Origin of the sequence: Nonomuraea sp. NPDC000554 (assembly GCF_040300065.1) — a bacterium.
In the GTDB taxonomy this organism is placed as follows: Bacteria; Actinomycetota; Actinomycetes; order Streptosporangiales; family Streptosporangiaceae; genus Nonomuraea.
Genome location: NZ_JBEPDC010000006.1, coordinates 146,968 through 259,844, shown reverse-complemented (window position 1 = coordinate 259,844; position 112,877 = coordinate 146,968). Strand labels below are relative to the sequence as shown.

108 protein-coding genes and 1 riboswitch (1 of these 109 running past the window's edge) are annotated in these 112,877 nt (G+C 71.7%); of the genes, 40 read left to right on the top strand and 68 right to left on the bottom strand.

The annotated features are described in order from the left end of the window. Positions 1-3: 3 nt before the first annotated feature. Positions 4-975 (top strand): tyrosine-type recombinase/integrase, encoded by a 972-nt coding sequence (locus ABT294_RS14550; protein WP_350806001.1) that lies wholly within the window; start codon positions 4-6, stop codon positions 973-975. Between the two features lie 73 nt (positions 976-1,048). Here ABT294_RS14550 and ABT294_RS14545 read toward each other — a convergent pair whose 3' ends face one another. Continuing rightward, complete coding sequence (locus ABT294_RS14545; protein WP_350806000.1) at positions 1,049-1,642, bottom strand: TIGR03086 family metal-binding protein; 594 nt, start codon at positions 1,640-1,642, stop codon at positions 1,049-1,051. Between the two features lie 134 nt (positions 1,643-1,776). Next, a complete protein-coding gene (locus tag ABT294_RS14540; RefSeq protein WP_350805999.1) occupies positions 1,777-2,373 on the bottom strand; it encodes a TetR/AcrR family transcriptional regulator in 597 nt (198 codons plus the stop codon). 127 nt (positions 2,374-2,500) lie between these two features. Between ABT294_RS14540 and ABT294_RS14535 the strand changes: the two genes are divergently transcribed. The 5 genes from ABT294_RS14535 to ABT294_RS14515 all read left to right on the top strand — a co-directional run bounded on the left by ABT294_RS14535 (position 2,501) and on the right by ABT294_RS14515 (position 8,156). Continuing rightward, on the top strand, positions 2,501-4,507 hold the full coding sequence (locus ABT294_RS14535; RefSeq protein ID WP_350805998.1) for a HelD family protein: 2,007 nt from the start codon (positions 2,501-2,503) through the stop codon (positions 4,505-4,507). A gap of 57 nt (positions 4,508-4,564) precedes the next feature. Further along, entirely contained in the window at positions 4,565-4,897 is a 333-nt protein-coding gene (locus ABT294_RS14530; protein WP_350805997.1) for a hypothetical protein, read from the top strand. A 104-nt stretch (positions 4,898-5,001) separates the two neighbouring features. Next, positions 5,002-5,598 (top strand): NUDIX hydrolase, encoded by a 597-nt coding sequence (locus tag ABT294_RS14525; protein ID WP_350805996.1) that lies wholly within the window; start codon positions 5,002-5,004, stop codon positions 5,596-5,598. A gap of 249 nt (positions 5,599-5,847) precedes the next feature. Next, positions 5,848-6,507, top strand: a complete 660-nt coding sequence (locus tag ABT294_RS14520) for a lysophospholipid acyltransferase family protein (RefSeq protein ID WP_350805995.1) — start codon at positions 5,848-5,850, stop codon at positions 6,505-6,507. Positions 6,508-6,575: 68 nt separating this feature from the next. Then, the gene (locus ABT294_RS14515; RefSeq protein ID WP_350805994.1) at positions 6,576-8,156 is read left to right on the top strand and encodes a penicillin-binding transpeptidase domain-containing protein; all 1,581 of its coding nucleotides are present in this window, start codon (positions 6,576-6,578) and stop codon (positions 8,154-8,156) included. A 64-nt stretch (positions 8,157-8,220) separates the two neighbouring features. Here ABT294_RS14515 and ABT294_RS14510 read toward each other — a convergent pair whose 3' ends face one another. Both ABT294_RS14510 and ABT294_RS14505 read right to left on the bottom strand, forming a co-directional pair. Beyond that, positions 8,221-9,132 (bottom strand): alpha/beta fold hydrolase, encoded by a 912-nt coding sequence (locus ABT294_RS14510; protein WP_350805993.1) that lies wholly within the window; start codon positions 9,130-9,132, stop codon positions 8,221-8,223. Positions 9,133-9,281: 149 nt separating this feature from the next. Then, complete coding sequence (locus ABT294_RS14505) at positions 9,282-9,920, bottom strand: PadR family transcriptional regulator (RefSeq protein ID WP_350805992.1); 639 nt, start codon at positions 9,918-9,920, stop codon at positions 9,282-9,284. Positions 9,921-10,625: 705 nt separating this feature from the next. On the opposite strand from ABT294_RS14505, the gene ABT294_RS14500 reads away from it, so the two are divergent. After that, positions 10,626-10,964, top strand: coding sequence for a hypothetical protein (locus ABT294_RS14500; RefSeq protein ID WP_350805991.1), 339 nt, complete (start codon positions 10,626-10,628; stop codon positions 10,962-10,964). Between the two features lie 176 nt (positions 10,965-11,140). Here the strand turns inward: ABT294_RS14500 and ABT294_RS14495 are convergent, their stop codons facing one another. Beyond that, the gene (locus ABT294_RS14495; protein ID WP_350805990.1) at positions 11,141-11,416 is read right to left on the bottom strand and encodes a DUF3040 domain-containing protein; all 276 of its coding nucleotides are present in this window, start codon (positions 11,414-11,416) and stop codon (positions 11,141-11,143) included. A 133-nt stretch (positions 11,417-11,549) separates the two neighbouring features. Between ABT294_RS14495 and ABT294_RS14490 the strand changes: the two genes are divergently transcribed. The 3 genes from ABT294_RS14490 to ABT294_RS14480 all read left to right on the top strand — a co-directional run bounded on the left by ABT294_RS14490 (position 11,550) and on the right by ABT294_RS14480 (position 16,621). Continuing rightward, positions 11,550-12,584: an Rv2578c family radical SAM protein gene (locus ABT294_RS14490; RefSeq protein WP_350805989.1), complete on the top strand. Its 1,035-nt coding sequence runs from the start codon at positions 11,550-11,552 to the stop codon at positions 12,582-12,584. Between the two features lie 143 nt (positions 12,585-12,727). After that, positions 12,728-14,761 carry a GTP-binding protein gene (locus tag ABT294_RS14485; RefSeq protein ID WP_350805988.1) on the top strand — a complete coding sequence of 678 codons (2,034 nt, stop codon included), beginning with the start codon at positions 12,728-12,730 and terminating at the stop codon, positions 14,759-14,761. Between the two features lie 567 nt (positions 14,762-15,328). Then, complete coding sequence (locus ABT294_RS14480; protein WP_350805987.1) at positions 15,329-16,621, top strand: glycosyltransferase family 4 protein; 1,293 nt, start codon at positions 15,329-15,331, stop codon at positions 16,619-16,621. On the opposite strand, the gene ABT294_RS14475 is transcribed toward ABT294_RS14480, so the two are convergent. From ABT294_RS14475 to ABT294_RS14465, 3 genes are all read right to left on the bottom strand, one after another. Next, a complete protein-coding gene (locus tag ABT294_RS14475; RefSeq protein WP_350805986.1) occupies positions 16,581-17,501 on the bottom strand; it encodes a S1C family serine protease in 921 nt (306 codons plus the stop codon). The two genes, ABT294_RS14480 and ABT294_RS14475, sit on opposite strands and share 41 nt — an antisense overlap. Before the next feature lie 63 nt (positions 17,502-17,564). Beyond that, a complete protein-coding gene (crcB, locus tag ABT294_RS14470; RefSeq protein ID WP_350805985.1) occupies positions 17,565-17,969 on the bottom strand; it encodes a fluoride efflux transporter CrcB in 405 nt (134 codons plus the stop codon). Further along, on the bottom strand, positions 17,966-18,430 hold the full coding sequence (locus tag ABT294_RS14465) for a fluoride efflux transporter FluC (RefSeq protein WP_350805984.1): 465 nt from the start codon (positions 18,428-18,430) through the stop codon (positions 17,966-17,968). Before ABT294_RS14465 ends, crcB begins: the two co-directional genes overlap by 4 nt. 222 nt (positions 18,431-18,652) lie before the next feature. Here ABT294_RS14465 and ABT294_RS14460 point away from each other — a divergent pair, with 222 nt between their 5' ends. Then, entirely contained in the window at positions 18,653-19,366 is a 714-nt protein-coding gene (locus ABT294_RS14460; protein ID WP_350805983.1) for an HNH endonuclease family protein, read from the top strand. 10 nt (positions 19,367-19,376) lie between these two features. Here ABT294_RS14460 and ABT294_RS14455 read toward each other — a convergent pair whose 3' ends face one another. Continuing rightward, entirely contained in the window at positions 19,377-20,210 is an 834-nt protein-coding gene (locus tag ABT294_RS14455; RefSeq protein WP_350805982.1) for a GDSL-type esterase/lipase family protein, read from the bottom strand. A 216-nt stretch (positions 20,211-20,426) separates the two neighbouring features. Here ABT294_RS14455 and ABT294_RS14450 point away from each other — a divergent pair, with 216 nt between their 5' ends. Further along, on the top strand, positions 20,427-21,656 hold the full coding sequence (locus ABT294_RS14450; protein WP_350805980.1) for an isochorismate synthase: 1,230 nt from the start codon (positions 20,427-20,429) through the stop codon (positions 21,654-21,656). Here ABT294_RS14450 and ABT294_RS14445 read toward each other — a convergent pair whose 3' ends face one another. Then, complete coding sequence (locus tag ABT294_RS14445; protein ID WP_350805978.1) at positions 21,657-22,280, bottom strand: IMPACT family protein; 624 nt, start codon at positions 22,278-22,280, stop codon at positions 21,657-21,659. It abuts the gene before it with no gap. 126 nt (positions 22,281-22,406) lie between these two features. On the opposite strand from ABT294_RS14445, the gene ABT294_RS14440 reads away from it, so the two are divergent. Beyond that, positions 22,407-24,437, top strand: a complete 2,031-nt coding sequence (locus ABT294_RS14440) for a hydantoinase/oxoprolinase family protein (RefSeq protein ID WP_350805977.1) — start codon at positions 22,407-22,409, stop codon at positions 24,435-24,437. Further along, a complete protein-coding gene (locus tag ABT294_RS14435; protein WP_350805976.1) occupies positions 24,434-26,062 on the top strand; it encodes a hydantoinase B/oxoprolinase family protein in 1,629 nt (542 codons plus the stop codon). Before ABT294_RS14440 ends, ABT294_RS14435 begins: the two co-directional genes overlap by 4 nt. Here ABT294_RS14435 and ABT294_RS14430 read toward each other — a convergent pair. The 3 genes from ABT294_RS14430 to ABT294_RS14420 all read right to left on the bottom strand — a co-directional run bounded on the left by ABT294_RS14430 (position 26,052) and on the right by ABT294_RS14420 (position 28,155). Next, on the bottom strand, positions 26,052-26,234 hold the full coding sequence (locus ABT294_RS14430) for an MFS transporter (protein WP_350805975.1): 183 nt from the start codon (positions 26,232-26,234) through the stop codon (positions 26,052-26,054). The two genes, ABT294_RS14435 and ABT294_RS14430, sit on opposite strands and share 11 nt — an antisense overlap. A 158-nt stretch (positions 26,235-26,392) precedes the next feature. Next, on the bottom strand, positions 26,393-27,595 hold the full coding sequence (locus tag ABT294_RS14425) for an RNA-guided endonuclease InsQ/TnpB family protein (RefSeq protein ID WP_350805974.1): 1,203 nt from the start codon (positions 27,593-27,595) through the stop codon (positions 26,393-26,395). A 125-nt stretch (positions 27,596-27,720) separates the two neighbouring features. Next, on the bottom strand, positions 27,721-28,155 hold the full coding sequence (locus ABT294_RS14420; protein WP_350805973.1) for an MFS transporter: 435 nt from the start codon (positions 28,153-28,155) through the stop codon (positions 27,721-27,723). Positions 28,156-28,424: 269 nt separating this feature from the next. Between ABT294_RS14420 and ABT294_RS14415 the strand changes: the two genes are divergently transcribed. Further along, a complete protein-coding gene (locus ABT294_RS14415; RefSeq protein ID WP_350805972.1) occupies positions 28,425-29,003 on the top strand; it encodes a TetR-like C-terminal domain-containing protein in 579 nt (192 codons plus the stop codon). A gap of 7 nt (positions 29,004-29,010) precedes the next feature. Here the strand turns inward: ABT294_RS14415 and ABT294_RS14410 are convergent, their stop codons facing one another. From ABT294_RS14410 to ABT294_RS14400, 3 genes are read right to left on the bottom strand one after another with little or no spacing between them, the layout of a single operon-like run. Next, positions 29,011-29,766, bottom strand: a complete 756-nt coding sequence (locus tag ABT294_RS14410; RefSeq protein WP_350805971.1) for an ATP-binding cassette domain-containing protein — start codon at positions 29,764-29,766, stop codon at positions 29,011-29,013. Next, on the bottom strand, positions 29,763-30,797 hold the full coding sequence (locus ABT294_RS14405) for an ABC transporter permease (RefSeq protein WP_350805970.1): 1,035 nt from the start codon (positions 30,795-30,797) through the stop codon (positions 29,763-29,765). The genes ABT294_RS14410 and ABT294_RS14405 overlap by 4 nt, the downstream gene beginning before the upstream one ends. Before the next feature lie 28 nt (positions 30,798-30,825). Beyond that, positions 30,826-31,809: a sugar ABC transporter substrate-binding protein gene (locus tag ABT294_RS14400; RefSeq protein ID WP_350805969.1), complete on the bottom strand. Its 984-nt coding sequence runs from the start codon at positions 31,807-31,809 to the stop codon at positions 30,826-30,828. A 133-nt stretch (positions 31,810-31,942) separates the two neighbouring features. On the opposite strand from ABT294_RS14400, the gene ABT294_RS14395 reads away from it, so the two are divergent. Further along, on the top strand, positions 31,943-32,575 hold the full coding sequence (locus ABT294_RS14395) for a TetR/AcrR family transcriptional regulator (RefSeq protein WP_350805968.1): 633 nt from the start codon (positions 31,943-31,945) through the stop codon (positions 32,573-32,575). Between the two features lie 18 nt (positions 32,576-32,593). Here ABT294_RS14395 and ABT294_RS14390 read toward each other — a convergent pair whose 3' ends face one another. Further along, positions 32,594-33,430 carry an HpcH/HpaI aldolase/citrate lyase family protein gene (locus tag ABT294_RS14390; RefSeq protein WP_350805967.1) on the bottom strand — a complete coding sequence of 279 codons (837 nt, stop codon included), beginning with the start codon at positions 33,428-33,430 and terminating at the stop codon, positions 32,594-32,596. Continuing rightward, positions 33,427-34,614, bottom strand: coding sequence for a CaiB/BaiF CoA transferase family protein (locus ABT294_RS14385; RefSeq protein ID WP_350805964.1), 1,188 nt, complete (start codon positions 34,612-34,614; stop codon positions 33,427-33,429). The genes ABT294_RS14390 and ABT294_RS14385 overlap by 4 nt, the downstream gene beginning before the upstream one ends. A 68-nt stretch (positions 34,615-34,682) precedes the next feature. On the opposite strand from ABT294_RS14385, the gene ABT294_RS14380 reads away from it, so the two are divergent. Then, complete coding sequence (locus ABT294_RS14380) at positions 34,683-35,336, top strand: GntR family transcriptional regulator (protein WP_350805963.1); 654 nt, start codon at positions 34,683-34,685, stop codon at positions 35,334-35,336. A gap of 260 nt (positions 35,337-35,596) precedes the next feature. Further along, the gene (locus ABT294_RS14375; protein ID WP_350805962.1) at positions 35,597-36,286 is read left to right on the top strand and encodes an HAD family hydrolase; all 690 of its coding nucleotides are present in this window, start codon (positions 35,597-35,599) and stop codon (positions 36,284-36,286) included. 168 nt (positions 36,287-36,454) lie between these two features. On the opposite strand, the gene ABT294_RS14370 is transcribed toward ABT294_RS14375, so the two are convergent. Continuing rightward, a complete protein-coding gene (locus ABT294_RS14370) occupies positions 36,455-37,237 on the bottom strand; it encodes an inositol monophosphatase family protein (RefSeq protein ID WP_350805961.1) in 783 nt (260 codons plus the stop codon). 271 nt (positions 37,238-37,508) lie between these two features. On the opposite strand from ABT294_RS14370, the gene ABT294_RS14365 reads away from it, so the two are divergent. Further along, positions 37,509-38,249, top strand: a complete 741-nt coding sequence (locus ABT294_RS14365; protein ID WP_350805960.1) for a GntR family transcriptional regulator — start codon at positions 37,509-37,511, stop codon at positions 38,247-38,249. On the opposite strand, the gene ABT294_RS14360 is transcribed toward ABT294_RS14365, so the two are convergent. The 3 genes from ABT294_RS14360 to ABT294_RS14350 form a co-directional block, all read right to left on the bottom strand. After that, positions 38,220-38,840, bottom strand: a complete 621-nt coding sequence (locus ABT294_RS14360; protein WP_350805957.1) for a DedA family protein — start codon at positions 38,838-38,840, stop codon at positions 38,220-38,222. The genes ABT294_RS14365 and ABT294_RS14360 overlap by 30 nt on opposite strands. 521 nt (positions 38,841-39,361) lie before the next feature. Continuing rightward, entirely contained in the window at positions 39,362-40,156 is a 795-nt protein-coding gene (locus tag ABT294_RS14355) for an SDR family NAD(P)-dependent oxidoreductase (RefSeq protein ID WP_350805956.1), read from the bottom strand. Between the two features lie 256 nt (positions 40,157-40,412). Further along, on the bottom strand, positions 40,413-40,778 hold the full coding sequence (locus tag ABT294_RS14350; RefSeq protein WP_350805955.1) for a MerR family transcriptional regulator: 366 nt from the start codon (positions 40,776-40,778) through the stop codon (positions 40,413-40,415). Positions 40,779-40,852: 74 nt separating this feature from the next. Between ABT294_RS14350 and ABT294_RS14345 the strand changes: the two genes are divergently transcribed. Continuing rightward, complete coding sequence (locus ABT294_RS14345) at positions 40,853-42,043, top strand: MFS transporter (protein WP_350805954.1); 1,191 nt, start codon at positions 40,853-40,855, stop codon at positions 42,041-42,043. 28 nt (positions 42,044-42,071) lie between these two features. Here the strand turns inward: ABT294_RS14345 and menD are convergent, their stop codons facing one another. Then, on the bottom strand, positions 42,072-43,736 hold the full coding sequence (gene menD / locus ABT294_RS14340) for a 2-succinyl-5-enolpyruvyl-6-hydroxy-3-cyclohexene-1-carboxylic-acid synthase (protein WP_350805952.1): 1,665 nt from the start codon (positions 43,734-43,736) through the stop codon (positions 42,072-42,074). Then, positions 43,733-44,626 carry an o-succinylbenzoate synthase gene (locus ABT294_RS14335; RefSeq protein ID WP_502912044.1) on the bottom strand — a complete coding sequence of 298 codons (894 nt, stop codon included), beginning with the start codon at positions 44,624-44,626 and terminating at the stop codon, positions 43,733-43,735. The genes menD and ABT294_RS14335 overlap by 4 nt, the downstream gene beginning before the upstream one ends. Positions 44,627-44,707: 81 nt before the next feature. Here ABT294_RS14335 and ABT294_RS14330 point away from each other — a divergent pair, with 81 nt between their 5' ends. The 9 genes from ABT294_RS14330 to ABT294_RS14290 all read left to right on the top strand — a co-directional run bounded on the left by ABT294_RS14330 (position 44,708) and on the right by ABT294_RS14290 (position 52,862). After that, positions 44,708-45,856 (top strand): AMP-binding protein, encoded by a 1,149-nt coding sequence (locus ABT294_RS14330; protein WP_350805950.1) that lies wholly within the window; start codon positions 44,708-44,710, stop codon positions 45,854-45,856. A gap of 45 nt (positions 45,857-45,901) precedes the next feature. Then, on the top strand, positions 45,902-46,213 hold the full coding sequence (locus ABT294_RS14325; RefSeq protein ID WP_350805949.1) for a hypothetical protein: 312 nt from the start codon (positions 45,902-45,904) through the stop codon (positions 46,211-46,213). A 164-nt stretch (positions 46,214-46,377) separates the two neighbouring features. Next, a complete protein-coding gene (locus tag ABT294_RS14320) occupies positions 46,378-47,703 on the top strand; it encodes an RNA polymerase sigma factor (protein ID WP_350805948.1) in 1,326 nt (441 codons plus the stop codon). Between the two features lie 342 nt (positions 47,704-48,045). Next, positions 48,046-49,269 (top strand): cytochrome P450, encoded by a 1,224-nt coding sequence (locus tag ABT294_RS14315; RefSeq protein WP_502912043.1) that lies wholly within the window; start codon positions 48,046-48,048, stop codon positions 49,267-49,269. 2 nt (positions 49,270-49,271) lie between these two features. Further along, positions 49,272-49,922: a TetR/AcrR family transcriptional regulator gene (locus ABT294_RS14310; protein WP_350805945.1), complete on the top strand. Its 651-nt coding sequence runs from the start codon at positions 49,272-49,274 to the stop codon at positions 49,920-49,922. A 38-nt stretch (positions 49,923-49,960) separates the two neighbouring features. Next, positions 49,961-50,161: a ferredoxin gene (locus tag ABT294_RS14305; RefSeq protein ID WP_350805944.1), complete on the top strand. Its 201-nt coding sequence runs from the start codon at positions 49,961-49,963 to the stop codon at positions 50,159-50,161. Next, positions 50,158-51,369: an NAD(P)/FAD-dependent oxidoreductase gene (locus tag ABT294_RS14300; protein WP_350805943.1), complete on the top strand. Its 1,212-nt coding sequence runs from the start codon at positions 50,158-50,160 to the stop codon at positions 51,367-51,369. The genes ABT294_RS14305 and ABT294_RS14300 overlap by 4 nt, the downstream gene beginning before the upstream one ends. Positions 51,370-51,421: 52 nt before the next feature. Then, on the top strand, positions 51,422-52,630 hold the full coding sequence (locus ABT294_RS14295) for a cytochrome P450 (RefSeq protein WP_350805942.1): 1,209 nt from the start codon (positions 51,422-51,424) through the stop codon (positions 52,628-52,630). Between the two features lie 37 nt (positions 52,631-52,667). Further along, the gene (locus tag ABT294_RS14290) at positions 52,668-52,862 is read left to right on the top strand and encodes a ferredoxin (protein ID WP_350805940.1); all 195 of its coding nucleotides are present in this window, start codon (positions 52,668-52,670) and stop codon (positions 52,860-52,862) included. A gap of 103 nt (positions 52,863-52,965) precedes the next feature. Here ABT294_RS14290 and trxA read toward each other — a convergent pair whose 3' ends face one another. From trxA to ABT294_RS14250, 8 genes are all read right to left on the bottom strand, one after another. Then, positions 52,966-53,400, bottom strand: coding sequence for a thioredoxin (trxA, locus tag ABT294_RS14285; RefSeq protein ID WP_350805939.1), 435 nt, complete (start codon positions 53,398-53,400; stop codon positions 52,966-52,968). A 1-nt stretch (position 53,401) separates the two neighbouring features. Further along, positions 53,402-56,005, bottom strand: a complete 2,604-nt coding sequence (gene clpB, locus ABT294_RS14280; protein ID WP_350805938.1) for an ATP-dependent chaperone ClpB — start codon at positions 56,003-56,005, stop codon at positions 53,402-53,404. Positions 56,006-56,030: 25 nt separating this feature from the next. After that, complete coding sequence (locus ABT294_RS14275) at positions 56,031-56,327, bottom strand: chaperone modulator CbpM (protein ID WP_350805937.1); 297 nt, start codon at positions 56,325-56,327, stop codon at positions 56,031-56,033. Then, the gene (locus ABT294_RS14270) at positions 56,324-57,265 is read right to left on the bottom strand and encodes a DnaJ C-terminal domain-containing protein (protein ID WP_350805935.1); all 942 of its coding nucleotides are present in this window, start codon (positions 57,263-57,265) and stop codon (positions 56,324-56,326) included. The genes ABT294_RS14275 and ABT294_RS14270 overlap by 4 nt, the downstream gene beginning before the upstream one ends. Then, complete coding sequence (locus ABT294_RS14265) at positions 57,265-57,801, bottom strand: nucleotide exchange factor GrpE (RefSeq protein ID WP_350805933.1); 537 nt, start codon at positions 57,799-57,801, stop codon at positions 57,265-57,267. Before ABT294_RS14265 ends, ABT294_RS14270 begins: the two co-directional genes overlap by 1 nt. Before the next feature lie 29 nt (positions 57,802-57,830). Beyond that, positions 57,831-59,741 (bottom strand): molecular chaperone DnaK, encoded by a 1,911-nt coding sequence (gene dnaK, locus ABT294_RS14260; protein ID WP_350805932.1) that lies wholly within the window; start codon positions 59,739-59,741, stop codon positions 57,831-57,833. Positions 59,742-59,955: 214 nt separating this feature from the next. Continuing rightward, complete coding sequence (locus tag ABT294_RS14255; protein ID WP_350805931.1) at positions 59,956-62,562, bottom strand: helix-turn-helix transcriptional regulator; 2,607 nt, start codon at positions 62,560-62,562, stop codon at positions 59,956-59,958. Positions 62,563-62,699: 137 nt separating this feature from the next. Then, positions 62,700-63,098 carry a hypothetical protein gene (locus tag ABT294_RS14250; protein WP_350805930.1) on the bottom strand — a complete coding sequence of 133 codons (399 nt, stop codon included), beginning with the start codon at positions 63,096-63,098 and terminating at the stop codon, positions 62,700-62,702. A 112-nt stretch (positions 63,099-63,210) separates the two neighbouring features. Between ABT294_RS14250 and ABT294_RS14245 the strand changes: the two genes are divergently transcribed. Further along, positions 63,211-63,771, top strand: a complete 561-nt coding sequence (locus tag ABT294_RS14245; protein WP_350805929.1) for a TetR/AcrR family transcriptional regulator C-terminal domain-containing protein — start codon at positions 63,211-63,213, stop codon at positions 63,769-63,771. 202 nt (positions 63,772-63,973) lie between these two features. Beyond that, the gene (locus ABT294_RS14240; protein ID WP_350805928.1) at positions 63,974-64,165 is read left to right on the top strand and encodes a DUF5999 family protein; all 192 of its coding nucleotides are present in this window, start codon (positions 63,974-63,976) and stop codon (positions 64,163-64,165) included. Positions 64,166-64,571: 406 nt separating this feature from the next. On the opposite strand, the gene ABT294_RS14235 is transcribed toward ABT294_RS14240, so the two are convergent. Beyond that, positions 64,572-65,162: an alpha/beta hydrolase family protein gene (locus ABT294_RS14235; protein ID WP_350805927.1), complete on the bottom strand. Its 591-nt coding sequence runs from the start codon at positions 65,160-65,162 to the stop codon at positions 64,572-64,574. A gap of 82 nt (positions 65,163-65,244) precedes the next feature. Between ABT294_RS14235 and ABT294_RS14230 the strand changes: the two genes are divergently transcribed. Beyond that, a complete protein-coding gene (locus ABT294_RS14230) occupies positions 65,245-65,592 on the top strand; it encodes a hypothetical protein (RefSeq protein ID WP_350805926.1) in 348 nt (115 codons plus the stop codon). Positions 65,593-66,071: 479 nt separating this feature from the next. On the opposite strand, the gene ABT294_RS14225 is transcribed toward ABT294_RS14230, so the two are convergent. From ABT294_RS14225 to ABT294_RS14160, 14 genes are all read right to left on the bottom strand, one after another. Beyond that, positions 66,072-66,860, bottom strand: coding sequence for a tetratricopeptide repeat protein (locus ABT294_RS14225; protein ID WP_350805924.1), 789 nt, complete (start codon positions 66,858-66,860; stop codon positions 66,072-66,074). 58 nt (positions 66,861-66,918) lie between these two features. Then, on the bottom strand, positions 66,919-67,521 hold the full coding sequence (locus ABT294_RS14220) for a hypothetical protein (protein WP_350805923.1): 603 nt from the start codon (positions 67,519-67,521) through the stop codon (positions 66,919-66,921). Positions 67,522-67,802: 281 nt separating this feature from the next. Further along, positions 67,803-70,631 (bottom strand): aminomethyl-transferring glycine dehydrogenase, encoded by a 2,829-nt coding sequence (gene gcvP / locus ABT294_RS14215; protein ID WP_350805922.1) that lies wholly within the window; start codon positions 70,629-70,631, stop codon positions 67,803-67,805. A 152-nt stretch (positions 70,632-70,783) separates the two neighbouring features. Next, positions 70,784-70,878, bottom strand: a riboswitch (glycine riboswitch). A 23-nt stretch (positions 70,879-70,901) separates the two neighbouring features. After that, positions 70,902-71,522 carry a MerR family transcriptional regulator gene (locus tag ABT294_RS14210; RefSeq protein WP_350805921.1) on the bottom strand — a complete coding sequence of 207 codons (621 nt, stop codon included), beginning with the start codon at positions 71,520-71,522 and terminating at the stop codon, positions 70,902-70,904. Between the two features lie 148 nt (positions 71,523-71,670). Continuing rightward, a complete protein-coding gene (locus tag ABT294_RS14205) occupies positions 71,671-72,141 on the bottom strand; it encodes a bifunctional nuclease family protein (protein WP_090771501.1) in 471 nt (156 codons plus the stop codon). Between the two features lie 107 nt (positions 72,142-72,248). Next, positions 72,249-72,875 (bottom strand): transcriptional regulator FtsR, encoded by a 627-nt coding sequence (gene ftsR, locus ABT294_RS14200; protein ID WP_350805920.1) that lies wholly within the window; start codon positions 72,873-72,875, stop codon positions 72,249-72,251. A 23-nt stretch (positions 72,876-72,898) separates the two neighbouring features. Then, a complete protein-coding gene (locus tag ABT294_RS14195) occupies positions 72,899-73,411 on the bottom strand; it encodes a double zinc ribbon and FHA domain-containing protein (protein ID WP_350805919.1) in 513 nt (170 codons plus the stop codon). A 366-nt stretch (positions 73,412-73,777) separates the two neighbouring features. Continuing rightward, on the bottom strand, positions 73,778-76,282 hold the full coding sequence (locus tag ABT294_RS14190; RefSeq protein ID WP_350805918.1) for a sugar phosphate nucleotidyltransferase: 2,505 nt from the start codon (positions 76,280-76,282) through the stop codon (positions 73,778-73,780). A gap of 4 nt (positions 76,283-76,286) precedes the next feature. Beyond that, positions 76,287-76,868 carry a cardiolipin synthase ClsA gene (gene clsA / locus ABT294_RS14185; protein ID WP_350805917.1) on the bottom strand — a complete coding sequence of 194 codons (582 nt, stop codon included), beginning with the start codon at positions 76,866-76,868 and terminating at the stop codon, positions 76,287-76,289. A 63-nt stretch (positions 76,869-76,931) separates the two neighbouring features. Continuing rightward, positions 76,932-77,741, bottom strand: a complete 810-nt coding sequence (locus ABT294_RS14180; protein ID WP_350805916.1) for a GNAT family N-acetyltransferase — start codon at positions 77,739-77,741, stop codon at positions 76,932-76,934. Continuing rightward, a complete protein-coding gene (locus tag ABT294_RS14175; protein ID WP_350805915.1) occupies positions 77,734-78,324 on the bottom strand; it encodes a phosphoribosylanthranilate isomerase in 591 nt (196 codons plus the stop codon). Before ABT294_RS14175 ends, ABT294_RS14180 begins: the two co-directional genes overlap by 8 nt. Before the next feature lie 10 nt (positions 78,325-78,334). Continuing rightward, a complete protein-coding gene (locus tag ABT294_RS14170) occupies positions 78,335-78,745 on the bottom strand; it encodes a hypothetical protein (protein ID WP_350805913.1) in 411 nt (136 codons plus the stop codon). 71 nt (positions 78,746-78,816) lie between these two features. Next, positions 78,817-79,515: a response regulator gene (locus ABT294_RS14165; protein ID WP_350805911.1), complete on the bottom strand. Its 699-nt coding sequence runs from the start codon at positions 79,513-79,515 to the stop codon at positions 78,817-78,819. Then, on the bottom strand, positions 79,512-81,119 hold the full coding sequence (locus ABT294_RS14160) for a sensor histidine kinase (protein ID WP_350805909.1): 1,608 nt from the start codon (positions 81,117-81,119) through the stop codon (positions 79,512-79,514). Before ABT294_RS14160 ends, ABT294_RS14165 begins: the two co-directional genes overlap by 4 nt. 129 nt (positions 81,120-81,248) lie before the next feature. On the opposite strand from ABT294_RS14160, the gene ABT294_RS14155 reads away from it, so the two are divergent. Both ABT294_RS14155 and ABT294_RS14150 read left to right on the top strand, forming a co-directional pair. Further along, complete coding sequence (locus tag ABT294_RS14155) at positions 81,249-81,839, top strand: class I SAM-dependent methyltransferase (protein ID WP_350805908.1); 591 nt, start codon at positions 81,249-81,251, stop codon at positions 81,837-81,839. A gap of 26 nt (positions 81,840-81,865) precedes the next feature. Then, positions 81,866-83,047, top strand: a complete 1,182-nt coding sequence (locus tag ABT294_RS14150) for an acyl-CoA dehydrogenase family protein (protein WP_350805907.1) — start codon at positions 81,866-81,868, stop codon at positions 83,045-83,047. A gap of 36 nt (positions 83,048-83,083) precedes the next feature. On the opposite strand, the gene ABT294_RS14145 is transcribed toward ABT294_RS14150, so the two are convergent. The 10 genes from ABT294_RS14145 to ABT294_RS14100 all read right to left on the bottom strand — a co-directional run bounded on the left by ABT294_RS14145 (position 83,084) and on the right by ABT294_RS14100 (position 91,380). Beyond that, the gene (locus ABT294_RS14145) at positions 83,084-83,638 is read right to left on the bottom strand and encodes a hemerythrin domain-containing protein (protein ID WP_350805906.1); all 555 of its coding nucleotides are present in this window, start codon (positions 83,636-83,638) and stop codon (positions 83,084-83,086) included. Between the two features lie 38 nt (positions 83,639-83,676). Continuing rightward, positions 83,677-84,456, bottom strand: a complete 780-nt coding sequence (locus ABT294_RS14140) for an enoyl-CoA hydratase/isomerase family protein (protein WP_350805904.1) — start codon at positions 84,454-84,456, stop codon at positions 83,677-83,679. Further along, on the bottom strand, positions 84,453-85,382 hold the full coding sequence (locus ABT294_RS14135) for an alpha/beta hydrolase (RefSeq protein ID WP_350805903.1): 930 nt from the start codon (positions 85,380-85,382) through the stop codon (positions 84,453-84,455). The genes ABT294_RS14140 and ABT294_RS14135 overlap by 4 nt, the downstream gene beginning before the upstream one ends. A gap of 9 nt (positions 85,383-85,391) precedes the next feature. After that, positions 85,392-86,078, bottom strand: coding sequence for a gamma-glutamyl-gamma-aminobutyrate hydrolase family protein (locus tag ABT294_RS14130; RefSeq protein ID WP_350805902.1), 687 nt, complete (start codon positions 86,076-86,078; stop codon positions 85,392-85,394). Positions 86,079-86,199: 121 nt separating this feature from the next. Further along, entirely contained in the window at positions 86,200-87,420 is a 1,221-nt protein-coding gene (locus tag ABT294_RS14125; RefSeq protein ID WP_350805901.1) for a cytochrome P450 family protein, read from the bottom strand. Then, the gene (locus tag ABT294_RS14120) at positions 87,417-88,610 is read right to left on the bottom strand and encodes a cytochrome P450 (protein ID WP_350805900.1); all 1,194 of its coding nucleotides are present in this window, start codon (positions 88,608-88,610) and stop codon (positions 87,417-87,419) included. Before ABT294_RS14120 ends, ABT294_RS14125 begins: the two co-directional genes overlap by 4 nt. Beyond that, a complete protein-coding gene (locus tag ABT294_RS14115) occupies positions 88,607-89,203 on the bottom strand; it encodes a GTP-binding protein (protein ID WP_350805899.1) in 597 nt (198 codons plus the stop codon). Before ABT294_RS14115 ends, ABT294_RS14120 begins: the two co-directional genes overlap by 4 nt. Then, entirely contained in the window at positions 89,181-89,543 is a 363-nt protein-coding gene (locus ABT294_RS14110) for a DUF742 domain-containing protein (protein ID WP_350805898.1), read from the bottom strand. The genes ABT294_RS14115 and ABT294_RS14110 overlap by 23 nt, the downstream gene beginning before the upstream one ends. Continuing rightward, positions 89,540-89,938 carry a roadblock/LC7 domain-containing protein gene (locus tag ABT294_RS14105; protein ID WP_350805897.1) on the bottom strand — a complete coding sequence of 133 codons (399 nt, stop codon included), beginning with the start codon at positions 89,936-89,938 and terminating at the stop codon, positions 89,540-89,542. Before ABT294_RS14105 ends, ABT294_RS14110 begins: the two co-directional genes overlap by 4 nt. Before the next feature lie 11 nt (positions 89,939-89,949). Next, positions 89,950-91,380, bottom strand: a complete 1,431-nt coding sequence (locus ABT294_RS14100) for a histidine kinase (protein ID WP_350805896.1) — start codon at positions 91,378-91,380, stop codon at positions 89,950-89,952. 689 nt (positions 91,381-92,069) lie between these two features. Here ABT294_RS14100 and ABT294_RS14095 point away from each other — a divergent pair. Next, positions 92,070-93,152 (top strand): globin domain-containing protein, encoded by a 1,083-nt coding sequence (locus ABT294_RS14095; protein ID WP_350805894.1) that lies wholly within the window; start codon positions 92,070-92,072, stop codon positions 93,150-93,152. A 31-nt stretch (positions 93,153-93,183) separates the two neighbouring features. Here ABT294_RS14095 and ABT294_RS14090 read toward each other — a convergent pair whose 3' ends face one another. Further along, entirely contained in the window at positions 93,184-93,993 is an 810-nt protein-coding gene (locus tag ABT294_RS14090) for a helix-turn-helix domain-containing protein (RefSeq protein ID WP_350805893.1), read from the bottom strand. Positions 93,994-94,159: 166 nt separating this feature from the next. Here ABT294_RS14090 and pnuC point away from each other — a divergent pair, with 166 nt between their 5' ends. Next, complete coding sequence (gene pnuC, locus ABT294_RS14085; RefSeq protein WP_350805891.1) at positions 94,160-94,765, top strand: nicotinamide riboside transporter PnuC; 606 nt, start codon at positions 94,160-94,162, stop codon at positions 94,763-94,765. Then, entirely contained in the window at positions 94,762-95,874 is a 1,113-nt protein-coding gene (locus tag ABT294_RS14080) for an AAA family ATPase (protein ID WP_350805888.1), read from the top strand. Before pnuC ends, ABT294_RS14080 begins: the two co-directional genes overlap by 4 nt. 18 nt (positions 95,875-95,892) lie before the next feature. Here ABT294_RS14080 and ABT294_RS14075 read toward each other — a convergent pair whose 3' ends face one another. The 6 genes from ABT294_RS14075 to ABT294_RS14050 form a co-directional block, all read right to left on the bottom strand. Then, entirely contained in the window at positions 95,893-96,867 is a 975-nt protein-coding gene (locus ABT294_RS14075; RefSeq protein ID WP_350805887.1) for an N-acetylglucosamine kinase, read from the bottom strand. Next, the gene (locus ABT294_RS14070; protein WP_350805884.1) at positions 96,864-98,126 is read right to left on the bottom strand and encodes a 6-phospho-beta-glucosidase; all 1,263 of its coding nucleotides are present in this window, start codon (positions 98,124-98,126) and stop codon (positions 96,864-96,866) included. Before ABT294_RS14070 ends, ABT294_RS14075 begins: the two co-directional genes overlap by 4 nt. Further along, a complete protein-coding gene (locus tag ABT294_RS14065) occupies positions 98,123-98,989 on the bottom strand; it encodes a carbohydrate ABC transporter permease (protein ID WP_350805883.1) in 867 nt (288 codons plus the stop codon). The genes ABT294_RS14070 and ABT294_RS14065 overlap by 4 nt, the downstream gene beginning before the upstream one ends. Beyond that, a complete protein-coding gene (locus tag ABT294_RS14060; RefSeq protein ID WP_350805882.1) occupies positions 98,989-99,972 on the bottom strand; it encodes a carbohydrate ABC transporter permease in 984 nt (327 codons plus the stop codon). Before ABT294_RS14060 ends, ABT294_RS14065 begins: the two co-directional genes overlap by 1 nt. A gap of 6 nt (positions 99,973-99,978) precedes the next feature. Then, positions 99,979-101,232 (bottom strand): extracellular solute-binding protein, encoded by a 1,254-nt coding sequence (locus tag ABT294_RS14055; protein ID WP_350805881.1) that lies wholly within the window; start codon positions 101,230-101,232, stop codon positions 99,979-99,981. Between the two features lie 134 nt (positions 101,233-101,366). Continuing rightward, on the bottom strand, positions 101,367-102,542 hold the full coding sequence (locus tag ABT294_RS14050) for an ROK family transcriptional regulator (RefSeq protein WP_350805879.1): 1,176 nt from the start codon (positions 102,540-102,542) through the stop codon (positions 101,367-101,369). Between the two features lie 489 nt (positions 102,543-103,031). Here ABT294_RS14050 and ABT294_RS14045 point away from each other — a divergent pair, with 489 nt between their 5' ends. Together ABT294_RS14045 and ABT294_RS14040 are read left to right on the top strand one after the other, a co-directional pair. Further along, on the top strand, positions 103,032-104,111 hold the full coding sequence (locus tag ABT294_RS14045; RefSeq protein ID WP_350805876.1) for a WD40/YVTN/BNR-like repeat-containing protein: 1,080 nt from the start codon (positions 103,032-103,034) through the stop codon (positions 104,109-104,111). Between the two features lie 3 nt (positions 104,112-104,114). After that, positions 104,115-104,447, top strand: coding sequence for a ubiquitin family protein (locus ABT294_RS14040; protein WP_350805875.1), 333 nt, complete (start codon positions 104,115-104,117; stop codon positions 104,445-104,447). Positions 104,448-104,487: 40 nt separating this feature from the next. Here the strand turns inward: ABT294_RS14040 and thyX are convergent, their stop codons facing one another. From thyX to ABT294_RS14020, 4 genes are all read right to left on the bottom strand, one after another. After that, positions 104,488-105,270, bottom strand: coding sequence for an FAD-dependent thymidylate synthase (gene thyX / locus ABT294_RS14035; RefSeq protein WP_350805874.1), 783 nt, complete (start codon positions 105,268-105,270; stop codon positions 104,488-104,490). Between the two features lie 188 nt (positions 105,271-105,458). Next, the gene (locus ABT294_RS14030) at positions 105,459-106,607 is read right to left on the bottom strand and encodes an amidohydrolase family protein (protein WP_350805873.1); all 1,149 of its coding nucleotides are present in this window, start codon (positions 106,605-106,607) and stop codon (positions 105,459-105,461) included. Positions 106,608-106,678: 71 nt separating this feature from the next. Then, positions 106,679-108,817 carry an anthranilate synthase component I gene (locus ABT294_RS14025; protein WP_350805871.1) on the bottom strand — a complete coding sequence of 713 codons (2,139 nt, stop codon included), beginning with the start codon at positions 108,815-108,817 and terminating at the stop codon, positions 106,679-106,681. 182 nt (positions 108,818-108,999) lie between these two features. Continuing rightward, entirely contained in the window at positions 109,000-109,950 is a 951-nt protein-coding gene (locus ABT294_RS14020; RefSeq protein ID WP_350805870.1) for a helix-turn-helix domain-containing protein, read from the bottom strand. A 141-nt stretch (positions 109,951-110,091) separates the two neighbouring features. Between ABT294_RS14020 and ABT294_RS14015 the strand changes: the two genes are divergently transcribed. Then, positions 110,092-112,877, top strand: partial view of a S8 family serine peptidase gene (locus ABT294_RS14015; protein WP_350805868.1) — the 5' portion only. The gene runs 400 nt beyond the window's last position; the window shows 2,786 of its 3,186 coding nt (coding positions 1-2,786); its start codon is at positions 110,092-110,094; the stop codon falls past the right edge of the window.

The following is a 112,877-nucleotide window of genomic DNA, read 5'->3' as shown; positions in this document are numbered from 1 at the left end:
CGGGTGAGCCTGCCTGCCGTGACGGAACCGGTCACGCTGCCGGTCGAGCCGGCGCGCGACCCGTACCACGTCTACCTCGACTCGCTCACCAGCCCCGAGTCGCGCCGGACCATGCGCGGCTGCCTCGACAGACTCGCCAAGCTGCTCACCGGCGACGAGGCGGCCACCGGCGCCGGTCAGCCCTGGCACCTGCTGCGGTACGAGCACACGGTGCGGATCCGGACCATGCTCACCGACCAGGGCTGGTCCGCGGCGTACGTCAACAAGCACCTGGTGGCGCTGCGCCGGGTGCTGAAGGAGGCCTGGCGGCTCGGCCAGACCAGCGCCGAGGACTACGCCCGCGCCTCCGACCTCGCGCCGGTGCGCCAGAGCCGCCTGCCCACCGGGCACCACGTCCCGCCGGAGGTGGTGGGCGCGGCCCTGTCGGCCTGCGACGACTCCCCTGCCGGGGTGCGTGACGCGGCGCTGATCGCCGTCCTGTACTCCACGGGCTGCAGGCGGGCCGAGATCGGCGGCCTCACGCTGTCCGACTACGACCCGGGGGCCAGGTCGCTGCGGGTGCGCGGCAAGCGCGACAAGGAACGCCTGGTGTACCTGACCACCGACTCGATCGGGCTGGTGGAGCGGTGGCTGGCGGTCCGCGGGGCCGAGCCGGGCGCGCTGTTCAGCCCGATCAGCAGGGCCGGACGGCTGCGCCGGCGCGACGGCCGCCCCGTCGGGCTGACGGGTCAGGGCATCGCCGACATCCTGGCCCGGCGGCTGGCCGAGGCGGGCGCGTCCCGCCGCACCGCGCACGACTTCCGGCGCACCTTCATCGGCGAGCTGCTGGACGCCGGGGTCGACCTGGCCACCGCCCAGGCCCTGGTCGGCCACTCCTCCCCCGCCACCACGGCCCGCTACGACCGCCGTCCGGAGAAGACCCGCCGCGACGCGGTCGACCGCCTCCGCCTGCCGGCGGCCCGCCCGCTCGCGTGAGCGCGTCCAGCCGCCCTGGACCGCCTGCCCGGGTGCGGGCCTCAACCGTCTGAGACCGCCTGCCCGCGGCCGTTCAGTCGGCTGTGGCCGTCGCGGGGCGGCCGAGGCAGGCCGCGAGCCGGTCGATCGCCGGAGCGTCGCCGGGCACCGGGGTGGGCGGCGCGAAGGGGCTCCGGTCGGCGGGGACGCCGGCGAGCTGGTCGCGGGTGAACTCCAGCTCGCGCTCGACGATGTCGTCGGGGAAGCGGGGTTCCTGGCCCGTCGCCCGCGCGAGGTCCCAGCCGTGGACCAGCGTCTCGACCATGCGCAGGTGCAGCGCCACGATGCCGGGGGCCGGCCCGATGGGCACCGTGACCACCCTGTCCAGCACGCCCGGCTGGATGAGCGCGGCCAGCAGCGCGTCGGCGGCGGCGCGGTAGGCGGCGACGGGCTTGTCACCGAGCGCGTCCTCGGCCTGCAGGCGCCGCACGTCCTCGCGGGACAGCTCCTGGCCGCGCAGGATGGAGGCGAACGCGCGGTTGCCGACGACCAGGTGGTTGACGAGGCGGCGGACGTCCCAGTCGGTGCACGGGGTGGGATCCGCCCACTGCTCGTCCCGCACGGCCGCGACCAGCCGCTCGGTGTCGGCGAGAACCTGGGCGAGCTGCTCTACGGGAGTGGATGTCATCGGATGGACCTCCCAGGACAGCCGGTGGCGTCCGGCTACCGGCGCGGCTTCCGACTCCACGCATCAGGTTAGGCGAAGACGCCCACGATTTCGGGGCAAATGCCGCAGTTGACGCGGACGACCGGCGCGGCTCGTCAGGGGAGCATGGAGAAGGCCCGGTCGGCGGCGCGGACGGCTTCGGGCTCGACCTCCAGCAGCGGGCGGCCGTCCGACAGCGCCTGCCAGTTGCGCCGGGCCAGGACCCGCTGCGCGGCCAGGATCCGCGCCGCCAGCAGGTCGGCCGTGAGGTCGTCGGCCGTCTCGGCGAGCGCGTCGGCGAGGGCGCGCTCGTCCAGCGCCATGTGGTGGAACAGGCGGGCGACCAGGCTGGGCGTGGAGAAGACCATGCGGTGGTAGGCCACCACGTCGGGGTGGTCGTTCAGCCCGGTGACCGGGTCGCGGCGGGCCAGGCCGTCGAGGAAGTGGCGGTGCAGCGCCCGCATGGGGTCCTCGCCGGGCGCCCGCCCTCGCACCACGCGGGCCGCCTCGCCCTGGTGGTCGGCGATGCGGTGCAGGACGAGGTCCTCCTTGGTCGGGAAGTACTTGAACAGCGTCGGCTTGGACACCTGGGCGGCGGCGGCGACCTCCGCGACCGGCACCTCGTCGAAGCCGCGCTCCAGGAAGAGCGCGATGGCCGCCTCGGAGATCGCCTCGTGCACCCGCTGGCGGTGCAGCTGCCGGAGTCCTGTCATGAGGACAGCCTAGCAAATCCTTAACCTGGTTAAGACTTTAATCCAGTTAAGCGACAGGTGCGGCCCGGCCTCCGCAAGTGTTAACCTGGTTAAAATCTTAACCGAGTTAATGCTTTCTGGAGGTGCGATGTCCACGCTCGACGAGGAGAGGCAGTACGTCGAACGGTGCAAGGCGGGGCTGCGCAGGATGCTGGACTCGGCCCGCCACAACGTCATCGTCGGCGAGAGCGTCGCCGGCGACCGCTACAGCGCCGAACGGCTCGGCCGTCACCTCAAGAGCCTGGCCAAGGAGCTGAGCGAGGAGCCGGAGGGTCCGCCGTTCTTCGGCAGGCTCGACTTCGGCCCCGACGCGGCCGACCACCGCGGCCGCGCCTACCACATCGGCAGGCGGCACATCAGCGGCGAGCACGGCGGCCCGCCCGTCGTGATCGACTGGCGGGCGCCCGTGTCCCGCGCCTTCTACCGCGCCAGCGCCCGCGACCCGCAGGGGGTGGCCGTGCGCCGCCGCTTCGGCTGGCAGGACAGCACGCTCACCGGCTTCGAGGACGAGCGGCTCGGCCAGGGCGAAGAGGGCGAGAGCCGGATCCTGGCCGCGGAGATCGAGCGCCCGCGCGTCGGCCCGATGCGCGACATCGTCGCCACCATCCAGCCCGAGCAGGACGACCTGGTCCGCGCGGAGCTGGAGGAGTCGATCTGCGTCCAGGGCGCGCCCGGCACCGGCAAGACCGCCGTCGGCCTGCACCGGGCCGCCTACCTGCTGTACGCGCACAGGCAGCGGCTGGAACGCGGCGGCGTGCTGGTGCTCGGCCCCAACCGGACCTTCCTCGGCTACATCTCCGCCGTCCTGCCCGCCCTCGGCGAGGTGAACGTCGAACAGACCACCCTCGAGCAGCTCCTCGGCGGCTCCACCGGCGTGACCGCGACCGACAGCGAGGCCGCCGCGGCCGTCAAGCACGACGTCCGGATGGCCGAGGTGCTGCGCGGCGCCCTCTACGGCCGGATCCGCGAGCCGGTCGAGCCGGTCACCGTCCTCGACGGCTCCTACCGCTGGCGCGTCCACGAGGACGAGGTGCGCCGCATCGTCGACGACACCCGCCGCGACGCGCCGCCGTACGCGATCGGACGGGAGCGGGTGCGCGCCAGGATCGTCGACGCCGTGCGACGCCGGGCGGAGGCACGCGGCGCGACGCCCACCGCCGCCTGGACCCGCAAGGTCGGCAGGGCCGTCACCCCGTTCCTGGACGCCGTCTGGCCGGCGGTCCGCCCCGAGGAGGTGCTGTTCGAGGTGCTGCGCGCGCCCGCCGACCACGGCGTCCTGACCGCCGGGGAACGCGCGGCCATCACCTGGGCCAAGCCGCCGCGCACGCACAAGAGCGCCAGGTGGACGCAGGCGGACCTGGTGCTGCTCGACGAGCTCGCCGGGCTGCTGGAACGTCCGCGCGGCTACGGCCACGTCATCGTGGACGAGGCCCAGGACCTGTCGCCGATGCAGTGCCGGGCCGTGGCCAGGCGCAGCGAGCACGGCTCGATCACCGTCCTGGGCGACCTGGCGCAGGGCACCACGCCGTGGGCGGCCAGGTCCTGGCCGGAGCGGCTGGAACTGCTCGGCAAGCCGAAGGGGCAGGTGATCGCGCTGACGACCGGCTTCCGCGTGCCCGCGGCGGTGGTGGACCTCGCCAACAGGCTGCTGGCCTCGCTGGACGTGGACGTCCCCGCCACCCGCTCCTACCGGTCCGACGGCAGGCTGCGCCTCACCCGCGTCGACAGCCTGGAGCGCGGCGTCGTGGACGCGGCGCGCGAGGCGCTGACGTTCGAGGGGTCGATCGGCGTGATCGCCGCGGACGCGGCGGTCGAGCACCTGACGTCCGCGCTGTGGAACTCCGGCCTCGACGTGGGCGACCGGCTGCGCGTGGTGGGCGCCTCGCTGGCCAAAGGGCTGGAGTTCGACCACGTGGTGGTGGCCGAGCCCGCCGACATCGTGGAGGCCGAGCGGCGCGGCCTGAACCGCCTGTATGTGGCGCTCACCCGGGCCGTCTCCCGGCTGGACGTGGTGCACGCCCGCCCGCTGCCTCCCCAGCTCTCCGAACCCGCTCCAGTCGTTTCACTCGACAGCACGCTCACCTTCGGTGTGTGATGTGACCTAGGTCAACAACGGGCCGCCGCTTCGTGCGTTCCGAGAGGAGCCGAGATCATGTCCTCCCCGCAGAATCCGCAGTACGGCGACGACCCGGCGTCCGGCCAGCAATGGTCGCAGCAGCCGCCACCTCCGCCGCCGCCCTACCAGCCGCCGTACCCGCAGCCCCAGCGCCAGGGCGCCCAGGTCCTGTCGATCATCGGGTTCGTCTGCGCGGCGGTGGCGCTGCTGTTCATCCCGATCCTGTTCGGCATCGCCGGGATCGTCCTCGGCATCGTGGGCCACGTCCGCGGCGAGTCGCTGGGCAAGTGGGCCGCGGTCGCCTCGGGCGTCACGATGGTGCTCGGCATGGTCATCGGGTATCTCGTGCTGCGCAGCATGGCCGCCTGATCCACCGCTCCCCGGCCTGCCGCTCCGACCCGGGCGGCAGGCCGCGCGCGTGCCGGATCGCGCCTTGCGGCCGCGATCCGGCACGCGCGTGAGATCCTGGCCCGGTGCTTCCCCCGATCGACGAGCTGCGCGAGCTGATCAGCGCGAACCTGGCCGCCTTCGACCGCCGTGCGGCGCCTGCGGCCGAGGGGGTCCGCCGGGCCGCGGTCACCGTGTGCGTCCTGGAGGACACCGAGCGCCGCCCGTACACCGTCCTCATCCAGCGGGCGCCGCGCGGACGGAACGCGGGGCAGTGGGCGCTGCCCGGCGGGCGGCTCGACGACGGGGAGCAGCCGCTGGAGGCGGCGCTGCGGGAGCTGACCGAGGAGGTCGCGGTCACCGGGGTGGACGTGGCGGGCCTCCTGGACGACTTCGTGACCGACTCCGGCTTCGTCATCACGCCCGTGGTGGCCTTCGGCGGCCGGCAGCAGCCGGTGGGCGACCCGCGCGAGGTGGCCTCGGTGCACGCGGTGCCGCTGGAGCGGTTCCTGGCGCCCGGGGTGCCGCGCTGGCGCAACGGGCTGCTGCAGATGCCGCTGGGCCCGTCGATCGTGGTCCACGCGCCCACGGGGGCGATTTTGTGGCAGTTCGCTGAGGTGGCCCTCCGGGGGCGTGAGCTGCGGGTCCTCGACGTGGCCCAGCCCGGCTGGACGAGAACGTGACCGAATCTTGGCGGCTGGTGGAATACGACCCGCCCGATGTCCGTTAGAGTCGAAAGGCCGATGTGGTCTGTGTCCCCCGGGCCGCAAATTACCGCCTTCACGGAATACCGTTCGGCTGGAGCCGTGTTGTGCACCTCGCCGAGGAGGCGACCGCCACATCGGCCTTAATGCTTTTCAGGCGCCCCGTCCACCGGCGGGGCGCCTGCTTTATGGTGGGGTGGCCGATCGACGATCAGTCCAGGAGAGCCGTTGCTGTACGAAGTGGTCAAGTTCGCCGCGTCGCCGCTAGCGCAGGTGATGTGCCGCCCGCACATCACCGGGGCGGTGAACGTACCGAGGAAGGGGCCGGCGATCCTGGCGGCGAACCATCTGTCGGTGCTCGACTCGTTCCTGCTGCCCGCGCTGCTGCCACGGCACGTCACCTTCGTCGCCAAGAACGAGTACTTCTCCGGCAACCCGGTCTCCGGCTGGTTCATGCGCCTCGGCGGCAGCCTGCCCATCGACCGTGACAGCGCGCACGCCGCGCAGACGATGCTCGACGCGGCGGCCGACCTGCTGGAGCAGGGCGAGCTGTTCGGCATCCACCCCGAGGGCACCCGCTCCCCCGACGGCCGCCTCTACCGGGGCAAGATCGGCGTTGCGTGGCTGGCGTTGAAGACCGGCGCTCCGGTGCTGCCGGTGGCGCTCAGCGGCACCGAGAAGGTGCTTCCCGTCGGGGCCAAGGTGCCCCGTCCGGCGCGGATCGGCATCGCGATCGGCGCGCCGCTGCGGTTCGAGGGCGACCACCGCAACGCGCGTGACCGCCGCAGGGTGACGGACGAGATCATGGCCGGCATCCAGAAGCTGTCGGGGCAGGAGTACGTCCCCGCCTATGCCGCGAGTTTCAAAACCTCTAGCGATATGTCCTAATTTGCCGACTATGCTGCGGTACCTGCCGACGACCAGGGGGCTGAGCAGTGGCACGTGGCCGTACCATCGTGATCGTATCCACCGTCACCGTGCTGGCGGTGGGTGCCGCCGGCGGCGGCGCATACTTCCTGCTGCGCACGCGCGGCACGCCGGGCGAGACTGCCCAGCGCTTCGCCGCCGCCTGGCAGTCGGGCAACACGGCGGGCATGACCGCGGAGCTGGCCGCGCCGCAGTCGCTGACCGTCTATGACCAGATGAGGGCCGGGCTCGGGGTCGAGTCCATGACGGTCAAGCTCGGCCAGGTCGCCGAGCGCGACGACCGGGCCGGCGTCCCCTACACGGCGACGCTGAAGCTGAAGAACGTCGGCGAGTGGAGCTACCAGGGCAAGCTCGACCTCAAGGTGACCGACCGCACCTGGAAGGTCGACTGGACTCCCGCGTCGCTGCACCCGTCCATGACCTCGGGCGCCACCTTCGCGCTCAAGACGAGCTGGCCGCAGCGCGCCTCGATCACCGACGCCCGCGGCGGGCGCATCGACGACGGCACCGTCGGCGGGTCGGTGCAGCAGCTCGTCGGCTACCTCGACAAGGCCACCAAGAAGGACGTCGCCAAGCTCGGCGCCTCCTACAAGGTCGGGCAGGCCATCGGCAGGGGCGGGCTGCAGGAGACCTTCCAGAAGCAGCTCGCGGGCACCCCCACCACCGAGATCCAGCTCGGCGGCAAGACGCTGGAGACGATCGACGGCAGCGACGGCGAGGGCGTCAAGACCACGCTCGACCCGCGCGCCCAGGCCGCCGCGGTCGCCGCCGTCAAGGACAAGAAGAAGCCCACCTCGATGGTGGCGATCAAGCCGAGCACCGGCGAGATCCTGGCCGTGGTCAACAACCAGGGCGGCTTCAACCGGGCGCTGGACGGCCGCTACCCGCCCGGCTCGACGTTCAAGGCCGTCACCGCGATCGGGCTGCTGGAGGCCGGGCTGTCACCGCAGGACAAGGTGAACTGTCCCAAGTACGCCAACGTGGGCGGGCTGAAGATCCGCAACTCCGAGGAGGAGGAGTTCGGCTCGCTGTCGTTCCTGGACTCCTTCGCCCACTCGTGCAACACCACCTTCGCGCCGCTGGCCGAACAGCGGCTGGGCGCCGACAAGCTGCTGAAGACGGCCGAGGAGGTCGGCTTCAACCAGCCGCTCAACATCGGCCTGCCCGCCACCAAGGCCAGCTTCCCCAGGGCCCAGTCCGACGCCGAGCTGGCCGCCGAGGCGTTCGGGCAGGCCAGGATCACCGCCAGCCCGCTGTCGATCGCCTCGGTCGCCGCCGCGATCGCCGACGGCACCTGGCGTCCGCCCACGCTGGTGCCCGAGCTGAAGCAGAAGGCCACCGAACAGGCGCTGCCCAGCGGGGTCACGTCCAAGCTGCACTCCATGATGGCGGCGGTGGTGACCAAGGGGACCGCCAGAGGGGCCGGGCTGCCGTCCGGCACGATGGGCAAGACGGGCACGGCCGAGTTCGGCACCGGCGACAAGCTCGACACGCACGCCTGGTTCATGGGGTTCAAGGGGGACGTGGCGTTCGCCGTGGTGGTGGAGGGCGGTGGCACCGGTGGCAAGGTGGCCGCCCCCGTCGCCGCCGCCTTCCTGAAGGGCCTCTAGCAGGGCGGCCGCCGCCTTCCAGGAGGGCCTGCGATGACCGCCGCCCTCCTGGCCCTCGGGTTCCTCAGGCCAGGAACGGGCGCACCGCTTCCGCCACCTTGGCCGGGGCGCCGCGGAAGTCGGCGTTGCTGGTGGCGTTGTGGCCGAGGCCGGGCAGCCGCGTGCGGGTGGCGTGCGGCAGAACCCGTTCCAGGGCGTCCAGCGCCTCCTTCATGTAGGCGGGGCTCTTGGCGCCGCCGAGCAGCAGCACCTCGGCACGGACGTCGCGGTAGTCGTCGAGGGATCGGGCCGTCTCGGCGACCACCTGGGCGTCGTAGTGCACGGTGGGGGCGAGCTCACGGAACGTCGGCTCGTCACCGGCGCCGCCGCGGTCCTGGGCGGCCAGCATCCGTCCGGTGACGAACTCCAGCAACCCTCGGGGCAGGACGTTGAAGACGGGCGGCCCCATTTTGATCGCCAGCATGGCGGTCACCAGCGCGGCGGCGGTCCTGCCCTCGGCGATCTCGCGGTCGAAGCGCGGCAGCCAGCCGCTGGAGGTGGAGCCGTCGAGGTCCAACGGCGGGTCGAAGATGACCGCCTTGCGCAGGGCCGGTTGGACGAGCGCGGTGCGCAGAGTGATGATCGCGCCGGCGCTGACGCCGATGACGCGCTCCGCGCCGGTGGCGGTGAGCAGCGCGTCGAGGTCCTCGACCTCCCGCTCGACGCTGTAGTCGCCGTAGGGGCCGCTACGGCCGCGCCCGCGCCGGTCGGGCAGGTGGCAGGTGAAGCTTCCGGACAGGGCCTCGGCCAGTTCGAGCTGGCTGTGGCCGGCCTGCATCATGCCGTGCAGCACGACGACGCCGGGGCCGCGCCCGAGCGTGCGGTAGCTGATGACGGTGCCGTCGCGGGAGGTGACAGTGCTGATCTCGCTGCTGATCTTGGCGCTGGTCTTGGTGCCGGTCTTGGTGCTGGTCACAGTGCTGGTCTTGGTGCGCATGGACGTACTCCCCTTGTGGGTCTTGGTCGGGGAGCCCGGCTATCCTTACGGTTGCCAACTCGTGGCCGGGCCCCCTCACCGGGTGGTCGGTTCGAGGTCGAGGGCCTCGGCGGCGGTGTTCCAGCACCACCGCCGGGGCCCTGGTTTCGTCAGTCGCCGCCCCTTTCCGCCAGGTCCGCCAGCTCGGGCGACAGGTCGCCGGTGCGGTGGTAGGCGCGCCACTGTTCGAGGTCGGGGAAGCGCCCGGTGGTCAGCTCGTCGACCAGCTCCTGAGTCCAGGTGGCCTCCGCCTCGCCGACGGCCAGGGCGTACTCCGACTCGACGACGAACAGCCGGGGCAGTTCCGCGCGTTCGCGCGCCAGCCTCTCCCGGTCGGCCGCGAGCCGCTCACGCAGCCGGTCGACCCGCTGCCGGAGCAGCCGCACCACCTCGTCAGGGCCGAGACCGGCCATCACCGACAGGCCCGCCTCGAACGATGACGGCTCCCGCTCCGGGGTCGACAGCAGTTCCCTCGTCCAGTCGGCGAGCTCTTCGCGGCCCGCGTCGGTGACGCGGTAGACGGTCCGCTCGGGACGGCCGCCCTGCCGGGCGCTCTCGACGGCCTCGATCAGGCCGTGCTTGTCCATGTTCCGCACGACGGTGTAGAGGGAACCCCATTTGATCTTCATGTCCTGGTCCTTGTCGCGAGCACGCAGGACCGAGGCCATCTCGTAGGGGTGCATCGGGCGCTGCACCAGCGCCGACAGGACCGCGAGCGCCAGCAGGTTGCCGACCTTGCGCCGTTTCATCACCAGACCACCTCGCTTACGATTACTCGTAAGCGAGCATACGTCTGCGAGTAACGAGCGTCAAGACGGATGGGATCGCGGCACCCCATGCGCCCGGTCGCGCCACCAGCACCCGACCGAAGGGCCTCCGCGCCCTTCGCCGTCGGCCAGGCCCGGACGTGCGACCGCCGGGTCAGGACAGCCGCGCCGAGAGCGTGGCGACCGTCGAACGGTTGACCGTCGCCGGAAGCCGGGCGCGGCAGTTTCCCGGCCACCTCCGCGCCGAGCGCTCGCCGTTTTCGGGACGACGCCCACCGTCACTGATCCGACACGTTGAGCTGATATTCACCTCGCCGCACTCCCCATATCGGAAAACAATGGCATCGATCCACTTTTCCGCTATTTGCCGTACTTCTGGCACGTCATTGAGGGGCCAGGGGAAGTACGGCCCGAACCTCCCGAAACGGTGTTGATGCGCAGGTCGAACACGTGCGGCGGGCCATCAGCACGGAATGCCGCATTTCCCCCGTACACCCGGATAATTACCGACATGTAGCGATGAGCCGGAAATGAGGCTTTGCTTCTCGCCGGGAGATTCCGCCAGGTGTCGCGATTAGTCTGAGTGATGTTCAGCGCCGAAATTCGGCGTATCCCGGGATTCCGAAATCCGACGCTCGCCATCCGACCCCGGTCCGCCCGGGGCATGATCTCAGGGAGTGATCTCTGATGCTCAAGCGTCTGCTGCTCACCGCCGCGCTGGCGGCGTCCCCGCTCCTCGTCACCGGAACCATCAGCACGCCTGCACAGGCCGCCGAGGCGAGCCGATGTGCGTCCGCCGAGCAGATCACGCTCACGCCCGCCGGCACGGCCAGAAGGTGCGAGTGGAGGCGGGGCTGCTACTACTGCTACAGGAACGGACACTGGAACCGCGAGTACTGCCGGAGCGGCGGAGGCCGCATGGGCGAACACCGTTCCCGTTACGGCGAACACCGGTTCGGCCAACACCCGTTCGGCGAACACCGCTTCTACGACGAGCGCCGCACCGGCGAACGCGGCGGCCACTGAGCGGAACGCGTGTGCACCGCAACCCCGCGAGGCCACCGCCTCGCGGGGTTGTCTGCGCATAGACGGTCACGGACCGGCGTGCCACCACCCGCGACTGTGATCATCGGCCTCACACAGGAGGCGGAGGGCCCGAGGGAAGGGCCAGGACGTGACGGGTGAGCGGCCAGGCGGGGATATCAGAAGGCGGCGAGGGCGAGGGCGGCCGCCTCGTGACGGAGGACCAAGATCAGGAGAGAGGCTATCAACGTCGCGATGAGCAGCCAGCTGATCGCGATGATCACCGTCGAACGACGCGGGCGACGCCGGACGGGACGCTCCCGATGGGCTCTCGCCTCACTGCGGCGCACCCGCTCGTTGAACGACTCAAGACGCGCGACCAGTCGCGGATCGTCATCGACGAGGTGCTGCTCAATCTGCGCCAACATTCGCTCCTCGTCCTGCGACCAGGCCATAGGTGCACCTCCGGAACGCAAGCTCTGTTCGAGGTTTCTGCCCAACCCTGAAGATCATTAGCCCCCGCCTGGCCAGGTAATTGCAACCTCTTTCCATTTGCGATCAACCTCGAATATTTGTTCTAATCATGGCATGCGCTGGGACAACCTCCGTCTGGCCGATCCCGGCCCAGGCGATCCGGCCGTGCCGCTGTTCGCCCGCGGTGCGGTCACCCGCACCTTCGACACCCCCGAGTTCCGCGGGATGACCTTCTACGAGATCCAGGCCCGCTCGATCATCAACCGGGTTCCGGGCGCCAGCCGGGTCCCGTTCGAATACACGATCAACCCCTACCGGGGCTGCGGTCATCGCTGCGTGTACTGCTTCGCCAGGAAGACACACGAATACCTCGACCTCGACTCCGGGGCCGACTTCGACTCGAAGGTCGTGGTGAAGGTCAACGCCGCCGAGCTGGCCAGGAAGGAACTGGCCGCGCCGCGCTGGCGGGGCGACCACGTGGCCATGGGCACCAACGTCGACCCCTACCAGCGGGCCGAGGGCCGCTACCGGCTCATGCGCGGCATCCTGGCGGCGTTGCGCGATGCGGCCAATCCGTTCTCGGTGCTGACGAAGGGCACGCTCATCCTGCGCGACCTCGACCTGTTGACCGAGGCCGCAGACGTGACCGACGTCAGCGCCAACGTGTCGGTCGGGTTCGTCGACCCCGGCGTCTGGCGATCCGTCGAGCCGGGGGCTCCCGACCCGCGCCGCCGCCTGGAGGTGTGCGCGACGCTCAACGACAACGGCGTCGCCTGCGGCGTGCTGATGGCGCCCATCCTCCCCTACCTCACCGACTCCCCCGCCCAGCTGGAGCAGACGGTCAGGGAGATCGCCCAGGCGGGCGCGACCCACGTCGCCCCCATCGTGCTGCACCTGCGCCCCGGCGCGCGTGAGTGGTGGATGGCGTGGCTGTCCCGCGAGCATCCACGGCTGATGCCGCGCTACCTGGAGCTGTACGGCAGAGGCTCGTACGCGCCCAAGGCGTATCAGCAGCGCATCGCCGGCCAGGTCAGAGAGCTGGCGGCACGGCACGGCGTCGGCCGGGCCACCCCCGCCATGGCGCGCCGCGTCCCACCCCGCCCGGAACCCGGGCCCGAGGCCGCGCCGCAGCAGCTCAGACTCCTGTAGCGAAAATCGCTGGCCGTCCTCGCCGGGGCGGTGGCACGATGGGCGGGCACGTGCAGTCGACCTTCAGGAGCTTGTGATGCGGCGGGGCCACGACGTCTCCCAGCGCCCCATTCGCACGAGAGTTCTCGAAGGCTCACGCACGCATGCACATCCTGAACATCGGCATCCTCGCGCACGTAGACGCGGGCAAGACCAGCCTCACTGAGCGGCTGCTGTTCCAGACCGGCGCCATCGACCGGCTCGGCAGCGTCGACGAGGGCAGCACCCAGACCGACAGCGGCGACATCGAGCGGCGCCGCGGCATCACCATCCGTACCGCCGTCGCCTCCTTCACCGTGGGGGATCTTCGGGTCAACCTCATCGACACACCGGGGCACGCGGATTTCGTCGCCGAGGTCGAGCGGGCGCTCGGCGTCCTCGACGGCGCCGTGCTGGTGCTGTCGGCGGTCGAAGGGGTTCAGCCGCACACCCGGGTCCTGATGAAGACGCTGCGGCGACTGCGGCTGCCCACGCTGATCTTCGTCAACAAGATCGATCGGGCGGGGGCTCGGGAGCGGGAGGTGCTGGCCGCGATCCGGCGGTGGCTCTCCCCGTACAGCCCCGCGCTGAACACCGTCCAGCGGATCGGCACGCGCGACGCCCGCACCACCCCCCTGCCAGGTGGCACGGGGGTGGGAGGGGCAGCCACACGCAACGACCCGCAGATACCGCCGGCCGGACGCGACGACCGCGCGCTGGAGCCGCTGGTCGAGAGGGATGGCGGGCTGGCGGAGGTGCTGGCGGAGCACGACGACGGCCTGTTGGAAGTGCTCGTCGAGGGGCGGGAGCCCGGGAGGGCGCGGGTACGGGCGGCGCTGGAGCGGCAGTGTGCTGATGGCGTGCTGCATCCGGTGCTGTTCGGCTCGGCGATGACCGGGGAGGGGGTCGGCGATCTGCTCGACGCCTTCGCCTTGCTGCCCGCCGTCCACACTGAGCCCGCCGTGCACGCGGAGGCCGACGGGCGTGCGGAGGCCGACGGGCGGGCCGGGACGGCGGGAGGAGCCGAACCGACCGGGACCGCGGGGCTTGAGGGGGTGGTGTTCGCGATCGAGCGCGGAGGTGCCGGGGAGAAGCTGGCCTACGTCCGGATGCGGTCGGGGACGTTGCGGGCCCGCCAGCGCGTCACGCTGTACCGGCGGCTGCCCGGCGGGGGCGTGCAGGAGTACGGCGGGCGGGTGAGCGGGCTGCGGGTGAGCGGGTCGGAGTGGCCCGTGGCGGGCTCCGGGGACATCGCGCTGGTGTGGGGCGTGCCCGAGGTGCGCGTGGGCGACTGCCTGGGACGTCCGCCCGAGCCCGGCCGGCAGCCGTACTTCGCGCCCCCGAGTCTGGAGACGGTCATCAGGGCGCGCGTCCCGGAGCAACAGGCGCGGCTGCACGCGGCGCTGGCCGGGCTGGCCGAGCAGGACCCGCTGATCGCGACCCGCACGCTGGACGGCGGCGAGACGTCCGTGCTGCTGTACGGGGAGGTACAGAAGGAGGTCATCGCCGAGACGCTGGCAGGGCTCGGCGTGGACGCGGTGTTCGAGCCGAGCAGGCCCGTCTACCTGGAGCGTCCGATGGGCACGGCGGAGGCGGTGGCGGAGATCCAGCGCCATGGCCGCAACGACCTGTGGGCGACGGTCGGGCTGCGGGTGGAACCCGGGCCGGTCGGGTCGGGCGTCGGATACCGGCTGGGGGTGGATCTGGGGTCGCTGCCGCTGGCCTTCCACCGGGCGATCGAGGACAGCGTCCGCGACGCGCTGCGCCGGGGGCCGCACGGCTGGCCGGTCACCGACTGCCTGGTCACGCTCGTCCGAAGCGGGTACGCCAGCCCGGTGAGCACGGCGGGCGACTTCCGGGCCCGCACGCCGGTGGTGCTGGCGCGGGCGCTGCGCCTGGCCGGGACCCGGGTCTACGAGCCGTGTCACCGGTTCGAGGTGGAGATCCCGCCGCCTGCGTTGAGCGCGGTCACGGCGAGGCTGGCGGCGCTGGGCGCCGACGTCGCGGGGTGCGCGCAGCGGGACGAGGGGTGGCTGGTGAGCGGCGACATCCCGGCGAGGACGGTGCACGCGTTCGAGCGGGAGTTGCCGGGACTGACGCACGGCGAGGGCGTGTGGTGGTCGCAGCCGTCGGGCGACCGTCCCATCCGCCATGGGTGAGCCACCCCCTGGAGGAACGGCCCCGCGACCCCGGCGCGGGTGCACCACGCCCTGGCAGCGCGGGGGACGGTTCGCGTCACGGGTGAACCGCTGCGCGCCATAAGTGATATGTCGGGTTTCTGTGTCGAATGGGTATTAACGGCACTGGTGTACTCAAGGGGGGCACCGCATCTGACAGGGGGAAAGACCATGGCAGAGATGAAGAAGAAACCGTCCGCCAAGACCGGCAAGACGAAGAAGCAGTCGATGAAGACCAGCCGGCAGGTCAAGGAGACGAAGAAGGAACCCAGGAAGCCAGACGAGGCCTGATCCGGCGACCTGACCGGACAGCCGGGGCCGTCGGTCCCGGCTGTCCGGCAGGTCCGGCCGCTGGTCACCACACGTCTCCCCCGCATTCGGACGCCCCATGCAACCTTGGGGGGTTTTATGGCGTCTAAGGATCAAAGGCGGGGATAGCGTCACGGGGATGTACGGGGCACTCCGCCGAAGCGAGACAATTGCCGGTGGTGAGGAGGTCTCACCACCGGCCATGCGTATGGTGACTTACTCAACAAAGGGGACCTCTCAGTGCGCGCACTGGCACGGAAGGGCAAGGCGGCCGTCGGCCGGCTGTACAGGGGATACAACCGGCGCCGGGTGCGCAAGGCGCCGCCGCCCTCCACCCGTCAGATCAGGATCCTGCTGCTGCACGCCTACGGCATGGGCGGCACGATCAGGACGGTGTTCAACCTCGCCAGCTACCTGGCCAAGGAGCACGACGTCGAGATCGTCAGCATCCTGAAGGAGGCCGAGGAGCCGTTCTTCCCGATCGACCCGCGGGTCAAGTTCCGCTTCCTGGACGACCGGCTCAACCCCAGCCCCGACCCGCTGCGCGCGATGCTGTCGAAGATGCCCAGCCGCCTCATCCCCCCGGAAGAGAGCGCCCACCACCGCTTCAACCTGTGGACCGACCTCAAGCTGGCCCGCTACATCCGCTCCCTCGACACCGGCGTGCTCATGGCCACCCGGCCCGGACTCAACCTGGCCATGGCCCAGTTGGCGCTACCGAGCGTGATCACCGTCGGCCAGGAGCACGTGGCCCTGCGCACCCAGGCCGAGTCGGTGCAGGAGCTCATCAAGTGGCGCTACCGCCGCTTCGACGCCCTGGTCACGCTCACCAAGGCGGACCTGCGCGACTACCGCAACACCCTGCCGAAGAAGCCCAAGAAGCTGGCCCGCATCCCCAACGCGGTGCCGCCCATGACCGGTGACCTGGCCAAGCTGGACTCGAAGATCGTCATCGCCGTGGGCCGGATCACCCGGCTCAAGGGCTTCCACCGCCTCATCACCGCCTGGGAGACCGTCGCCGCCGCCCACCCCGACTGGACGCTGCGCATCTTCGGCGCCGGGCCGCAGGAGGACAACCTGCGCGCCCAGATCGCCGAAGCCGGGCTCGAGGGCAAGGTCGAGCTGCCTGGCCCCACCTCCGACGTGGGCGCCGAGCTGGAGAAGGCGTCCGTGTTCGTGCTCAGCTCCCGGCACGAGGGCTTCCCGATGACGATCCTGGAGGCCATGGCCAAGGGGCTGTGCATCGTCAGCTTCAACAGCCCGCACGGCCCCAAGGAAATGATCACGGACGAGGTCGACGGGATCCTGGTCAAGCCGCGGACCAACGCCAACCTCGCCACGTCGATCATGCGGGTCATCGAGGACGAGGAGCTGCGCCGCAAGCTGGCCGCCGGAGCCCTGGAGACCGCCCGCACCTACGACGTGGACGCCGTCGGCGCCCAGTGGGACGAGCTGCTCGACGAGCTGCTCGCCCGCCGCAACGGCACCTACGTCAAACCTCCGACCCCGACAGCTCCACCGGCTCAGCAATGACGTCCACCAGGGCGCCGTTGCGGTAGACCGTGATCGGCAGCGGCCGGCCGATCGCGTCGGCGAACATCAGCCGCTGCAGGCTCTGGGCGTCGCCCACGGGGCTGCGTCCCGCGCTCAGGACCAGGTCGCCCGCCCGCAGTCCCGCCCGATCGGCGGGCGAGGCGGGCACCACCTCCACCACCCGCAGCGCGTTGCTCTGCCCGGTGCGCAGGCGCAGCGCCTCGGCCAGCGGCGCCGGCGAGGTCACCAGCCCCAGGAACGCCCGCCGCACGCGGCCGTCCTTGATCAGCGCGCCGATGATGGAGCGGGTCGTGGTGTTGATCGGCACGGCCAGCCCCACCCCGACACCGGCCACGGCGGTGTTGATGCCGACCACGTGGGCGCGCGCGTCGGCCAGCGCGCCGCCCGAGTTGCCGGGATTGAGGGCGGCGTCCGTCTGGATGACGTCCTCGATCAGGCGGACGGCGGAGCCGCTGCGCGCGGGCAGCGACCTGCCCAGCCCGGAGACGACCCCGGCGGTCACCGACCCGACCAGCCCGAGAGGGTTGCCCACCGCGACCACGAGCTGGCCGACCACCAGCTCGTCGCTGTCGCCCAGCTCGGCGGGCAGCGGCGTGGGCCCGAGCGATCGGATCACCGCCAGGTCCGACAGCGGGTCGCGGCCCACCACCAGGAACTCGCCCGACATCCCGTCGGCGAACGCGACGCTCCCCGACCGCGCCGATCCCACCACGTGGGCGTTCGTCAGGAGGAACCCGTCGGCCGTGAACACCACCGCGGAACCGCTGCCACGATCCGTCCGCACGCTGGCCACCTTCGGCAGCAGCTCGGCAGCCACGGACGAGACGACGCTCGAGTAGGCGTCGAGGGGATCCGCCATCACGCGCACTCCTTTGCTTACAGGATTACACGGTAACTCTGTAGTACCCCCGAACGCACTCACTCACGCCAGCGCCTGCGCCAGCGCGGCGCCGACGTACGCGGCGCCCAGGCCCGCCACGACGCTGGCCGCCGCGTTGGCCACCGCGTGGAAGCGCGCCCCCTCCTCCACCAGCCGCACCGTCTCGTACCCCAAGGTCGAGTACGTGGTCAGCGCCCCGCAGAAGCCCGTACCGGCCAGCGCCATCCACCCGCCCGCCGCGGGCAGCGCCGCCAGGAAGCCCAGCACCGCCGAACCCGCCACGTTCACCGTCAGAGTCCCCCACGGGAACACCGTCTCGTGGCGGGCCTGCACCAGCCGGTCGGCCAGGTAGCGCAGCGGCGCGCCCAGCGCCGCGCCCAGCGCCACCAGCAGCACCGTCGGCACGGTCATCGCCACGGTCATCGGCACGGTCATCGGCACGGTCATCGGGCCGCCCGCACCGGACGGCCCGCGGCCAGACGGGCCAGCCGCATCCCCGCGACCACCGCCACGAGCGCCGCCGCCATCGTCGCCACCAGGTACACCAGCCCGGTGACCGGCGCGCCCAGGCCGACGACCCGCTGGATGTCCACCACATAAGTGGAGAACGTGGTGAACCCGCCCAGCACGCCCACCCCCAGGAACGGGCGCACCAGCCGGTGCGCCCGGCGCACCTCGGTGATCACCACCATGAGCACCCCGATCAGCAGGCATCCGGACACGTTCACCAGGAACGTCGGCCACGGAAACCCGGCGGGCGCCACCGGCAGCAGCGCCTGCACCCCGAAGCGCGCCAGCGCTCCCAGCACGCCGCCGGCGGAGATCGCCGCGAGGACCGGCCAGTGCAGCTCCGCACGCTGATCGGCGAAATGAAGATCGACATCAGGGTCGACAGGACGCTCCGGCACGTGACGACTCCCCACAACCGAAAGGACCAGGGACCGTTGGCGACCTGCGCGGTTCCCTCACCATGGAGGGCGGCGGGCCCCACCGCCGCAGAACGCCACCCTACCGAACCCGCCACCTTGCCCGAGCCGCCGTCTACGACCACAGCGGCGAACCACTGTGTCGAACCACGCCAGAACGGGAACTGTCCCAACAAGTGCCCAAGAAACACGGCGGAGGCATGCTTGAGCACAAAGGACGCCGTCGCCATCCTGGCCGGAGCCGTACTCGTCGTATCCCTCTTCAGCAGCGGCAAGTCCACACCCGCCACCGCGACCAGCCCCCTCGGCAACGCCACCGGCACCCGCCCGGGGCTCGCCCCCATCACCACCGACCAGGACAGGGCCGCCGCCCGCGCCCTCGTCAACCGCCTCACCGTCAAGGGCCAGGGCCCCAAGACCGGCTACCAGCGCACCCGGTACGGCGACAACTGGGCCGACACCGCCACCGGGGTCCCCTACGCGCGCAACGGCTGCCGCACCCGCGACGACCTGCTCGCCCGTGACGGCCAGGACGTCCAGTACCGCTCGGGGTCGCGCTGCGAGGTCGTCTCCATGCGCCTGGCCGACCCCTACACCGGCAGGACGATCGACTGGCGCAAGACGCGCGCGGACGCCGTCCAGGTCGACCACGTCATCCCGCTCTCCTACGGCTGGCGGATGGGCGCCAGGCACTGGCCGATGTCCAAGCGCCTGGACTTCGCCAACGACCCGCTCAACCTGCTGCCCGTGGACGGCGACGCCAACGAGGCGAAGGACGGCTCGGGCCCCGCCGGATGGCTGCCGCCCCAGCGTTCCATCCGCTGCGCCTACGTCACCCGCTTCGCCCAGGTCTCCCTCAAGTACGGCGTCCCCGTCACCAGGGCCGACAAGGCCACCATGCTCGCCCAGTGCCGCTAGCCCGGTGTCGTTAACGCATGTCCAGCCACTCGAAGCCGTGCGCGAACGTCTGCTCGGCCAGCACCTGCTGGCCGAGCGCGTTCGGGTGGAAGTAGTCCCACTTGCTGAGGTGGTCCATGGTGAACGGGAAGGAGAACACCGCGCCCCCGTCGCTGCGGCACATCTCCCCCAGCGCCGCGCACGACGCCGCCGCCGCCTGGTTGTAGTCCATCACCCGCTGCCGCACCCTGGCCCGCCGCTGCACGTCGGCCCGCTTCGTCGAGACCGGGTTGGCCAGCATGGTCTGGCAGATCCTGCCCGCCGCCCAGAACGTCCGCGCCAGCGCGTTGCCCTTGCCCACCTGCCAGAGCCGCCGCACGTCCGGGATGCTCGCCACGAACACCCGCACGTCCGGCAGCTCTGCCCGCAACGTGCCCAGCGCCTGGTCCATCCGCCGCCGGTACACGTCCACCGGCGTCATGTCCTTCTCGGCGCGCACGCAGGCGTCCTGCGCCCCGATCAGGATCGTCACGTAGCCGGCCTTCGCCGCGACCGCCCGCTTCACCTGGCCGAGCAGGTCCGCGCTGGTCGAACCCGGCACCGCGAAGTTGAGGTTGTGCCCTTGGACCGACGTGTCATGCGACAGCAGCCGCAGGTAGTGGCTGTTGACGCGCTGGTTGTCACCGGCCGCCCAGGACCGGGAGGTACACGACACGTAGAAGCCGCACGCGTTGAACCCGGCGGACACCGAGTCGCCCAGCGCCGCCATCACCTGGGGCACTGGCTGGGCGGTGACGGCATCCGCCGTACCGGAGGCGGACAGGACGACGGCAGCGACGAACAAGGGCGCCAGACGAGGGATCATGGGGCCAAGGTAGGGAGTGGATCATCGGCCCACCATGACCTTCAGGCCACCCCTGCCATCTCAGAACCGACTTCATATCACCGCTTGACAGGCCCCTCCCGGGCAGCGTCCTCCCATTTCAGCAAAAGCTCCGCCCATTGCCGTCCCATGGGCGGTTACCCGCCATTCACGGGGGTCCCAGTCGAACGTGTTCAGTTCCCGCATAGAGTGTCTCGGGTGAGTGTCGCGCTCGGAACAACCCGCCCGCTACCGGTTCGTACCACCCCCATCGGCGACCCCGGTGACCTGCTGGCATCCCTGCCACGAACCGCCCCCTACGCCTGGATCCGGCACGGCGAGGGGCTGGTCGGCTGGGGTGAGGCCGCCCGGGTGGCCGTCCCGCCCGGCCCCGGCAGGTTCGCGTGGGCCCGCGAGTGGCTCGGCTCCGTCTTCGGCGACGCCCACATCACCGATACCGTCGGCACCCCCGGCTCGGGTCCCGTCGCCTTCGGCAGCTTCACCTTCGACGAGGACGCCCCCGGCTCCGTCCTCGTCGTCCCCCAGGCCGTGCTCGCCCGGCGCGGCGGGCAGGCGTGGCTGACCACCATCGGCGACACCCACCTGGAGACCATCACCCCCATCACCGATCCCGGGCGCATCCGCTACGGCGACGGCAGTCTCGGCGCGCCCGCCTGGGAGCGGGTCGTCGCGCAGGCCGCCCGGCGCATCCGCGACGGCGAGCTGGAGAAGGTCGTCCTGGCCCGCGACCTGCTCGCGGTCGCCGAGCGCCCCATCGACGTGCGGCTCCTGCTCACCCGCCTGGCGCACCGCTACCCGGAGTGCTACACCTTCTCCGTCGCCGGGCTCGTCGGGGCGACGCCCGAGCTGCTCATCCGCCGTACCGGCCAGGAGATCGAGTCTCTGGTGCTGGCGGGCACCACGCCGCGCGGCACCGGCCCGGGCGACGACTTCTCCCGCGGTGCCGCGCTGTTCGCCTCCACCAAGGACCGGCACGAGCACGAGTGCGCCATCGCGTCCGTCAGGCAGGCGCTCGCGCCGCTGTGCTCCTCCCTCACCACGCCCGACGAGCCGGAGCTGCTCGTCCTGCCCAACGTCCAGCACCTGGCCAGCCACGTGCACGGCCGGCTGGCCGACGGCGCGTCCGTCCTGGACGTGGTCGCCGCGATGCACCCGACCGCCGCCGTCGGCGGCACCCCGACCCGCACCGCCATCAACGTCATCCGCGAGCTGGAGGGGATGGACCGGGCAGGCTACGCCGGGCCGGTCGGCTGGATCGACGCGCACGGCGACGGCGAGTGGGGCATCGCGCTGAGGTCCGGGATCATCCAGGGGCGCCGGGCGCGGCTGTTCGCGGGCGGCGGCATCATGGGCGACTCCGACCCGGCCTCCGAGCTCGCCGAGGCGCAGGCCAAGTTCCGCGTCATGCAGTACGCGCTCGAAGGGTGATCAGCCGGCGACGTGGATCTGCCTGCCGGCCTCGACGCGGGCCCGGCCGGCGGTCAGCGTCGCCACCCAGTCGGTGAAACCGGCCACCTCGTCGTCGCCCACGGCCATGGCGAACACCACGTCGGAGCCGTAGGTCACGTCCTGGACGGGGTAGCGCGACGCCCTGAGGTCGTTCTCCACACGTCCGGCCTGGTCGTGGGCCACCGCGACCCGCATGAGCCGCGCCGGCACCATGCGGACGGGCCTGGCCCGGTCGAGTGTCTCCGTCACCGCGGAGCCGTAGGCGCGTACCAGGCCGCCCGCGCCCAGCAGGATGCCGCCGAAGTACCGGGTCACCACGGCCACGACGTCGCTGAAGCCCCGTCCGACCAGCGCCTGGACCATCGGCGTGCCCGCCGTGCCGCCGGGCTCGCCGTCGTCGTCGCCCTTCTGCGCCTGCCCGTCGCCGATGACGTACGCGGTGCAGTTGTGGGTGGCGCCCGCGTGCAGGCGGCGGCGCTCGGCGATGAACGCCGCCGCCTCCTCCACCGTGGCCGCCGGGGCGACGGCGCAGACGAAGCGGGAGCGGCGGGCCTCGGTCTCGTGCTCGGTGACGGTGTCGAGGGTCAGGTAGGACGAGGGCACGGCTCCCAGGCTAGCGCCTTTACAATGTAGATCAAACACTGGAGGAAGCACCACGCACTGTTGCGGGCCGCCCGGCTGTGCACCCTGCACATGCGCCCGCGCCCGCGCCGACATACCGTTCGACGCATGACTTATCGCGTCGCCATGGACATCGGCGGTACGTTCACCGACGTCGTCTCCTACGACGAGGCAACGGGCGCCGTCGTAGCCTCGAAGGCCCCCACCACGCCGGGAGACCTCGCGGAAGGCGTCTTCGCCGCCCTGGCCAGGGTCGTGGCGGACCCGGCGGACATCTCCTTCTTCGTCCACGGGACCACGCAGGGCCTCAACGCGCTGCTCGAACGCACGGGCGCCCGGGTGCTGCTGCTGGCCGGCGAGGGCGGCAGAGACGTCTACCAGATCGCCCGCGGCAACCGCGACCGCATGTTCGACCTGCGCTACCGCAAGCCCACCCCGCTCGTCCCCCGCCAGGACGTCATGGAGGTCGCCGGCCGCCTCGACTGGCACGGCCGGGAGCTGACCCCGCTCGACGAGGACGCCGTGCGCCGGGCCGCCCGGCGGGCCCGCGACGAGGGCTTCGACGCGGTGGCCGTCTGCCTGCTGTTCTCCTACGCCGACCCGTCCCACGAGGTCAGAGCGGGCGAGATCCTGCGCGAGGAGCTCGGCGACGACGTCCTGGTGGTGCTCTCGCACGAGGTGGCCCGCGAGTGGCGCGAGTACGAGCGCACCTCCTCCGCCGTCCTGGAGGCCTACACGGGCCCGGTCGTGCGGCGTTACCTGGCCAGGATCGAGCGGCGCTTCGCCGAGCGCGGCCTGCCCGTGCCCGTGCACGTCATGCAGTCGTCCGGCGGCCTGGTCAACGCCTCGTACGCGATGCGGCGGCCCCTGCAGACGCTCCTTTCCGGGCCGGTCGGCGGCACCATGGGCGGCGTGGCCGTGTCCCGGCTGCTCGGCCGCGACAACGCGATCTGCGTCGACATGGGCGGCACCAGCTTCGACGTGTCGCTGGTCGTCGACGGCCGCCCCGACGTCAGCGCCGAGGCCCGCATCGAGGGCTTCCCCGTCCTGATGCCCGTCGTCAACCTGCACACCATCGGCGCGGGCGGCGGCTCCATCGCCTACGCCGAGGCGGGCGCGCTGCGCGTCGGCCCGCGATCCGCCGGCGCCGTCCCCGGCCCGGCCTGTTACGGCAGGGGCGGCACCCAGGCCACCGTCACCGACGCCAACGTGGTGCTGGGGCGCGTGGACCCGGCGTGGTTCGCCGGCGGCCTCATGACCCTGGACGTCGAGGCCGCCGGCACCGCCGTCGCCACCCTGGCCGACGAACTCGACCTCGACCCGCTCACCCTCGCCGAGGGCATCTGCGACGTGGCCAACGCCAAGATGGCGCAGGCCATCCGCACCCTCACCGTCGAGCGCGGCGTGGAGCCCCGCGACTTCGCGCTGGTCGCCTTCGGCGGCGCCGGCGCCATGCACGCCGTGTTCATCGCCCGCGAGCTGGGCGTCTCCGAGGTCGTCGTCCCGCGCCACCCCGGCGCGTTCTCCGCCTGGGGCATGCTCGAGGCGGAGGTCCGGCGCGACCTGACCCACCCCTACTTCAGGCCCCAGGACGCGCTCGACGGCGCCGACATGGCCGTCCGCCTCGCCACCCTGGAGCAGGAGGCCCTGGACGCCCTCGCCGGCCAGGGAGTGCCGCACGACAGGCGCCGCGTCGAGCACTTCGTGGACATGCGCTACGAGGGCCAGGACTACTCGCTGACCGTCGCGCTGCGCGACGCCGACGAGCCCGCCGAGCCCGACTTCCTCACCGAGGTCGCCGCCCGCTACGCCGAGGCCCACACCAGCCGTTACGGGCACGCCACGCCCGAGGCCCCGGTGGAGGTCGTCATGCTCCGCAGCACCGGGTTCGGCACCTTCCCCCGCACCGCCGGCACCGTCCTGGAGGCGCCCGGCCACGAGGCGCCCGCCGTGCGGGACGTGATCTTCGACGGCGCGGTGCACACCACCCCCGTGCTGCGCCGCACCGCCCTGGACGGCGAGTTCTCCGGGCCGGCGATCGTGGTCGAGGAGACCGCGACCACCGTCATCCCTCCCGGCTGCCTCGCCGGCGTCGACGACAACGGATTCCTCATCATCAAGGTGGACAGCCCCCAATGATCGACCCCGTCACCACGGAGATCATCCGCTGCGCGCTCCTACAGGCGGCGGAAGACATGAACACCACCCTCATCCGCAGCTCCTACACCCCCGTCATCTACGAGGCCAAGGACTGCGCGGTCGCCCTGCTCGACCGTGACCACAACGTCCTCGGCCAGTCGTCCGGGCTGCCGATCTTCCTCGGCAACCTGGAGGTCTGCACCCGCGAGACCGAGCGCATGCACGGACGGGAGGTGTGGCAGGAAGGCGACGTGTGGGTGCTCAACGACTCCTACATCGGCGGCACCCACCTCAACGACGTCACCGTCTACGGTCCCATCTTCGTCGACGGCGAGCTCGCCGGGTTCGCCGCCTCCCGCGCCCACTGGCTGGACGTCGGCTCCAAGGACCCGGGCGGGTCCATGGACTCCACCTCCATCTTCCAGGAGGGGCTGCGGCTCGGCCCGGTCAAGGTCTACGCGGGCGGCAGGCCCTGCCGCGACGCGCACGAGGTGATCGCCCGCAACGTCCGCTTCCCGCACGCCACCCTCGGCGACATGCGCGCCCAGGTGAGCTGCGCCATGACGGGCCAGCGCCGGCTGCACGAGATCGTCTCACGCTGGGGCCTGGACACCGTCATGGCCGCCCGCAACGAGATCTTCGCCCAGACCGAGCGGATGGAACGCGCCGCCATCGCCGCCATCCCCGACGGCGTCTACCGGGCCGGCGGCCATCTGGACAACGACGGCATCGACCTCGGCACCCCGCTGCCGGTCAACGTGACCGTCACGGTCTCGGGCGAGTCCATGCACGTGGACCTCACCGACTGCGCCGACCAGGCGACAGGCCCGGTCAACTGCGGCGCCGCCCAGGCGGTCGCCGCCGTCCGGGTCGGCTACAAGCTGCTCGTCTCCGGGGACGTGCCGCTGAACGGGGGCTCCTTCCGGCCGCTGTCGGTCGAGACGCGGCCCGGCTCCATGCTCGCCGCCCGGTCCCCGGCCGCCTGCCAGTACTACTACTCGCACCTCGGGCTGCTGATCGACCTCGTGGTCAAGGCGCTGGCCCCCGTCCTGCCTGACAAGGCCGCCGCCGCCTCCTACGGCGACTCCCTCATCGTCCAGTTCACCGGCACCGACCCGCGCACCGGCAAGCTGTACGTCTCCCAGGAGGCCACCGTCGGCGGGTGGGGCGCCTGGGACGGCGGCGACGGCGAGACCTGCCTGATCAACAACGTCAACGGCTCGCTGCGGGACATGCCGATCGAGGTGCTGGAGACGCTCTTCCCCGTGCGTGTCACCCGGTACGAGATCCGCCCGGACACCGGCGGCGCGGGCCGGTGGCGGGGCGGCAACGGCGTCGTGCGCGAGTACGCGTTCTGCGGCGACACCTCGCTGTCGCTGTGGTTCGAACGCTCGGTCACCCCCGCCTGGGGCCTGGCGGGCGGCGGCGCGGGCGCGCCCCCGCGTGTCACCCTCAACCCGGGCACGGCGGACGAGCGCGAGATGCTGAAGGTCAACGCCCTGCCGGTCAAGGCGGGGGACGTGCTGCGCTGCGAGTCGGGCGGAGGCGGCGGCTACGGCCCGGCCGACCTGCGCTCGGCCGGTGCCGTCGCCGAGGACCTGGCCCAGGGCATGATCACCCGCTGACCACGTGGCAGGCGAGGTGCAGGGCCAGGCGGGTGGGGGCGTCCTCCAGGTCGCGCAGGACGGCGCTGGCCTCGTCCTGACGGCCGCGGGCGGCCAGCCAGTACGGCGACTCGGGCACCCACGCCTTGATCGCGAACGCCCACAGGCCGGCCGCGGCGCTGGCGATGACCACCACGTGCCAGCCCAGCCGCCCAGCGCCACCGAGGCGCCGATCGCGGCGAGCATGTCGATCGGCCAGCCGATCGACAGGTAGACCGCCGCGCGGCCCCGATGCTTGGTGAGCAGCAGTTCCAGTTCCAGGAAGTACGGGAAGTTGACTTCCTCCCCCTCCTAAAGAAGGGGGAGTCCCACCCTCGCGAGTGAGGTTTCCTGCTTCACAGCCGACCGCACCCGGGAGGGCCCGGAGTGTCTCACGTCAGCTCCACAGGCGGACACCGCTTGACCAGCGGCCAGGATGTTCTTGGCGGCGTTGATGTCCCGGTCGTGCCGGGTGCCGCAGGACGGGCAGTGCCACGTCCGGGTGTTGAGCGAGAGTTCGGCGAGCAGGTGCCCGCACGCCGAGCAGGTCTTGCTGGAGGGGTACCAGCGGTCGATCACGATCAGGTGCCGCCCCTGCTTGGCGCTCTTGTATTCCAGTTGGCGCCGGAACTCGCCCCACCCGCAGTCGGAGATGACCCGCGCCAGGCGGCGGTTGCGGACCATGTTCGTCACGGCCAGGTCCTCGATCACGATCAGGTCGTGCTCGCGCACCAGGCGGGCGCTGGTCTTGTGCAGGAAATCGGCGCGGGCGTCACGGACCTTGGTGTGCGCGCGGGCAACCTTCGCCCTCGCCTTGATCCTGTTGTTCGAGCCACGCTGCTTGCGGGCCATGCGCCGCTGATAGCGCGCCAGATTCTTCGCCTTGCGTTCCAGAAGGCGCGCATTGGCGATGCGCTCTCCCGTGGAGAGGACCGCGAAGTCCTTGACGCCCAGATCCACACCGACCGCCGAGCCGGCAGCCGGGGCCTGCCCGGTCTCACCAGCGGTTTCGACGGCGAGGGAGGCGTGCCAGCGGCCATCGGGGTCGCGGGAGACGGTCACCGTCGTCGGGTTCAGCGTGGCAGGGTCCACCTCGGGCCAGGACCACACGAACGCGACCGGCGCGTCCATCTTCGCCAGGAACAGCCGCCCGTCCTTCCAGCGGAACGCCGAGCGGGTGTAGGTCGCCGACTGCTTACCGTGCCGGGACTTGAACCGGGGATAGCGGGCGCGTCCGGCGAAGAAGTTCACGAACGCCGCGTACTGGTGCCGCAACGTCTGCTGCAACGGCACGCAGGAGACCTCGAACAGGAACCCGAACGCGGGGTCGCGCTTCAACTCGGTCAGATACCGGTCGCTCTGCGCATAGGACGTCTTGGCCTGCTCGACGTGGTAGCGGTGCTGCCGCCACGCCAGCGCCTTGTTCCACACCAGGCGCACGCAACCGAACGTGCGATTCAGCACCGCAGCCTGTTCGGGAGTGGGGTAGACCCGCACCTTGTACGCCGTACGCACGTTCGCATCCTGCCGCAGCGCAGAAAGATCCGTCAGCGAAAGGGAGAAAGTCATGTGCGTTTCGCGCCCTGGGTTGTCCCGGCTCCGCCGAGACAACCCTTGCGGGGGCCGAATTCCTCCCGGCCCTAGAAGACCAGGCTTCCTTCGGAGGTCATGGTGAGCGTGTAGACCCCGGCCAGCGCCAGGCCGGAGGCCACCCGCAGCGTGACGAGCGTCGCCATGTTCGCCGCGAACGCCGACGCCGGCGCGAACACCCCGTAGGCCAGGAGCGACCAGACGCTGGTGGGCTTGCGTCCGACGCGGTCGGCGACGGGACCCCAGACGAGCACGCCGGGGATCATGCCGAAGGCCACCGCCGACAGCACCACGCCGATTCCGGCCTCGTCGATGCCGAACCGGGCTCCCAGGTCGCCGGAGACGTAGATGAGGGCGAGCTGCTCCCACGACTCGACGACGAACGCGATGAACAGCGCGAGCGCGATGAGGACGTGTCTGCGGGTGAAGGGCATCCGGTCGAACGCGGCACCGATGGGCAGGGTCCTGACGTCGCTGGCGGTCATGGAGGCTCCTCGGAGGGGGGCGCGAAGTGTTGCCGCACGATATGGCCGCCCCCCTTCCGCTCCCTTGTGCGCACCGCCCTGCCCGCCTGCCCGGCGCTGTGCGGCGTGCCCTGACCCCACAGGATAAGGCCAGGTCAGAGCGCGTTCTCACGGACGTGTCCGATCCACCGGCGGGCGCGGGGACGCTCCTCGTCCCGGGGTGGCGAAGACGGCATCTACATGACTGTGGCCCTGACAGATCGGCAGGGGTGAGCTCTACTCTGGAGGTCATGTCCGTGACGCCCCTGCGAGGAGGGCCCGCGCGCGAGGCCGAACTGCTCAACACCGTGCTGGACGTGCTGCGCGAGACCGGATACGACCGGTTGACCGTCGAGGCGGTCGTGGCCCGCGTCCGGGTCGGCAGGCAGACCGTCTACCGGCGCTGGCCGTCCAAGGCCGAGCTGGTGGTGGCCGCGTTCGCCAACGCCGCCACCCCCGCCCCCGACCCGCCCGACACCGGCAGCCTGCGCGCGGACCTGCTCGCGCTGATGGACGTGCTGCTGGGCGAGCTGGCCCGGCTCGGCGACGTCATCGCCAGGCTCGTCGGCGTGGCGCGGCACCACCCGGAGCTGGCCGCCGCGATGGAGAGGCACTACCTCGCGGCCCGCCGCCGGGCCACCCTGGAGATCTTCCAGCGGGCCTGGGACCGGGGCGAGCTGGCCGCCGCCGCGGACACCGAGCTGCTCTGGCAGCTCGGCCCCGCGACGCTGTTCTTCCGCGCGCTGGTCAGCGGCGAGCCGGTGGACGGCGAGCTGGCCAGGAGGATCGTGGACCACGTGGTGCTGCCGCTGGCCCTCCCCCGCGGCTGAGGGGCGGTCACTCCCTTTCCAGCTCGTGCGCCAGCTCCTCCAGCTCCGCTCCCCCTGCCATCAGGCTCGTCAGCTGTTCCCTGGTGATGTCGGCCTTGGCGTACTCGCCGAGACTCGTCCCGCGGTTGAGCAGCACGAAGCGGTCGCCCACGGGGTAGGCGTGGTGCGGGTTGTGCGTGATGAACACCACGCCGAGCCCCTGGTCGCGGGCCCTGACGAGGTAGCGGAGCACCACCCCGGCCTGCTTGACGCCCAAGGCCGAGGTGGGCTCGTCCAGGATGAGCACGCGGGCGCCGAAGTAGACGGCCCTGGCGATCGCCACCGACTGCCGCTCGCCGCCCGACAGCGTGCCGACCGGCTGGTCGACGTCGCGGATGTCGATGCCCATCGCCCGCAGCTCCTGCCTGGCGACCCGGCGGGCGGTGGCCACGTCGAAGGCCAGCCCCTTGCGGGGTTCGGAGCCGAGGAAGAAGTTCCGCCAGACCGACATCAGCGGGATCATCGCCAGGTCCTGGTAGACGGTGGCGATGCCGCGGTCGAGCGCCTCGCGGGGGCTGCCGAAGCGGACCTCGGCGCCGTCGACCAGGAACGACCCGGCGTCGTGCTGGTGGACCCCCGAGAGGATCTTGATGAGGGTCGACTTGCCCGCGCCGTTGTCGCCCAGGACGCAGGTGACGCTGCCCTGCTCGACGCCCATCGACACGTCCCGCAGGGCCAGCACCGAGCCGAACGTCTTGCCGATGCCGCGGGTTTCGATGATCAATGCTTCACCTCCTCGGCGTACCGCCGGACCAGGCGGTTGGCCAGCGTCGCGAGCAGCAGCATGGCGCCCAGGAAGAACTTGAACCAGTCGGCGTCCCAGCCCAGGAAGACGATGCCCTTGTCGGCCATGCCGAAGATCACCGCGCCGATGCTGGCGCCGATCGCCGAGCCGTACCCGCCGGTGAGCAGGCAGCCGCCGATGACGGCGGCGATGATGTAGATGAACTCCTGCCCGATGCCGATGTTGGCCTGCACGGACGTGTACCGCAGCGCCAGGATCGAGCCGACCAGCCAGGCCGCGAACGCCGTCGTCATGAACAGCGCGATCTTCGTCCGGGCGGCGGGGACGCCCACGGCGCGGGCGGCCTGCTCGTTGCCGCCGACCGCGAAGATCCAGTTGCCCGGCCGCGAGCGCATCAGCACCCAGGTGGCCACCGCGGTGACCAGGATCCACCACAGGATCGCCACCCGGAACGACGTGCCGCCGATCTCGATCGTCCCCGCGAAGAGCACGCGGGCGCTCTCGAACCCGGACGCCCTGCGCAGCCCGCTGACCTGGACGGTGCCGGTCAGCGCCTTGGTGACGCCGAGGTTGACGCCCTGCAGCATGAGGAACGTGCCCAGGGTGACGATGAAGCTGGGCAGCTTCGTCCTGGTGACGATCAGGCCGTTGGCGTACCCGATGGCCAGGGCCACGACCAGGCCGGCCAGCATCGCGAGCCACACGTTGACCCCGTAGCGGGTGGCCAGCGTGACCAGGATCAGCCCGGTCGTGCCGGTCAGCACGCCCGCCGACAGGTCGAACTCGCCGCCGATCATCAGCAGCGCGATCGCGACCGCCATGATGCCGAGCGTGGCGGCCGGGTCCAGCCAGTTGGCGATGCCGTCAGGCGACCTGAACACCGCCGACTGGCTCGCGAAGAACGCGAAGACCACGACCAGCCCGACCACCGCGCCCAGTTCGGGCCTGATCAGTAGCCGCCGCAGCGGGCCGACTCCGGCGATCCGCTCGTCGGCCGCGGTGGCGGTCACGACCGCCGCCCCGGACGCGGTCGAGCCCTCATCGGGTGCCCGCCTCGGCCAGCTTGGCCACCTGGTCGGCGTTGTCCTTGGTGACGAAGCCGGGGCCGGTGTTGACGGGCAGTCCGCCGCCGACGGTGTTGAGGTTGTTCTTGTACAGGTACAGGAACGTGATCGGCAGCCAGCCCTGTAGGTACTGCTGCTGGTCCACGGCGAACAGGACGTCCCCGTCCTTGATCGCGGAGACCACGTCGCCCGACAGGTCGAAGGTGGCCAGCTTGGCCTGGGAGCCGGCGTCCTTGATGGCGTCCCTGGCGGCGATCGCGACGGCCGGGTTGAGCGCGAGGACGCCGTTGAGCTGCTTGTCGGACTGGAGCTTGGCGGCGACCTTGGAGGTCACGTCGGCCAGGTTGCCGACGTCCACCTGCAGCCGTTCCACGGTGCCGCCGAGCGTCTGCTCGGCGCCCTTGCACCGCTGGTCGAGGCCGACGTTCCCGGCTTCGTGGATGACGCACAGCAGCTTGCTGACGCCCGCGGCCTTGAGCTGCTCGCCCGCGCCGCGTCCCGCCACGTCCTCCGACTGGCCGACGTGGGTGATCGCGCCGAACGCCTTGGACGAGTCGGCGCCCGAGTTGATCGTCACCACCGGGATCTTGGCGGCGACGGCCTTGCCGATGGCCTCCTTCAGCGCGTCCGGGTTGGCCATGGAGACCACGATGCCGTCGACCTTCTGCGACACCGCCTGGTCGATGAGCTGCGACTGCTTGCCCGGGTCACCGGCGCCCTGGTAGGTGACCGTGACGCCGTACTTCTTGCCGGCCGCCTCGGCGCCGTTCTTGACCACGTCCCAGAAGGAGTCGCCCGGCCCGCCGTGGGTGATCACGGAGAAGGTGCCGCCACCGGCCGCGGCCGGCGCGGAGCTCTCCGCCGCGGGAGCGCTCTGGGCTCCCGGGCTTCCTGAAGAGGAGCAGCCGCTCAAGGTCAGCGCGCCCAGCAGGGCGAGCACGATCGGGGTACGTCTCATCGGGCACCTCCAAGGCCGACGGGCTCGCCCTGGTTCTACCTCAACATCATCTCTTTGTATAGACATGCGGACTAACACGGGAAGATCTTGCAGAATAGTAGAACGGAATCATTCGTTCCCTTATGCTGGTGGCATGACTACTGCACCCATGAGTGGCCGCAAGGCGCAGGCCGCGAGGAACGACGAGCTGATCCTCGCGGCGGCTCGGGCGGTCTTCACCGCTGATCCCGGCGCGCCGATCGCGGCCGTGGCCGAGCGCGCGGGCGTCGGGATCAGCGCGCTCTACAGGCGTTACCCCAGCAAGGAAGCGCTGTTGCAGAAGCTCTGCGGCGACGGGCTCAAGCTCTACATCGCGGTCACGGAGAAGGCCATGGACGACCTGGGGGACCCCTGGGAGGCGTTCGCCGGATACATGCGCGGGATCGTCGACGCCGACACCAACTCGCTCACGATCAGGCTGGCGGGGACGTTCCACCCCACCGAGGAGCTGTACCGGGACGCCGCCAGGTCCTCCGAGCTGGCGATCCAGGTGCACGCGCGGGCCGTCGAGGCGGGCGTGCTGCGGCCGGACATCACGGTCGCCGACATCGCGCTGCTGTTCGAGCAGCTCGCCTCGATCAAGCTGGGCGACGAGGAGCGCACCACACAGCTGCGTCACCGCTACCTCACGCTGCTGCTCGACTCGCTGCGCGTGCCGCAGGGCTACCGCCCCCTGCCGGGCCCGCCTCCGGAGGACAGGGAGCTCCAGGCCCGCTGGACCCCCTAGTCCCCGGGATGCGCGGGATCAGTCCCGCGAGGCGAGCCGCTCGGCGAGGGCCGCGGTGCGGCGGGCCCTGGCGACGATCGGAGCGTCCACGAAGCGGCCGTCGGGCAGGGCGATGGCGCCCAGCCCGGCCTGCTCCGCGCGCTCGGCGGCCTGGACGATCTCGACGGCCCTGGCCGTCTCCTCCTCGGTGGGGGTGAACGCCCGCCTGATGGCGGGAAGCTGACGGGGATGGATCGCGGTCCTGCCGAAGAGCCCGAGCGCGCGACCGGCCACGCAGGAGGCGATCAGCCCGTCCTCGTCCCGGATGTCGGGGTGGACGGACATCGGCACGGGCGGCAGGCCCGCGGCGGCGGCGGCGAGCACCACCTGGAGCCTGAGGTGGTCCATGGCGCTCCCGGCGGTGATGGACAGCTCGGCGGCCAGGTCCTGCTCGCCCAGCGCCACCCCGGCGACGCGGGGGTGCGCGGCGATGGCGGGCGCGGCGACGATCCCCGCCGCCGACTCCAGCAGCGCGTACGCCGGGACGGGGAAGCCCTCCAGCACGTCCAGGCTCGCGGCCGACTCGACCTTGGGCAGCCGGACCGCGTCCAGCCCCGGCACGCCGCCCAGCGCGGCGAGGTCGTCCAGGCCGCGCCGGGTCGCCAGGTCGTTGAGCCGGACGTGCACCTCCACCTCGCCGGTGGCCTCACGGCCACGCAGGTAGGCGACGGCGTTGGCCCTGGCCTCGTCCTTGCGGGCGGGCGCGACCGCGTCCTCCAGGTCGATGATGACCACGTCCGCGCCGGAGGCCGCCGCCTTGGCGAACCGTTCCGGACGGTCGCCGGGGACGTACAGCCAGGTGACGGGGATCGTCACGCGATCACTCCGTCCTCGCGCAGCCCGGCGATCTCCTCCGGGGTGTAGTCGAGCTCGCCGAGGACCTCGTCGGTGTCGTGGCCGAGGCGGCGGCCCGGCCAGCGCACCTCGCCCGGCGTGTCCGACAGGCGGAACAGCACGTTCTGCATGGTGACCGCGCCCAGTTCCTCGTCGGGCACCTCGATGAAGGTGTCCAGCGCCGCGTACTGCGGGTCCTTGGCGATGTCGGTGACGTCGTAGATGGGGGCGACGGCGGCCTGCTCCTCCTCGAAACGGGCGATGACCTCGTCGGCGTCGCGCTCGGCGATCCAGGAGGCGACGGCCTCGTCCAGCTCGTCCACGTGCTGGACCCGGCCGCTGCCGCTGCCGAACCACGGCTGCTCGACCAGGTCGGGGCGGCCGACCAGGGTGACGACGCGTTCGGCGATGGGCTGGGCGCTGGTGGAGATGGCCAGCCAGCGGCCGTCGCGGGTGCGGTAGGTGTTGCGCGGCGCGTTGCTGCTCGACCGGTTGCCGGTACGCTGCGCGACCACGCCGAGGGCCTTGTAGGCGGTCATCTGGGGGCCGAGCAGGCCGAGGATCGGCTCGATGATGGCCATGTCGATGACCTGGCCGCGTCCCGTCCGCTCGCGGTTGTGCAACGCCACCATGATCGCGTAGGACATGGCGAGCCCGGCGATGCCGTCGGCCAGGGCGAGCGGCGGCAGTGTGGGCGGGCCGTCCGGCTGGCCGGTCATCGACGCGAACCCGCTCATGGCCTCGGCCAGCGTGCCGAACCCCGGGCGCCTGGCCATCGGGCCGAACTGCCCGAAACCGGTCATCCGTGCCACGATCAGCCGCGGGTTGAGCTCCAGGAGGTCCTCGGGTGCGAGGTCCCAGCGTTCCAGCGTGCCGGGGCGGAAGTTCTCGATCAGCACGTCCGAGCGCTCGGCCAGGCGGCGCAGGATCCGCTGCCCTTCGGCGCGGGACAGGTCGATCGCGGCGGCGCGCTTGTTGCGTGACAGGGTCTTCCACCACAGCCCCACGCCGTCGACCGAGGCCCCGTGCCCGCGCGAGGGGTCGCCCCGCCGGGGGTGCTCGATTTTGATCACGTCGGCGCCGAAGTCGCCGAGCATCATCGCGGCGGATGGCCCGGCGAACAGGGTCGCGGCGTCGATGACCCGCAGGTCTGCGAGGCTCGTCATGACTATGTAACTTATAAGAAATAAGTCATAGGTCAACCTTTGCCCAGATTGCGGGGACACTGAGGGATATGTCGATCAGCGAGCCGCGTCCGCCCATGAGCAAGGCCGACTACGTCTACACCGTGCTGCTCGACGAGATCCGCAGCGCCCGCATCCCCGGCGGCACGGCGCTACGGGCCGCGGCCGTGGCCAAGCGGCTCGGCGTGTCCGTCACGCCGGTGCGCGAGGCGCTGCGCAGGCTGGAGAAGGACCGGCTGATCAGCTACGAGGCCCACCACGGCGCGACCGTGATCGACCTGGGCGACGACGCGCTGGAGGAGTTCTACGGCCTGCGCGCCGTCGTCGAGGGCCTGGGCGCGCGCCTGGCCGCGTCCCGCGCCACCCCCGCCGAGCTGGACCAGCTGCGCGAGCTGCACGCCTCGATGGTCGAGGACGCCGAGCAGGGCAGGCTCGACCGGCTCGGCGCCCAGAGCCAGGCGTTCCACCTGCGGGTCGTCGACATCGGCGGCCCCGCCTTCCTGGGCCAGCACGCCAGGGCCGTGCGCAACGGCTTCCCCGTGCCGCCCCTGGCCTCCCTCTGGTTGGACGAGGAGCAGGTCCGCAAGCAGCTCGACGCGCACGCGCGCATCCTGAAGGCGCTGGACGAGGCCGACGGCGACACCGCGGAGCGCGTCATGATCGACCACGTCCGGCAGGCCGGCGAGTACCGCAGACGCCCCTGACCGGCACCGGACCGTACCAGCCGCGAGTCACGGTTCACCGCTCGACGGGTCGGCCCGCGAGATGCGGTTCAGCAGGCCCCCCGTTGCGGTTCGCTGGCCGGCGGGGCCGGCCGCGAGGTGTGGTTCAGCAGGCCGCCCTCGTTGCGGCCCGCTGGCCGACCGGGGCCGGTCGCGGGGTGTGGTTCGCTGTTTGGGAGGCTGGCTGTGAAGCGCGGTTCGACGTCCGATGGTCCGGCGAGCTTCACGGGAGATGCGTGGTTGTGATTGGCGGCATTCTGTTCGACCTGGACGGCACCTTGATGGACCACCGCTCGGCGGCGGACGCCGGGATCACCGCGTGGGTGTCGGCCCGCTCCCCCGGCCATCCCCGCCTGGCCGAGGCGGGAGCGCTGTGGGAGGCGCTGGAGGAGCCGCACCTGGCGGCCTGGCACGCGGGCGAGTGCTCGTGGCAGGAGCAGCGCCGCCGCCGGGTCCGGGCGTTCTGCGCGGAACTGGAGCTCGCCGTCCCCTCCGACGTGGACGCGGCGTTCGCCGACTTCGCCGAGCGCTACCGCCGCGGCTGGACCGCCTACCCCGACGCCGCGGGAGCGGTGGCCGCGTCCGCGGCGTACCGGCTGGGCGTGCTGACGAACGGCTCCCAGGCCATGCAGGAGGCCAAGGTGCGGGCGATCGGGCTCGACGGCCGGGTCGGGCCCGTGCTGACGGGCGAGGTGCTGGACGGCCACTTCAAGCCGTCGGCCGGCAGCTACACCCGCGCCGCCGCCGCGCTCGGCCTGCCGCCGGAGGAGGTGCTGCTGGTGGGCGACGACCTGGCCAAGGACGTCCTGGGCCCGGCGGCGGCCGGCATGCGCTCGGTCTGGCTCGACAGGCACGGCATCGGTCGGCCGCCCGCCGGATTCCCCCGGATCTCCTCGCTGGCGGAGCTGCCGGATCTCGTCACGTCCCTCTGAGCGGCCCGTCACGACCGCGCGCGTCACGGCCGAGCACCCCGTCACGACCGCGCGTCACGACCACGTACCCGTCACGACCGCGCGTCGCGACCACGTACCCGCCGCGCCCGCCGCGCCCGCCGAGGCCGCCGAGGCCGCCGAGGCCGCCGAGGCCGCCGAGGCCGGAGGTTATCCGGCGGAGCGCCGGGCCAGCTCCGCGATCGCCGAGTTCTCCAGGTCGAAGCCGCCGACGTGGGCCAGGTAGTCGCTCGGGACGAGCGGGTCGCCCAGGTAGACGCCGCCCGCCTGCCGCACCAGGAGGGCGCCGGCCGCCACGTCCCACGGGTTGGCCCTGGTGCCGTACGCGACGTCGGCCCAGCCCGCGGCGACGTGCGCGAGCTTGAGCGCGGCGCTGCCCAGCCTGCGGACGGCGGCGAAGGAGTCCAGCAGGCGGCCGTACCGGGCGAGGGCCTCCTCCCCCTCCTCGGTCAGGTCGCGCGGGGTGGGGTAGCTGGACAGCAGCATCGCCTCGCGGTCGGTGGCAGCGCCCGCGCTGCGGATGGGGGTGCCGTTGCACCAGGCGCCCGCGGTCGTGGCGGAGAACTCGTCGTCGCGTACCGGGTCGTAGACCACGCCCGCCACCAGTTCCCCGTGCACCGCGACGGCGATGGAGACACAGAAGAACGGCAGTCCGGCGGCGAAGTTGGCGGTGCCGTCGATCGGGTCGACGTACCACGTCAGGTCGCCCTCACCGGTGACGCCGCCTTCCTCACCGACGATCACGCTGCCGGGCCGGCGCATGTTGATCACGTTCCGGATGGTGTCCTCGGCGGCCCTGTCGTGCTCGGTGACCGGGTCGTGGAAGTCACGCTTGGTCGCCACCTGCGGCCGGGAACGGAACGCCTGGCGCAGTCGCGGGCCCACCGCCCTGGCCGCCTCGCAGGCGGTCTCGAGCAGTTCCGTCGCGTCCATGTCTCCTCCAGCGAGCTCATCGGTGCGAGGACGCCGCCGCACCCCCGGCAGGGGATCCCGTCCGCGCCCTTCGACGCCTTCAGGACCGTCATGCCCACTCCCGCGCGTTCCCCGCAGACGACGTGACAGACCCGCGGGCGTGGGCGACGACCCTCAGGGGCGTCTCAGAATATGTCCGAACATTCTCACCTTCGGATGAACGGCTGTCACGACCTGCTGGCCCACATGAGCTATTTGTCAGGACATTCTGACCTCGGTTAACCTGATCGGCATGACCGCGAACCTGGCGATCGACCTGGACCGATCCAGCCCCGTGCCCCTCTACTTCCAGGTGGCCGAGCAGATCGCCGAAGCGATCCGGCGAGGAGACCTGCCCCCGGGCTCAAGGCTCGACAACGAGATCCTGCTCGCCGAGAAGCTCGGCCTGTCGAGGCCCACCATCCGCCAGGCCATCCAGTACCTGGTCGACAAGGGCCTGCTGGTCCGCAAGCGCGGGGTCGGCACCCAGGTGGTGCACGGCCAGGTCAAGCGGTCGGTGGAGCTGACCAGCCTCTACGACGACCTGCGCAGGTCGGGCCAGGAGCCGGCCACCCAGGTGCTGGCGCTGGAGCCGCGGCCCGTCGAGGAGGACATCGCCGGGATCCTCGGCGTCGAGGCGGGCGCCGACGTCCTGTACCTGGAGCGCCTGCGCTTCGCCGCCGGGGAGCCGCTGGCCGTCCTGCACAACTGGCTGCCGCTCAACCTGGCCGCGCTGACGGCCGCCGACCTGGAGACCCGCGGCCTGTACGAGTTGCTGCGCGCGTCGGGAGTCCGGATGCGGGTGGCCAACCAGCGCATCGGCGCCCGCGCGGCCACCCAGGCCGAGGCCAGGCTCCTGGACGAACGCCGCGGCGCGCCCCTCCTCACCATGATCCGCACCACGTACGACGACCAGGGCAGGGCCGTCGAGCACGGCTCGCACGTCTACCGGGCCTCCCACTACTCACTGGAGGTCACTCTCATCGAGCGCTAGGGCGGCGCGCCGCTTCAGGTACCAGGTGGTGCCGATGCCGAACAGCACCGCCACCACCAGGCCCACCCAGGAGAACCCCTTCAGCCACTTCTCGGCGACGATGCCGAGATAGAAGATCACCGCGGTGGTGCCGCAGGCCCAGACGATGCCGCCGAGCACGTTGGCGATCAGGAACCGCCAGTACGGCATCCGCAGCGCCCCGGCGAGCGGCCCGGCGAGAATCCGCAGCAGCGCCACGAAGCGGCCCACGAACACCGCCCAGACCCCGAACCGCTCGAAGTAGTGCTCGGCCCTGGCGACGTGCCGGGGCCCGAAATGTTTGGGAAAGCGCCGCCCGACCCGCTCGAACAGCGGCCTGCCGCCTTTGCGGCCGATCGTGTACCCGATGGAGTCGCCCACGATCGCCCCCAGGGACGCGCACACCCCCACCCAGACGGGGCTCACGACCCCCCTGGCGGACAGCAGCGCGGCGCTGACCAGGACGATCTCGCCGGGCAGCGGAATGCCGAGGCTCTCCAGCCCGATCACCAGGCTCACCAGCGCGCAGAGCCACCCGGGCGGGATCGTCTGCAGCCACTCATCGATGTGCACCTGGTTACCTTAGCCGCGCCACGCGGCCCCGGGCGCCTCCCCTCAACGGCGGAATCCACCGCCCCCGCCGACACCGGCGACTACCGGCCGCGGCCCGGGAGGCGATCCTTGACCTTCGACCGCCTGACCTTCGTGAAGCGGTCGCCGTTCACCTCGACCAAGTATCGGGAGCCCGAAGTGGAGTTGCGGACAATGCGCGTCTCATGCGACGCGCGCGTCCGGCGGGACGGCGAAGACGACTCCTGAGACGACTCCTGACGAGACGCCGAGGACGACCGCTGGCGGGACGCCGATGCCGAGTCCCGATGGTCGTCGGCCGACGCGGGAGCCGTCCCGAGACCGGCGAAACCCAGGACGACGACGGCGGCGAGCAGCGATGAAGTGCGCACGAGAGATCCTTTTCGTCGTGGACTGACACCCCTTCAGCCCTTGACACAAGGTAGTCGATCAAGCGCCGGGAGTGATCGAGGCAGGGCGCCGCATCGGCGGTGATCGGTGCGCACGGGCTCGGAACCCGTCGCTCACGGCAGGATCGAGTCGACGTACCCTCCGTCGGCTCGGATCGCGCCACCGGTGGTGACCGAGGCGAACTCGGAGGAGAGGTAGACGACCACCTTGCCGATCTCGGCCGGCTCGATCAGCCGCCGGATGAGCGAGTTCGGGCGGTGCTCGCGCATGAACTTCTGCTCGGCCTGGTCCCAGGGCAGGTCGTCGCCGACGAGGTCGGCGACGAAGGTCTCGACGCCCGGGGTGTGGGTGGGGCCGACGATGACCGAGTTGACGGTGACGCCGCTGCCGGCGGCGGCCTTGGCGAAGCCGCGGGTGGCGGCCAGCAGCGCCGTCTTCGTCACCCCGTAGTGCACCATCTCGACCGGAGTGACCACCGCCGAGTCGCTGGCGATGTTGAGGACCCGGCCCCACCCTCGTTCGACCATGCCGGCCAGGTAGATGCGGGTCAGCCGGACGGCCGACAGGACGTTCACCTCGAAGTAGCGGCGCCACTCGTCGTCGTCGATCTCCAGCACCGGCCTGACCCCGAAGATGCCCAGATTGTTGACGAGGATGTCCAGGTCGGGCACCAGGTCGTAAAGCGCCTCCGCGCCGCCGGCGGTGGCCAGGTCGGCGGTCACGGCGGTCACGTCCGCGCCCGGCAGCTGGTCGGTGATGGAGGCGGCCGCGAGCCGCGTCTTGTCCGCGCTGCGCCCGTTCACGACGACGGAGGCGCCGGACCGCGCGAGCTCCGTGGCGATGGCCAGGCCGATTCCCTGGCTGGACCCGGAGACCAGGGCCCGCCGGTTGGACAGATCGATGTTCATCGCCTCGCCCCTTCGCGGATCGTCCGCACGAGCATCGGCCGCCCGGCTGATGCGTGCTGCAGGCAGGTGGTATCCGACTGCCCAGCGGCATCGGGTGAATGTCACCGGACCGTCCCGAGCCCGGCGGCACCAGACCTTTCCCCCGTTCGCGGCCCGTCCAAGCCACGCCATCGAATGACAGAGCTCGTCGGGCAGCTCCAGAAGATCATCGCTGCCGGGGTGGCCAGGGGCGAGTTCGCCGCCGAGGATCCGGCCTCTAGCGCGGCTGGACCGCGGCCAGGTAGGCGAGGATGGCGTCGCGGTTGCGGGCCAGGCAGTCGATGCGCTGCTGGATCCGCTCGGCCTCGCCGCGCAGCAGGGCGGCGGTCTCGGCGGTCAGGCACTCCGGGTGCGGATGGATCTGCTCGGGCGTGTTCAGGAACGGGAGGATCCGGCGGATGATCTCGGTCGTGAGGCCGGAGTCGAGCAAACCGCGGATCTGCCTCACCCGGTCGACCGCCGGCTCGCCGTAGGAGCGGTACCCGTTCGCACCCCGCTCCGGGTGCAGAAGGTCCTGCTCCTCGTAGTAGCGCAGCATCCTGGCGGGAACGCCGGTACGCCGCGACAGTTCGCCGATCCTCATGACGCCTCCAGAGCGGCGAGTGACGCATATCACCCTTTACCTTCACACTGATGTGAAGGTTACACGATGGCCACATGACCCTCGCCTCCACCGCGAACACGACGTCCAGGCTGCCACTGCCGGGCCTGCTGGCCCTCGCCACGGCGGCGTTCACGGCGGTCATGACCGAACTGCTCCCCGCGGGCCTGCTCCCCCAGATGAGCCGGGCCCTGGACGTCTCGGCGGCCCGCGTCGGGTTCCTGGTGACGCTCTACGCGGTCGCCTCGTTCCTGGCCGCGATCCCGCTCACCGCGGCCCTGCGCGGCCTGCCCCGCCGCCCGGTGCTCCTCGGCGCGCTGGCCGGCCTGGCGCTGTGCGACGCCGTCATCGCGCTGTCCTCGTCCTACCCGCTGACCGCCGCCGCCCGGCTGGTGGCGGGCGTGATGGGCGGGACGCTGTGGGCGATGCTCGTCGGGTACGCCGCCCGCATGGTCCCCGCCGAGCGCCGGGGCAGCGCGATCGCGATCGTCCTGGCCGGGATCACGGTCGCGCTCTGCCTCGGCATCCCCGCGGGCAGCGCGCTCGCGGGCCTGCTCGGCTGGCGGGCCGCCGTCGCCGTCCTGGCCGTGCTGGCGGTGGTCCTGGTGGCCTGGGTCAGGTGGAAGGTGCCGGGCTTCCCGGGCGAGCCGGCGGCGGAACGCGTCCCGCTGCGCCGGATCGCCGCCCTGCCGGGCGTCTCCACCGTCCTGTCGATCACCCTGCTCCTGCTGCTCGGCCACCAGGCGATGTACACCTACCTGGCCCCCTTCGCGGACAGCGCGGGCTTCGGACGCACCAGCCTGGTCCTGCTCGTCTTCGGCTGCGCCACGGTGGCCGGGATCTGGCTCGTCGGCGTCCTCGTCGACCGCCACCTGCGCCGGACGCTGCTGGCCGCCCTCGCGCTGCTCGCGGCCGCGATGCCGGCGCTGGGTCTGTGGGCGGGCTCCCCCGCGGTGCTGCTGGGGGCGGTCGCCGTGTGGGGCGTGGCCTACGGCCAGGCGCCCACGCTCCTGCAGACCGCCCTGGTGGACGCCTCGGGCCCCGCCAACGCGGACGTCGCCACGTCCATGCAGACCACCGTCTTCAACGCCGGGATCGCCGCCGGGTCGCTGACCGGCGGCCTCGTCCTGGACGGCGCCGGGGCCACCGCCCTGCCCTGGACCACGCTGCCGCCGGCCGTCGCCGCGCTGGCCATCGTCGCCGCGGCCCGCCGTCACGCCTTCCCGCTCCGGCGGCCCGCACTGTGACCCGCGCTGTGACCCGCGCTGTGAGAGGTCAGGCCTCGGCGACGGACGCCCTGATGGCCGTCTGGGCGGCGTCCCGCAGCCTGGCGTGCACCGCCACGTTGGCCTCGCGGTCCGTGCGCACCTCGACCACCCGCGGCCCCTCGCCGCGCATCGCCTTGGGCAGGTCGCCCAGGTCCTCGACCAGCGTGTAGGGGGTGCCGGTGGCCGCCGCGGCGTACCCGAGGTCCACGCCGTGCGGGGTGCCGAACACGCGCTCGAACGGGTCGCGCAGCCCGGCCTGCGGCAGCAGCGAGAAGATCCCGCCGCCGTCGTTGTTCACCACCACCAGGCACAGGTCCGGACGGGGCTCGCGGGGCCCGAGGATGAGCCCGTTCTGGTCGTGCAGGAACGACAGGTCGCCGAGCAGCGCGTACGACGGCCCGTTGTGCGCCAGGGCGGCCCCCATCGCGGTCGAGACCAGCCCGTCGATGCCGGACGCGCCCCGGTTGGCCAGCAGCCGGATGCCCCGCCGGGACCGCATCGCCTGGTCCAGGTCCCGGATCGGCATCGAGGACCCGCAGAACAGCAGCGCCCCGTTGGGCAGCGCGTCCACCAGGTCGCGGGCCAGCCGCGGCTCGCTGGTGCCCGACGCGTCGAGCACCGCGTCCAGCGCGGCCCTGGCGGCCTGGTCGGCCTGCCGCCAGGCGTGCAGCCAGCTGTCGTCGCCGGACGCCACCGGGATCTCCACGGCCTGCGCCACCTGGGTGGCCGAGCGGGTCGGGTCGGGCCAGCGCGCCAGGTCGGTGGAGACCACGATGTGCTCCTCGGCCCGCCTGAGCCACGACAGCAGGGGACGCGACAGCCCTGGACGCCCCAGCGTCACCACCACGTCGGGACGGTAGGCGTCGGCGAACTCGGGCGTGCCCAGCAGGTAGTGGTAGGTCGAGATGGCGTGGTCGCCGTACCGGCCGCCGCCGTTCGGCTCCGACAGCACGGGCCAGCCCGCCATCCCGGCCGCCGCGATGTACCGGCGGACGTTGGACGCGCCGTCGCCGACCACCAGCACGCCTCGCCGGGTCGGCGGGATGTGCAGCGCGATGGGCGGCGGCGCGACCCTGGTGCGCACCCACGGCCCGTTGGCGTCGCCGTCGAGCGACTCGCACCACGAGGTGTCGCCGTCGGGGATGAGCGGCTCCCTGAAGGCCAGGTTGAGATGCACCGGGCCGGGACCGTCGGGCCCCGCGGCCCGTTGGTAGGCCCGGCAGGCGAGCGAGCGCCAGTACGCCACCTGCCCGGGACGGTCCTCGGGCACCCCCACCTCGGCGAACCAGCGCGCCGCCGAGCCGTAGATGGCCATCTGGTCGATCGTCTGGTTCGCGCCGGTGCCGCGCAGCTCGGGCGGGCGGTCGGCGGTCAGGACGAGCAGCGGCACGCCCGACTCGCTCGCCTCGACGACGGCCGGGTGGAAGTTGGCGGTGGCCGTGCCCGACGAGCAGATCAGCGCGACCGGCCGTTCGGAGCGCTTGGCCAGCCCCAACGCCAGGTAGGACGCCGAGCGCTCGTCGATGCGGACGTGCATCCGCACCCGCGACTCGGCGTGCACCGCCAGCGCCAGCGGGGCCGAGCGGGAGCCGGGCGAGATCACCACGTCGGTGAGCCCGCAGCGCACCAGCTCGTCGACCAGTACCGTGGCCAGCGCGGTAGCGGGATTCACAGTGACGCCTCCTGCATCCGGCGAAGCCACGAGGGGGATTCAATCTCGAATTCTGACAAATACTGAAAATCGACCGAGGGACGTCGTACCGGCAGCCTGCCGTCCACCGGCACCAGCGAGTCCGCCACCACGTCACCCGACAACAGGGACATCGTGCCCAGCCCGCACGCGTACGGCAACGACGGCAGCGCCGCGGCCAGCGCGACCCCCGCCGCCAGCCCCACGGACGTCTCCACCGCGCTCGACACCACGGCCGGCAGCCCGCACGCCTCGACCACCCGCAGCGCCTCGCGCACCCCGCCGAGCGGCTGCGCCTTGACCACCGCGATGTCGGCCGCCTCGGCCGCCCTGACCTTCAGCGGGTCCTCGGCCCTCCTGATCGACTCGTCGGCGGCGATCGGGACGTCGCACGCCCGCCGCACGGCCGCCAGCTCGTCGAGCGTGGCGCACGGCTGCTCGGCGTACTCCAGGTCGAACCGGTCGAGCTGCCTGAGCCTGCGCACGGCCTCGCCGACGTCCCACGCGCCGTTGGCGTCGACCCGCAGCCTGCCCGACGGCCCCAGCGCGTCGCGGACGGCCTCCACTCTGGCCAGGTCTTCGGCGAACGGCCGGCCCGGCTCGGCGACCTTCACCTTGGCGGTGCCGCACCCGGACCGCCGCACCAGCTCGTGGGCCTGCTCCGGGCCGACTGCCGGGACGGTCGCGTTGACCGGCACGCTGTCGCGGACGGGCTCGGGCCAGCCGTCGAAGGCGGCCTCGCGCGCGCAGGCCAGCCAGCGCGCGCACTCGCGCGGGCCGTACTCGGGGAACGGGGAGAACTCGCCCCATCCCGCCGGGCCGTGCAGCAGCACCCCTTCCCTGACGGTCTGCCCCCGGAACCGCGTTCGCATCGGGATCCGGAAGACCACAGGAGAACGCGTCACGACCCTCCCTGCGCCACTGTCCGATCTATCGCCACTAACCTTACGAGCATGTGGAGGAACCAGTCGCATCCGGACCGTCCGTTGCACGCCGTGGTGCGCCCGCCGGGGGCGGAACTCTTCGCGGCCGTGCGCGACGCGCTGTCCGGCGACGGTCCCGCGGTGTTGCCGCTCGCCCCCGGCCACTCCGGCCCGGCGCTCGCGGCGCTGCGTCCCACGCACGTCGAGGGCGTGCGCCAGGACGGCGGCACGGGCGTCCCCGCGGACGTCGCCGTCGTGATCGCCACCAGCGGCAGCACGGGCGCGCCCAAGGGCGTGATGCTGTCGGCCACGGCTTTGCGGACGTCGGCGGCGGCCACGCTGCGGCGGCTGGAGGCGAGCAAGGGCGACCGCTGGCTGTGCTGCCTGCCGCCGTCCCACGTGTCCGGCCTGCAGGTGCTGGTCCGCTCCCTGCTGTGCGAGACCGAACCGGTCATCCACGAACGCTTCGACCCCGAGGCCGTGCTCCGCTCCGGGGTGGACCACCACGTCTCGATGGTGCCGACCCAGCTGCACCGGCTCGTCGAGCTCGACGCCGACCTGTCCGGCTTCCGGTCGATCGTGCTCGGCGGGGCCGCTCCCCGTCCCGGCCTGCTCGCCGAGGCGCGGGCGCTCGGCGCGCGGGTGGTCACCACGTACGGCATGAGCGAGACGAGCGGCGGCTGCGTGTACGACGGCCGGCCCCTGGACGGCGTGGACGTGAAGATCGGCGACGACGGCCGGATCCGGATCTCGGGCCCCGTGCTGTTCTCCGGCTACCGGCACGGCGACGACGCGCCGTTCGACGGCGGCTGGTTCGTCACCTCCGACCTCGGCGACCTGGCCGGGGGGCGGCTGCGCGTGCTGGGCAGGGCCGACGACGTCATCAACACCGGCGGAGAGAAGGTGGTGGCGGCGTCCGTGGCCTCGGTGCTCGGCACGCACCCCGAGGTTTCCGAGGTGGCGGTGGTGGGCAGGCCCGATGCCGAGTGGGGCGAGGTCGTCGTGGCCGTCGTGGTGCCCGCCGACCCGGCCAGGCCGCCGACCCTGGAGCAGCTCCGCGCGTACTCCGGCGACCGGTTGCCGGCCCACGCGGCACCGCGCGAGCTACGTCTGGAGTCCCGCCTTCCGCTGTTGCCGAACGGCAAGACCGATCTGGCCCGGCTCCGGGCAGGAACCTGATTGGTCGCGAATGCGTCGAATCAGGGAGAGAAGGAGGGAGCCTTCATGAACCAGTCCCGCAAGACGTGGGCGTCCGCGGCGGTCGTGGGCGTGATCCTCGTCGGCGGCGCCTCGGTCGCGGCGGCGGCAACGTCGGGCAGGCTCGCACGGGTCGGCGAGGAGACGAGGGCTGTGGTGGAGAAGGCGAAGCCGTCGGAGACCCCCACGCCCGGCAGCACCGACGGAATCGTGGTGTCGCACGAGATCAACCCCGACCCGGAGAAGGTCCTCGACTACTGGACGGACAAGCGCCTCCAGGACGCCGAGCCCATGCCGATGCCCGAGGGGAACCCCGGCGAGTTCCACATAGCGGAATAGTACGCCCCCGGGGCGGTCGCCTTTGTGGCGTTCCGCCCCTTTTTTTGGCACCCGGGAACAAATAGCGGCGAATGGCGTTATTGGTACTGGTGAGCCGTGCGGCCGTAGCCGCTCCACCACAACCTGCCTGATCGATTCGACTCCGTCATGGAGGAGGTGTCCTCATGCCCCGAACCGCCGTGGCGACCCCACCCACGACCCTCGACCAGCTGATTGAACGAGGGCGAACCCTCGGTCACCTCTCTCTCGCGGAGCTGCGTGACGCGTTCGCCGACGCCGGCATCAGCCCCGCCGACGGCCGGACGATCCTGCGTGAACTCTCGGAGGCCGGTGTCAGCCTGGCCACGGAGAACGAGCCCGTGCTGAGCAAGAAGACGCCCGCGAAGCGAACGGCCGCCAAGAAGACCACCACCAAGCGCCAGACTACCCGCAAGTCCGCCTCGACCGCCAAAACGGCCGAGTCCGAGTCCAAGGACCCCGAGGCCGTGAGCGAGGACGAGCCCGCACTCGCCGAACTCGCCGCGGACTCCGACGAGGCCGAGCTCGACAACGAGCCGCTCGACCTGGACGACAACCAGTCCGTCATGGGCGACTCGGTGCACACCTACCTCAAGTCCATCGGCCGCCGCACGCTGCTCACCGCGGCGCAAGAGGTCGAGCTCGCCCGGCGGATCGAGGCCGGCCTGTACGCCGAGTACAAGATCGAGACCGACACCGACCTGTCCCCCGCCGCCCGCGAGGACCTGCAGCTCGTCGTCGAGGACGGCAGGCAGGCCAAGGACCACATGCTGGAGGCCAACCTGCGGCTGGTCGTCTCGGTGGCCAAGAAGTACACCGACCGCGGCATGTCCCTGCTGGACGTGGTCCAGGAGGGCAACCTCGGCCTGATCAGGGCGGTCGAGAAGTTCGACTACACCAAGGGCTTCAAGTTCTCCACCTACGCGATGTGGTGGATCAGGCAGGCCATCCAGCGCGGCTTCGCCGACTCGGCCCGCACGATCCGGCTTCCCGTCCACGTGCTGGAGATGCTGTCCAAGCTGTCGCGCGTCGAGCGTGACATGCACCAGCGCCTGGGACGCGAGCCCACGCCCGAGGAGCTGGCGGTGGAGCTGGACAAGACGCCCGACCAGATCGAGGAGCTGCTGCGCACCAGCCGCCAGCCGATCTCGCTCAACGCGACGATCGGCGAGGACGGCGAGACCACGATCGGCGACCTCATCGAGGACGTCGACTCCCCCGAGGCGTCGGAGATCGTCGACCGCCAGCTGCTGGGCGACCAGCTGCGCGGCGTGCTCGACAACCTGTCGCCGAGGGAGTCGAAGATCATGGCTCTCCGGTTCGGCCTGGTGGACGGCAAGCCGCACACGCTCGACGAGATCGGCAAGTACCTCGGGCTGACCCGGGAGCGCATCCGCCAGCTGGAGAAGGAGTCGCTCTCCAAGCTGCGCCACCCGAGCAACACCCGTCCGCTGCTCGACTGGGCCAGCTGACCCGCGACGCCCGCCCGGGCCCCGCCCGACCGGTCACGAACCGGCGGAGGGCGCCCCGGCGGGCGTCGCCATGTCCGCACCCCGATCGCCGCGGAGACCAGCACGGTGGCGAGGACGCCGAAGCCCGCCGCCGTCCAGAAGAGCACGTGCCCGTCGGCGCGTTCGGCCAGGAGCCGCAGACAGGCCGAGGCCCCGCCCACGCCTCCGCCCCGCCCAGCGACGAAGCCTCCGTCTTGGCGGTTGCACCTTTGGGCGACTCGATGGGCAATATTAAATCAGTCGCTTGACTTAAGTTAACAGCCCGGCTTAACTGACCTCACAACAGGCGGTTCGGAGGAGGTCCTGGTGAGCCAAGACGACGGCGCGCAGACGCTGAGCTACCCGATCCCCAGCGAGGCGGCGCTGGAGCCGCCCGCCGAGTGGGCGCGGCTGCGGCAGCAGTGTCCGGTGGCGCGGGTGCGGCTGCCCAGCGGCGACGAGGCGTCGCTGCTCACCCGCTACGAGGACGTCAAGCAGGTGCTGGCCGACCCGCGGTTCACCCGGCAGCTGGACGCGGGCGACGCGGCCCGGATCTCGGCGAGCGAGTCGGGCGGGGTGTTCAACACCTCGCTCTCGACGGCGATCCCCCAGGCCGGCGAGGGGCACCAGCGGTGGCGGCGCATGCTCAGCAGATGGTTCACGGCCAAGCGCATGTCCGCGCTGCGGCCCGGCATCGAGGCGATGGCCGAGCAGCTCATCGACGACATGGTGAAGAGCGGCCATCCGGCGGATCTCAAGGCGAGCCTCGGCTTCCCGCTACCCGTGTGGGTGATCTGCGACCTGCTCGGGGTCCCCGACACCCATCGGGACAGGTTCGCCCACTGGTCCGACACGCTGCTCAACCTGACGCGCTACATCCAGGCGGAGATCGACGCGGCGCAGGCCGAGTTCGCCGAGTACATGACCGCGCTCGTCGCCGCCAAGCGGGAGGAACCGGGCGAGGACCTGCTCAGCGAGCTCATCACGGCCACCGACGCCGTCGGCGAGCGGTTGCCCGACGAGGCACTGGTGGCCACCGGCCAGGGTCTGCTCGTCGCCGGGCACGAGACCACGGCCAACATGATCGGGAAGATGGTGGGCATGCTGCTCGCCGACCGGCGGCGCTGGGAGGCGCTCCTGGCGGACCGGTCGCTGGTCCGCACGGCGGTGGAGGAGGCGCTGCGGTTCGACGCGAACCCCGGGTTCGGCATGCCGCGCTACATCGGCGAGGAGGTCGAGATCGCCGGCACCCTGCTCCCCCGCGGCACGACCGTGGTGTGCAGCATGGCCGCCGCCAACCGCGACGAGGCCGCCTTCGACGACGCCGCCGAGATGGACCTGAGCCGCAGCCCGAACCCCCATCTGGCCTTCGGCTCCGGGGCGCACTCGTGCCTGGGGCAGTCGCTGGCCCGCACCGAGCTGCAGGCCGTGCTCGAGGTGTTGGTGCGCAAGCTCCCCTCCCTGGAGCTCGCCGTCGCGGTGGAGGACCTCCACCGGGTCGAGGGGCTCGTCATCGGCGGACTGCGCGAAGTCCCGGTGCGGTGGTGACCATGGCCGGCAGGACCGTACGCGCCGAGCGGGTCAGCATCACGCGCGAGCAGATCCTGACGGCGGCGGAGCGGCTCTTCGCCGAACAGGGGGTGTTCGCCGTGTCCAACCGTCAGGTCAGCGAGGCCGCGGGGCAGGGCAACAACGCCGCGGTCGGCTACCACTTCGGCACGAAGGCGGACCTGGTGCGCGCGATCGTGCGCAAGCACGCCGAGCAGATCGAAGGGGTACGCCTGCGGATGCTGGCCGAGATCGGCGACTCCACCGAGGTGCGCGACTGGGTGGCCTGCCTGGTGCGCCCGACCACCGAGCACCTGGCCGCCCTGGGCAGCCCCACCTGGTATGCCCGGTTCGGAGCCCAGGTGATGACCGACCCCGCGCTCCGCGACATCATGGTCGACGAGGCTCTCACCTCGCCCAGCCTGCGGCAGATCCTCGACGCGCTGAAGCAGCGCCTTCCCGAACTCCCGGCCGACGTGCGCGCCGAGCGCGACGACATGGCACGTCAGCTGATCGTGCACATGTGCGCCGAGCGCGAGCGCGCTCTCGCCGAAGGCGCCCCCACCCCCCGCTCCACCTGGCACGACGCCGCGACCGGGCTGATCGACGCGATCGTCGCGCTGTGGCTGGCCCCTGCCACCCGCCACCCGTGACCCCGCGGCGCGGCCGTCCGAAGCAGAGAGGAACGATCATGAAAATCAGCGTGGACGAGGCCAAGTGCTGCGGCGGCGGCCAGTGCGTGCTGCTCGCACCGGAGGTGTTCGACCAGCGCGACGAGGACGGGATCGTGGTCCTGCTCGACGCGGAACCGCCCGCGCCTCTGCACGCGACGGTCCGAGAAGCGGCCAGTGTCTGCCCGGCGTCCGCGATCGAGCTCAGCGAGAACGCGTGAACGCTCCCTCCGGCGTGCTGGTGGTCGGCGGCTCCGCTGCCGGGCTCGCCACCGTGGAGGCGTTGCGGCGCAAGGGGTACCAGGGCGGCCTGACCGTGCTGGGTGCCGAGTCGCACCCGCCCTACGATCGTCCGCCGCTGTCCAAGCAGGTCCTGTCCGGCGCCTGGGACCCTGAACGGGCTCGGCTGCGGTCGCAGGCCGCCCTGTCGGCGCTGGACGCCGAGTTCATCCTCGGCGACCCGGCCGTCGGCCTGGACACAGCGCCGCGTACCGTCCACACCGCGTCCGGGCGTGCCTTGCGGGCCGGCGCCGTCGTCATCGCCACGGGGCTGCGGCCCCGCACGCTTCCCGGGCAGGCCGGACTGGCCGGGGTCCACACGCTGCGCACGCTCGACGACGCGCTGGCGCTGCGGGCGGAGCTGCGGGCCGCCTCGCGCCTGGTGGTCGTCGGCGACGGGGTGCTCGGCGCCGAGATCGCCGCCACGGCCCAGACAGTGGGCCAGAGCATGGGCCAGAACATGGGGCTGGCGGTCACCCTGACCGGCCCCCAGCCGGCTCCACTGGACAGCCGGCTCGGCCCGGCGGTCGCGGGACTGCTCGCCGAGCTGCACACCGAGCGCGGGGTCCGCCTGCGGCTCGGCTCCGGGGTCAGCGGGCTGGACGGGCACCAGGGCCGGGTCACCGGCGTGCACCTGGACACCGGCGAGGTGCTGCCGGCCGACGCGGTCGTGGTCGCGGTCGGAGCCGACCCGGCGACCGGCTGGCTCGAGGGCAGCGGGCTGCGGATCGACAACGGGCTGGTGTGCGACTCCCGCTGCCGCGCGGCCGAGGGGATCTACGCGGTCGGCGACGTGGCCCGCTGGCACCACGACGGGCTCGGCGCGTTGGTCCGGCTGGAGAACCGGACCAACGCCACCGAGCAGGCCGACCTCGTCGCGGCCAACATCCTCGGCGACGACCGCCCGTACAGCCCCGTGCCCTACTTCTGGACCGACCAGTTCGACACCAAGATCCACGTGCACGGGACACCGTCCGCCGACGCCGAGGTGACCGTCGTGGACGGAGACCTGGCGGGCCGCCGCTTCGTCGCGCTCTACCGCCGCAACGGCACGGTCACCGGCGTCCTCGGCTGGAACATGCCCAAACAGGCCCGCCTGCGCCGGCAGGAGGTCGCCGACGCTCTCTCCGGCCTCGCTCAGGCCGTGTGACGACAGCCGGTGGCAGGTCACCGGACCCAGATCTCTCCTGGAAGGACTCGTCATGACCAGTACGTCGAATCCGGCGGACATCCCGGAGTTCCCGATGTCCAGGGCGGCCCGCTGCCCGTTCGATCCGCCACCGGAGCTGCAGGCCAAGCAGGAGGAGGGCCCGCTCGCGAAGGTCCGCCTGTGGGACGACAGCACCCCGTGGCTGGTGACCCGGTACGCCGACCAGCGGGCGCTGCTGGCCGACCGGCGGGTCAGCGCCGACGTCAACCGTCCCGGCTACCCGAGCTCGGCCCCGATCAGGGGCGGGGCGTTCAGCTTCATCCTGATGGACGATCCTGAGCACGCGCGGCTGCGGCGGATGGTGACGGCGCCGTTCGCCATCAAGCGGGTGGAGGCGCTGCGCCCGGCCGTGCAGGAGATCGTGGACGAGCTGATCGACGCCATGCTGGCCGGCCCGAAGCCTGTGGACCTGGTCGACGCGTTCGCGCTGCCGGTGCCCTCGCTGGTGATCTGCGCGCTGCTCGGGGTGCCGTACGGCGACCACGACTTCTTCCAGGAGAACAGCAAGACCATCATCAACCGCACCGCGACGCCCGAGCAGCGGGCCGACGCCGCCGGCCGGCTGACCGGCTACCTGGACGGCCTGGTGGGCGAGAAGCTCGCCGCTCCCGGAGACGACCTGCTGTCGCGGCTGGCCGAGCGGGTCAAGGCCGGGGAGCTGTCGCGGCCGCAGGCGGCCCAGACCGGGGTGCTCCTGCTGATCGCCGGGCACGAGACGACCGCCAACATGATCGCGCTCGGCACGCTCGCCCTGCTCGAACATCCGGACCAGCTGGCCCTCCTGCGAGAGACGGACGACCCGAAGCAGGTCGCGGGGGCGGTGGAGGAGCTGCTGCGCTACCTGAACATCACGCACGGCGGACGCCGCCGCGTCGCGCTGGAGGACATCGAGCTCGCCGGCCAGGTCATCCGCGCGGGCGACGGGCTGATCATGGCCAACGACATCGGCAACCGGGACCCCGACGCCTTCCCCGACCCTCATCGGCTCGACCTCCGGCGCGACGCCCGCCACCACGTGGCCTTCGGATTCGGGGTGCACCAGTGCCTGGGCCAGCCCCTGGCCCGGATGGAGCTGCAGGTCGTCTACAGCACCCTCTACCGGCGCATCCCCACCCTGCGCCTGGCGACGGACCTGGACCGCATCCCGTTCAAGCACGACGGCCAGGTCTACGGGGTCTACGAACTCCCCGTGACCTGGTGATCTCCTCACATTCCACGACAATCGCAAGGGATCTCGGATGAAAATACTCCTTGACCAGGACAAGTGCGTCGCTTCCGGGCAGTGCGTGATGGCCGCCGCGGAGGTGTTCGACCAGCGCGACGAGGACGGCATCGCGGTCCTGCTCGATCCCGCCCCGCCCGCCGAGCTGGCCGCCGACGTCCGGCAGGCCGCGGCGCTGTGCCCGGCGCTGGCCATCCACGTCGACGAGTGACGGCAGGGCCCCCACGACCGGAAGCCCGGTCGTGGGCCGGCCGTGACCAGCCGGCTGTCGTGGCGGGCTCAGCCGCGCGGCGGCGAGGACGGCGCGCAGGCGCTCATCGCCCCACCTTCACCTTCTCCTCGATCCAGGCGCGCAGCTCGGGGGCCGGAGCGGCACCCGCGCGCTGCGCCACGACCTGGCCGCCGTCCAGCAGCACGAGCATCGGGATGTGCTGGACGGCGTAGCGCTCGGCGACGGCCGTCGACCGGTCCACGTCGACCTTGACGAGCTTCACCCGTCCCGCCATCTCGCGGGCGAGCTGTTCGAGGACGGGCGTCACCATCTGGCACGGCCCGCACCACGCGGCCCAGAAGTCGACGACGACCGGAAGGTCCGAGCGCTCGGCGACCTCGGCGAACGTGTCGTCGGCCGCCTCGACGATCCACGGCAGCGGCTGGTGACAGCTTCCGCAACGGGGCACGCCACCGGACGCGGCCGGGACTCTGTTCTTCTTCCCGCAGTTCGGGCAGCTCACCGTGGATGACGACATCTCAGCTCCCTGGCTCGTGGAAGGTGACGTCCAGCTCGCCCTCCTTGGCGTCGACCGTGATGGCCGAGCCCTCCGGGACGTCGCCGGCGAGCAGGGCGCGCCCGATCCTCGTCTCGACCTCGCGGGCGATGAAGCGGCGCAGCGGCCGGGCCCCGTAGACGGGGTCGTATCCCTCGGTGGCGATGAGCTGGCGCGCCTCCTCGGTGACCTCCAGGGTGAGCCGCCGATCGGCCAGCCGCTTCCTGATGTCGGTGAACATCAGATCGACGATCTGCTCGATCTCGGCCTCGGTCAGCGGCTTGAACAGCACGATGTCGTCGATCCTGTTGAGGAACTCGGGCCGGAAGTGCTGACGCAGCTCCGCCATCACCTGGGCGCGTCCCTCCGGCTTGATCTCACCGTGGGCGGTGACGCCGTCGAGCAGGTACTGCGAGCCGATGTTCGAGGTCATGACGATCACGGTGTTGCGGAAGTCGACGGTGCGGCCCTGCGCGTCGGTCAGCCGCCCGTCGTCGAGGACCTGCAACAGGATGTTGAACACGTCCGCGTGGGCCTTCTCGATCTCGTCGAACAGCACCACCGAGTACGGCTTGCGCCGCACCGCCTCCGTGAGCTGGCCGCCCTCCTCGTAGCCGATGTAGCCGGGAGGGGCGCCGACCAGGCGGCTGACCGTGTGGCGCTCCTGGTACTCGCTCATGTCGATGCGGACCATGTTGTCCTCGGTGTCGAACAGGGCGGCCGCGAGGGACCTGGCGAGCTCGGTCTTGCCCACGCCGGTCGGTCCGAGGAAGAGGAACGACCCGATGGGGCGCCGGGGATCCTTGACGCCGGAGCGGGCACGGATCACGGCGTCGGCCACGAGCCGCACGGCCTCGTCCTGTCCGATGACGCGCTCGTGCAGGATCTCGTCCAGCCGGAGCAGCTTGTCCCGCTCCGCCTCCTGGAGGCGGACGACGGGAATGCCGGTCCAGCGCGAGACGATGGACGCGATCTCGTCCTCGGTGACCACCTCGCGCAGCAGCCGGCGCCCGCTCTGCCGGGTGCCCAGCCGCTCCTCCTCGGCGCGGAGCCGCCGTTCCAGCTCGGGCAGCCTGCCGTGGCGGAGCTCGGCGGCCCGGTTGAGGTCGTAGGCGCGTTCGGCCTGCTCGGCCTCCCGCCGTACGGCCTCCATGTCCTGCCGCAGGGCCTGGACCTTGCGCAGGGCCGCGCGCTCGGCCTCCCACTGCGCCCGCATCGAGTCGGCCTCCGCCCGCAGGTCGGCCAGCTCTCGGCGCAGCTCGGCGAGGCGGGTCTGGCTCGCGGGGTCCTCCTCCTTGGCCAGCGCGGCCTCCTCGATCTCCAGCCGCATCACGCGCCGGGTCAGCTCGTCCAGCTCGGCGGGCATGGAGTCGATCTCGGTGCGGATCATCGCGCACGCCTCGTCGACCAGGTCGATGGCCTTGTCCGGCAGGAACCGGTCGGCGATGTAGCGGTGGCTCAGTTTCACGGCGGCGACCAGGGCGCTGTCCTGGATCTTCACGCCGTGGAAGACCTCCAGCCGCTCACGCAGCCCCCGCAGGATCGACACGGCGTCCTCGACGGAGGGCTCGTCGACGAGGACCGGCTGGAACCTCCGCTCCAGAGCCGCGTCCTTCTCGATGTGCTGGCGGTACTCCTGGACCGTGGTCGCGCCGATCATGTGCAGCTCGCCGCGCGCGAGCATCGGCTTGAGCATGTTTCCGGCGTCCATGGCGCCCTCGGTCGCCCCGGCTCCGACCACCGTGTGGAGCTCGTCGACGAACAGCAGGATCCGCCCCTCCGCGGCCTTCACCTCGTTCAGCACGGCCTTGAGGCGCTCCTCGAACTCGCCGCGGTACTTGGCGCCCGCCACGAGCGAGCCCATGTCCAGGCTGAAGATGGTCTTGTCGCGCAGCCCCTCGGGGACGTCGCCGCGGGTGATCCGCTGGGCGAGCCCTTCCACGATCGCGGTCTTGCCGACGCCCGGGTCGCCGATCAGCACGGGGTTGTTCTTGGTCTTGCGGGAAAGGATCTGGATCACGCGGCGGATCTCCGTGTCGCGGCCGATCACCGGGTCCAGTTTGTCCGCGCGGGCCTCGGCCACCAGGTCGCGGCCGTACTTCTCCAGCGCCTCGTAGGCCACTTCGGGCATGGCCGAGGTGACCCGCTGGTGGCCCCGGATGGAGGTGAGCGTCTGGAGGAACCGGTCCCTGGTCAGTCCCTCGCCGTGCAGCAGCCGTCCCGCCGCGGTCTCGGTTCCCTCGTCGATCAGGGCGAGCAGCAGGTGCTCGACGGAGACGTACTCGTCCTTGAGCCGTCGCGCCTCCCGGTCCGCGGCGTCGAGCAGCCGTGACAGGCGCTGGGTGATGAAGACCTGTCCGGGCGCGGCACCCGGCCCGCTGACCTTGGGACGGCGCGACAGCTCGTCCTCCAGGTCCGCGCGGAGGCGTTTCTCGTCGGCTCCCGCCTGCGCCACCAGCCGGGGGGCCAGCCCCTCGGGCTGTTCGAGCAGGGCCAGCAGCAGGTGCTCGCCGTCGACCTCGGTGTGCCCGTGGCGCAGGGCCTTGGTCTGGGCGTCGTGCAGGGCCTCCTGCGATTTCTGCGTCATCCGGTTCGGGTCCACTCCAGTCCCCTTAGTCTCGTCGTGACAGGTTCCGCAGGGTGGCCTCCAGCTCCTCGATCCGGTCGAGCAGGTCGGTCACCAGGCCGATCCCGGCGTAGTTGATCGACAGGCTTTCGCGCAGCCTCAGGATCCGGGCGGCCGCCGCCACCTGCGACGGAGGGAAGCACAGCTCCCCCCTGGCGTCCCTGGCCGGTTCGAGCAGGCCGAGCGCCACCAGCCGGCGGACGACCTCCGGATGCAGCCCGGTGGCCCGCGCGTAGGAGTGCAGGTCCAGCCGCGCCGGCCGTACGAGTGCGTACGTCGTCATGAACGCCCCCTCGGATCGAACCGTGACACGGCGGCGAGCTGCTCGAGCAGGCGCCGCTCCTCGTCGGTGAGCCGGGCCGGCACCATGATCCGGACCTCGGCCAGGAAGTCGCCGGCGGTGCCGCGCGGGTTGGGCATGCCGCGCCCGCGCAGCCGCAGGCGGCGGCCGGAGGAGGTGCCCGGCGGCACCTTGAGCTTCGCCTCACCGCCTGGCGTGTCGATGGCGACCGTGGACCCCAGCGCCGCCTCCCACGGTGCGAGGGGCAGGGTGACCTGGATGTCGCGGCCCTCCACGCGGTAGCGGGGATGGTCGGCGATCCGCACGATGAGGTAGAGGTCGCCGGGCGTCGCCCCCTCGCTTCCCTGCCCGCCCTGGCCGGCCAGCCTGATGCGCTGCCCGTTCGTGACCCCCGCAGGGATCGTGACGTCCACCCGCCGGCCGCCGGGCAACGTGAAGGAACGGCGCCCGCCGTGGTACGCCTCCTCCACCGTGAGCGTCAGCTCCGCCTCCTGGTCGGCTCCGGGCATCGGCCCCCGGCGCCGCCGGCCACGTCCGCCGAACATGCCGCCGAGCAGTTCCTCCAGATCGACGTCGGCACCCGCGCCGAACCCGAAGTCCTCGGCCCGCGCCGAGCGCCACGGGCCGCCGCCTGTGCCCGCCCCCGCTCCGGCGCGGGCACGGGCCCACTGCGCGGGATCCACGTCCGGCGGCACCTGACGGAAGTCGTGCCCGAACGCGTCGTAGCGGCGGCGGGTTTCAGGATCGGAGAGCACGGCGTAGGCCTCGGAGACCTCCTTGAACGTGTCCTCCGCCCCCGGGTCCTTGTTGACGTCGGGATGGTAGGCGCGCACCAGCTTGCGGTAGGCCCGCTGGATCTCGTCCTGGTCGGCGTTCCTGCCGACGCCGAGCACCTCGTAGAAGTCCCGTCGATCGGCCATCACTCCGCCTTTTTCGCGACGACCACCACCGCGGGCCGCAGCTGCCGCCGGCCGTCGCCGTAGCCGGGCCGCAGCACCTCCACGACGGTGCCCGGCTCGACGTCCTCCCGTTCGGTGGTCGCCACCGCCTCGTGGCGGGTGGGGTCGAAGGGCCCGCCGCTCTCGTCGTGGCGGGCGTAGCCGAGGCGCGACAGCGCGGCGACGGCCTGGTCCCGCACCGCCCGCACCCCGGCGACGACCGCGTCGGCGTCCTCGCCCGCACCCTGGGCGGCATGACTCAGCGCGAGTTCCAGGTTGTCCAGGACGGGCAGCCACTCGGCGGTCACCCTGTCCCGCTCCTCGGCCCGCAGCCGCTCGGTGTCACGGGCGATCCGCTTGCGGAGATTGTCCAGGTCCGCGACGGCACGCAGCCAGCGGTCCTCCAGCTCCGCGAGCTTGGCATCCGTGTCCGCGACTGCGTTTTCCTGCAGGTTTTCCTGGGACTGCGCTTCAACCGCCCGGTCGGTGGTGCCGGGCGCCTCTTCGTGACCGTTCATGTCACACCCGTTCACGTCACCCGTTCATGTCACTCGGAATCGGACGTGGTGAACTCGGCGTCGATCACGTCCTCGTCACCGCCCGGGGCGCCTTCCTTCCTGCCCTGTGGCGGCACGCCGGCCGCTGCCTCCGGCCGGGCGCCCGCGCCTGCCACGGCTCCGAGGCCGTGGTAGACCTGCTGGAGCTCGCTGCTGAGCGGGCGCAACCGGTCGATCGGCGCCTCTTCCTTGATCGCCTGCCGGGCGTCGCCGACGAGCTGCTCCGCACGCGCCTTCTCGTGCACGGGCACCGCGTCGCCGAGCTCCTGCAGCCGGCGCTCCACCTGGTACGCGATCGAGTCCAGCTCGTTGCGAGCGTCGACGGCCTCGCGGAGCCGGGTGTCCTCGGTGCGGTGCTGCTCGGCGTCCGCGACCATCCGCTCGATCTCCGACCTGTCCAGGTTGGAGCTCTCGCTGATGGTGATCCGCTGCTCGGCGCCGGTGTCCTTGTCACGGGCGGAGACGTTGAGTATGCCGTTGGCGTCGACGTCGAAGGTGACCTCGACCTGCGGCACCCCCCGCGGCGCGGGGCGGATGTTCTCCAGCCGGAACCGTCCCAGCACCCGGTTGTCGGCGGCGCGCTCCCGCTCTCCCTGGAGGATCACGACGTCGACGGCGTTCTGATTGTCCTCGGCCGTGCTGAAGGTCTCGGTTCTGCGGGCCGGGATCGTCGTGTTGCGCTCGATGACCTTGGTCATGAGGCCGCCGAGGGTCTCGACGCCCAGCGAGAGCGGCGTGACGTCGAGCAGGACGACGTCCTGGACCTCGCCCTTGATGATGCCCGCCTGGACCGCCGCGCCGATGGCCACGACCTCGTCCGGGTTGACCGTCATGTTGGGGTCCTTGCCCCCGGTGAGCCTGCGCACGAGGTTCTGCACGGCGGGCATCCGGGTGGACCCGCCGACGAGGATCACCTCGTCGATGTCGGCGGGCCTGAGCTTGGCGTCCTCCATCGCCTGTTCGACGGGGTGGATGCAGCGTTCGACCAGGTCGGTGGTGATCTGCTCGAACGTGGACCGCATGAGCGTGGTGTTGAGGTGCTTGGGCCCCGAGGCGTCCGCCGTGATGAACGGCAGGCTGATCGTGGTCTGGCTCACCGCGGACAGCTCGACCTTGGCCTTCTCGGCCGCCTCGAAGAGCCGCTGCAGGGCCTGCGGGTCGCGGCGCAGGTCGATGCCCTGCTGCTGCTGGAACTCGTCGGCCAGGTGGTCGACGATCCTGCGGTCGAAGTCGTCGCCGCCGAGGTGCCCGTCGCCCGAGGTGGCGCGGACCTCGATGACTCCCTCGCCGATGTCCAGGATGCTGACGTCGAAGGTGCCGCCGCCCAGGTCGAAGACCAGCACGGTCTCGTTGGTCTTCTTGTCCAGCCCGTAGGCCAGCGCGGCGGCGGTCGGCTCGTTGATGATCCGGAGGACTTCCAGCCCGGCGATGCGTCCGGCGTCCTTGGTCGCGTGGCGCTGGGCGTCGTTGAAGTACGCCGGAACGGTGATGACGGCCTCGGTCACCTTCTCGCCGAGGTACTTCGCCGCGTCGGCGGCGAGCTTCCGCAGCACGAGGGCGGAGACCTCCTCCGGCGCGTACTCCTTGTCGCCGACCTTGAAGCGGACGGCTCCCTGCGGCCCCTCCACCACGTCAAAGGAGACGGCGTTCAGCTCGCTGGTGACCTCGTCGTAGCGGCGGCCGATGAACCGTTTGGCGGAGTAGATCGTTCCCTTCGGGTTGAGGATGGCCTGCCGGCGGGCGAGCTGGCCCACCAGGCGCTCGCCCTGGTCGGTGAACGCCACCACGGACGGCGTCGTCCGGGAGCCTTCCGCGTTGGGAAGCACGTTGGGCTGGCCGTCCTCCGTGGCGGCGATCACCGAGTTGGTGGTGCCGAGATCGATGCCTACTGCTTTCGCCATGGCTCGCGCCCCCCTCGGCGCCCTGGCATGGACGCGACCGTGAAGATCCCCAGGAACACGGCTCCTCCTCTCCTCCTCAGGCGGACACCTCGTTGTGCCTGGGCTCGGCGGCCTCCGCCTTGGGGACGGTCACGACGCCGTCTGCCAGGTGCGCGGTGCATACGTCTCCGAGGCTTCTCCGGGCGCTTCGCCGCCACATCCCCCAGACGTGTAGTCATAGCCGCTCAGCCGGAGGGTCGATCCGCCCCTGTGCGACGGCGAGCCGCGTGAGCTCGACGCGGGAGTTGATGTGCAGCTTGCGGTAGATGTGCCTCAGGTGGAAGGCGACGGTGTGCACGCTGATGAACATCTGGTCGGCGATCTGCCGGTTGGTCCACCCGTCGGCGACGAGCATCGAGACGCTGTGCTCGGTCTCGGTGAGGCTGTCCCAGCCGGAGATCGGCCGTTCGGCGTAGCCCCAGTGCCGGTGGCGCACGCCCATGCCACGAAGCCGCTGGCGGACGCGCGCCGCGTCCCAGACGGAGCCGATGTCGTCGTAGATCGCCAGCGCCTGATCCAGGCTGCCGGTCGCGTCCTCGCGCCGCCCGGCCACGGCGAGCGCCACACCGAGGTCCTCCGCGGCGGAGGCGCGCGCCCACACGTCCTGCGTCTGACCGGCGGCCCGGGAGAGGGCGTCGCAGTCACCCTCCAGCAGCCCCCGGGCGTGCGCGGCGGAGGCGGCCAGCGCGGGGAAGCCCGGGTTGGCACGGCTGAGGGCCTCCGCGGTGGCCACGACGACCTCGGCCGCCGGCCGGTCGTTCACGGCGAGAGCCATGCGGACCAGCCACGCGCTCGCCGTGGGCTCCATGGTGAGCATCAGCCGTTGCCACCCGGACCGGCCGGCAAGGTCCGCGAGCAGCGTCATCGCGCACCGCGGGCCGTCGCGCATGTCCGAGACCCGCGCGGCGAGCAGGGCGTGCCGCGTACGGCCGTCGTGGGAGTCCCCGGGCACGTGCGCGGCGTGCCGGGTCGCCGCCCGGAGGTCACCGCACCGCAGCGCGACGGCGGCGAGTACCGAGCCGGCCACCGCGGCGGATCGGGGCGTGTTCAGGGAGGTGGCGAGGTCCAGGGCTCTCTCGGCCTCGGTGACGGCACCGTCGAGATGACCCGCGAGGAGCTCGGCCCGGGCCTCAAGGGCGGCGGCGTCCGCGGCCCAGGCCAGATGGCCGTTGGCGAACATGTCCTTGCGCGCCTCCCGGAGGATCGCCCGCGCCTCGTCGAGCCGGTGCACGTCGGTGAGCATCGCGGCGGAGATCAGCCGAGGCTCGTAGCGGTGCGCGACCGGCTCGTCCGCCCCGGCCAGCCGCCGGGCCTCCTCGGCGAGCGCCAGCGCGTCGGCGAGCCGCCCCTTGTCCCACTCGGTCGCCGCGAACGCCATCAGGGCCGCGACCGTGGCCGCCGCACCGTGACGGGAACGCTGTTCGAGGATCTTGCGCGCGTACGTCCGCACGGACCTGCCGCCGTTCCGCAGGGACGTCATGGCGTACAGCCGCGCCCGGATCGCCCGGTCACGCACCTGGCCGGGAAGGTCCGGCACGGCCAGCACCGTCTCGGCCTCTCGCACGGCCTGGTCGATCCTTCCGGTCAGGTACAGGATGTCCGCCAGCGCGCAGCGCAGTTCGGCCACCTCGGACGCCGGTTCATGGTCGGTGAGCCGTCCCCGGACCATCTGCTCGGCCTCCTGCAGCCGCCCCGCGGCGACGGCGGCGTCGATGCCGCCGATGCTGGGGACGTCCGGCAAGCCCGCCGGCTCGTACGCCCCTGGAACGCCGATCTGGTCCAGCAGCGCCTCCCGGACCGGTTGCGGGACCTGCGCCGCGACGACGCCCCTGACCAGCTCCTGGCGGAACGAGAGACCGTGCTCGTTGACGGCCAGGATGCCCGCTGCCATGCACTCCTCCACCACGGGGAGCAGCGCCGCCGGTGTGGTGCCGAGCAGCGACGCGGCCTGCGCCGGCGAGAACGACTGGCCGAGCACGGCGGCCGTCTCCACCAGATTCCTGGCGTCCGCGCTGAGGGAGTCGGTCCAGTGCCGCACCACCCTGCGGAAGCGGTTGGGGACGTGCGCGTGCGACAGGTGAGCGCCGTCGCCGGTGACTCGGAGCAGGCCCTCGTCGCGCAGGCCGGCGAGCAGCTCGGTGACCAGCAGCGGATTGCCGCCGGCGGCGGCCACCAGGGCCAGCGTCGCCGGATCGGGCGGCACCCCGAGCATGTCCGTGGTCAGCTCGGTGACCGCGTCCGGGGAGAGCGACGTGAGTGCCACCCTCGCGGCCCCGTTCTGCTCCAGGAGGTCGAACAGGGAGGCGGCATGGCCCTTGGCCGCGCCGGTCGAGCGGCTCAGCAGCCAGCCGACGGATCGGGGGGCGAGCAGGCCGTGGAGGGCACGCAGCGCCATCAGGGTCGCCGGGTCGGCCCACTGGAGATCGTCGAGGACGGCCAGCACCGGTGCCGCGGCCCGTTCCTCGAAGGCCGTCCGCAGGCGCTCCAGCGCCCGCGCCCGTGAGTCGAGGCGGACGGAAGGATCGTCCCGACCGGTGTCCGGCTCCGGCCGGAGATCCAGGGCTTCGAACAGCACACCACACGGAACCAGCTCACCCAGCTCCTCCGGCCTGCCCCTGAGCACGTCGATGCCCCGCTCGGACGCGGCGGCCGCGGCTTCGGCGAGCAGCCGGGTCTTGCCGGCCCCGGGCTCGCCGTCCACGAGCAGGGTTCCGCCCCCGCCCCTGCCGACCGTTCGAAGCAGGCCGTCGACCTGTCGCCACTCCCGTTCGCGTCCCCGCATGTCGCGTCCCCCGAGGGACCGCTTACCGGCCGGAGACCGCTGAATCCCATGCCTGCGGAGATCTTTCCTGCCTCAGCCCCGTCGCCGAGCGCGACTCGCAGCGGACCGGGAAGCTCGCTGGGCGGCGAGCGGCTTTCTCAGCGGGCCGCGGGGACCGGGCGGGGGACGCGCGGGATGCCCCAGAGCCGGTTGTCCTCGCGCAGCGTGCGCAGGCGCTCCACCTCGGACGTCCACAGGGCCCCGTCGGGCGTCGCCTTGGCCTTGCGGCGGGCGATGCGGTCGTCGTACGCCTTGACCCCGAACGTGGCCCGCTGGCCGCTCTCGGCCGCGCGCAGCGCGTCGGTGAGCGCCTTGTCGAACGCCTGACCGGCCGCGAGCAGCTCGATCTCGTCAGCGTCGGCGGCCCGCAGATCGCGCAGCAGCTGCTCGGCCTGCCTGAGCTTGTCGAGCAGCTCGGGGAAGCTCTTGGAGATCTCCTGGTCCGCGTGGTAGCGGACCTCGGCCTCGCGGCTCACCCGCGGACGGAAAAACGCCATCGACTCTGCCCCTTCAGCGCAATCAGTTCTTACCGCCGACCAGCGTACGCCGTCCGGCGACACGTCCCGTAATCGGACGGGCGCGACCGCCTTTACATAGTAAGCTGCCCGCATGCCGGCCAAGCGACCGCCCGTCCCTCTCTCCCGCGAGCGCATCATCGACTCCGCGCTGCACATCGCCGACACCCAGGGCCTGCGCAGGCTGACGATGCGCAGACTGGGCGACGCGCTCCAGGTGGAGGCGATGGCCATCTACCACCACCTGCCCAGGGGCAAGGAGGCGCTGATGGACGCGCTGGCCGAGCACGTGACGTCCGTCCAGGTGGAGCAGGGCCCCACCTGGCAGGACACCGCCAAGGCCTGGTGCCGGGCCGGCCGCGAGCTACTGCGGGAGCATCCCGGCGTCCTCGCGCTGGCCCTGACGAAACCCCCGAAGGGGGCCACGCTGCTGGCCATCAGGGAGCAGACCGAACAACTCGCCGACGGCGGCCTGGAGAACGCGGCCGAGGCCGTGCGGTCCCTGCGGGCGTTCGTCTTCGGCAGCGTCGCGGTCGAGGTGCAGCAGTCGGGCTGGGCCGACCCCGAGGTGGACGTGTGGACCAGGCGTGACGAGCGCGCCGACGAGGACTTCGAGCGAGGGCTCGACGCGTTGCTGAAAGGGTTGCGAATCTAGTGGGCGTGTCGAGCTTGGACCGTTATCCTGCATAAGGCACGCTGTGTCGAAGGTCACACGGACGGGCATCCTCCTCTAACAGTCCTAACGGGCTATGTCGGAACGTGTGACATAGGTCGCACACTTGTAGGAAAGAACAAACCCGAGCCGCTCCCGCCGCTCGCACGCCGGGGGCCGTCCACGAGATATCGGAGGCACGCCGATGTGCCCGCACGACCCGGCCTGTCCGTCAGCCGACGCGCCAGACCGCGAGGCCGCACGTACCCTCGCCTGCCACCCTGAGCAGGGGTGGAGTCTCCTCTGCAACGGCGTCGTCCTGTTCGAGGACACTGGGGAGCTCCTGCCGGGGGGCACCGTCATCGCCCCGCACCGCCCGGTCGTCGGCGCCGCCTGACCTCCAGGTCACAGGCGCCGGGTGACCGCACGGTCGCGGGTGCGGTCCGACAGCCCCGCACGGCCACGGACTGCCACGGACGGCCTGTCACCGCCCAACCCGCGACCATCAGCCCAACCAGGGGCAGTAAGCCCCTCGAAACCTCGGATACCACCCCGCCATCGCTCGACCACGGGCGGGGTGCCCGCCCCACAGGCGAGACCGGCGACATCACGCCACCGCCATCCGACCACAGGCGGGGCACCGCTTCGCAGACGAGCCCATGGAGAGCACGCCACTGCCGCTCGATCACGGGCGAGGCGCCGCTTCGTCAACGGCCCCGGACTCGCCTCGCCGTCGGCGGGCAGGGTGTGACCGCCTCAGGCGCCGCCCGGCCGAGCTCGTACCCGAGCCCCGTACTCCGGCCTCACATCTGACGCGACAGCCATTCGGCGACGACCTCGCCCACCCGAGCGGGGTCCTTCTTCAGATCGTGCCCCTCCCCCGGCAGCACCACCAGGCGCGCCGCATCGGCCGGGTCCGGGACGCCGAACGGGTCCCGATCCCCGTTGACCACCAGCACGTCCACCCCGGCCCCGCGCAGCTCGTCGGCCCTGGACCGGTCCGGCTTGCCGGGCGGATGCAGCGGGAAGGCCAGCGCCACCACCGCCGACGCGCCGACCGCCTTCGCGGTGCGGCACGCCACCCGGGCGCCGTTGCTCCGCCCGCCCTGGACCAGCGGCACATCGGGCCAGCGGGCCCGCAGCTTCTTCAGGACCACGCCCCACGCCTCGTCCTGCCGGACGGCCGAGCCGGGCGCCCTGGCGCCGGCCACCCTGAAGGGCTGCGTCACCCTGGCGACGGTCGCGCCGACGCCCAGCGCGGCGTCGCGGACGGCCAGGAGGTCGGGCGCGTCCACTCCCCCGGCCGACCCGTGGGTCAGCACGAGCAGCATCCGGGGCTCCGCCGCCTCGTCGACCTCGACCAGCGCCGGGCCGCGCGGGGTCACAATCCTCACGCCAGCACCGTACCTGGGGATGAGAAGAGCATGGCCCCCAGGGCGGATGACGGCGCGCCGTCATCAGGGGATGATGAGCCTCATGCCAGACACGCGTCCCATCCGTGAGGAACTGCAGGCGACTCTCGACGCCCGCCGCGACCTCGGCCCCGACTACGAAGCCGCGCTGGTCGAGTCGTTCGCGGAGCGTCTCGAAGCCACGATCGCGGCGCGCATCCACACCGAGCTCCAGCTGCGCGGCGCGGCCCCGCAGAAGACCAAGTCGAGCGGCGCCGCGATGATCCCCATCGCGCTCGGCTCGATGGGCATCGGCATCCCCCTGACGGCCATCGCCGCGGGCAACGCCGGGCTGGTGGGGCTCACGATCTCCTGGATCGCCATCGTCGCCATCAACGTCGCAGCGGCGGGCGCCATCATCCGCCGCGGCTGACCCGTCACACCCCGGTGCCCGCCCTGCGCGGTCACGCCGGACCACCCGAACAAGCCATGCGTTGCCCGTCGGCAGGCAAGCCACACGAGTCAGACAGGCCCGGCAAACAGCATGCTGGCCTGCTGACATGCCGACCGGGCGTTGCCCTGTCAGCAGGCAGGCCGGGCGAGCTGGCGCGCCTTGTGAGCCGACAGGCCCCGCCAAGAGGCGGGCCGGGCGAGCAAGCAGTACCGGCCTATAGAAGGGCCGAGCGAGCCGGACAACCCCGTGTACCGGCCCGTGGGGTAGCCGCGTATCAGCCCGTGGGGGCGTGTGGGCGGGACGTCCGTGGACGGGGGCGGGACGTCCGTAGGCGGGGGTCGCCGGTCCGTGGGCGGGAGCACCGGTCTGTGGGCGGGGCGTCCGGGGCGGGGGCGTCGGTCCGTGGGCGGCATGTCTGTGGGCGGGGGCGTCGGTCTCCGGGCGGGGGCAGGAGAGGATCAGGCGTCGCGGTTGTAGCGGAGGCGGACCTCGGCGGCGAGGGTCTCGTCCTCGTGGTTGAGGCCGTACGCCCACACGCTGTCGGCCTCCTCGTCGCGGCCGCGGAGCGGGAAGGTGCGCGCCAGCAGTTCGACGGCGAGGGCGCTGGTCTCGGCGTCGCCACCCTGCTCCAGCGCGGCCGTGAACTCCGCGCACGCCAGCTCCAGGTGCGCGATCCCGAGCTGGACGCGCAGCCGCGCCACGTCGCCGTCGGCGGCGCCCTCCAGGGCGTCGAGGAGGACCTCCGCCGCCTGCCCCGGCTCGCCGCGTTCCAGCAGCAGGTCGGCGAGCTGCTGGCGGGCGTCGACGGCGACCTCCCCATCGGACGCCTCCACGGCGGCCCGCAGCTCGCGTTCGGCCTCGTCGTAGTCCGCCGACAGCCTGGCCAGCGCGAGATGGGCCAGCGGGACGTAGGCGCGCGTGCCGAGCCCGAGCACGGCCTGCCAGGCGGCCCTGGCCTGCTCGGCCCGGCCTTCCCGTTCGAAGCCCTGCGCCAGGTGGCAGGCCGCCTGGGCGGCGAATTCGGGGTGACCGGTCGCCAGGGCGGTGCGGGCGGCGGCGCGGGCGCCTTCGACGTCGCCGCGCTCGTCGAGCACCACGGCTAAGCCGACGGCGGCCTGCGCCCTGTCGGGGCCGTCGGGGTCGGCGGCGAGGTCGGCGAGGATGGCCGCCGCCCCGTCGAGGTCACCGTCCTCCGCCAGGCGGCGGGCGGTGTCGAGGGGTGGGGTCTCCAGCTCTGAGGACGTCAAGAGAGCTCCTTAGGCGACGGACGCCCCGAGCCTAACGAGTTCTGGCGATCATGTCTGCTCACTTGACGGTGAAGGACTGGCCCGCACTCGGTTCGCCGGGTTTCGGCCCGGCGCGCAGCAGGCGCAGCGACCTGATCGCGATCACGCCGAAGGCCAGTTGGAAGGCCGCCTGTCCGAGAACGAGGTGCCCTTCGGTGCTCAACACGTAGATTCCGGACAGCACTCCGCTGCCGACCTGGACGGCGACCAGCACGACCCCGGCGGCGTCGGCGCGGGCCCACGTGACGAGCAGGATCGCCAGGATCAGCTCGTGAAGGAACAGACCGGCGCCGAATAGCCTGTGTATCCAGTGCACGGGCTCGGCCAGCGTGTAGGGCGTCAGCAGGACGCCGGTCAGTAACACGGCGAAGGAGTCTCCGGCCCGCCGCACGAACCCGGGCGAGCGCAGGTCCGGGGCGGCGGCCCGTAACGCGCGGCGGGTGAACAGCGCGGCCCCGAGGAAGCCGATCGCGTAGGGGACGATGGTCCGCCAGTGGACGCCGAAGTCGCTCATGCCGCAGTTGACCGTCAGGCAGTCCGGCATGGCGACCAGGCACGTGGTCAGCCCGCCGAACAGGCAGAGCTGGCCTTTGACGAGGTCGCCGAGCACGCCGTCGCGCATGGAGCCCTCCCGCGGTGATCCACCGCGTCCACCGTACCGACAAATGACGCGAAACGGCCCTCCCCGCAGCACGGAGAGAGCCGTGACGCGAGAAGGGCCGTGACCCACCGATGGCCGTGGCACACGAAGCACCGCGGCGCGCAGAGGGCCGCGCGCAGAGGGCCGCGTGTAGAGGGCCGCGTGTAGAGGGCCGCGTGTAGAGGGCCGCGTGTAGAGGGCCGCGTGTAGAGGGCCGCGTGTAGAGGGCCGCGGCGCCGGAAGGGCGCCGCGCGGCGGAGCCGTCAGTCCTCGTAGGCCTCCAGCGGCGGGCAGGAGCAGACCAGGTTGCGGTCGCCGAACGCCTGGTCGATGCGCCGCACCGGCACCCAGTACTTGCCGTCACGCAGCGACGGCAGCGGGTAGGCCGCCTCGGTGCGGGTGTACGGGTGCGACCACTCGTCGGCGGTGACCGAGTCGGCGGTGTGCGGGGCGTTGCTCAGCGGGTTGTCGGACCGGTCGTAGGCCCCGGACGCGACCTTCGAGATCTCGCCCCTGATCGCGATCATCGCCTCGGCGAACCGGTCGAGTTCGGCGAGGTCCTCGCTCTCGGTGGGCTCGATCATGAGCGTGCCCGCCACGGGGAACGACATGGTCGGCGCGTGGAAGCCGTAGTCGATGAGCCGCTTGGCCACGTCGTCGACGGTGACGCCGGTCTCCTTGGTGATCTGGCGCAGGTCGACGATGCACTCGTGGGCCACCAGGCCGCCGCGCCCGGTGTAGAGGACCGGGTAGTGGGGGGCGAGCCTGCGGGCCAGGTAGTTGGCCGACAGGATCGCCTGCTCGGTGGCCGCGGTGAGCCCGTCGCCGCCCATCATCCGGACGTAGGCCCACGAGATCGGCAGGATGCCCGCCGAGCCGTACGGGGCCGCCGACACGGGCCCGACCGGCGAGCCGTCGCGCAGCGGGTGGCCCGGCAGGTAGGGCGTCAGGTGGCCGCGCACCGCGACCGGGCCGACGCCGGGGCCGCCGCCACCGTGCGGGATGCAGAACGTCTTGTGCAGGTTCAGGTGCGACACGTCGGCGCCGAACTGGCCCGGCTTGGCCAGCCCGACCAGGGCGTTGAGGTTGGCCCCGTCGACGTACACCTGGCCGCCGGCGGCGTGCACCTTGGCGCAGACCTCGGTGATCGTCTCCTCGTAGACGCCGTGCGTGGACGGGTACGTCACCATGATCGCGGCCAGCGCGTCGCGGTGCTTGTCGATCTTGGCGTCGAGGTCGTCCAGGTCCACGTTGCCGTCGGAGTCGCAGGCCACGACCACGACCCGCATGCCCGCCATGACGGCGCTGGCCGCGTTCGTGCCGTGCGCCGAGGACGGGATGAGGCAGACGTCGCGGTGGGTGTCGCCGTTGGCGCGGTGGTAGGCGCGGATGGCCAGCAGCCCGGCGAACTCGCCCTGGGAGCCCGCGTTCGGCTGGATGGACACCGCGTCGTAGCCGGTGACCTCGGCCAGCCAGCCCTCCAGCGTCGCGATCAGCTCGCGGTACCCGGCGGCCTGCTCCTCGGGCGCGTACGGGTGGACGGCCGCGAACTCGGGCCAGGTGATGGGCTCCATCTCGGTGGTCGCGTTCAGCTTCATCGTGCACGAGCCGAGCGGGATCATCGACCGGTCGAGCGCGATGTCCTTGTCCTGAAGCTTGCGCAGGTAGCGCAGCATCGAGGTCTCGGAGTGGTGGTCGTGGAAGACCGGGTGGGTCAGGTAGCCGGACTCACGTGCCAGCGACGCCGGGATCACACCGGGCTCGGCGAGCTCGTGCAGCGAGACGGCGACGCCGAACGCGGCGGCGACCTGCTCCAGGTGGCCGAGGGTGGTCTTCTCGTCGCAGGAGACGGAGACGTGGTCGGCGTCGACCTGCCACAGGTTGACGCCGCGCGAGGCGGCCTCGGCCACGACCGCGGCGGCCCGGCCGGGCACGCGGGCGAGCACGGTGTCGAAGAACGCGTCGTGCACGACCTCGACGCGTCCGGCCCGCAGCACCTCGGCCAGCGTGACGGCGTGCGCGTTGACGCGGGAGGCGATGCGGCGCAGCCCCTCGGGGCCGTGGTAGGCGGCGTACATGCCGGCGATGACGGCGAGCAGCACCTGGGCGGTGCAGATGTTGCTGGTGGCCTTCTCGCGGCGGATGTGCTGCTCGCGGGTCTGCAGCGCGAGCCGGTAGGCGGGCGAGCCGTCGGTGTCGACGGAGACGCCGACCAGGCGGCCCGGCATCTGCCGCTGCAGGCCTTCGCGCACCGACATGTAGGCGGCGTGCGGGCCGCCGAAGCCGAACGGGACTCCGAACCGCTGCGAGGAGCCGATCGCGATGTCGGCGCCCAGCTCGCCCGGCGCGGCGACCAGGGTCAGGGCGAGCAGGTCGGCGGCGGCCACCACGAGCGCGCCGGACGCGTGCGCGGCGGCGGCGACCGCGCGGAAGTCGCGCAGGCGGCCCGACGCGCCGGGGTACTGCACGAGGACGCCGAAGCACTCGGGCAGCTCGCCGGTCAGGTCGCTCTCGACGAGGGTGATGCCGAGCGGCTCGGCGCGGGTGGCCAGCACGGCCTTGGTCTGCGGCAGCGCGTCGGAGTCGACGACGAACACTGCGCTCTTGGCCTTGCCCGCCCGCCTGGCCAGCGTCATCGCCTCGGCGGCGGCGGTGGCCTCGTCCAGCAGGGACGCGCCCGCGACGGGCAGGCCGGTGAGGTCGGAGACCACGGTCTGGAAGTTGAGCAGCGCCTCCAGGCGGCCCTGCGAGATCTCCGGCTGGTACGGCGTGTAGGCGGTGTACCAGCCCGGGTTCTCCAGCAGGTTGCGCCGGATGACCGCGGGGGTGATCGTGTCGTAGTAGCCGAGGCCGATCATGGAGGTGAGCACCTGGTTGCGGTCGGCCAGGGCGCGCAGCTCGGCGATCGCCTCGGTCTCGCCGATCGCGGCGGGCAGCTGGAGGCGGTCCTTGGCCCTGATGGCCTCGGGCACGGCCACCGCCACCAGATCCGCCACGGACTCGAAGCCCACGGTTTCGAGCATGCGCTGCTGCTCGGATTCCGACGGGCCGATATGCCGGGACGAGAACGGCGGTGCAGACAGGTCGGTCATGGAGGTGCCTCCCGAGGGCTTGGAGACCGGCGCCAGGGCGCGGACGAGTGCCGGATCTCCCCCTCTGTCATGGCGACCTGAGAGCTTCACCCCGAAGGGCTTGCACCGTCGGTGAGACGCGCCTGGCCGGCGCGCCTGCTTTCCAGAGTTGCCTCACCCGAGCGGTACGGGCGCCTGAGAGATTCCGGGGAGGGTTGCTCCTTCGGCGCCCCGGGCAGCAGCCCGGGGACTCTCCCGCACGGGGTCATCAGCTTTTGTCCCTAAAGGTTACTACCCAATGCGACGCGCGCGTCGCCGCTGGGCCAGCTCGTCAGTGGGATGGTCGGCCGGGACGTCGTCCGCGACCGCCGCTCTTTCCCCCGGCAGCTCCGCGAGGGAGCCCTCGACCTCGCGCCAGACCCTGCCGAGCGCGATGCCGAACACGCCCTGGCCGCCCTGGAGCAGGTCGATCACCTCGTCGGCCGAGGTGCACTCGTAGACGCTGACGCCGTCGCTCATCAGCGTGATCTGCGCGAGGTCGGCGACCCCGCGATCGCGCAGGTGCTGGACGGCGGTACGGATCTGCTGGAGCGACACTCCGGTGTCGAGCAGCCGCTTGACCACCTTGAGCACCAGGATGTCGCGGAAGCTGTAGAGCCGCTGGGAACCCGAGCCCTGCGCGGCTCTTATCGTGGGCTCCACCAAGCCGGTGCGCGCCCAGTAGTCAAGCTGCCTGTAGGTGATGCCGGCCGCCGAGCAGGCCGTGGGGCCGCGGTATCCGATGTCACCTGGCAACGTCGCGGGCCGCTCGTCGAAGAGCAGTCCCTGCTCTCCGGCACGCTGCCGCGCGCTCTCGCGCCGCACCGGATCTTCCTGGCCGGCCGTCTTTCCCTCGCCGCTGCTGACCGCCACGCGGACCTCCGGCTTTCTCTCATCCCGCGGTCTGATCTGGGGGTTCGTAAAAGGGCGACCACGGGTTTCACTTGCACCGTAGGACCGTGACCATGCTCAGTCAACGATCCGGCTCGGCGCGTCGTGAAGCGTAAATGCACTGAAATACCTACCCCGCCCTGCCGAAGTCTTCGGGAGTGATCGTGTCAAGGAACTCCCTGAACTTCTCCACCTCATCCTCTTGGTCGTCGGGGATGATGACCCCGGCCTCCTGGACGACTTCCTCGCTGGCGAAGATACGCGCTCCGGTGCGAAGCGCAAGCGCGATCGAGTCCGACGGGCGGGCGCTGACCTCCACCCCGTTGGAGAAGACCAGGTCGGCGAAGAAGATGCCGTCGCGCAGGGCGACGATGTTCACGGCGCGCAGGCCGACACCCAGGGCGCTCAGCACGTCCCTGAACAGGTCGTGCGTCAGAGGCCGCGGCGGAGGCTCCTCCGCCTGGGCCAGGGCGATGGCCGTCGCTTCGGTCATGCCGATCCAGATGGGCAGGAACCGCTCCCCGTGTGCCTCCTTGAGCAAGACGATCGGCTGATTTGTGGGCATTTCTACGCGAACACCCACGACCTCCATCTGCAACACGGGCTGCTCCGTATTCGACTGGCCGGTGACCCGGCGCAGCTATTTGCTGGTCCGCTTCTGCATTTCAACGTAACACCCGTTGGGCCCTGTACGCCCCGCCGGTCCGGTCATCGTCCCAGAACGTCGCGTACGCCGGTGCGCAGGAGGGCGGCATGGAGGTCGAGCAGCAGGTTGGACAGCTCTCTGGCCACCTCGTCGGCCTCGCCGATGGCGCCGGGGGCACGGCGCTTGAGAATGGGCGCGACCGTCTGCTCGATCAGCCCCGACTCGCGCTCGGCCGCCGCCTTGACCGCGCGCAGATGGCGGGCGTGCAGGCCGAACCGGGCCAGCGCGCCCACGCTGCGGGCGATCTTGAGTGCGTCCTCGTCGTAGCGCCTGGCCTTGGCGGCGAGCAGGCCGTAGTCCTCCAGCTCGGTGAGCGTCTCGTCGTCGAGCCCGGCGGCCTCCAGCAGTTCGGCGCGGCTCAGCCGCACCTCCTGCTTCTCCTGCACGGCGCGCGGACGGCCGAAGCTCTCGACCATCCTGTCCTTGATCACCCGCAGCGGCAGGTAGTGGTCGCGCTGCTCGGTGAGGATGAAGCGCAACTGCTCCACGTGCAGGTGGGTGAACTTGCGGTAGCCGGACGGGCTGCGCTCGGGCTCGATGAGGCCCTCGCCCTCCAAGAAACGGATCTTGGAGATGGTGACGTCGGGGAACTCGCCCTGCAGGAGCGCGAGCACCTCCCCGATGCTCATGTGCGAGCGTGCCGCCTGCGAGCTCATGCGCCTGCGGCGGTCCGCATCAGGAAGACGAGGCGGAACTTGCCGATCTGCACCTCGTCTCCGGAGTGCAGGGGCACCTCCTCGATGCGTTCCCTGTTGACGTAGGTGCCGTTGAGGCTGCCCACGTCGCGCACCGAGAACTGCCCCCCGCGGTGGCGGTAGAACTCGACGTGACGGCGCGAGACCGTGATGTCGTCGAGGAAGATGTCGCTCTCGGGGTGCCGGCCCGTGGTGGTGAGGTCCTTGTCGAGGCGGAAGCGGCTGCCCTGGTTGGGGCCCCGTGTCACGCTGAGCAACGCCGTGCCGGGCGGGAGCTGCTCCACCAGCGCCCGCTCGGCCAGGAGCATGTCGCCCGCCTCAGCCTCGTATGCCTCGATTCCCGCGATGGAGATCGTCGACGTGGTATCCCCTGAGACCTCCAGTCTGGTCAACGGTGACCCACAGCGGGAACAGAAACGGGCATCCTCGGGGTTGGCGTGCCCGCACTGCGTGCAGTAGACGCTCGGCATCGATCGGCTCGGCCTCCTACCGCGAAGACGCGGCAACGGTGCTCGGGGCGCGCCTCGCTCTTCAAGTTTGCGAATGCCGCAACTTACGCTGATCAGCGGCAAAGGTCAAGGCGGGGCGCTGGACGACAGGTTTGGACGGTGACAAAGTTACCGCCGCCCGCGCCGAAAGGTCCATGCCGCCGCGCCTCTTAACAATACGATCTTGACCCAGTCGTTCACAAACTATCTCATTTCCGATCGAATCAGGTGATCCCCAAGGGCACGCAGGGGTCCACCAGCCTCGGGGGACGCACGATCACCGATTCCACCGTCCCTCGTGTGGCACAAGTCACATGCCCCAGGTGGCGCAGGGCTCCCGTCCGGCCCTCAGGTGGTGCACTGCTCCACGACGCGTGCCCAGCGCTCGATGAGGGCGGCGGCCGTGTCGACGTCCGGCCCTTCAGCCCACAGATCGGTGACGGGCTCGGTGGCGGCGGGCAGGATGAGCACCCAGCTGCCGTCCGCCCCCTCGACGCGCACCCCGTCGGTGGTGTCGATGCGGGAGCCCTCGCCCATCGCCTCGGCCGCCTCGATGACCGAGCGCATCACCGCGCCCTTGGCCGCCCACTGCGTCGGCATGGAGCGCTTGAGCAGCTTGGCCTCGGGGATCCTGGCGTCGATCTGACTGAGCGACAGGCGCGTGCGGGCCACCAGGCCGAGCAGCCGCATGAACGCGGCCAGTCCGTCGATCGCCGGGCTGAACTCCGGCACGACGAAGCCGCCCCTGCCGTCGGCCGCGAAGATCATGTCGTGGTCGGCGGCGGCGGAGGTGAGGGCGTCCAGCGCGGTCGGGGTCCAGCGCACCTCCACGCCGTGGAAGCGGCAGACCTGCTCGGCGACCCTGGTGGTGGTGACGGGCAGCGCCACCCTGCCGCCCCTGCGCTCGGCGGCGACCAGGTCGAGCACCACCAGCAGGGCCCGCTCCTCGCCGATGAGCTGGCCCATCTCGTCCACCAGCGCGATCCGCTCGCCGACCGGGTCGAACCGGACGCCGAAGGCCGCCCGGGAGGAGCTGACCAGCTCCGAGAGGCGTTGCAGGTCGCGGCGGCGCTCGGCCAGCGTCTCGGTGGGCGAGACGTCGTCGAGGCGGGCGTTGACGGTCAGCACGTCGATGCCGACCCGTCCGAGCAGCGTGGGCATCACCAGCGAGGACGTGCCGCCCGCGCAGTCGACGACCACCTTCATGCCCTTGACGCCGGTCATGTCCACCCGGCGCAGCAGCTCGTGGGTGTAGTCCTCGACGATCCGGGCGGGATAGGCCAGCCCGGCGATCTCACCGGGGAAGGCGCGGCGGAACTCCTGGCGGGAGAAGACCCGCTCCAGCTTGCGCTGGGCGGCGGCGGGCAGGTCGGCGCCGCGGTCGTCCATGATCACGATGTCCACGCTCTGCGGGTCGCCGGCGGTGGTGCGCAGCGCGATGCCACCCGCCGCCGACTCGCGGGCCGTGTGGAAGCGGGCCACCGGCAGCGGTGACGCCTCCAGGTCGAGGACGTTGACGGCGCTGGCGGTCAGCGCCGCCACCACGGCCCGCTTCAGCGCCCTGGCCGCGAGCGAGGCGTCGCGCGAGGTGACGACGTGCTGGCCCTTCTTCAGGGTGGTGGCGTAGGCGCTGGCGAGCCGCACGCACAGCTCGGGGGTGATCTCCACGTTGACCAGGCCGCTGACGCCCCTGGGGCCGAACAGGTTGCGCTGGCCGCGCGACTCCCAGATGACGCTGGTGTTGACGACCGCGCCCGCCTCGATGGTCTTGAACGGGTACACCTTGACGCCGCTGGAGACGTACGCCTCGGCCTCGATGACGCACTCGTCGCCGATGACCGCGTTCTCCTCGATACGGGCGCCGCCCATCACGTCGGTGCTCTTGCCGATCACGCAGCCGCGCAGGTGGGCGCTGGGGCCGAGGTAGACGTTGTCATGCACGACGGCCCGGTGCAGGAACGCGCCCTCGCGGACGACCGCGTTGTTGCCGAGCACCGTGTACTCGCGCAGTTCGGCGTTCGCCTCGACCTTGGCGTAGTCGCCGATGAGCAGCGGGCCCTTGAGCACCGCGTCGGGGTCGACGGTCGCCGACTCGGCGACCCAGACGCGCGGCGAGAGCTCGAAGCCGCCGATGTCCAGCTTGACGCGCCCGGACAGGGCGTCGGCCTGGGCCTTGAGGTAGCTGTCGTGGGTGCCGACGTCCTCCCAGTAGCCGTCGGCGACGTAGCCGTAGATGGGGGCGCCGCGTTCGAGCAGCCTGGGGAAGACGTCGGCCGCCCAGTCGACGGGCTCTCCGGTGGCCACCGCGTCGAGGACCTCGGGCTCCATGACGTAGATCCCGGTGTTGACGGTGTCGGAGAAGACCTGGCCCCACGTGGGCTTTTCCAGGAAGCGCTGCACGCGTCCGAGTTCGTCGACGATGATGATCCCGAACTCGAGCGGATTCGGGACGCGTTTCAGACCGATGGTGATAAGAGCCGAATTTTCACGATGGAAACGGACCATGTCTGATAAATCGATATCGGTGAGGGCATCGCCGGAGATGACCAAGAATCGGTCGTCGCGGAGCCGGTCCTCGGCGTTCTTGACGCTGCCTGCCGTGCCGAGCGGGACGTCCTCGGTGGCGTACTGCAGGCTCATGCCCAGCTCGTCGCCGTCGCCGAAGTAGTTGCGCACGAGAGCGGCCAGGAACTGCAGCGTCACGACCGTCTCGGTGACGCCGTGCCGCTTCAGCAGGCGGAGCACATGCTCCATGATCGGGCGGTTGACCACGGGTAGCAGGGGTTTGGGCTGGTTGGCCGTCATCGGACGCAACCGCGTGCCCTCCCCGCCCGCCATGACGACCGCCTTCACCCGATCACTCCTTCTTCGCAGCGGCTACGAGCTGAACCACCTGTACTCCGTACAGCACCCCCGCCCACCAGTACAGGCCCGTTCCCCAGAGCGCGAACGCCCACCCGACAATTCGCGCAATATCGGCATACCACCCAGAGTGGGAGGCGAGGAAGAGGAGAGGGAAGGCGTACATGAGATTGAACATGGCAGCCTTGCCCAGAAAATGCACCTGGAGTGCCTTGTAACCGTTTTTACGGAGTACGGGGATGAAACAGGCGACGAAGAGTTCACGGCCGAGGATGATGGCCACCAGCCACCACGGGATGACGTCCCGCAGCAGCAGCGCCAGGATGGTGGCGAACACGTAGAGCTTGTCGGCGGCCGGATCGATGATCCGGCCGAGCCTGCTGGTCTGGTTGAACGCGCGAGCGATCTTGCCGTCGAGCCAGTCGGTGAACCCGGCGACCGCGAGGATCCCGATGGCCCAGCCGTCCTCCTGTGGGCCGAGAACCAGCCAGAGGAAGACGGGAACGCCGAGAAGTCGCAGGAAGCTCAGCAGGTTGGGAACCGTCCAGATCCGGTCCTCGGCGGAAGTTTCGCTCACGAGCCGACCCTACTGCGTGCCCTCCCCGCCCAGCGGGCGGCCCAGTGACGGATCAGTGGCGGATCAGGCGCGCAGGAAGGCGTGGGTGCGGCCGATGGGCTCGAACCCGAGCCTGGCGTAGAACTCCTTCGGCCAGTCGGCGTCGTCGGCCACCAGGAAGATCAGCTCGCTGCCCGCAGCACCGGCCTCGGCCAGCAACGCGGTCATCAGCGCGCGGGCGTGCCCCTGGCCCCGGTGCCGGCTGCTGGTGTGGACGGTCTCGATCTGCGCGACGCCGCCCTGCAGGTAGAGGTCGGCCCTGGAGGCCAGCTCCCCGTCGGCGGCCCGCACCCCGCGGAAGCCCACCTGGTCGGCGCCGCGCAGCCGCGCCTCGACCCGCGTGGCGAGCTGCTCGACGACCTCGTCGGAGGCGCTGGGCAGGGACTCGCGCCACTCCTCGCGCAGCACCGGGACGATGGTCTCCAGGTCGAGGTGCTGGGCGGGCGGCGGGTTGCGCGGGAGCTCGCCCTGGAACGCCATGAACAGGTTGGTCTCGTGGTCGTACCCCGCGGCGACGAAGGCGGGGGCGAACGCCCTGCCCAGGTCGTCGTCGTCGACCTGGACGAGCCGATGCCGCCGCGCGGCGAGCGTCTCGTCGGCCGCCGCGATCACCGTGGCGGGGTCGTCGCCCGTCCAGACGATCAGTTTGTTGTCGTCGTGCGAGCCCGGATACCGCTCGTTGAGCACGGCGAAGCCGCCGGGCACCTCGACGACCGCGCCGGCCTTGCGGCGGGCGAACGCGCGCTGGAAGGCCACCGCGCGCCCCAGCGGGCCGTGCCTGTCGGAGTCGGGGGCGCCGGCGGCGAGCCGGTGGGCGACGGGCTGGTCAGTCATGGCGGGCCGCCGTGAGGAAGTCGCGGATGAGCCGGGAGTCCTTGACGCCGGGCGCCAGCTCGACGCCGCTCGACACGTCGACCCCCCATGGGCCGGCGGCGGCGATCGCGTCGGCCACGTTGGACGGGTCGAGGCCGCCCGCGAGGAGCCAGCGGCCCGAGGGCCGGCCACGGACGGCCGCCCAGTTCCACGGTTCGCCCGAGCCCGGCCGGGGCGCGTCGACGATGAGGAGGTCCTCGTCGTAGGCGCCGCAGCGCAGGTCGGACGCCGAGTCGACGGCCCTGACCAGGGTCAGGTCGAGATCCTTCAGCGCCGTGAAGTCACCGTGCGGGTGAGCGCCGTGGAGCTGGACGCCGCGCACCCCGGCGGCCAGCGCCGCCGCGCGGACCGCCTGCTGATCCTCGCCGCGGAACACGCCGACGGTCAGCACCCGCTCGGGCACCAGGGCGGCCAGCTGCCGCGCCCGCTCGGGAGTCACCCGTCGGGGGCTCCGGGTGAGGACGAACCCGATGGCGTCGGCGCCCGCCTCGACGGCCGTCTCCACGTGCTCGGGCTCGCTCAACCCGCAAATCTTCACGTACATCCTCGAAACACTAGCGGCGGCGGGCGGCTCTCGGCGACCACGCCCAGATGAGCACCGCCGTGATGAGCCCGCACAGGGCGACCCCGTTGGGCAGGTGCGCCCCGAGCCAGAGCCAGGTGACGTGCTGCGCCAGGCCGACGACGAACAGCGCGACGCTGGCCAGCGCGGGCCAGCCCGCGCCCCGCCCCGGACGCCACACGAGCACGGCCAGCACGATCTGCACCAGCGCCACCAGATGGACGACCAGCCCGGCCATGACGTGGCTCTCGATCAGCGCGCCGCCCGCCTGCACCGCCTGGCCGGCGAGCGAGGCCGCCACGAGCAGCGCGACCGCCTGCGCGACGACCACGACGCGCAGGCCGTACAGCAGCCCGGCGGGCACCTGCCGGCCGGGCTGCTGTACGGCCACGGCTTCCTGCATGTTGGTCCTCCTTCGAACGTGAGGACCACATCGTGGCCGCCGGAGCGCGTGCCGGTCGTCAGCCTGGCGGGTTACTCGCCGGTCCGCCCCTGGGATGACTGGCGGGGCTGGCGGACGGGGCGGAAGGCCGCGTCGACCAGCCCGGTACGGTGCGCGACGACCGCCGCCTGGATCCGGTTGCGCAGGCCGAGCTTGTCCATGGCCGCGGCGATGTGGGTCTTGACCGTGGTGACGCCGACGTGCAGCTCCTCGGCGATCTCGGCGTTGGACAGGCCGGTGCCGACCAGGGCCAGCACCTCCAGCTCGCGCTCGGTCAACCCGGCGGGGGCGGGCGCGGCGGCCTGCTCCTCGGCGTCGAGGAAGCGCTCGACGACCCGGCGCAGCACCGAGGGCGCCAGGAGCTGCTCGCCCGCGGCGGCCCTGCGGACGGCGTCGACCATGCGCTCGGGGTCGTCGTCCTTGACCAGGAAGCCGACGGCGCCGGCGCGCAGGGCGGCGTAGACGTTGGAGTCCTCGGCGAACGTGGTGAGCACCACGATGCGGGTGCCCGGCCTGGCCGCGAGCACGCGTTTGATCGCCTCCAGGCCGTCGACCCTGGGCATCCGCAGGTCCATCAGGATCACGTCGGGCAGGTGCCGTTCGGCCTGCCTGACCGCCTCGGCGCCGTCCTCGGCCTCGCCGACGACCTCCATGTCGCCGGTGGCCTGCAGCAGCATGCGGACGCCCGCGCGGACCAGCGCCTGGTCGTCGGCGACCAGGACGCGGATCACGCGAGGCTCCTGACCGTGGGCAGGCTGGCCGCCAGCCGCCAGCCGCCGTCCTCGTCGGGGCCCGCCGACAGGGTGCCCCCGAGCGCGCGGACCCGCTCGCGCATGCCCGCCAGCCCCCGCCCGGAGGACGGCAGGCGTTCGACGGCGGTCGGCGGCCGGCCGTTGCGGACCTCCACGGTGAGGCCGTCGCCGGACGCGGAGACGGTGACCGAGACGGAGACGCGGACCCGGGTGCCGGGGCCTGCGTGTTTGAGCACGTTGGTGAGTCCTTCCTGGACGATGCGGGCGGCGGAGGCCCGGGCCACGAGCGGGGCCCGGTCGGTGGCCGGGTCGAGGTCGAGATCGACGAGGAGCCCCGCGGCGGACATCCGCTCGGCGGACTCCCGTACCACGTCTGAGGGGTCGGCCGGCAGGTCGGGCTGGCGGTCGGGGTCGCGGAGCAGGTCGAGGAGGCCGCGCAGGTCCTCCAGCACCTGGTGCCCGGTCTCCCTGATATCGGACAACGCCTCGGCGACGGGCCCGTCGGGCGCGCAGTAGCGGGCGGCGCCGGCCCGCAGCACCATGGCGCCGACGTGGTGGGCCACGATGTCGTGCACCTCGCGGGCGATGCGCTCGCGCTCGGCGAGCTGGTCGGCGCGCACCTGGGCGACGGCCAGCCGCGCCGACTCGCGGGAGCGCAGCCGTTCGGCCTCGACGGCGGCCTGTCTGGCGCCGAGGTAGCGGCCGATGGCGACGGGCGTGGCCACCAGCGCCATCAGCAGGACGAGGCCGTACGGCGTGATCTCGGTGCTGCTCTGCGCGACCGAGCCCGTGGCCAGCAGGGCCCCCGTCAGGTACGCGGCGCCCGTCCAGATCCAGGACGGCACCCGCATGGTGAACACGCCGAGCGCGATCAGCATCAGGATCAGGCAGGTGTTGACCACGTCGGGCAGGTACTGCTCGGCGGCGAGCAGCATCGCTCCCTGGAGGAGGAAGACGAGGCCGGGCAGCCTGCGGGCGACGCCGAGCGACAGCCCGGCGACGACCGCGAGCAGCCCGGTCGCCCAGGCCGGCGCCGAGCCCGAATGCCAGTCGGTCCAGGTGCCGAGGACCGTGCCGGTCACGCCGCCGCCCGCCAGCAGCATGTCGAGGGAGAGGTCGCCCTGCTCCAGCCGCCCGGCCGGGCCGCGCAGGTAGCCGCCGACGATCGCCGGGACGCCGGGGACGAGCAGGGAGTACAGCCACGTGTTCACGGTGAGCGCGACACCGGGGTCGGCCATGTTGATCGCGGACGCCAGGACGGCGGCGGCCAGCGCCACGCCGACGGCCCGCAGGCCGCAGCGGTTGGCGACCATGCCGACGGCGACGCACAGGAGTATCTGCGCGGTGTTGGACGTGAACGAGATGATCTGGTCGGTGAAGACGAGGAAGGCGGCGAGGTAGAGGGTCACCGGGAGCGGCCTGCTCCTGACGAACCCCATGGGCACCCCGGCCAGGACGGCCATCGGGATCCACGAGCCGGCGGGCAGCATGGGGCTCTGGCCGGGCTCGCCGGAGGTCAGCAGGTCCAGCCCGGTGCCCGAGGCCGCGAGCAGGACGTCGAGCGGCAGACCGCGCCAGCGCATGTCCCACACGCTATCCGCGCGGCGAAGGCCGGCCGTCCTCCTGGCGGAGGACCCCGCCTCCTCCAAGTGGCCGGAAGGTCGCCTCTTCGGTGGAGCAGGCAGGTCTTCGCTCCCTACTAACGTTGACTCATGCCGAACGACACCGCATTGTTCCTTGGCCAGTTCCTGCGAGCCCCTACCACGATCGGCGCGGTGGCGCCCAGTTCCAGGCGGCTCGCGGAGGCGGTCTGCGCGCCGGTGCCGGAGCGTGGTGAGCCCACCGTGGTCGAGCTCGGGCCGGGTACCGGCCCGTTCACCGCGGAGATCCAGCGCAGGCTGGAGGGGCGCGGCCACCACATGGCGGTCGAGGTCAACGAGCCGATGGCGGTGTTGCTCGCGAACCGCTTCCCCTCCGTGGACGTGATCCACGGCGACGCCGCCCAGCTGGGCCGGCTGCTGCTCGACCGCGGACTGCGCCAGGCCGACGTGGTGGTCAGCGGCCTGCCCTGGGCGGCGTTCCCCGACGCCGCCCAGCGGACACTGCTGGAGGCCGTGACGCTGGCGATGAGCCCGACGGGGGCGTTCACCACGTTCTCCTACATCCACGCGATCCCGCTCAGCTCGGCCCGCCGGTTCCGCGCGCTGCTCGCCGAGCGGTTCGAGGAGGTCGTGCCGGGCCGCACGGTGTGGCGCAACGCGCCCCCGGCGTTCGTGTTCAACGCGCGCAGACCTCGACCTTGAACAGAATCTGATTCTAGGATGGCGTGATGGATTTCACGCTTCCCGACAGCGCCCTGGCCGTTCGGCGCGGCATCGCCGACATCTGCTCGCGTTACGACCTCGGCTACTGGCAACGGTGCGAGTCGGAGAAGCGCTGGCCGGAGGAGGTCTGGGCGGAGCTGGCCAAGGGCGGCTGGCTGGGGCTGGCCGTGCCGGAGGAGCACGGCGGCGGCGGGCAGGGGCTGCTGGAGCTGGCGGTGGCGACGGAGACGCTCGCGGCGTCCGGTGCGGCGGGCGGGTCGGCGTTCACGTACGTGCTGACTCCCGGTTTCGGCGCGCTCACCCTCGCCAGGCACGGCACGGCCGAGCAGCGGGCGGAGCTGCTGCCGCGGCTGGCCACGGGCGAGGTGGAGACCTGTTTCGCGCTCACCGAGCCCGACGCCGGGTCGAACGCGCTGGCCATCTCCACCTCGGCCAGGCGTGAGGGCTCCGACTACGTGGTCAACGGGCAGAAGATCTGGATCACCGGCGTGCAGCGGGCCACCTGGATGCTGCTGGTCACCAGGACGATCCCGGCCGCCGAGGCGAAACCGCGCACGAACGGCATGACGGTCTTCCTGGTGAACGTGCCCGAGGCGGTCGCCGCCGGGCAGCTCTCGTACCGGCCGATCCCCAAGATGGGCGCCAACACCACGCCGTCCAACATGGTGTTCCTCGACGACCTGCGGGTGCCGGCCTCGAACGTGATCGGCGAGGTGGACCAGGGCGCGGCCGTCCTGTGGGACATCCTCAACCCGGAGCGGATCCTGCTGGCAGCGTCCGCGCTCGGCGTGGCGGAGGTGGCGCTGCGGGTCGCCGTCGAGTACGCCAAGGAGCGGGAGGTGTTCGGCCGTCCGATCGGCGCGAACCAGGCGATCGCGTTCCCGCTCGCCCAGGTCAAGGCCAAGATCGAGCTGGCCAGGCTGATGCTGTACAAGGCGGCCTGGTCCTTCGACCGGCGGCTGCCGTGCGGCACCGAGGCCAACATCGCGAAGCTGACGGCCTCCCAGGCGGCCTGGGAGGCGGCGGACGCGGCGTTCCAGACCCATGGCGGGATGGCGTACTCGCTGGAGTACCCGGTCGCCAGGCTCCTCACCGACGCCCGCATCGGGAAGGTGGCACCTGTGACGGAGGAGCTTCTGCTCAACTACCTCGCGACCCAGGTGCTCGGGTTGCCGCGCAGTTTCTGACTCTGCTTCTGGCGGCGTCCGCGGTGGACCTGACGGTCACCCTGATCTGCCCATCGCCTTGCGGATCATGTCCCTGGCCCTGTCCATGATCGCAACCGGTGGGCCAAGCAGCAGGTTCTTCGACACGCTCTCCATCCCCGGGTGGGGGTGGGTGGGCGCCACGGCCTCGGCGGCCCTGACTCCCGCGGCCATCGCCCGCCGCTCCTTGTCGCTGGTCTGCTGCCTCAGCCGGGGGAACTCCTCACGTTCCTCGGCCTCCGCGTGCTCCACCACCGCGGCCCGCAACGTGGCCAGGTTCGCCGCGAACTGCGGGTCGTCGACGCCTGCCTGCTCGATCCGGCTGAGCATGACCTTGGCCGCGTTCTCCTCGGCCAGGCGCTCACCGACGACCTCGTCACCGTCGTCGAGCTTGTGTCGGGTGTACGGGTGGACGATCTCCTCTTCTGCTGTCTCGTGCACGGCCAGCAGGCGCACCAGCCGCTGGAACGCCTCCGCTCTGTCGTCCGGGGCAGCGTTCTCGACCTCGGTGAACAGGCGCTTGATCTCTTCGTGCTGGTTCAGCAGCAGATCCACGACATCCTTGTCTGTCATGTGCTGCCACTACCCAGGGGCCGGGGCGTATCACCTGGTCAGGAGAACGACGGGGGTCTCTTTTCGCGCAGCGCGCGCACACCTTCGGCCACGTCGGGGCCGGTGAACCCGAGGAACTCCATCGCCAGTGACGCGTCGAAGGTGGGGCCCGCCAGGCGCAGCCAGTTGTTGAGCGCGTACTTGGTGAGCCGGATCGCCTCCTGCGAGCCCGACGCCAGCCTGACCGCGATCTCCAGGGCCTTGTCGTGCACCTGGTCGTCCTCGACGCAGAGGCTCACCAGGCCCATCCGCTCGGCCTGCTCGCCGGTGACGGGCTCGCACAGGAGCAGGTGGTACTTGGCCTTGGCCAGCCCGCACAGCAGCGGCCAGATGATCGCGGCGTGGTCGCCGGCCGCGACGCCGAGGCGGGTGTGCCCGTCGATGATCCGGGCGTTGCGCCCGGCGACCGAGACGTCGGCCAGCAGCGCGACGGCCAGCCCGGCGCCCACCGCCGGGCCCTGGATGGCCGACACGACCGGTTTGGAGCAGTTGAGGACGTTGTAGACGATGTCACGGGCCTCGGTGAACACGCGCAGCCGGGTGGCGTGGTCGCGGGTCATCTCCTCGATCATCGACAGGTCGCCGCCCGCGGAGAACGCCTCGCCCTCGCCCCTGACCACGACCGCCCTGACGGAGTCGTCGCGGTCGACGTCGCGCCAGATCTCGGCCAGCTCGCGGTGGCCGGTCATGTCGACGGCGTTGAGCCTGCGGGGCTCGCTGATCGTGATCCTCAGGACGCCGTCGGCGGGTGTGTCGGTCTTCAGCTTCTCGTACGTCACGACGCCGTCTCCTCCCATGCCTGCCGCAGCCGGGCCGCGACGTGCTCGCGGGCCTCGATGGCCTGGTCGAACAGCCCTGGCAGGCCGAAGAAGCCGTGCACGGCGCCGTCGAACCTGCGCACCTCGGCGGGGACGCCCGCCTCGGCCAGCCGCCTGCCGTACGCCTCGGCCTCGTCGCGCAGCACGTCGCACCCGGCGGTCACGACGGTCGCGGGGGCCAGGCCCGCCGCCGACGGCAGCCGCAGCGGCGACAGGCGCGGATCCGCCGGGTCGGCCCCGCCCGCGTACCGGTCGACGAACCACGCCATCTCCTCGGCGTCCAGCCCGAAGCCCTTGGCGAACTCGCGGTAGCTCGCGGTGTCCATGGCGGCGTCGAGCACCGGGCAGACGAGCACCTGGTGGGCCAGCCGCAGCCCCGCGTCGCGGGCCTGCCAGGCGGCCACGGCCGCCAGGTTGCCGCCCGCGCTGTCGCCGACGACCGCCACGGCGCCGTCGCTCTGGTAGAAGGCGGGCCGGGCGAAGATGTCGCGCACCACGGTCCAGGCGTCGTCGGCGGCGGCGGGGAACGGGTGCTCGGGGGCCAGCCGGTAGTCGACGGACACCACCACCACGCCGGTGCGGATCGCCAGATCGCGGCCGAGCGCGTCGTTGCGCTTGACGCTGCCGAACACCCAGCCGCCGCCGTGGAAGTAGACGACCACGGGCAGCGGGTCGTCGCCCCGGTCGGCCCGGTAGATCCGGATCGGCACGCCCTCGGCCGTCTCGTCACGGACGAACGGCAGCCGGGTCAGCGGCCCCCGCTGCGCGGCCAGGGTGTCCTCCCCGCGCATCTCCTGGATCTTCGCCAGGTCCAGCGTGGCGAGGTCGGTGTCGAGGTCCGACGGATGCAGCGCGACGTACTCCCGCGCCTGGGGGTGCAGCGGCATGATCGCAGCCTAGCGGGCCGCTTCCACGAGCGCATCGAACAACCGGCCGTCCTCGCCGCGCTCCGGATGCCACTGAACGCCCACGCCGAAGCGGTGCCCCTGCAGCTCGATGCCCTCGACGATCTGGTCGTCGGCCCACGCCACCGCCAGCAGCCCGCCGCCGAGCCTGCGCACCGACTGGCGGTGCGGCGCGACGACCTCCACCTGGTCGCCGACCGCCTTGCCGAGCTTGCTGGACACGCTCACCTGGATGACGTGCGGCGTGCCGGGCTCGGCGTGCCGGTCATGGTCGAGGACGTCGGGCAGCCAGGGGATCAGCGTGCCGCCCTGGGCGACGTTGAGCACGTGCATCCCCCGCTCGACGGCCAGGATCGGCACGTCCGCCTGCACGGCCGCGCGGGCCAGGGCCAGCTCGAACCGGTCGCGCTGCGCCTGCGCCTCGGCCACCCGCGCGTCCTGCTCGCCCCCGTAGGCGGCGGCTCCCACCTCGACGCCGCCGGCGAGCACGATCCCGCGCAGCTGCCGCACGTAGTCGTCGACGGCGTGCAGGTTGATCGGCGGCAGCACCAGCGGCGCCCCGCCGGCCCGTTCGACGGCCTTGGCGTAGGCGGGCGGCGACAGCACCGCCTCCCGCACCCAGTCCCCCCAGCGGGCGGCTTCGAAGTAGGCGGTGATGCCGATCAGCGGTCGGGACATGCGATCTCCAGGGGCGTGCAGGAGTTCGTGCCGCCAGAGGGGCGACAGTCACTAGCCCATCATGGCGCACAGCATTTCGCTTATGTCACATCTCCCGAAGATCCCTGCCTGAGCGCCGCCGTCAGCCGTGCAGCCGGACGGGCAGGACGGCGGCGGAGTTGGAGAACAGGGACGGGACGGGGGCGAGCTGCTCCGAGGGCACGGCCAGAGCGAGGTCCGGGTACCGGGCGAAGAGGGCGGGCAGCGCGATGGCGGCCTCGAGGCGGGCCAGCGGGGCGCCGAGGCACAGGTGCGGGCCGCCGCCGAACGACAGGTGCCTGCGCTGTTCCCGCATGATGTCGAAGCGGTCGGCGTCGGGCCCGTGCTGCCCCGGGTCGCGCCCGACGGCGCTGTACGGGGCCAGGATCGCCTCGCCGGCCGGGATGGTGACGCCCGCGATCTCGATGTCCTCCAGCGGGTAGCGCGCCATGAAGTTGCCGATGGGGGCGTCCCAGCGGAGGGTCTCCTCCACGACGGCGGACCAGGTGTGCTCACCGCCCGCCAGCGCGACGGCGCGCTGGTCGGGGTGGGTGAGCAGGGCGCGGACGCCGTTGACGATCAGGCTGAGGGTGGTCTCGTGGCCGGCCGCGAGCATGAGCCACATGGTGCCGACCAGTTCCTCGTCGGTGAGCCGGTCGGGGTCGTCCTCCTGGGCGGCGAGCAGGTCGCTGATGAGGTCGTCGCCCCGCTTGGCGTGGCGGGCCTCGACGAGCCGGTTGAGCAGGAGGTAGATGTCGCGCTGGGTGGCGATGACCTCCTCGGGCGCGGTGGTGGTGCGGAAGATGCTGTCGACCAGGGCGCGCAGTTCGGGCCGTTCGTCCTCCGGGACGCCCACCAGCTCGCAGATGACCTGCATGGGCACCGGATAGGCGAAGTGCAGGCGCAGGTCCACCGACCCGTCGGCGGCCGCGTGCCCCGGCAGCTCCTCCAGCAGGCCGGCCACGATCTCGGCGATGCGCGGCCGCATCGTCTGCACGCGGCGCGGGGTGAGGGTCTGGGTGACGAACTTGCGCAGCCGGTGGTGCTCGCGCCCGTCGGCGGTGACCATGTTGGTGACCTTGACCATGCCGATCAGCGGCCAGTCGTCGGAGATGTCGCCCTGGCGGACGGCGGTCCAGTTGCGCCAGTCCTTGCTGACCCGGCGGTCGGTCACCAGCGCGGCCAGCTCCTCGTGGCGGGTGACGGCCCAGGCGTGGATGTCCCCCGGCAGGACGACGCGCACCACGGGCCCCAGCTCGCGCAGCTTGGCGGCCTCGCCGTGGTGATCGGTCCCGGTGGGGTCGAGGGTGACGACGGGGATCATGAGCGGTCTCCAATGAGGGCGGTGCTGAAGTGGACCGGCAGCGAGGCGGGGCAGCGCGTCCACGGCGAGGGGTGCGGGGTCAGCTCTTCGGCGTCCACCGCGAGGCGCAGGTCCGCCAGCAGGTGCAGCGCAGTCTCCACGGCGGTGCGGGTGATGAGCCGGGCGGGGATCGGCGCGGGACACACGTGCGGGCCCGCGCTCCAGGCCAGGTGGGCGCGGTTGCCCAGCTCGATGGTCTGGTCGCCGTTGTGGACGCGGGGGTCGGAGTTGGCGGCCGACAGGCCGAGGATGAGCGCGTCGCCCCTCGCTATGCGCTGACCGCCCAGCTCGGTGTCGCGCAGCGCGTAGCGGGCGGGCATGTTCGTCATGGGCGGGTCGCGCCAGAGCACCTCGTCCAGGGCGTCGTCCACGCCGAGCCGCCCGCCGCGCAGCCGTCCCGCGAAGCGCGGGTCGGTGAGCATGAGCCGGAGCGTCTGCGCGATCCAGGTGGTGGTCGTCTCCTGGCCCGCGGAGATCATCACCACCATCGACTGCAGCACCTCGGCGTCGCCGCGCAGGTCGGGGTGGGCGAGGAAGCGGCTGGTGAGGTCGTCGGCGGCGGCCTGCTTGCGGGCGTGCAGGAGGCCGCCGAGGATCTCCTCGAACTTGCGGTTGCCCGCCTGGGAGTCCTCGGCGCTGCCGAACAGGGCGCGCAGCGCGGCCAGCAGCTCGTGGCCCTGGTCGGTGTCGAGCCCGAACAGGTCGGCGATGGCCAGCATGGGGATCACGGCGGCGTACTCGCCGACCAGGTCGGCGCTGCCCCGCTCGGCGAAGCCGTCGATGAGCTGCCTGCACATCGTCTCGACGGCGCGGCGCATGCGGCGCTGGTCGATGGCGGCCACGCCGTCGTCGAGGGGGCGGCGCAGGCGGCGGTGCTCGGCCCCGTCGGCGCCGATCACGTTGGGCCGCCAGAACATCATCGGGCCGAGCCCCGAGTCGGGCGGTACCACGCCTTCCTGGAACAGCCGCCAGTTGCGGGCGTCGCGCGAGTAGAGCTTCTCCTGCCGGGTGATGGTGAGCAGTTCCTGGTAGCCCATGACGAGCCAGGCGCCGACGCCGGGTTCGAGCTCCACCCAGGCGACGTTCCCCCACTCGCGGCGCAGCTGCCGGAACAGCTCGGGGCAGGAGGTGGTCGCGGAGAGCGGGATCATACGGTGGCCTTCTGTGCGGAGAGTACGTGCTGGACCAGGGCGATCAGGGCGTCCACCGAGGAGTGCCTGTTCCTGGCGTCGCAGTCGATGACGGGGGTGCCCGGTCGCAGGTCCAGGGCCTCGCGCAGCGCCTCGGAGCTGTGCCGGCCGGAGTCGGGGAAGTGGTTGACCGCGACGGCGAACGGCAGGTCGCCGCGCAGTTCGAGCTGGTCGAGCACCTCGAAGCTGCCTTCCAGCCGCCGGGTGTCGACCAGCACGAGCGCGCCGACGGCGCCGATCGCCAGGCCGGTCCACAGGTCCCAGAACCGCTGCTGGCCGGGCGTGCCGAACAGGTAGAGGGCGATGCGAGGGCTGAGCGTGATGCGGCCGAAGTCCATGGCGACGGTGGTGGTGGCCTTGCCTTCGAGCCCGGCCAGGTCGTCGACGCCGACGCTGGCCTCGGTCATCGTCTCCTCGGTGCGCAGCGGCTCGATCTCGCTGACCGAGCCGATCAGCGTGGTCTTGCCGACGCCGAAGTCGCCCACGACGAGGATCTTCACGGCCTGCTGGACCGTGTCGGGCAGGTAGCGGTCAGCGGAGCCTGCGGAGCCCATTCAGCACCTCCTGCAAGGTGTCCAGGTTGGGACGGGTGGCCTCGGGGATGCTGGAGCGGGCGATCAGATGCCCCGAGTCGACCAGGTCGGAGGCCAGGACGCCGACCACGCTCAGCGGCAGCTGCAGGTGGGCGGCCGCCTCCACCAGTGACAGCAGCCGCCCGCACATGCGCAGGAGGTCGCGCTCCTGCCGACTGGCCGAGACCGGCAGCGGCTTGTCCGTGTCGGCCGCGACGAGCAGGGTGTCGATGCCGATCGTGTTGCGGGACGGGCGGGCCCTGCCCTGGGTGAGGACGTACGGCCGCACCGCGCTGTCGTGGTACTCGCCCTGGCCGCTCATGTCCTGGCGGAGCCGCGTGCCGGGGTGCTGAAGTTCCGCTCGCCGATCCTGTTGACCTGGGCCTGCATCTGCTGCGCGATCAGCCGGGGGTCCACGACGGGATCGGTGATGACGACCAGGTGGGAGCCGGTGCCCGCCGACCGGGCGAACAGGAAGCCGCCCTCGAAGCCCACCATCAGCTCTCTGACGGCCCGGCTGTCGGAGCCGAACTCGCGGCCGACGCTCTGCGCCAGCGACTGCAACCCGGAACAGGCGGCCGAGAGACGGTCGGCGACGTCCCTGTCGGTGCCCGGGGAGCGGGCCTTGAGCAGGCCGTCGGAGCTGAGCACGACGGCGTGCCGGACTCCCGGGACCCAGATGACCTCGGCGATCATCCAGTCCTGATCTTGCTGCATCCGTTCCTCCGTCATTGATCGTTCTGCTCGCCGGTCCCATGGTCGAAGAAGGCCGCCATCCAGGCGCCCGCCTGCTCCGGGGTCGGCGGAGGCGCGGAGGCCGCGGCGCCGTCCGTGCTGTCTGTGCTGTCGCCTGTACTGCTTTCCGTGCCGCGCCGTGAGCGGCGGCGTGGCAGCGCGTCGTCGCCGCCCTGCTCCTCGGCGGGCGTGGCGGCCTCGATCGGCTGCGTGTCGTGGCGGGGGGGCGCCTTCGGCAGGGCGTGCACGGGGACGGGTTCGAGCGTCTCGACGACCTCGCCGGGCACCAGCACGACCGCGCGCACCCCGCCGTACGGGGAGGGCAGCAGGTCCGCCAGGAACCCGTGGCGGCGCACGTAGTGGCCGATCACCGCGAGCCCGGTCCGTGGGATCTCCCCCACCTCGCCCACGTCCACCGGCCTGCGCCCGGACACCACCTCGCGGGCCTGCTCCAGCTGGTGGTCGTCCATGCCGACGCCGCCGTCGTCGATCTCGATGACCGCGCCGCGCTGCACGTTGCGGACCGCCACCAGCACTTTGGTGGACGGCGGCGACGACTGGGTGCCGTTGGCCAGCAGCTCGGCCACCAGATGGATGAGCGGCTCCACCACGTGGGCGGCGACCGCGGTGTCGGGATCGCCGGACACCTCGACGCGCTTGTAGGCGACGATCCTGGACGCGGCGGCGCGAACGACGTCCACCAGGGCGAGCGGCTTGGGCCACTGCTGGCCCGGCCACTCGCCGCACAGCACGGCCAGGCTCTGCGCGTGCCGGCCCTGCTGGGCGGCGGCGTGGTCGACCTGCATGGCGGCCTCGAGCACGTCCGGGTTGTGCGAGTGCCGGTCGGCCATCAGCGACACCGTCTCCTGGACGCGGTGCGCGGACGTCTGCACCCGCCTGGCCAGGGCCAGGGTGGCCAGCCGCAGCGACTCCCGCCGTTCCCGCTCCTGCTTGGCGACGTCGGAGACGGCGTCGAGCACGTCCTCCAGGCGTGCCGCCGCGTCCTCGTCCAGCGCGCTGTTCTGACGCGGCGGGGGCACGGCCGACTCGCTGATCACGGCCGGGATCCTGGCCTCCACCAGGTACTTGATCGCCTCCTCCAGTGCCGAGGAGCGGGCGTTCACGTGGTTGCCCCACTGGGTGTTGCGCTGCTGGAGGTGGTGCTGAAACTCGGCCTCGCGCCGCTTGGTGGCGGCCTCGCGCTGGGCCAGCGCGCGCTCGGTCTCGGTGTTGCCCTGCCGGAGCCCGGCGACCGCCGCCACGGTGACCAGGGCGAGGACTCCCGCCGCCACGGACGCCCAGATGGCGCCCGGTCTGCTGTCGACGACCGTGGCGGCGAACGCACAGACGGCGACGGCCACGGGGAGGGCCAGGGCGGCGGGCCAGAGCCACTGCGGCTGCCGGGAGGTTTGGGAACGTGCCATGACTGCCTTTGCGAGATGGATTGGCGTGGCGCGGCGCGCGGCTGGACCAAGATCCGATTATGTCCACTTCACAGGATCAGTCAACTTAATCCCTGACAATCGTCAGATATATGACAAAGATGATAAATATCCTTTTTGTCGCGTTATGTAACGACTTGCACGAGCCGCCGCACCAGGGACAACCGGACCCCAACCTCGCCCCCCACAGAGACTCGAGACCGGCAGATCGCCGAAGGCAGTCCGCCGGGCGCCGTGCCCCGGAGACCGTGCCCCGGAGACGGCACGCCGGAGGCCGCGCCCCGGAGAGCGCGGCCGGAGGGCGTGCTGGCGGCACGGCATCACCGGCGCTCGGCAGCACGCCTCTACCGAGGCGACAAATGACAGAGAAAGCGAACACGATAAACATTCACTTTAGATACCGATAAGTCGTGACAGCGTGTGCACGGAAAATAACAGCGCCATTACGGAAAGTTCTTGTTCGCACCCCATTGGGGTGAAACGGTTGTGACGCCCAGGACGCGGTGTAACACTCATTTTCGAGCGTCTGGCTGAGCCGGGGCCCTCCGGACGCTCGTCACCCGGAGCCGTCAGGGAGGTGGCAAGCTCGTCCGGAATGTCATTCCGGACTATAGGTGGGGGTCGTTGGAATGTCGTTGAATCCGCGCCTGGTAAAGGAAAGCTTCTCCGTCGTGGAACCGCTGGCCGACAAGGCCGCGGCCTACTTCTACGGCCGGTTGTTCGCCGAGAGTCCGCACCTGCGGGGCATGTTCCCGCCCGCGATGGACGCCCAGCGCGACCGGCTCTTCAGAGCGTTGACCCGCGTCGTGTGGAGCCTTGACAGCCCCGACAGCCTGGCCTCCTTCCTCGGCCAGCTCGGACGCGACCACCGCAAGTACGGCGTGCTCGCCGAGCACTACACGGCGGTCGGCAACGCGCTGCTCGCCACCGTCAAACGGTTCGCGGCGGACGTCTGGACGGCCGAGATCGAGGCGGCCTGGGTCGCCGCGTACTCGGTCGCCGCCGAGCTGATGGTCAAGGCGGCCGAGGCCGACGCCGGGGTGGCCCCGGCCTGGTGGCTGGCCGAGGTGATCGACCACGAGCTGCGCACTCCCGACATCGCGGTCATCACGCTCCGGCCCACGCAGCTCCTGCCGTACAAGCCGGGGCAGTACGTGAGCGTGCAGACCCCACGCTGGCCGCGCGTGTGGCGGACGTTCTCCATCGCGAACGCGCCCCGCGCGGACAACACGGTCAGGCTGCACGTCCGCTCGGTGTCGGGGGGCTGGGTCTCGACCGCGCTGACGAGCCACACCCGTGTCGGCGACACGATCATGCTGGGCCCGCCGATGGGCACGCTGACCCTGTGCGAGCGCAGCGCCCGCGACGTGCTCTGCGTGGCGGGCGGCACCGGGCTGGCGCCGCTGAAGGCCATCATCGAGCAGGTCATCTCCTCGGGCAGGCGTCCCAACGTCCATCTGCTGTACGGGGCGCGCACCGCCGACGAGCTGTACGACCTGCCCGACCTGATCCGGATGGAGTCCTCCTACCCCTGGCTGCGGGTGCTGCCCGTGGTGTCGGGGCAGCCGTCCTACGACGGGATGCGCGGCCGCCTGCCAGAGGTCACGCAGCGCTTCCGCTCGTGGGCCGAGCACGACGTGTACGTCTGCGGCCCGTCCGCGATGGTCAACGAGACGGTGCGGCGGCTGCAGACCGACGGCGTGCCCCTGGCACGCATCCACCGCGACGTCGTCCAGTCGGAGGGCGAGCCGTGATCTGACGGACGGATCTGACGGACGGGCGGGGTCAGGACGGCCGCGGGCTCGGCTGGAAGGCCGCGGCGGTCTCCTCGTCGTTGGGCCAGAACGTCTCGATGGCCAGTTCCGAGACCGTCACGTCCACGGGCGTGCCGAACGTGGCGATCGTGGTGAACATCGACAGGATGCGGTCGCCGTGCCTGACGCGCAGCGGTACCAGGATGTCGGCGGGCCCGGGCACGTGCGCGACGTTCAGGTCCACGCCCGGGTAGGTGTAGGCGGCGAGCTCGTCGTGCAGCTCGGCCAGCTGCCCGTCGCCGGACGCCTCGGCCTGCCTGCGCAGCTGGTACAGCAGGTGGGCGCGCACCTCCGGCAGGTTCACCAGCCTGCCGCCCATCGCGTCGGGGTGCAGGGAGAGCCGCATCACGTTGATCGGCTCCTCCAGCAGCTCCGCCGGGACCCCGTCCATGAACATCGCCGCCGCGCTGTTGGCCGCCACCAGGTTCCACACGGCGTCCACGACCAGCGCGGGGTACGGCTCGTGCCCGGCGAGGATCTTGTCGAGCGCCTCCCGTACCACCTGCATCTCAGGCGCGCGCACCGCCCGCTCGGGGAAAACCGGCGCGAACCCCGCCGCCATCAGCAGCCTGTTGCGGTGCCGCAGCGGCACCCCGAGCTCCTCCGACAGCTTCATCACCATCTCGCGGCTCGGCCGGGCGCGCCCGGTCTCCAGAAAGCTGATGTGCCGGGCTGACACGTCCGCCTCGATCGCGAGGTCGAGCTGGCTCACGCGGCGGCGCTGCCGCCACGTCCGCAGCAAATCACCAAAAGTCTCGTCTTGTACGGCAACTGCTCCCATATCAGGCCACGTTAGCGAAAGCAGGGAAGCATCACGATTACCTCCCTGGTAATCAGGAGGCGCAGGTCATCAGCGGACCGTGGGGCGAGGGGAGCCAATCCAGGCAGCACCAGGACGCAATCTTGCCCGACCCTTTACGCTCACATTGACGATAAGGGGGTGAGGTGTGAGCCTCACGTGGACCGAGATTCTCGGGTTCGTCACCGGAGCGCTGTGCGTCTGGCTCGTGGCCCGCCGGCACATCGCCAACTGGCCGGTCGGCATCGCCAACAACGTCTTCTTCATCGTCGTGTTCACCCAGGCCGGGCTGTACGCCGACGCCGGCCTGCAGATCGTCTTCATCGCCCTGGCCTGCTTCGGCTGGTGGACCTGGGCTCGCGGCGGCAGCCCCGGCCAGACGCTCCCGGTGCGCCGCACCAGCCGCGTCGAGTGGGTCTGGCTCCTGGTCTCCGGCGCCGCCGGCACCGCCGTCCTGACCGTGTTCCTCACCCGGGCCACCGACTCCACGGTGCCCTTCTGGGACGCCCTCACCACGTGCCTGTCGCTGGCCGCCACCTACGGCCAGTGCCGCAAGCGGCTGGAGTCCTGGTGGCTGTGGATAGCCGCCGACGTGGTCTACATCCCGCTCTACGCGTACAAGGAGCTCTACCTCAACGCGCTCCTGTACGTCGGCTTCCTGACGCTGTGCGTCCTCGGCCTGCGGAGCTGGCAACGCGACATGGCGCCCCCGCCGCTCCCGGTGACCGCCCCGGCCCCCGGGGGCGCCAGGTGACCCGACGGTTCGGCCACGGCCTGGTGCTCGGCAAGTTCTACCCGCCGCACGCGGGCCACCACCACCTCGTGACGACCGCCGCGGCCCGCTGCGAACGGCTCACCGTGCTGGTCTGCGCTGCCACCGTCGAGTCGATCCCGCTCGGCGACCGGGTCGCTTGGATGCGGGACGTCCATCCCGACGTCAGGGTCGTCGGCGCCATGGACGACCACCCGGTGGACACGGGCGACCCGGCTGTCTGGGACGCGCACATGGCCGTCTTCCGGCGGGCCGTCCCCGAGCCGGTCGACGCGGTCTTCACCTCCGAGGACTACGGAGAGGAACTCGGCAGGAGGTTCGGCGCCAGGGCGGTGTGCGTGGACCCCGAGCGCCGCACCCAGCCGGTGTCCGGCACCGCGGTGCGCCGCGACCCCGCCGGCACCTGGCACTTCCTCGCTCCCGCGGTCCGAGCAGGGCTCGCCCGCCGCGTGGTCGTCCTGGGCGCGGAGTCCAGCGGCACCACCACCATGGCGCGGGCACTCGCCGGGCACTACCGGCGGCGCGGCGGCCCGTGGGCGGCTACGGCGTGGGTGCCGGAGTACGGGCGGACGTTCAGCGCGGAGCGACTGGCGGCGCTGAAGGCCGTCCGGCCCGACGCGCGATGGACCGACGTCACCTTCGCCTCCGACGACTTCCTGCTCATCGCCCACCGCCAGCAGTGCGATGAGGACGCCGCCGCCCGATCCGGGGGCCCGGTGCTCTTCTGCGACACCGACGCGTTCGCCACCACCATGTGGCACGAGCGCTACCTCGGCGGGAGCCATCCGGAGGTGGCCCGGATCGCCGGCCGCGGGCGGCAGCACCTGTGGCTGCTGACCGACCACGAGGACGTGCCGTTCGAGGACGACGGGCTGCGCGACGGGGAACACCTCCGGCCCTGGATGTCTGGGCGCTTCCAGGACGAACTTGAGCGCACCGGGCGTCCCTACGTCAAGCTCAGCGGCTCCCACGAACAGCGGTTGACGGCGGCCGTTGCCGCCGTCGACGCACTGCTGGCCCGGGGCTGGAACCTCGCCGATCCACTCCCTGAACGGCGCTCCAGCGGCCGGCGACCGTTGGAACATCCGTAGCAGCGGCCGGGCAGGCGGTCATCGGAGGCTGTCGCGCAGGTGGTCTTCCACCTCGGCCGCCGCGCCGATCTCCTGCAGGCCGAGCAGCGCGGCGCCCACGGCCGGGGGGACGTCCACCACCAGCGTCTCGGCCTTCGGAGCGGTCTGACGGCATCCGGTGCGGATTCGGTCGAGCAGGTACTGATCGCCCGCCGCGAGGATGCCGCCCCCGAGCACGATGTCGACCGGGACGTCCAGCAGGTCCAGCCGACGCAGCGCCGCCGACGCGAGCAGGACCACCTCCTCGGCGAGTCGATCGACCACCTTCGTGGCCACGGCGTCCCCGGCTCGGGCGATGGCGAGCAGTTGCGGGTTGAGCTCCTGCAGCCGGGTCCGGCGGACCTCCCCGAAGTGGAGCTGTTCGACGAGCTCGGCCACGGTGGACACGCCGAAGTGGGCGAGCACCGCCGGCCGCAACGCGGTGTCGGGGCCTCGGCCGTCTTCGGCCCGCACGGCCCGCCACAGCGTCTCGTCCCCCAGGAACAGGCCGCCGCCCCAGTCACCGGACAACCGGCCGATCGCCGGGAACCGCAGGGTTCTGCCGTCCGGCGCCACGGCGACGCAGTTGATGCCCGCCCCGCAGACCACGGCCACCCCGTGCCCGCGACGGGTGCCGGCGCGCAGCAGTGCGAAGGTGTCGTTGTCGACGGTGATCCCTTCGGACCAGCCCAGCTCGGCCAGCGCCCGTGTCAGCGCCTCCTGCTCGCGGCCGAAGTCGACTCCGGCGAGGTACGCCGCCGTATGCCGGACGTACGGAGGCCGCGCTTCGGGATCGACCTGTCGGACCGCCTGCTGGACCAGCCCGTCAAGGATGGCGGCACTGGCGGCGACGCCCACACTCTGCGCCGACGCCCCCGGACCGCGCACCTGCGACAACACCGTGCCGTCCGCCGCGACGAGGAGCACGTCCGTCTTCGAGTTGCCGCCGTCGAGCGCCAGTACCGCGTCGATCACTCCGCCGCCCAGGGCAGGAAGTGGCGGTTGACCGCGACCAGCCGGTCGGCCAGGGTCGCCGCCTGCTCGATCTGGCCGATGAGCGGGTGCGCCATCAGCGCGTCGAACACCCGGTCACGGCCGCCGCGCAGCGCCGCCTCCAGGGCCAGGTTCTCGTACGCGGTGACGTGGGCGACGAGACCCGCGATAGCCGGTGGAAGCGGAGCCATCGGCAGTGGCTCCGGGCTCGCGCCGGTGATCCGCGCGGGGACCTCGACGACGGCGTCGGCGGGCAGGAACGGCAGGGTGGAGCCGTTGCGGGTGTTCACCACCTGCACATCTCCCCGGCCGCTCAGCAGGGACGCGACCAGTTGCACCGCCGCCTCCGAGTAGTAGGCGCCGCCCCGCCGCTCCAGCAGGGCCGGCTTGGCGACCAGGCTCGGATCGCGGTACAGGTCGAGGAGGTCGTGCTCCAGCGCGGCCACGTCCTCGGCCCGTGGCGGGCGGACTCGCTCCTCGGCCACGATCTCGTCGTGACGGTAGTAGTACTTCAGGTAGTACGACGGCACCGCGCCGAGCCGGCGCATCACCGCGGCGGGGAGCCCGACGTGCTCGGCGAGCTGGTCGGCATGGTCGGCCAGCAGCCGGGGGAGCACGTCCACGCCGTCGACCCGTACGGCACGCACCCAGGTCAGATGGTTGAGCCCGACGTGCTCCAAGGCGACCGCGTCCGGGGCGACGCCGAGCCGCCCCGCCACCCAGCGCTGGAAGGTGATGGCGACGTTGCAGAGCCCCACCGCGCGGTGACCGGCGTTGAGCAGCGCCCGGGTGACGATCCCGACGGGGTTGGTGAAGTCGACGATCCAGGTCTTCTCGCCGGCGATCCGCCGGACCCGGTCCGCGACGTCGAGGACCACCGGGACCGTGCGCAGCGCCTTGGCCAGGCCTCCCGCGCCTGTGGTCTCCTGGCCGACGCACCCGCACTCCAGTGGCACCGTCTCGTCGGTCGCGCGGGCGGCTTGGCCGCCGACGCGCAGTTGGAGCAGTACGGCGGCGGCACCGTCGACACCTGCCTCCAGATCGGAGGTGAGGCGCAGCTCGGCCGGATGACCCGCGTGATCGAGGAGGCGGCGCGCGAACCCGCCCACGACCTCAAGACGTTCCATGTCGGGGTCGACCAGCGCGATCTCCTCGATGTCGAGGCCGGCGTGCCGATCGGCGATCCCGCTTACCAGTTCCGGGGTGTAGGTGGAACCACCCCCGATGACGGTCAGTTTCAACCCTTGACTCCTGTGAAGGTGATGCCTCTGACGAAGGACTTCTGCGCGAACACGAAAAGGAGGATGACCGGCAGCATGACCACCACCGTCGCGGCCATGGTGAGGTTCCACTGCACCTGGTGCGCCCCTCGGAAGGACGCCAGCGCCAGCGACAATGTCCAGTTCTCCGGGTTCTCCCCGGCGTACAGCAGTGGACCGAAATAGTCGTTCCAGGTGTACATGAAGCAGAACAGGGACACCGCGGCGATGCCGGGCCGGGTCATCGGGAGCAGGACGCGCAGCAGCGTCCGCAGGTCGCCGCAGCCGTCCACCCGCGCGGCGTCCAGGTAGGACTGCGGGATCGTGAGGAAGAACTGCCGCAGCAGGAAGATGCTGAACGCGTCGACCAGGAAGTACGGCAGGATCAGCGGCCACAGGGTGCCGGTGAGGTGCAGACGCGCCCACAGGACGTAGAGCGGCACGGCCAGGACCTGCGGCGGGATCATCATGGCGGCGATCACCACCAGGAACGCCGCCTCGCGGCCCCGCCAGCGCATCCGCGCCAGGGCGTACGCGGCCGGCACGCTGGAGACCAGCATCCCGGCCGTGGCCAGCAGCGAGTACATCACGCTGTTGCCCAGATACTTCAGCAGCGGCGCGGTGTGGAACACCTCCGCGAAGTTCTCCGGATGCCAGGAGCGCGGCCACAGATCGGCCGTCAACGCCTGCCGGTCGGACATGAACGCGGTGAGCGCGACGAAGACCAGGGGCAGGACGAACATCACCCCGATCGCCAGCGCGATGCTGTGCGTGGCGATCCAGCGCAGGACGCCGCGCCGCCGCGGGCCTCTCGTGGCGGTGCCGCCGGTGGTGAGAGCGGCCATCACGCCATCCCCTCGGCGTGCGACCCTCGGCGCAGCCGGTGGACGAAGAACAAGGTGAACACCGTCGAGACCGCGAACAGGACGATCGACATGGCTGATGCGTAACCCATGTTGTAGTAGTGGAAGCCCTGCTGGTACAGCCAGACGGGGAAGGTCAACGTCGAGTTGTCGGGGTAGCCGATGACCCGCTGGCTGCCGGCGATGTCGGCAGAGCCGGAGGCCACCGAGGCCGCCACCACCGCCTGGGTGAAGTACTGCAGCCCGAGGATGATGGAGTTGATCACCCCGAAGACGAGGACCGGCGCGATCGACGGCAGGGTGATGTGCCAGAACCGTCGCAGCGAACCCGCACCGTCCAGGCCCGCCGCTTCGTAGAGCTCACCGGGCACGTCGAGCATCCCGGCCAGCAGGATGATGATCAGCTCACCTGAGACCCACAGGGTGAGCAGGGTGAGCCCGGGTTTGGCCCAGGCGGGGTCGCTGAACCACAGCGGCCCCTGCACGCCGAACCAGCTCAGCACCGCGTTCACCGGCCCGGTGCCGGGATTGAAGAGGAAGGTGAAGACCAGGGTGGCCGCCACCGGAGGGGCCAGCGCGGGCAGGTAGATCAGCGTCCGGAACAGCCCCGCGCCGTTCCTGATCCGGGCCAGCACGGCGGCCACGCCGGTCGCGAAGACCAGGCGCAGCACGGTGATGACGACGACCAGCCACACGGTGTTGTAGGCCGCCTTCCTGGCCAGCGGGTCCTGTGCGACGAGGAAGACGTAGTTGCGCAGCCCGACCCACACCGGATCGTTGAGCAGGTCGTAGCGGGTGAAGGAGTAGTAGACGAGCGCGCCGAGAGGGTAGGCGAAGAAGACCGCGAAACCGATCAGAGCAGGTGCCATGAAGGCCAGCGGCCGTACCCAGTGGCCCGGCCGTGGCCGGGTCCACACGGCGAGGACGGACCCGGCCGCGCGCGCAGCCTGTGGCTTGGTGGTCATCGGCGGTCAGCCGCCGAGTTGCGCGTCGGCGTCGATCTGCGCGGCGGCCTTCGCCAGGCCCGCCTTCAGGTCGGGCACGCTGCCGCCCTGGTAGGCGCTGCCGAAGTCTTCAGCGGTCTTGAGGTAGGCGCCGCCGTTCGAGCTGGCCGGGTTGGTGGCGAGGTTCGGGTTGGCGAAGATCCCCAGGAAGGTCTTGAAGTGCTCATCCTGCTGCAGCGTGGGGTCCTGCAGCGCGGGGATCGTGGAGGGGACGTTCTTGAGCCCCTGGGCCAGCCCCTGCAGGGCGGCGGTGTCCGTCGACAGGTACTTGACCAGCTCCCACGCCGCGCCAGGGTTCTTGGCGCCCTTCGGGACCCCGATGATCGTGCCTGTGGTGTAGCCGCCTCCGTACAACTCGGGCTTGTCGTCCGCGACCGGGAACGGCGCGGTCGCGTAGTCCAGGTCCGGCGCCTCGGTCGCGATGAAGGCGGTGCGATACTCGCCGTCCATCGCCATGGCGATCTGGCCCTTCTCGAAGGCGTGATCCGGCGAGTACTCCTGGCCGAGACCGGCCGTGAACTTGGCCAGCTTGTCGCGGCCGTAGAAGTCGGTGAACTTCTTCGCCCATTCGAGCATCGCCTGCCACTGGGGGTCCGTGCCGAGGGCGGACTTGCCGTCCTGGCCCTTCCACTGCACGCCCCAGTTGGCCGCCCACATCTGCACGTGGTTGGAGTAGAAACCGATCGTGGGCACGAACCCGGCGACCTTGATGGACCCGTCGGGGTTGAAGACCGTGAGCTTCTTCGCGTACTCGAACAGCTCCGACATGGTCTTCGGGGGCGTGGTGATGCCGGCCTTGGCGAACATCGCCTTGTTGTAGTAGAGGCCGTACACGTCGGCGAGCAGCGGCATCGCGCACCGCGTCCCCTTGAACTCGGTGTAGGCGCGGGTGGCGGCGGGAAGCTGGTTCAGATCGAGCTTGTCGCGGGTGATGTAGGGCTTGAGGTCCTGCCAGGCTCCGCTGGAACAGAACTGGCCGATGTTGTCGGTGGAGAAGGAGATGGCGACGTCGGGCGGGTTGCCTCCCCGGATCGCCTGGGCGACCTTGTCGTCGTCCTGGCTTCCGCGGTTGTCGACGGTGATGTTGGGGTGCTTTCCGTGAAAGCCGTCCAGTGCCTTCTGGAGCAGTCCCAGCTCGCGACCGCTGAACTTGCTCCAGACGCTGAGGGACGCTTTCTCGTTGGCGGCCGGCGCGTCCGCCGTGCCTGATGCGCTTGTCACCGCGCCACACCCGCCCGTGATCAGGGCGAGTGCCAGGCACGCCGTCGCGACACCGATTCGTCGCATTGAACCCTCCAAGGGGGTGAGACTGCCGACCCGCCACCGTGGCCGGGTCAGGGGGGCGAGGCAGGCCATCAGGAGGGGATGGCGAATACCTCTTCACGCGCTTGGGCCAAGGCCAGCCGCAGCGCGCCTGAGCGGACCGGGTTGCCGGTCACCAGGCTTGGTTGGATGTCCGGTCGGGGCAGGACGAGTTCGGCCAGTTCCTCGGCGACCAGGCCACACAGGGCGCTGCCGCCGGCTCTGCCGACATCGCCCGCGAGGACCACGAGTTCGGGATCGACGACGGACACCACTCCTGCCACCGCCAGCGCCACCCGGCCGGCCACGTCGCGCCGGAAGGCGGCACAGGCCGCAGGGTCCGCGCCGTGATCCCCTGCGAGCAGCTTGTCCAGCTCGTCTCCGGCCAGGCCGTGCGTCCGGGCCAGCTCCGTCAGCGCGTTGCTGCTCAGCACGTCGCCGACCCGCTGCCGGTGCGCCACGGCTTGGCCGCCGGTCGCTCGCGGAGCAGGGCAGGGCATCCAGTCGATCTCACCGGCGCCGCCGGACGCCCCTCGCAGCAGGCGTCCCTCGGAGACCACCGCGGCGCCGGTTCCGCGTCCGATCCAGATCAGCACGAAATCGTCGAGGCCCACCGCCCGGCCGACCGCCATCTCGTCGAGCGCGACCAGGTTCACGTCGTTCTCGACCGTCACCGCCGTGCCAAGCGATCCGGCCAGCCGTTCCAGCACGTCGAACCCCTGCCATCCGGGCAGATGCGGGGCGAAGCCCAGGGAGCCGGTCCGCCTGTCCACGGAACCGGGCAGCCCCACGACGACCCGCCGCAGTTGCCCGGTGGCCAACCCCACCTCGCCGGCGGCGATGGCGACCGACTGGCGCAGGTCGTCCATGCCGAGACTCGCGTCCTTCTCGGCGCGGTAGCGGTACTCGGCGACGATCTCCCCGCAGATGTCGGACACCGCGACGTCCAGAGTCTGAGGGGTGAGGTCGACGGCCGCCACGTAGGCCTGCGCGCCGTTGACCGACCAGAGCTGTGCGCGCGGCCCCTTGCCGCCCTCTCGGAATCCCGCGCGTCGCACGTGGCCGCTCTTCTCGAGGCGGAGCAGCAGGTCGGCGGTCGCCGGCTTCGACAACCCGATGTGCGACTCGAGCTCCAGACGGGTGAGTGGCCCTCGCTCGAGCAACGCCAGCAACGCCACGCGATCGTTGATCTGGCGCAGCAACTGGGGGCTTCCCGCGCGCTGTCCCACAGCCTTCTCCTCTACTGTCTGGGAACTTCCCAGATAATTTCGAGGAACGTACTTCCGCGCATCGACCCACGTCAAGGGGTTCCGGTTTGGCCTTTGCCCCCGCAGCGGAAGCGTTATAAACGCGGAGGGCGGCGCTCCGTGCCCGCACCTCGACCAGGGAGTGCGCGACGCCGCCGCCGTGGTGGCGGCGCCCACGCGGCGGAGGAATGCGGTCGCTCAGTCGCCTGGCCTCCCTGGACGGTCGTCACTCGTTTCTGTCGGCGGCTGCGGCGGGCGACCGGCCGGCGTGAGTCGACTCCCCTGGATCGCTTCCGCCCGCCCGCGACAATCGCCGCAGGTCACCCCATTCCTTATCGAGTCCCCCCGCCCTGTTGCGCTCACCGGTCCTAGCTCCCTGGCAATCGGTCAGCAAATCGCCCAGTCCTCAGCGGTGCCCGCCGCCGCGTGTCACGATGGCGAGAAGCGAACATGGGAGCGATGGGAGCTTGTATGAGCGACACGATGCTCGCGATCGGCACCCGCAAGGGCCTGTTTCTCGCCCGCTCGACGGACGGCGGCCCGTACGAGGTCGAGCCGATCCGGTTCTCCACGGTCGCGGTGCCCTCGGTGGCGATCGACACGCGTGGCGCCACCCCCCGGCTGCTCGCCGGCATCGAGTACGGCCACTTCGGCCCGTCCGTGATGTACTCCGACGACCTCGGCGAGAGCTGGCAGGAGGCGGAGCAGCCGCCCATCGCCTTCCCTGAGAAGAGCGGCGCCACGCTGACCAGGGTGTGGCAGCTGCTGCCCTCGCCGTCGGAGCCCGGCGTGGTGTGGGCCGGGGCCGAGCCGGGCGCGCTGTTCCGCTCCGAGGACGGCGGCGTCACCTACCGCCTGGTCGAGGGGCTGTGGGAGCACCCGCACCGGAAGCGGTGGCAGCCGGGCGGCGGCGGGCTCTGCCTGCACACGATCGTCAGCCACCCGACCGACCCCGCGATCATGGGGGTCGCGGTCTCGGCGGCGGGCTTCTACCGCACCACCGACGGCGGCCTGACCTGGGAGGCGGCCAACCAGAACATCCGCGCGCCGTTCCTGCCGGAGGGCAGCCAGTACCCGGAGTTCGGGCAGTGCGTGCACAAGGTCGGCATGGACCCGTCACGGCCCTGGCGGCTGTTCCTCCAGCACCACTTCGGCGTCTACCGCAGCGACGACTTCGGCGGCACCTGGCAGGACATCGGCTCGTCGCTGCCGTCGGACTTCGGCTTCCCGATCGTGGTGCACCCCTCGCGGCCCGACACCGTCTACGTGCTTCCGCTGCAGGCCGACATCGACCGCACTCCGGTCGGTCACCGCTACCGCGTCCACCGCAGCGACGACGCGGGCGAGACCTGGCAGCCGTTCGACCGCGGCCTGCCCGAGGGCCCGGTGCACGCGTCGGTGCTGCGCGACGCGATGACCGCCTCGGAGGCGGGCGTGTTCTTCGGCACCCGCGACGGCGAGGTGTACGCCTCCCACGACGACGGCGAGAGCTGGTCGCCGGTGGCCAGGCACCTGCCGGACGTGCTGACCGTCCGCGCGGCGGTGCTGTAGTCGATGAGCGAGTCCTTCGCGGTGCCGTTCTCGATGCCCGTCACCATGGTGGTGTTCGTCCTGCCCAGTTCGCTGCGCCGCTGGGTGAGCGGTAGGAGCGAGGTGAAGGTCTTCGCGGTCGGCGCCGACCGTGACACCCCGCCCACCCTGGGCTCGGCCCTCGACCGGCTGCGCCGCGCGCATCCGCTGCTGGAGGAGCGGTTGCGCGACGACTACGGCCGGATCCGCCGCCACATCAACATGATCGTGTGCGGCGAGAACGCGCGCGGTCTCGCCGACCTCGACTGCGCGCTGCCACCCGGCGCCGAGGTGTACGTGCTCCCCGCCCTCACCTAGACCGATGCCGAGCCCGGCGCCCAGACCGGCGGCGCGCTCGCTAGACCTTGCGCCAGCCGGGGATCCAGGCGCCGTCCTCGACGACGTAGTCGCCGAAGAGGGCGGGGGCCTCCTTGCGCATCAGCTCGCCGATGCGCTGGAACAGCAGGCGGATCTCCTCCTCCGCCCCGACCGCGGTGCGGGCCTCGATCGTGTGCCGCAGGGTGCGGACGTTCGCGGTCCACACCAGCCCGGTGGCCAGCCCCTCCGGCGCGAACCTGCGCATGAACGAGGTGCGGTGCTTCTTCTCGGAGAAGGACACGCCCTCCTCGTCGAGGCCGAAGTGGTCGGCCATCCAGAGCTGGAACTGCTCCAGCTGCTCCAGGACGGCGGTGGCCCGCTTCATCAGCTCGGGGTCCTGCTGGGCCCACTCGGGGAACCAGAACGGCAGCTCGTCGAGCCGGACGAAGCGCAGCGACTCCTGGGAGATGGCCACGCCGGGACGGTGCCGCACCAGCTCGTGCGTCAGGACACGGCTGACGTTGTGCAGCACGAAGCTGAAGCTGACGTGTTCCAGGACGGAGCCGTGGGCGCTGGCCAGGATGTTGCGGAGGTAGTCGTCCTGCTTTTCCCTGATCTTGACCACGTTCGGGTTGAGGCCGGGCTCGAAGGATCGGTAGCAGAGCCTGCCGGCGAACTCGGCGAGGTTCTGCGCGTCGAGGTCGCCCCTGTCGAGGCGTTCCAGCCAGCTCTGCCCGCCGACCTCGCCCAGGTAGCGGGCGAGCTCGTCGTAGTCCAGCTCAGGACGGGCGACGATGAAGACCTCGGGTTCGACGGTGCGCATGGCGAGCCCCCGCTCGGTGATGGGTGATGTGACGGCCCAAGCAAACCAGGTCCCGCGACCGGGCGCGACTCGGCCCCCGGGTGATGGCGCGACGCGGCGTCGCGAGCGCTGCTCTCCCGGGCTTGACGACCGTGCCACCCAGCGTCGCGAACGGCCTTGATGAGCGTGCCGCGCGGGCCCTTCGGAGGTCAGAGGCGGTAGATCCGGCGGGCGCTACCGGAGCCGATCATGTGCGCGATCCTGGCCGCGTCGGCGGCGCTCCACTCCCCCGCCTCGATGCGCCACTTCAGCGCGCCGGCCAGGGCCCGGCGGAAGGTGAGCGCGCCCAGCAGGCAGGTCTCGGCCACTCCGTGGCAGTCGGAGCTGTAGAGCAGCTTGTGGAACGGCGTGAGCTCCAGCAGCTCGTCCATGACCCGGGCCGAGCCCGCCGCGGTGTGGGTCAGCGCGAGGCCGACGTCCGCGTACACGTGCGGGTACGCGGCGGCCAGATAGGCGGCCTGGCGGTGGAACGGGTAGCAGTGCAGCAGGACCACCGGCACGCCGATCGGCTGGAGCGCCCTGATGAAGCCGGTCATCCTGGCCGGGTCGGCGCGGTGCAGGTCGACGTCGGGGTCGCCGCCGAGGCCGGTGTGGAACTGCACCGGCAGGCCGCGCTCCCTGGCCACGTCCACGGCGGCCCAGAGCAGGTGGCGCAGGAGGATCGGGTCGGTCAGCCGCGCCTTCGGGTCGGACAGCCGCTGGTTGGCGGCGGCGATCGCCGCGCCCCGGGTCGGCCTGGACGGGTCGAAGCCGAGCCCGCACCGGTAGGCGATGACGGTCGTCATGCCGACGGACCTGGCGGCCCTGGCGGCCAGCTCCTCGGCCAGGCTGTCGAGGTAGTCGACGGCGGCCTGCGCCATCTCGGCCACGTCCTGCTCGATCTGCTCGATCCTGACGATCTCGTCGATCGCCGCGCCGCTGTGGCGGCCCATCTCGGCGGCCGACAGCAGCTCGGCGCTCTCCAGGCCGGTGTCGACCAGGATCGCCATCACCCCCGCGGCCCGCAGCAGCCGCCGGTTGGCCTCGTCGGCGCCCAGCTCCGCCCGGCGCGAGAGGTAGACGGCCGCCGAGGTGTGCGGCTCCAGGTCGAGGACGGGGGCGCACCAGCGGCGGATGGCCGCGCCGAGCGGGGTGTCGAAGTGGGTCGTTCCCGGCGGAGCGGGAGCGCCGCTCGGGCTGATCAGCAGCTCGAACCCGGCCCTGGACAGCTCGTCGCGGCGCACCCCGTGGCAGTGGTGGTCGACGAGCGGGGCGAGCAGGGCGTCACGCACCGTGCCTGGCAGGTCTACGGGGAGCATGCGGAGACTCTAGGTGCTCCCCGCACGCTCCCGTGGACGTTTTTACCGACGCGAGAGGCGCAGCGCGTCGCTCACCGGCGCGACAGGCGCAGCACGTTGCGGATGACCTTCGCGCCCGCGTCGCCCTCGACCGTCAGGATCGACTCGGGGTGGAACTGGACGCCGAAGCGGCGCTTGGCGGTGTTCTCGACGGCCATCACGTTGCCGTCGGGCGTGAGCGCGGTGGCGGTGAAGCCGACCACGCCGGGCCGCTTGGCGTGCAGCGAGTGGTAGCGGGCCGCGACGAACTCGCCGGGCAGGCCGTCGAGCAGCGCGCTGTCGCCGAGCCTGGACACCAGGCCGCGCTTGCCGTGCTCGGGGTAGTCGAGCAGTTCGAGGGAGCCGCCCGCGTGCTCGACCATCGCCTGCAGACCGAGGCAGACGCCGAAGACGGCCAGGTCGCGGGCGTAGATCTCGTCGATCAGCGCCGACATGCCGAAGTCGGACGGCCAGCCCGGGCCGGGCGACAGCACGACCAGGTCGGGCCCGATCTCGTCGATCATGGCCGGGGGGAAGCCGTGGCGCAGCGTGACGACGTCGGCGCCCTCCTGGCGGAAGTAGTCGGCGAGGGTGTTGACGAAGGAGTCCTCGTGGTCGACGAGCAGCACCTTCATGCCCTGGCCCGGCTGCTCGCGGACCACCGCGACGGGCTCGGCGTCGGGCTCGTTGACGGCCGCGAGCGCGCCGAGCAGGGCGCTGGCCTTGAGCTCGGTCTCGCGCTCCTCGGCCGCCGGGTCGGAGTCGAACAGCAGCGTGGCCCCGGCCCTGACGGTGGCGACGCCGTCCTTGATCTGGGCGGTGCGCAGGGTCAGGCCGGTGTTCATGGAGCCGTCGAAGCCGATGAAGCCGATGGCGCCGCCGTACCACCTGCGGGTGGTGGCCTCGTGGTCCTCGATGAACTGCATGGCCCAGGTCTTCGGCGCGCCGGTGACCGTGACGGCCCACATGTGGGTGAGGAAGGCGTCGAGGGCGTCGAACTCGGGGCGCAGGCGGCCCTCGATGTGGTCGACGGTGTGGATCAGGCGGCTGTAGAGCTCGATCTGGCGGCGGCCGATGACCTGCACGGAGCCGGGGACGCAGATGCGCGACTTGTCGTTGCGGTCGACGTCGGTGCACATGGTCAGCTCCGACTCCTCCTTGACGCTCGTCAGGAGGGTGCGGATGGCCTCGGCGTCCTCGACCGGGTTGCTGCCGCGCGCGATGGTGCCGGAGATGGGGCAGGTCTCGACGCGGTCGCCGTTGACCCGGACGTACATCTCGGGCGACGCGCCGACCAGGTGCTCGCCGTCGCCGAGGTTGATGATGAACTCGTACGGGGCCGGGTTGCTCTGGCGCAGGCTGCGGTAGAACGCGGACGGGTCGGCGCAGGTGGAGTGGAAGACCTGGCCGGGGACGACCTCGAACAGGTCGCCGCGCTTGAACTTCTCCTTGGCGGCGGCGACGACCTTGGCGTACTCCCCCTTTTCCGGATTTTTGGGCACTTCGCCGGGTGCGGCCGCCGGGGTGGCGGTGCCGGTGCGGTCGAGCCCGCGCGTGGTGGCGCCGTCGACGGTGAACTCGTAGCGGAACTCGACGCTGGTCTCGCGCTGCCTGTCGATCACGACGAGCCTGTCGGGCAGGTGGAGGACGAGGTCGCGCTGGTCGTCGGGGCGGACGAGCTCCTGCCTGATCGGCTCGAACTGGAAGGCCAGGTCGTAGCCGAACGCGCCGTACAGGCCAAGGTGCGGGTCGTCGCCCTTGAAGGCGGCGATGACCTCGCGGATCGCGGTGAACACGGTGGGCCTGCGGCTGCGCATCTCTTCGGGCAGCAGGCCCTCGGACTCGGGGACGTGCACCTCGACGTGGTCGGCGGTGGGCTCGGAGACCGGCTTGCCCGCGGCCAGCAGGCAGGAGGCGACGGCGGGCAGCACGACCCGGCCGCGCGCGTTCAGCGCCCTGGCGGAGATCACGCGCCCCTTGGCGACCAGCTCCAGGCAGGGGTCGACGTACCCGAAGGCCCATCGGCTGTAGCGGCCCGGGTAGTCCATACCGGACGAGAACGCGCCCCCGCGCCTCTCGGAGAGGGCGGTCACGATCTCCTCGAGCGCCTCCTCTGGCACATCACGCGCCTCACGCTCGACGCCGATGCCCCCGGCCGTCGTGTACCCGCTGGTATATCCGCTCGTCTCCACCACTGCCCCTTAGTCACATGAAGAGCCCCGAGGGCGGGCAGAAGAATGGCCGCCTTCCGGGGACGGCCGTCTGTCGAAGAATGCGAGATCGCGCGCCGCCTAGGAGCGGCGCCACCAGGAAGGCTGCAGGCTGATTCGCACGTGGTCAGGTTAACCGCCACAGTGGTGATCTCGCAACGCGACTACAGCCAGCCCTCGCGCTGGGCGTGCATGCCCGCCTGGAACCGGGTGCGCACGCCGAGCTGGTCCATCAGCCGCCGCACGCGCCGTTGCACGGTGCGCGGGTGCCAGCCGAGCTGCCGGGCGATCGCCTCGTCGGTCATCCCGGCGGCGAGGAGTGTCAGGAGCCGCCCGTCGTCCCCTCCCAGCGGGCTGCGCCCGCCGGGCGTGCCGGTCAGCCGGGAGTAGGGCGAGGCCCGGTTCCACACCGACTCGAACAGCGCTCGCAGGGCGGTGAGCAGGGAGGAGTCGTGGATGATCAGCACGCTGTCGGCGGCGGCGGGCCGCCTGCGCGAGATCATGCCGAGGGCGTCGTCCGCCAGCAGCATCTTGACCGGCACGTCCGAGGCCACCCGGGCCTGCTCGCCCTGCCCGATGTGCGCCTCGATGTCGGCCAGCCGGCCGGGGACGGCCAGCGCGGCGGTGTCGTAGACGACGCGGTAGCCGATGCCCTGGGCGTGCCGCTCGGGCTGCACCGGGTTGGCGTGCGTGAGGTACGGCGGCCGGTCGAGCACGCAGATCTCATGTCTGGCCCCGCGCTGGATCTGGTTCCACCGCTGGCGCACCGCGTCGGGGCCTTCGACGGTCTCGACGACGCCGTCCCGACCTCCGGCGCCGTCCTGGCGGTGCGCGGCGCGGAAGCGTTCCGCCAGCCGCAGCGTGTCCAGCCGGACCCGTTGGAGCTCCTCTTCGCGGGAACGGACCAGCAGTTCGAGCGCGACCTCCGGAGGTGCGGCCGCGTAGCGCGCCGGGTGGCCGGCCAGCCGGACGGCCAGCCCCTTGGCCTGGAGCGCGGCTAACGTGCGGGCGCTGGCGCCGAGGTCGCGCAACTCGGCGGCGGTCACTGCCGGACGGTCGAGAAGGGCCTGGTAGGCGGCCTCTTCCCGGCCACTCAGGCCGAGCGCCTCGAGCATGCGACCTCCCCGCCCCCGATGTCGGGCTCGTTGTCGGATTTGCGTCAATGTCCGCTATTGGGCAAAGCGAAGTGTTCCGTGCCGGCTCGCCGCTGTGCAAACCTCCGATCCGTCCCCGACTGATCTCTGCTTGGAGCCTGCATGCGGTCCTCCCCCCGACCACTCCTCGCCCTGCTGGCGACGGCCCTGGCGGCCGGTCTTCTGCAGGGCGGTCCCGCCCGGGCGGACGCCGCCCCACCGCCTGGAGCCGTCACCCTGATCACCGGCGACCAGGTGCTGCTGGACGTGCTGCCCGACGGCTCCCCCGGAGTGAGCTTCCTGTCGGCCCCGGGCCGCGAGGGCATGCCGTACACCCAGGAGGTCAAGGACGGGCACGTCTCGGTCGTCCCGTTCGACGTGCGCCGACTGGTCGACACCGGCGCGCTGGACCCGGCGCTGTTCGACGTGACCGGGCTGATGGCGAACTGGAGCGCCGGCGGCGACACGCTGCCGCTGATCGTCGGCTACGCCTCCCCCACCGCCGTCAAGGCGGGCAAGGACGCGTTGCGCGCCGACGGCGCGCAGGTCAGGCGGGAGCTGCCGTCGGTCAACGCGGCGGCTGTCACCGTGGCGCGGGCGCGCGCGGCGGAGTTCTGGAAGGGCGTCAACCCACACGCTCCCGCCCAGGCGGACCGGCTGGCCGACGGGATCCAGAAGATCACGCTGGACGGCACGGCCAAGCCGCTGGACGTGGAGAGCACCGGCCAGATCGGCGCGCCCGCGGCGTGGCGGCGCGGCCTCACCGGCGCGGGCGTGACGGTGGCGGTGCTCGACACCGGCATCGACGCCACACACCCGGACCTGGCGGGCAGGATCGGCGAGACGCGCGACTTCACCGCGAGCGCGACCGGCGTCGCCGACACGGTCGGCCACGGCACACACGTCGCGGGCATCATCGCCGGATCCGGCCCGTACCCGGGCGTGGCCCAGGGCGCCACGCTGATGATCGGCCGGGTCTGCGTCAACACCGGCTGCCCCACCTCGGCGATCATCGCCGGCATGGAGTGGGCGGCCGCTTCCGGCGCCAAGGTGGTCAACCTCAGCCTGGGCGGCGGCTACACCGACGGCACCGACCCGATGTCGCAGTCGCTCAACGCGCTGAGCGCCAGGTACGGCACGCTGTTCGTGGTCGCCGCGGGCAATGACGGCGGCAAGGGCACGGTCACCGCGCCCGGCACCGCCGACTCCGCGCTCACCGTCGGCAGCGTCACCAAGGACGGCCAGCTCAGCTACTTCTCCAGCCGCGGCCCCCGCGCCGGGGACAACGCGGTCAAACCGGAGATCTCCGCGCCCGGCTACTCCATCACCGCCGCCCGCGCCACCGGCACCACGATGGGCCTGCCGATCGACGACCGGTACACGCTGGCCAACGGCACCTCGATGGCGACCCCGCACGTGGCGGGCGCGGCGGCGATCCTGGCCGCCCGGCACCCCGACTGGCCGGCGACCCGGCTCAAGGCGGCGCTGGTCAGCACGGCGCACCCGATCGACGGGGCGAGCGTGTTCGAGCAGGGCACCGGCGTCGTGGACCTGGACCGGGCGACCGGCCGCCACCTGCTGGCCGAACCCGCCACGCTCAACCTCGGGGCCGACCACACCTCGGCGATCACCTACCGCAACGACGGCGACCGGTCCGTCCGCCTCGCCCTGGACGCCCCGAGCGGGATCACCCTCGACCCGCGCCACGTCACCGTGCCCGCCGGAGGCGAGGCGAAGGTCACGGTGACCGCCGGGACGAGCGGCCTCATCACCGCCAGAGGCGGCCGCGACCTGGTCAGGGTCGCCGTGTCAGCCGTGCCGGCGACGCCCGTGCGGCAGCTGACACTCACCACGATCGACCGCGACGGCGTGGCCAACGGCGCGACCTACGGCTTCGCGGTCTACCTGGCCAACCACGACACCGGCACGTACTACAGCGGTTCCACGTTCGGCAGGCCCCTCAAGGGCACGCTGCCGCAGGGCCGCTACACCGCGTTCTCCTGGATCCCGACCAGGAACCCGGAGCGCGAGCCGTGGATCCCGTCCTTCACCCTGGTCGCCCAGCCCGTGTCGCTGGACCGCGACGCCGAGGTCACGCTGGACGCCCGCGCCGGGGTGAAGGTCGCGGCCACCCTGAACGGCACCGAGGCCACCGGGACCTCGGGCACCGCTGTCGGCCTCGCGGGGACGGGCCGGGCCTTCGCCGCCCAGGCGGTCGAGGCGTACGTCGTCCCGGCGCGGACCCCGGGCCTGGTCTACACCGCCTCGCAGTACCTGCGCGGGGTCGCGGGCAGCACCGCCTGCGGCCCGGACGGCGCGGCGGTCTGCAACCTGGCCGTGGCCGCCGCGACCGGGCCGGTCGCCACCCACCCAATCCTCACGGACGCCGACCTGGCCAAGGTCGTGGCACGCTACGGCGCCTCCGGCGGACGGGGCGGCGGCGACCGGATCGACTACGCCGTGCAGCCGGGCTCGGCCGCGCCCCCGGCGGAGCCGATCAGGGCCGACGAGGTCAGCCTGCCCGGCACGCTCACGTCCTACTTCCACGGCTCCGGGCCGGTCGGCTGGAGCTCACTGCTCTACCAGACCAGCCCGCGCCTGGCGCAGTCGCAGAACCAGGCCTGGCGCACGTACGAAGCGGGCAAGGAGTACGCGGAGACGTGGAACGCGGGCGTGGCGGGCCCCGCCGTCACCTCGACCTCCTCCGTCCGTGACGGCAACGTCATCTCCGCCTCGCTGCCGATGCTGTCGGACCCGGCCCCCGGCCACTACGCGCACGCCACCTGGACCGGCGGCACGGGCCGGACGGCCCTCTACCGCGACGGGAAGACGGTCTCGGGCGGTCTCACCCCGAACGGGGGCCTCTTCCAGGTGCCGCCGGGCGGCGCCCGGTACCGCCTGGAGACGTC

What these genes read in the sequence shown, in the direction of transcription:
- ABT294_RS14545 (WP_350806000.1), bottom strand. Translation starts at nt 1,642, where the DNA reads ATGACATCCACTCCCGTAGAGCAGCTCGCCCAGGTTCTCGCCGACACC.
- ABT294_RS14540 (WP_350805999.1), bottom strand. Translation starts at nt 2,373, where the DNA reads ATGACAGGACTCCGGCAGCTGCACCGCCAGCGGGTGCACGAGGCGATC.
- ABT294_RS14535 (WP_350805998.1), top strand. Translation starts at nt 2,501, where the DNA reads ATGTCCACGCTCGACGAGGAGAGGCAGTACGTCGAACGGTGCAAGGCG.
- ABT294_RS14530 (WP_350805997.1), top strand. Translation starts at nt 4,565, where the DNA reads ATGTCCTCCCCGCAGAATCCGCAGTACGGCGACGACCCGGCGTCCGGC.
- ABT294_RS14510 (WP_350805993.1), bottom strand. Translation starts at nt 9,132, where the DNA reads ATGCGCACCAAGACCAGCACTGTGACCAGCACCAAGACCGGCACCAAG.
- ABT294_RS14505 (WP_350805992.1), bottom strand. Translation starts at nt 9,920, where the DNA reads ATGAAACGGCGCAAGGTCGGCAACCTGCTGGCGCTCGCGGTCCTGTCG.
- ABT294_RS14500 (WP_350805991.1), top strand. Translation starts at nt 10,626, where the DNA reads ATGCTCAAGCGTCTGCTGCTCACCGCCGCGCTGGCGGCGTCCCCGCTC.
- ABT294_RS14495 (WP_350805990.1), bottom strand. Translation starts at nt 11,416, where the DNA reads ATGGCCTGGTCGCAGGACGAGGAGCGAATGTTGGCGCAGATTGAGCAG.
- ABT294_RS14490 (WP_350805989.1), top strand. Translation starts at nt 11,550, where the DNA reads ATGCGCTGGGACAACCTCCGTCTGGCCGATCCCGGCCCAGGCGATCCG.
- ABT294_RS14485 (WP_350805988.1), top strand. Translation starts at nt 12,728, where the DNA reads ATGCACATCCTGAACATCGGCATCCTCGCGCACGTAGACGCGGGCAAG.
- ABT294_RS14475 (WP_350805986.1), bottom strand. Translation starts at nt 17,501, where the DNA reads ATGGCGGATCCCCTCGACGCCTACTCGAGCGTCGTCTCGTCCGTGGCT.
- crcB (WP_350805985.1), bottom strand. Translation starts at nt 17,969, where the DNA reads ATGACCGTGCCGATGACCGTGCCGATGACCGTGGCGATGACCGTGCCG.
- ABT294_RS14455 (WP_350805982.1), bottom strand. Translation starts at nt 20,210, where the DNA reads ATGATCCCTCGTCTGGCGCCCTTGTTCGTCGCTGCCGTCGTCCTGTCC.
- ABT294_RS14440 (WP_350805977.1), top strand. Translation starts at nt 22,407, where the DNA reads ATGACTTATCGCGTCGCCATGGACATCGGCGGTACGTTCACCGACGTC.
- ABT294_RS14435 (WP_350805976.1), top strand. Translation starts at nt 24,434, where the DNA reads ATGATCGACCCCGTCACCACGGAGATCATCCGCTGCGCGCTCCTACAG.
- ABT294_RS14420 (WP_350805973.1), bottom strand. Translation starts at nt 28,155, where the DNA reads ATGACCGCCAGCGACGTCAGGACCCTGCCCATCGGTGCCGCGTTCGAC.
- ABT294_RS14415 (WP_350805972.1), top strand. Translation starts at nt 28,425, where the DNA reads ATGTCCGTGACGCCCCTGCGAGGAGGGCCCGCGCGCGAGGCCGAACTG.
- ABT294_RS14400 (WP_350805969.1), bottom strand. Translation starts at nt 31,809, where the DNA reads ATGAGACGTACCCCGATCGTGCTCGCCCTGCTGGGCGCGCTGACCTTG.
- ABT294_RS14395 (WP_350805968.1), top strand. Translation starts at nt 31,943, where the DNA reads ATGACTACTGCACCCATGAGTGGCCGCAAGGCGCAGGCCGCGAGGAAC.
- ABT294_RS14385 (WP_350805964.1), bottom strand. Translation starts at nt 34,614, where the DNA reads ATGACGAGCCTCGCAGACCTGCGGGTCATCGACGCCGCGACCCTGTTC.
- ABT294_RS14380 (WP_350805963.1), top strand. Translation starts at nt 34,683, where the DNA reads ATGTCGATCAGCGAGCCGCGTCCGCCCATGAGCAAGGCCGACTACGTC.
- ABT294_RS14370 (WP_350805961.1), bottom strand. Translation starts at nt 37,237, where the DNA reads ATGGACGCGACGGAACTGCTCGAGACCGCCTGCGAGGCGGCCAGGGCG.
- ABT294_RS14365 (WP_350805960.1), top strand. Translation starts at nt 37,509, where the DNA reads ATGACCGCGAACCTGGCGATCGACCTGGACCGATCCAGCCCCGTGCCC.
- ABT294_RS14355 (WP_350805956.1), bottom strand. Translation starts at nt 40,156, where the DNA reads ATGAACATCGATCTGTCCAACCGGCGGGCCCTGGTCTCCGGGTCCAGC.
- ABT294_RS14350 (WP_350805955.1), bottom strand. Translation starts at nt 40,778, where the DNA reads ATGAGGATCGGCGAACTGTCGCGGCGTACCGGCGTTCCCGCCAGGATG.
- ABT294_RS14345 (WP_350805954.1), top strand. Translation starts at nt 40,853, where the DNA reads ATGACCCTCGCCTCCACCGCGAACACGACGTCCAGGCTGCCACTGCCG.
- ABT294_RS14335 (WP_502912044.1), bottom strand. Translation starts at nt 44,626, where the DNA reads ATGCGAACGCGGTTCCGGGGGCAGACCGTCAGGGAAGGGGTGCTGCTG.
- ABT294_RS14330 (WP_350805950.1), top strand. Translation starts at nt 44,708, where the DNA reads ATGTGGAGGAACCAGTCGCATCCGGACCGTCCGTTGCACGCCGTGGTG.
- ABT294_RS14325 (WP_350805949.1), top strand. Translation starts at nt 45,902, where the DNA reads ATGAACCAGTCCCGCAAGACGTGGGCGTCCGCGGCGGTCGTGGGCGTG.
- ABT294_RS14320 (WP_350805948.1), top strand. Translation starts at nt 46,378, where the DNA reads ATGCCCCGAACCGCCGTGGCGACCCCACCCACGACCCTCGACCAGCTG.
- ABT294_RS14310 (WP_350805945.1), top strand. Translation starts at nt 49,272, where the DNA reads ATGGCCGGCAGGACCGTACGCGCCGAGCGGGTCAGCATCACGCGCGAG.
- ABT294_RS14305 (WP_350805944.1), top strand. Translation starts at nt 49,961, where the DNA reads ATGAAAATCAGCGTGGACGAGGCCAAGTGCTGCGGCGGCGGCCAGTGC.
- ABT294_RS14295 (WP_350805942.1), top strand. Translation starts at nt 51,422, where the DNA reads ATGACCAGTACGTCGAATCCGGCGGACATCCCGGAGTTCCCGATGTCC.
- ABT294_RS14290 (WP_350805940.1), top strand. Translation starts at nt 52,668, where the DNA reads ATGAAAATACTCCTTGACCAGGACAAGTGCGTCGCTTCCGGGCAGTGC.
- trxA (WP_350805939.1), bottom strand. Translation starts at nt 53,400, where the DNA reads ATGTCGTCATCCACGGTGAGCTGCCCGAACTGCGGGAAGAAGAACAGA.
- clpB (WP_350805938.1), bottom strand. Translation starts at nt 56,005, where the DNA reads ATGACGCAGAAATCGCAGGAGGCCCTGCACGACGCCCAGACCAAGGCC.
- ABT294_RS14275 (WP_350805937.1), bottom strand. Translation starts at nt 56,327, where the DNA reads ATGACGACGTACGCACTCGTACGGCCGGCGCGGCTGGACCTGCACTCC.
- ABT294_RS14270 (WP_350805935.1), bottom strand. Translation starts at nt 57,265, where the DNA reads ATGGCCGATCGACGGGACTTCTACGAGGTGCTCGGCGTCGGCAGGAAC.
- ABT294_RS14265 (WP_350805933.1), bottom strand. Translation starts at nt 57,801, where the DNA reads ATGAACGGTCACGAAGAGGCGCCCGGCACCACCGACCGGGCGGTTGAA.
- dnaK (WP_350805932.1), bottom strand. Translation starts at nt 59,741, where the DNA reads ATGGCGAAAGCAGTAGGCATCGATCTCGGCACCACCAACTCGGTGATC.
- ABT294_RS14255 (WP_350805931.1), bottom strand. Translation starts at nt 62,562, where the DNA reads ATGCGGGGACGCGAACGGGAGTGGCGACAGGTCGACGGCCTGCTTCGA.
- ABT294_RS14250 (WP_350805930.1), bottom strand. Translation starts at nt 63,098, where the DNA reads ATGGCGTTTTTCCGTCCGCGGGTGAGCCGCGAGGCCGAGGTCCGCTAC.
- ABT294_RS14245 (WP_350805929.1), top strand. Translation starts at nt 63,211, where the DNA reads ATGCCGGCCAAGCGACCGCCCGTCCCTCTCTCCCGCGAGCGCATCATC.
- ABT294_RS14240 (WP_350805928.1), top strand. Translation starts at nt 63,974, where the DNA reads ATGTGCCCGCACGACCCGGCCTGTCCGTCAGCCGACGCGCCAGACCGC.
- ABT294_RS14230 (WP_350805926.1), top strand. Translation starts at nt 65,245, where the DNA reads ATGCCAGACACGCGTCCCATCCGTGAGGAACTGCAGGCGACTCTCGAC.
- ABT294_RS14220 (WP_350805923.1), bottom strand. Translation starts at nt 67,521, where the DNA reads ATGCGCGACGGCGTGCTCGGCGACCTCGTCAAAGGCCAGCTCTGCCTG.
- gcvP (WP_350805922.1), bottom strand. Translation starts at nt 70,631, where the DNA reads ATGACCGACCTGTCTGCACCGCCGTTCTCGTCCCGGCATATCGGCCCG.
- ftsR (WP_350805920.1), bottom strand. Translation starts at nt 72,875, where the DNA reads ATGAGCATCGGGGAGGTGCTCGCGCTCCTGCAGGGCGAGTTCCCCGAC.
- ABT294_RS14195 (WP_350805919.1), bottom strand. Translation starts at nt 73,411, where the DNA reads ATGCCGAGCGTCTACTGCACGCAGTGCGGGCACGCCAACCCCGAGGAT.
- ABT294_RS14180 (WP_350805916.1), bottom strand. Translation starts at nt 77,741, where the DNA reads ATGACTGACCAGCCCGTCGCCCACCGGCTCGCCGCCGGCGCCCCCGAC.
- ABT294_RS14175 (WP_350805915.1), bottom strand. Translation starts at nt 78,324, where the DNA reads ATGTACGTGAAGATTTGCGGGTTGAGCGAGCCCGAGCACGTGGAGACG.
- ABT294_RS14170 (WP_350805913.1), bottom strand. Translation starts at nt 78,745, where the DNA reads ATGCAGGAAGCCGTGGCCGTACAGCAGCCCGGCCGGCAGGTGCCCGCC.
- ABT294_RS14160 (WP_350805909.1), bottom strand. Translation starts at nt 81,119, where the DNA reads ATGCGCTGGCGCGGTCTGCCGCTCGACGTCCTGCTCGCGGCCTCGGGC.
- ABT294_RS14155 (WP_350805908.1), top strand. Translation starts at nt 81,249, where the DNA reads ATGCCGAACGACACCGCATTGTTCCTTGGCCAGTTCCTGCGAGCCCCT.
- ABT294_RS14150 (WP_350805907.1), top strand. Translation starts at nt 81,866, where the DNA reads ATGGATTTCACGCTTCCCGACAGCGCCCTGGCCGTTCGGCGCGGCATC.
- ABT294_RS14145 (WP_350805906.1), bottom strand. Translation starts at nt 83,638, where the DNA reads ATGACAGACAAGGATGTCGTGGATCTGCTGCTGAACCAGCACGAAGAG.
- ABT294_RS14135 (WP_350805903.1), bottom strand. Translation starts at nt 85,382, where the DNA reads ATGCCGCTGCACCCCCAGGCGCGGGAGTACGTCGCGCTGCATCCGTCG.
- ABT294_RS14130 (WP_350805902.1), bottom strand. Translation starts at nt 86,078, where the DNA reads ATGTCCCGACCGCTGATCGGCATCACCGCCTACTTCGAAGCCGCCCGC.
- ABT294_RS14125 (WP_350805901.1), bottom strand. Translation starts at nt 87,420, where the DNA reads ATGATCCCCGTCGTCACCCTCGACCCCACCGGGACCGATCACCACGGC.
- ABT294_RS14120 (WP_350805900.1), bottom strand. Translation starts at nt 88,610, where the DNA reads ATGATCCCGCTCTCCGCGACCACCTCCTGCCCCGAGCTGTTCCGGCAG.
- ABT294_RS14115 (WP_350805899.1), bottom strand. Translation starts at nt 89,203, where the DNA reads ATGGGCTCCGCAGGCTCCGCTGACCGCTACCTGCCCGACACGGTCCAG.
- ABT294_RS14110 (WP_350805898.1), bottom strand. Translation starts at nt 89,543, where the DNA reads ATGAGCGGCCAGGGCGAGTACCACGACAGCGCGGTGCGGCCGTACGTC.
- ABT294_RS14105 (WP_350805897.1), bottom strand. Translation starts at nt 89,938, where the DNA reads ATGCAGCAAGATCAGGACTGGATGATCGCCGAGGTCATCTGGGTCCCG.
- ABT294_RS14100 (WP_350805896.1), bottom strand. Translation starts at nt 91,380, where the DNA reads ATGGCACGTTCCCAAACCTCCCGGCAGCCGCAGTGGCTCTGGCCCGCC.
- ABT294_RS14090 (WP_350805893.1), bottom strand. Translation starts at nt 93,993, where the DNA reads ATGGGAGCAGTTGCCGTACAAGACGAGACTTTTGGTGATTTGCTGCGG.
- ABT294_RS14065 (WP_350805883.1), bottom strand. Translation starts at nt 98,989, where the DNA reads ATGGCCGCTCTCACCACCGGCGGCACCGCCACGAGAGGCCCGCGGCGG.
- ABT294_RS14060 (WP_350805882.1), bottom strand. Translation starts at nt 99,972, where the DNA reads ATGACCACCAAGCCACAGGCTGCGCGCGCGGCCGGGTCCGTCCTCGCC.
- ABT294_RS14045 (WP_350805876.1), top strand. Translation starts at nt 103,032, where the DNA reads ATGAGCGACACGATGCTCGCGATCGGCACCCGCAAGGGCCTGTTTCTC.
- ABT294_RS14040 (WP_350805875.1), top strand. Translation starts at nt 104,115, where the DNA reads ATGAGCGAGTCCTTCGCGGTGCCGTTCTCGATGCCCGTCACCATGGTG.
- thyX (WP_350805874.1), bottom strand. Translation starts at nt 105,270, where the DNA reads ATGCGCACCGTCGAACCCGAGGTCTTCATCGTCGCCCGTCCTGAGCTG.
- ABT294_RS14030 (WP_350805873.1), bottom strand. Translation starts at nt 106,607, where the DNA reads ATGCTCCCCGTAGACCTGCCAGGCACGGTGCGTGACGCCCTGCTCGCC.
- ABT294_RS14020 (WP_350805870.1), bottom strand. Translation starts at nt 109,950, where the DNA reads ATGCTCGAGGCGCTCGGCCTGAGTGGCCGGGAAGAGGCCGCCTACCAG.